This window comes from Bariatricus massiliensis (genome assembly GCF_900086725.1).
GTDB classification, from domain to species: Bacteria; Bacillota; Clostridia; order Lachnospirales; family Lachnospiraceae; genus Allocoprococcus; species Allocoprococcus massiliensis.
In genome coordinates this window covers 778,102-892,779 of the sequence record NZ_LT574837.1, presented here as the reverse complement: position 1 = coordinate 892,779, position 114,678 = coordinate 778,102, and the positions used below count along the sequence as shown (strand labels likewise).

Sequence of the window (114,678 nt, the reverse complement as noted above, 5' to 3'; positions counted from 1 at the left end):
ATCGGCGCCGCTAAGGATAAAAGACTTTCAGAAAATATGATGCGAGTATGCAAAATTGAAACGCTGAATGATTCAGCAGATGTGATGATTTACGTCGTAGATAAAAATAACATCGAAAAAGAGTATAAGGTTACTGAGAAAATGATGAAACAGGAAAAATACTCGGTCAATGACCGAGTCGCAGAGGAAACGGATGGCCTGTTGGTATCATTAGAAATTAAATAATTATAAGGAGGCAAGTTAAATGCAATATGAAGGAGTATGTATCGCGGTGAAAGATGTGAATCTTTCTAAAAAATTTTATCAGGAATTATTCAATCTTGAGGTTTTTCAAGATTATGGTATTAATGTTTCATTCGGTGGATTATCTTTGCAGCAGGAATTTGACTGGTTAGTAGGTATTCCTAAAGAAAGCATATTAGAAAAAGCCCATAATATGGAGTTATATTTTGAGGAAGATGATTTTGATGGCTTTATTGCTAAGCTAGGGCTGCGCGGTGACATTGAATATATAGGGGAGGGCGTTAAAGAAGCCAGCTGGGGACAACGTTCCATACGTTTCTATGATTTAGATGGGCATATTATAGAAGTTGGCGAGAATATGAAAGTGGTGGTGAAGCGTTTTCTTGATTCTGGTATGTCCATGGAGGAGACTTCCAAACGTATGGATGTATCTATACCAGACCTAGAAACACTTTTGCGCAGTTAATTTAAGGCAGTTGCGACCCTGATATGAAACGGGGATGAAAGGAGAAAATGTGGAGCTCAAGAAGATTGACTACAACTTTTCTGTTTGTAAGGTGAAAGACTATTCTCAAACAGATTTTGACAGCGAATACTGCTTTACTGGTAAAACGGATGATGAGAAGTCATTAGTGTGTCTGACAGGCAGTGTTCCTAATAATGCAACCGCGTGTGAGCATGGTTGGAAAGCTTTTAAGATACAGGGTGTTTTAGATTTTTCTCTCATTGGTATTCTTTCAAAAATATCGACACTATTGGCAGATAATAAAATTGGTATTTTTGCAATATCAACATATAATACTGACTATATACTGGTAAAACAGGAAAATTATGACAAGGCATCAAAGCTTTTAGTGGAAGCAGGTTATAAGTTTGTTTAAAAAGCAGGCTGCAGTTCATGACAATGGGAAGTTAGAATTTACAGAGGTGGCAGAAAATGATTAGTAAAATAAAAAAATGGGAATTATCGGACGCAAAAGATTTTGCGGCAGCGCTTTCCAATACAAAAATACAAGATAATCTTCGAGATGGATTACCATATCCTTATACAGAACAGGACGGATTAGAATACATTTCCGGCATGTTCTCAGCAGATAAAAGTGAGACATTTGCTTTTGCTGTCACCACAGAAAGCAAAGTTATCGGAAGCATTGGCATATTTCGTCAAAAAAATATTCACAGGCAGACAGCTGAGTTAGGATATTTCATCGCAGAGGGCTATTGGGGCAAAGGAATTATGACCGAAGCAGTGAAGCAGAGTTGTAAATATGTTTTTGATAATAGTGATATTATCCGTATCTATGCAGAACCGTTTGCCTATAATGCAGCATCCTGCAGAGTACTTGAAAAAGCTGGATTTCAATATGAGGGGACGTTGAGAAACAATGCTGTCAAGAATGGCAAGGTTATAGATATGAAAATGTACTCTTTGCTGAAAACAGAAATATAGTTTTTAGTTCATCTTCATCAGGGTGGAATCAAAATATGCCGAGGTAAATAGACTATGAATAGACCAATAACCACATTATTTATGCTGATGTCAGTAGATGGGAAAATTAGTACCGGTGCATCAGAACAATTGGATGTAGATAAAGACTTTCCATGTATAAATGGCCTTAAAGAGGGACTGCATCAATACTATGAGCTTGAACAGATGACAGATTTATGGTCTTTTAATACAGGAAGAGTGCAAAAGAAATTGGGGGTCAACGAAAAGGACTTTCCGTCAAAGTCGCCAGTGTCTTTTGTGATTTTGGATAATAATCATTTGACAGAACATGGAGTTCGTTATCTATGTGCATGGTCAAAAACATTTGTGCTGATAACACAAAATCCTATACATCCAGCCTTCTCGGTAATGGAAGATAATTTACATATTATTAAACAAGATTCTTTGGATTTGGCGGACGCGCTAACAGTTTTAAAGACGGATTTTGGATGTGAACGGTTAACGATTCAATCAGGCGGTACTTTGAACGAAGTTTTTTTAAGAAATAAATTGATTGATTATGTAGATATAGTCGTAGCTCCGGTATTGGTAGGCGGAAAAGATACTTCGACGTTAATCGATGGGAATTCTATCATATCTGCTGATGAGCTGAAACTTATGGGAGTGCTCCAGCTTGAAAGCTGTGAGGCTTTGGAGCACTCCTATATTCGCTTAAGATATAAAGCTGCTACTTGATTTCCCCTGCCCACTTAAATGCATACTTTGCGACAATTACTGCTATAATTTCATTGATAATCGCTGCTGCGACAATTGTCCCTGACACGATATTTGCAAGTGCAGACTCACAGGCGGATAGAGAGGTGGTAGCAATTCCTGTAAATATCAGGGAAACTCCTGAATGTGGAAGTAAGGTAAGACCGAGGTATTTGGTGACCATGGGTTCGGCATTAGTCAGTCTGCCGCCAATGTATGCACTGCCGATTTTCCCAATAGCTCTGGATAGGATATAAACAATTGTAAAAATCCCTGCGCCGGCAATCAGCCTATAATCCAATGGCATGCCCAGATTAACAATCACAATAATTAGCGATAAGTTCAGTAATGGATCATATAGCTTCAGAGTTTCTTCGAACTCCTTTTCAGGCACAAGATTAGCGACAGTTGAGCTGAAGGCCATGCCAATTAGTAAATAGTTTAATGTGAATGAATGAAAAATATAACAGTCAATCATCAAACCGGTGAGTGTAGAGAGAATAAGAAACAGCATCAGCAGACAAAAGCGAATGCTGTTTTTTTTCATGTTTTTCATTAAAAAAGCGGTCAATACTCCTAGAACAGCACCAATTACAAGTGGAAGTAGTATCATGGCGATAATGGTAAGTGGTGAGACAGCGCTGCTTCCGTGAGTTCCGTTGACAATCGAAATGACTGTAAAGAATACAACCACACCGATAACGTCATCAATTGCTGCAAGAGGCAGCAAGGTTCTAGTTACGGGTCCACTTGTGTGATATTCATTAACAATGGATAAGGCGGGAGCAGGAGCGGTTGCCAGTGCAATTCCACCGAATACAAATGCCAGATAGACAGGCACACTCGTGATGGCGAATACTATCAAGAAAATGAAACTCACGAATACGAATGTGCCAATAGACTGCACAAAAGTGATTCCAATAATTTGTTTACCTGACTTTGCAATCTTCTTAAATATAATTTCGCGTCCAATCATTACCCCTGCAAAGCACTCAAACATTTTTATTATTATCTTATACCATAGGGAGTTTGTGATATCAAAGGTCACTAGTTCGGCAAGATACGGGCCGAACACAATTCCTACAATGAGCCAGCCCAGAATGGCCGGCAGTTTTAATTTGGAAATTAACTTTCCACAAGTGTAAGCTACACAAAGAATTGCAAAAATGCGAAGCAAGCCAATTACCATAATATATTCACCAACCTATCAATTACTTCATCAGGAGTAATTTTTTCATTACAAAGTTTTTCAAAAGTTCCATCTAAGATTATATGAAGGGCGATTTTATCTTTCTCTGATATACTTTCATCAAAAGATGAGGATATTATGTTCCAAAGGTCATTATTTTGCTCTGTAGTGTATGAGTATAAAGATTTATTAAGCTTATATTTATTAAAAATATTGTCGCTCGTCATTAATTTGGCGTCAAAGTAAAGAAATAACAATTTTGAACGGGCGGAACCAGAGCTGTCTGCTGTCAGCCGATTGGCCTGTGCTTTTACATCGGCATAGTAAGTCTGATATAGCGCAAAGGCAAGCGCCTCCTTGTTAGGAAAGTATTTATAAATAGTTTTTTTTGAAATGTTGAGTTTTTCAGCTACGGTGTCCACTGAAAAGCGCAAACCTTCTTGACGGAGGCCTTCAATAGATTCATAAATAATACGATTTTTCATAATGGAAACAAAATCTCCTTTTTTTGTTTCCATTATATCGGTCTAAATGCTCAATGTCAATATATTAGATTAAGATTTGAACATTCAAATTCAGTAAAAACTTATCTCCTATTTTCAAAAGTCAAAAGTAAGCAGTTTCTGAAATATATGACAGGATTGCAACTTGTAGTTGACAATGTGCATTTCAAGTGTGATAGACTAAAACGTGACTATTTGATAGTATTTTGTTATCAAATAAATAGGAGGTAACAGAAATGAATTTTGGTGAGAAACTATTTAAACTACGAAAAGAAAAAGGACTTTCTCAAGAAGCATTAGCCGAGAAATTGAACACCACTAGACAGGCGATTAGCAAATGGGAAAATAATCAAGGTTATCCTGAAACAGAAAAGTTGCTTATGCTTAGTAACATCTTTGGAGTGTCTGTTGATAGTTTACTTAAAGAAAATCCAGAGCAGATAAATTCAAATGAAAATGGGTATTATGTAAGTAAAGAATGTGCTGAGGGATTTTTGAGTTTTCATAAGAAAACAACTAAGCGTACAGCTACTGGTGTTGCACTTATGGTTCTTGGCGGTGTTCCATATTATCTTTTCCAAGATAACCGTATAGTATCGATTACCCTTGCTTGTGGATTTATTGTAGCAGGACTTGCTTTTATTTTAAGTATGGCTTTTATGGGAAATCCCTATAAAAAGCTAAAGAGTGAGCGTTTACTTTTTGACCCATCCTATTTTTCGTGTTTAGCAGAAGTACATGAAGTACAAAAGAAAAAGTATATTGCGCTTATTCTTCTGGGAGTAAGTCTAATTTTGCTGGCTGGTATATTAAGCTTTACAAATATACCTGAGTTTCCTATAACTGAAATACAATGTCTTTTGACAGCGTGTTCCGTATACTTATTTATATACGTGATAGGAGTTATAGACATTTATGACATTTTGCTTAGAAGTGAAGAACGCATGGAATCGACTTATTGGAGAGTGATAAAAAGGATTAGAAAATAAATTCATGTGTCAGATGTATCATGTAAAAATGCTGTTTCTGTAGATACTTACTCTACAGAAACAGCAAGTGTAATGTCTTAACTTAGAAGGGCTTCCTTTTTCTCAAGAATTGCTTCCACTGCGGCGCAGGCAGGGCAGTCACAATATTTTGCTCCACAAGCCTTGATTTCTTTTGCGTGGGACGCCACATTCTTTGCGTTATCTGCTCCAAAGACTTGTGCGCCCGCATCGGACTCTGCAAAAGCAATTAAGTTGTCTATCGGCATAATATCTTCTTCCAGCTCAGCCACATAACGCTTCGTCTCTTCCGCTTCCTTGTCCGTTCCCACAGCGTCAAGCCATGTCTGGGCAGCTTCTTTCGTTTCACTGCTGCATGTAGGTGCATCAATTAATTCACGTGTTTTTTCTACCACATAGTTCAATACTTCTTTATCCATGATCGCCCCTTCTTTCTTTTAAAATATAAGTAAATTTTATCACAATCACCTGACCTTTTAAAGATTTTTATTGACACTTTCCAAAACAGTGCTATGATAACAATGTGGCATTTTTAGTTTAGGGGGATAAAGCGATGGATTACAACAAGATAGTGCAAGGCATTTTGGACATTGGAGAAGCGATGCTGATCTGCGGAGCGGAGAATTTTAGACTAGATGACAGCCTTTACAGAATGTGCAGGAGCTATGGCTTTAAACGGTATGATGTGTTTGCCATACCCAGTAATATACAGATAACAGTAGAAACTCCGGAAGGGGAGATTATTACTCAGATACGGCATATTGAATCCACAGATATTGATTTTGACAGGCTCGACTATTTGAACAATCTGTCCAGATATGTCTGCCAGCATAAGCCAGATGGGAAACAGCTTCGCGAGAAGTATGAGGAAGTCATGAGCAGACCCCCACAGAAACCATATACCAAATACTTTGCCGCAGTGATGGGCGGGACCGGGTTCGCAGTCTTTTTTGGGTGTGATTTTGCGGATGCGATTGTCGCTGTGCTGGTGTCGCTTATGATAGTTGTTGTCGGGGGCTGGCTTAGTAAGAGAGAAGAAAATTTGCTGGTGTACAATTTGATTTTGTCGTTTCTGTCCGAAGTGATTATCATTGTGGCGGTCCGTCTGGGGCTTGGCAGTCATCCGGAGAGAATCATGATAGGGATTGTAATGCTGTTGATCAGCGGACTTAGTACTACGAACGGAATCAGGGAAGTGCTGCAGAGAGACTTCATATCCGGATTCCTGAACATCATGAATTCCATACTCGGGGCGGCCGGCATTGCATGTGGGACTGCACTGGCCATGCTGCTTTTAAAAGGAGTATCTGCCGAAGGATACATATTGAATCACAATATTCCAATCCAGTTAATCTCCTGTACGATAGCCTGTATTGGATTTGCGTTCTGGTTCAAGATTCGTGGGAGACAGGTTGTCTATTCCGGAGTGGGCGCATTTTTCACATGGGGAATCTATGTGGTAGTGTACCATTTTTGGCCCAGTAATTTTTTAGCGACTCTGGTTGCATCTGTCTTTGTAGCCTTTTATGCATTTATCATGTCCAGAATCAATAAGGCGCCGTCTACCATTTTTTTGACGGCATCCGTCTTTCCTTTGATTCCGGGACCTAATCTGTACTATATGATGTATGGCTGTGTGAGCCGTGATAATGCGATGGCTTTCAACGAAACGATTATACTGCTGGTAACATGTCTTGCTATTGCTTTTGGATTCAACATTGTGGATATATTGTCCAGATCGGTAATGAAGATGTTGAAAAGAGAATATCATATCGGAAAAAATTCATAATATGTATGTTTTTCATGAGACATGACACATAGCTGTCGTGTTCCTCCTGATATAATAGCGGTTAAAAAAGGAGGAGACAGCTATGATTGAATCAAGATGTGGCATCTTATGTGAGGAGTGCGGATATAAAGAGGAGGCAGGCTGTAAGGGTTGTGTACATATTTCCAAACCGTTTTGGGGAGAAGAATGTCCTGTAAAAAGCTGCTGCGAGTCTCAAAAGCATGAGCACTGCGGGCAATGCACCGAGTTCCCGTGTGACTTGCTGAATAAGTTCGCCTACGATGAAGAGCAGGGAGATGGGGGCAGACGGATCGAACAGTGCAAGTGCTGGGCAGAGGCGTAGGGGTGAAATTCTTAAAGCAGCATTATTTTCTCGCCTTTTGTGTCATATTCACCAGTAAAATGGAATCCAATTTGTTTATATAGGGCAATGGCGGCTTTATTTGCCTCGTAAACACTTAGATATATATCAATGTTGTTATATTCTCTGTGAAGTCTTTCTACGAGTGCAGCTACAGCCGCTTTTCCATACCCTAATCCCTGATAATTTTTGTCAATCAGAAGGCGGTCCAGCCACAGCCTGCCGTCGTGGAGTGAAGTGCCAAAATAGCCATACATAGCAAATCCTACCAGCACATCGCCGTCATAAATTCCTAGAGGCCGCCATTGGCAGAATTCGTCTGCTTCGGTCATACATTCGGCCACAGTCTCGATAAATCCAATCTGTTCCGCAAAAATCTGGAGTGATTCAATTTCCTTTCTGTTTTCCGGGCAAACCGGTTCAAAGTGCAATTTCATATGATTCCTCCTAAATAATAAAAGCCGGATAATACAGGGAACCAGCCAGCTGCTTTTTTCATGAATCCATACGGGATTAGCAATTGGTCGGTTCGTGCTGCTTTATCCGGCTTTTGCAGGTACGCCTGCATTCCGTTTCATCTATTTTAACAAATGAATAGAAGAAAGTCAATTTTTAATGAGCCATATTCAGTTGTAATTAAAATAACTATTTGTTATAATACTTTATATTAATATAATATGAGCAAGGTATAAATTTGGACGAACTATTGTAATCAGTTATAAGAGGATGGAGAGTAAATGGACGGTGAAAAAAAGGGGCAGGAGGATTTAATAAGCAAAAAGATATCCTGGATGGGGACGATTACTTTGCTTATTTTGTTAGTGCTTTTTCTGGGAGTGACGCTCTTTAGCAATAATAAATTAACATCTCAGATTCGGCTTCTTACGGAGCATCCGTTCACGGTCAACGGGGATATAGGTGACGTCAAGACGGATCTGGCGTTGATGCGTATACGCACTGAGAGGCTGCAGTCCTATAATCAGTCTGCAGACATAGACACCGTAAGAATCGCTCTGAATGATATTTATTCTGAAATAGAGGACTTGATAGAAGAGATAGATGAACTGTATCTAGGACCGGATGAACATGTTGTGAAACTTAGAAACACTTACAATGATATTAAGGAGGAACAATCCCTTCTCCTTCAATTTGCCGAGCGCCCTAGTTCTTCGGGGCGGGTGATTGCTGACTATGAGGAAGAGAATCTTTATCCTTTATATGAAGAGTTTGAGACGGATGCACAGCAGATACTGAATTATGTCCGGAAAACCCAGCAGAATATTTTCATTTCTGCCAATCATATGAGTTGGTTTACTGTGGTGGGAGCTTTTATCATTATGATTGCTACGTCTTTGAGCCTGATTTTTTTCCAATCTGCGATTAGGAAGATTAATCGGCGGTTATATCAGAGGAACCGCCAATTTGAAATATTGTCAGACACAGTAGATGAGGCATTCCTGATGTTTAGGAAGGAGCAGGTGCAGTGTGATTTTGTCTCCAATAATGCAGAAAAGGTATTGGGATTGACTGTCGACTCCCTTAGACAAGATCGTACCTTGATATATCAATATATGAGTGAGGAAACAGCCGAGAAAATACGCCGGAAGATATATTTAGAGGAAAAACATACTTGGGATATGGTCATTGAGTACCAGCATCCTAATTCTAAGGACATATGCTGGCTGCAAGTGCGCTTTTATCGGATAGGCAGCCCCGCGGACATACAATACGTCATAACACTGACCGATCGTACACAGGAGCATCATGCCAATCTAGTGCTGCAGGACGCGCTAGTCAATGCACAGAATGCAAATAGTGCCAAGCGGGATTTCTTGTCCCGTATGAGCCATGAGATTCGCACGCCCATGAATGCGATTATAGGAATGACGACGATAGCGGCTGCGTCCATCCAAGACCAGAGCCGGGTGGAAGACTGCTTGGAGAAAATAAGTTATTCTTCTAAACATCTGTTGATGCTTATTAATGATGTTCTGGATATGTCCAGAATTGAAAGTAATCGGATGAAGATTAACAGGGAACCCTTTGAGCTTTACCAGTTTCTTAATGCTTTTGTCTCGGTGGTGTATCCACAAGCAACAAGCAAGGGGGTAAAGTTCACGGAAAAGACATCGAATTTTACGGAACATACTACTTATCTGGGCGATTCTCTGAGATTAAACCAGATTCTTCTGAATCTTGTCTCTAATGCCATTAAATTTACACCGCCGGGAGGAGAAGTTGGAATAGAAGTCATACATCTGCCCTCACGAGGCCAAAAGTGCTGGCTACGTTTTATTGTGTCTGACACTGGAATCGGCATGGACGAAGAAGCGCTGACTCACCTTTATACACCATTTGAGCAGGGGGATGCCTCTATCGCACGTAAATACGGAGGTACAGGGCTGGGAATGTCTATCACTCAAAATTTGGTAACCTTGATGGGGGGACATATTGATGTGAAAAGTACACCGAGGGCAGGGACGAAGTTTACGGTTGAATTGCCCTTGGAACAAAGCGACATTGATATAGAGCCGTTTCGGGAGGATGCATTTCAGACGTTAGACGTCCTTGTGGCGGACGACGAGCGGGATATTTGTGAGCATATGACGCTGCTGCTTAAAAAGATGAATATCAATGCACAGTGGGTTCTCAGCGGCAGAGAAGCGGTTGAACGTGTAGTCTCTGCTTATGAGACAGGGACAGGTTTTGACATCTGCTTTATTGATTGGAAGATGCCGGATATGGACGGCATAGAAACGACAAGATGTATCCGGGAGAAAGTTGGGCAGGATACACCTATTATTATTATTTCGTCGTATGATTGGACTGATATTGAAGAAGAGGCCCGGGAAGCAGGAGCCAATGCATTTATATCGAAACCATTCTTTCAATCTTCTGTGTATAATGCTATAGTGGGAGTCGTGAACGGTGCATTTGACATGAAGGGGCCGAGAGTGAAAATTGCCGGGAATTCATTGGCGGGAATGCGTATTTTGCTGGCGGAAGACAATGCTTTAAATATGGAAATTGCCGTAACCTTGCTTGAGATGAACGGTGCGACTGTGGAGTGGGCAGAAAACGGGAAGGTGGCTGTGAATATGTTTATGAGTGCGGAGCCTGACTATTTTGACGCAGTTTTAATGGACGTCCAGATGCCGGTCATGGACGGATGCGAGGCGGCCAGATCTATCAGAATGTGCGGGCATGGCAATGCAGAGACAATTCCAATTATCGCCACCACAGCCAATGCTTTTGCCGAGGATGTTTCTATTGTATTGGCGGCAGGAATGAATGCGCATCTCGGTAAGCCTTTGGACATTGAGCAGCTTTGCGGCCTCCTGCTGCGTCTATGTGGGAAAATGAACAATATGTAGGTGACGGGTTAACAAAACCTGAAAAAACCTGTATAATAACTCTTAGAGTTTTATACGGGTTTTTTTGTATCTTAAAATCGGGGAGAATGGAATTATGGAGCGGATTCGCGGGTTTCTTAACAGAAATATTTTTATTTTTTCGGTAAGGCAAGGGCTTTTATTGACCATACCTTTTTTAATCATGGGCTCTTTTTCTTTAGTCATTATCAATTTTCCGGTTAGCTCGTGGCAGCAGTATCTTTCCTCGGCAGCGGGAGGAACGCTTCATATGTTTCTGATGGGAATCTATCAGGCTACATTCGGCTCCCTGTCTTTTATTTTTACGCTGATGATTTCCTATGCCTTTGGAGAAGAGCAGAGAGACTATGAAAATACACGTGTGTTTTTTCCGGCGGTATCCTTGAGTGCTTTTATCGCGTTTTGCTATCCCAGCGGACAGACGGCTATCTGGGGACCGGAGTGGAGCTTCACGGCTATCTGTATCACGCTTCTCAGCTGCTGGCTTTTGACCGTCTTCTACCGCTTGGTTTCCCGTCATCACCAGCTGTATACCATTGGTGTTGCGTATAATTTTAATGCGTCTATGCAAAGTCTGATACCTGCAATTGCTACGGTGTCCATCTGCGGCATCATTGGAATTTTGCTCTATCTAGTCTTTCAAGATACAAATATCATGAACTTTGGCTCTTACTTGTCTCTCCGGCTGTTTGGCAGCATGGGAAACGGATTAGCATCGACACTGCTCTATATATTTATATCGCATATACTTTGGTTTTTTGGAATTCATGGCACCAATACTTTGGAGGCGGTATCCCGGAAATTGTTTGAATCTGAAATTATCATAAATCAGGGGATGATAGCGCAGGGCTTGTCCCCGACTCATATATTCAGCAAGACGTTTCTTGACATATTTGTGTTTATTGGAGGAAGTGGGAGTACGCTTTGTATGATTCTGGCTTTGTTCATCATAGCCCGTAAAAAGAATAACCGGCGTCTGGCGAAACTTTCCCTTCCTGCGGTGCTGTTTAATGTCAATGAACTCGTGCTGTTTGGTTTCCCTATTATATTCAGCGCGGATATGATAATCCCCTTTATTCTGACTCCTGTTGTGCTGTCCCTTGTCAGCAGTCTGGTCATGTATATGGGACTGGTTCCCGTGGCTGCCCAAAGTGTAGATTGGACGGTTCCGGTTCTGTTCAGCGGATATATGGCGACGGGTTCATGGAAGGGGAGTCTGCTGCAGTTCTTTAATTTATTTTTGGGCACGCTTATTTACATACCGTTCGTCAAGAAAAGTGAGAGTATACAGGAGAGAGAGTTTCTGACTAAAATTAAAAAGCTGGAAACCGCCATGGAAGAGGAACGCCGGTCAGTATGGGTACTGAATTTCCGTTGGAAGTCGTATGAGAACCGGCAGACAGCAAAGCTCCTCACCGCGGATCTGCAGTATGCATTAGAAAAAGGAGAGCTGGAACTGCATTACCAGCCTCAGATGTATCATGACGGTACGCTCTACGGATGTGAGGCTCTGCTTAGATGGAATTATATGGGGCACGCTTATGTAAATCCGCCGTTAATCATCGCGCTGGCTGCACAGTCTGGATTTTTAGATGCACTGGGCTTATCTATCGTCCGGAGGGCGTGTGAGGATATGAAGCAGGCAGAAAGAGAACTGGGATATCCGGTTACGTTTTCGGTCAATATTTTGCCGCTTCAGCTAGAGTCGCAAGGATTCGCACAGAATGTGAAAGAAATACTAAGAGAAACAAAAGTGGAAGCAAAATATATGACCGTTGAGCTTACGGAACAGGTAGCCTTAAATCCGGGGACCGTGCTCGAAGAGGAGTTGAATCAGCTGAAGGAAGCCGGTATAAGAATCAGTATGGATGATTTTGGAGTAGGGCATGGTTCATTGAATTATCTGGATTCTTCCCACTTTGATGAAGTAAAAATAGACGGCGCTTTGATCAAGCGCCTTCCTGAGCATGCCCAGACATGTAGGCTGGTCGGGAATATTATGAGTATGACACATATTTTGAGGGCAGAGACAGTGGCGGAATGCGTGGAGACGGAGGCGCAAGTCGATATGCTGGAAGGTCTGGGATGTAAAATCTATCAAGGATATTACTACAGCCGCCCGCTGCCGCTGGCCCAGTTTATACATTATGTGAAAAATATTGATGCGAAAGGAGTTTAGTTATGAAGTTAGGAGCAATTGGATGCGGAAATATGGCGAAAGCGATTCTGGGAGGGATTATCAAGAATGGGTTGATAAAACCTGAAGATATCATGGGGGCGGATATATATCAGCCGGGACTTAAAGAAGCGGCTGATATACTCGGAATCCGCACCACCTCTGATAATAAGGAGGCCGCACAGGCGGAAGTGTTGCTGCTTGCCGTGAAGCCAGAGAATTACAGAGGAATCATTGAGGAGATCAAAGATGACGTGAAGGAAAGTACGATTATCTGGACTATTGCGCCGGGAGTTACCTTGGCGGATATAGATGCCTATTTTGGCAGAAGCGTAAAGGCGGTAAGGACGATGCCGAATACACCGGCAATGGTCGGGGCTGGTGTGACTGCTGTGACGCCTAATAGTCAGGTGACGGAAGAGGAGGCCGAGTATATCTGCAGTTTGATTGGCAGCTTCGGGGTCGCGGAGCGTATTCCGGAGAGTATGATGGATGCTACGATACCGACTTCCGGCAGTTCACCGGCGATGATTTTCATGCTCATAGAGGCTATGGCCGATGGAGCAGTCCGTGAAGGGTTTTCAAGAGAGCAGGCATACCGGCTGTGTGCACAGACAGTTCTTGGAAGTGCGCAGATGGTCTTGGAGAGTGGGAAGCATCCGGGAGAATTAAAAGATATGGTATGTACGCCCGGCGGCATTACCATAGAAATGGTGAAAAAGCTGGAGCAGTATGGGTTCAGGAACGCGATTATGGAAGGAATGGAAGTCTGCACGAAGTGTATTTAAAAAGATGCCATCAGTTTTTCTTTTTCGTTAGAAAAACTGATGGTTTTTTTTGCACTCTATTTTAGATGTTTTTCGTTGAAATTAGACATATTTCGTCAAAATAAGAGGTGTTTTTCGAGGTTTTGGCGCTTTTTAAGATATGCTGTCGATGAGTTTTAGTGGATTTTTTATGTAAAACAATGTAACATTATGTCATACAGAAAGTGATTTCTTGAAGTACAGAAAGGAGAAAACATGGAACTTACACAAGAGTTTTTTATAGCGCTGGGAAATAATTATAGTGATGCTAATATTGAGAGGGCATTAGAACATGTCGATTATCTGATTTCTGAGGAGGAGGCTTATTTTGAGCTGGGGACAGCGGCAGTAAAAGAAGAATTAGCTGCATTGTCTGATTTAGTCAGAGAATTTGCGTCATATATACAGAAGGGAAGATATCGCTTCCTGAAGAAGCTTATTCATCTCTAAGTAAAGCGCAGATGGAAAATACATACGTATGAAAAAACCGCACAGGGAATCATGCCTGTGCGGTGATTGTCAAGGTGTTACCATACTTTGGGTTTATAACACATATCGGCCACTGTGTATACGGTAATGAATGCCTCTGTGTCCTGATGGTTGATATAATTCATCAGTTTCTGATATTCACTTTTATTTACGATTGTAATAATTTCATTGCGCTTTTCCATATTGTACGCTCCGGTTGCCTCGTAGATGGTAGCGCCGCTGTGCAGGTTGTGAATGATAAAATCACGAAGCTCATTTTCTTTTTTCGTGATAATACACACACGGCGTTTTATGTTCTGTCCAAAGATAAAGTGGTCCAGAATCATCCCGTTAAAATATGTTCCCAATATACTCAGGATAACGGTCTTCTTGTCATATACAAGCGCGGATGAGAGCGCGACACACATGCCGGAGAGAGACATGGCTTTACCTAAATCCATATGCAGATATTTGTTCATGATCTTGGCGACAATATCTAGTCCGCCTGAGGAAGCATTTCTGTTGAAGAGGATACTCAGTCCAAAACTTACGACAAGAATATAGCACAGCACATCCAGCTCCGCACTGCCGGTCATCGAATGATAGTCGGGCAGTATCTTTTCAAATAGACCAAGAAACAAAGGCAGCAGGATGCTCGTATATACGGTCTTTGCGCCAAAGGCTTTCCCACAGGTTAGGAAACCGATAATCAACAGTACAACATTCAAAATCATTGTGATTGCCGATATGGAAAGTGGGGCAAAGTTAGAAAGTATCATAGCCAGACCTGAAATACTGCTGACTGAGGCATGGCTGGGAATTAAAAAGAAATACACGGCAGCCGCTATGATTGCCACGGCCAGAGTCAGTATTATTCCTTCTCTAATCCATTCTGTCTGTTTTGAATAGGTAGTTTGCTTCTTTTTCATCTTGTTTATCCTTCCTGTCTCCGATGTAGACAATTGTTTCTAACAACAATTATATTAGCGGGAAGTCACTTCGGCAAGTGCCTTTTTAAATTGGACGGTAAACAAAATGGCCGTGAAGGTCACTGCGAAGAAATCTGCAATCGGTTCGGCCAGATATACAGCCTGCGTCTGGTTGCTGCGGAAAATCTGCGGCAGTATGTAAATGAGTGGAATCAGAAGGACGAATTTTCTCATGACTGCCACGACTATGGAAGCTTTTGCCCTTCCAAGTGAGGTAAAAGTCATTTGGCAGGCCAGCTGGATGCCGAAGAGCAGCAGGCAGGCCAGATAAATGCGCAGTGCATTCCCGGTAAAGTTCAGAAGAGTTTTATCCGAGGTGAACATCCCGGCAAAAATCTTAGGGAACAGCATAACGCAGGTCCACAGCAGAGTAGAGTAACACAAGCTTACCTTTAAAAGGAGCTTGAAAGCTGATTTCACACGTTCTACATTTTTTGCACCATAATTGTAGCTGATAATCGGCTGGGCGCCCTGCCCCAGCCCTTGCAGTGGAAGCATCGCGAACTGCATGACGCTGGTGAGAATCGTCATAGCGCCCACGGCGATGTCACCGCCGTATTTCAACAGGGAGGAATTGAAACAGACGGAGATTATACTTTCGCTGGCCTGCATGATAAAAACAGACAATCCAAGAGCCAGACAGGGAAGAATGATTTTCGGCTGAAGGCGCAAGTTATGTTTTTTGATTTTTAAAAAGCTTTTCTTTCCAAAAAGAAACAACAAGACCCAGACACAGGAAGCGGCCTGAGATATAATGGTGGCCAGTGCGGCGCCCTGAACGCCCATTCCTAATCCGAAGATGAAGATTGGATCGAGAATAATATTGAATACAGCTCCGATTAAGACTGAGAGCATCCCGGTCTTGGCAAATCCCTGAGCAGTGATAAAGGTATTCATTCCTAATGTGAGCTGGACGAAGATGGTGCCGACTGCGTAGATGTTCATGTAGCTCACTCCATATTCAATGGTATTTTTGCTGGCGCCGAAGGCGAGTAGGAAGGTACGGTTGCCCAGAAGCAGTATGATGGTAAGAATAACGGATATCATAATCTGCAGTGTAAAACAATTGCCCAATGTTTTTTCGGCAGACTCGTTATCGTTCTGCCCCATGAAGATGGAAGCTCTTGGAGCGCCTCCGCTCCCGACTAAAGCAGCGAAAGCGGCTACAATCATGATTAGGGGCATGCACACGCCTACTCCTGTCAACGCTAACGCGCCGGTCTTTGGGATGTGGCCAATGTACATCCGGTCTACTATATTGTAAAGCATGTTGATAAGCTGTGCGGCGACGGTGGGAAGAGCCAGTTTTAACAGCAGCCTGCCGACCGGTTCTGTGCCTAGAAAGTCTTTTTCATTCTTCATTTTATCTATCTCCTTTTGCTGCATTTTTCATATTTTCCATAAGCCTTTGGTTCAATATATGAAAGGTGGTCAATTCTTCTTCAGAAAATCCTGTGAAAAGTTTTTCGTAAAATTGCTTTTGTATTGTGTCTACAGCATCGGTAATCGGCTTTGCCGCAGGCAGTAAGGAAAGATGAACTTTTCTCCGGTCGGCAGCATCCGGGGTTCGCTGCAGTAAAGATTTCTGTATGAGCAGCTCTACTGCGTTGGAGACATTGCCTTTGGACAGCATTCGCAGTTCAACGATGTCACCGGCTGTGTCTTTCTCGGGGTTGTTATGGAGGAAACTGATGATAGTCGCCTCAATCATGGTTAAATGGTACTGAGAACAGATTTCTTTAAGCAGGCTTTCATGAAGCTTGATAATGCGGCGGATATTCATTAGAAAATCAGTTGCGTACATAGTATCACTCCTTAATGATGTTTTGAATAAAACAGTTTTAAAAAGAACAAGTATATAAAAATTATACGCCCCGGAGGGAATTTGTCAAGCGTAAAATCTTACGGAAGCGGTAAAATTATATGAACCAAGCGGAAACTTACGGCGAATATAGAGTGAAAGTAAATGAGAAAAATGATTATTATAGGAGCGAGGAGGTGAGATGTTGAATGCCAGAGAGTTGGAGCTATGTGTTGACCGATTTGGTACAGATATATACCGGTTCTGCCTAAAGATGTGTACAGACAGGCAGGATGCGGAGGACTTGTATCAGCAGACTTTTTTAAAGGCTATGGAGAAAGAGTGGACGCTGGATTGGGGACAGAATCCGAGGGCATTATTCTTCTCACTTGCACATTATATTTGGAAAAGTTCTAAAAGAAAGAGTGCGAGGCGTGCATCTATTGCCCCGTGCAGTAACTTAGAGGAAGAGCAGACGAACCTATTGCGGGCGGAAGGGAGCCCGGAAGAGGATTATCTGCGGGAGGAGCTTTTCTTTGAGGTAAACAGGTTGATAGAGGCGCTGCCGGAAAAAATCCGCGTTCCGATCACCTTATATTACCTTTTCGAACTGCCAATAGAGGAAATAGCACAGATACTGGAGAAACCCGCTGGAACGATAAAGAGCCGGCTGTTCAAAGGACGCAAAATTATTAAGAAAGGATTGGAGGAATCAGGCTATGGGATATAAAGAACATGACAGTGAGCTGGACGCACTTATCCGGTCATCGATGAAAGTACAAGATAAACCTTCTACAGAGCTGAACAACAGGTTGAAAGCCAGACTTTATGAGCAGGAAAACGCGGTTAAGAGGGAAGAGAAGACGCGCACGATTTCTCTTTGGTATTTGCCTATGATTTGTAATCTACTCACATTTTCATTATTTGCAATACTTGCACTTGTGATGATTCCCAACCCATATTTTGCAAGATTAGCGGCTGCTGCATGCGGATATATAGGAATTGCCGGTATTATTATAACAGTGGTCGGTGTCAGAAGAACAAATATGAAAGAGAACATTGTAATCTGTGTGAAGAAACGAGGGTTGGAATATGAAGTATAAAGTAGGAAAGAATACAGGCAAAAAGATATTTTATATAGGAATTCCCGCTGTGGTAGTATTGGGTATTGTGTGGGTGGCAGGACTTTATCTAAGGTCGGACGGGTTTGAAGGAATCTCGGCGGCTATCGTTCTGGAAATTGCAGGAAGTATAGTATTTGCGCTTCTCACATCCATAAGCTTTGCGGCGTGGGTCTTTGAAGACTGTAAAAAAAGAGGGGAAGACGCAGTGCTGTGGGTTATTCTCATATTTATAACAGGTACATTTGTAGGACTTCTGCTCTACCTCCTGAGGCGCTCCGAGGTGAAACGAGACTGTCCGTCCTGCGGACACCGCATCTCCCTACGGGCAAAGTATTGTGAGGAATGTGGAAATTTGGTCGAGAATAGAGAGGAAGTAATGCTTATGGAGAAAAGAACACATCATCTCAAATATCTTATTTGTGGAACCGTCTGTGCCGTACTCATGCTGACATGTCTGGTGGGCTTCTGTGTTAGCTTGGCGTCCGGAGAGGGAGTCAACAACTCTGTCTCTGCCGATAAGAACCTTTGGAATTCTGGCGTTATCACGATGAGCGTTGAGACAAAGCTGGGCAATACTTGGAAGGTCAGATTTAACAGCGCAAGCAACGGCTTCGTGAAAGAGGCTAAGATGAAAATCGACGACATCTCCGAAGAAAAGCTATATGCAGATATCTCATGTGGGGAAGTACCAGAAGGCGCTGAACTTATACTGTGGCTCGTACAGGGAGAAAAGGCCGAGTCAATTAACGTAACCAATCTCTCAGAACCACTGGAATATCCCCTGAACGAATTCCAACAAGGAAAAATACGAATCCGCCTCCAGATCAACGGAGTCAAAGAAGTAAAATCCCAGATTCAGATTAAATAAAAAACTGACAGTGTTATATGGAATGGTTACATTGGGGGTACAGATATATAAACTTTTTCGGAGGGAATAAAATATAAAACGGAGAAATATGCTGGCTTTGCCGGCATATTTTTCATTTTAATAAAAGTCAATTTATCATGCTGGAATTTTATGCTAAAATAAATATAATGATTACAGTGTTTCGAGAAGATACTATGTGATTTTGTTAATAAGTGAAGAAGATGATAATATGAAAGCTAATGAACGTATATATAAGAATGTGACTGAACAGCGAAAAAAGATAATGAGCCACATACGAAGAAAAGATACTTCGATTGAGCTTACACTGAGGAAAGAGTTGTGGCACAGGGGTTACCGATATAGAAAAAATTATAAAGATTTGCCAGGCTCTCCAGATATTTGTTTAACGAAATACAAATTGGCTATTTTCTGTGACAGTGAATTTTTTCATGGGAAAGATTGGGAGGTATTAAAGCCTAGGATTGCAGAAGGGAATAATGGGCAGTATTGGGTGAAAAAAATACAAGAAAATATTAATAGAGATGAAGATGTAGACAAGCGTTTGAATTATCTTGGGTGGACGGTTATTCATTTCTGGGGTAAGGATATTCTGAAAAATACTGATGAATGTATAAAAGTTATAGAGGAGACAATATTTGATTTAAAGATGGAAGAAGTAGACTTTGAGTGAGGTGAAAACGTGAATTTTAAATTAGGATATGATGAGACAAGTCCTGCTTCTATTGAGAAGTTTGCCAAAGGATTGATAGGTAAAACATTTGCGGATGTTTGTGCTGAAGATACTTTACATGGAGCAGAGGTAGTGAGAGAGATTTCAAATTATGAAACTAGCCATGGTAATAAAAAGCGTAAAGGGGGTTTAGGAGAACTAATTGAGGAACGGTATTTTCATTATCGATCCAATAATGACTCCAGACCAGATTTTGATAAGGCGGGGGTTGAATTAAAAGTCACACCATATAAGAAAAATAGGAATGGCCGTATTGTGGCCAAAGAGAGATTAATAATTACTATGATAGATTATTTTTCTGTAACTAATGAAAAATTTGAGGACAGCCATTTATGGAGTAAGGCGAAACTAATACTTCTTGTGTACTATTTATACAGTAAGGAGATTACGGATAGATTAAATTATAAGATTGGATACGTACAGCTATTTTCACCACCTGAACAGGATATAAAGATTATAAAGCATGATTATCAGGTTATTTTAGATAAAATTAAGGTAGGAAAGGCCCATGAACTGTCAGAGAGTGATACTTTATATTTGGGTGCGGCACCGAAGGCTTCAACATCACAAGATAGGCGTAAACAGCCCTTTAGCGATGAGTTGGCAAAGCCCAGAGCTTTTGCATTTAAGAGCTCTTACATGACATATGTTTTGAATAATTATATCATACCAGAAAAGAGTACTTATGAGTCAATAATCAGGAACACACCGGTTGATTCTTTTGAAGATTATGTTACAGCAAAAATCGGTGAATATTGTGGATGGACTGTTCAGAAACTATGCAGCAGATTTCATATATATTTTGAAAAGAAGCCTAAAAATCTTGAATCAATGATTGCATATCGTATACTTGGAATTAAGGGTAATCATGCGGCAGAATTTGAGAAAGCTAATATTGTTGTCAAAACTATTAGGATAGGTAAGAATAATACAATTAAAGAAAGCATGTCATTTCCAACATTTAAGTTTAAAGAACTAGTAAAAGAGGAGTGGGAGACGTCTACTTTTAGAACATATCTTGAGGAAACAAGATTTCTCTTTGTGGTATATAAATTCAATGATGATAATGAGCTTGTGTTAAAGGGATGCCAGTTTTGGAATATTCCTTATGCAGATTTAGAACATCAGGTATATAGTGTATGGGAAAAAACAAAACAGGTAATAAATAATGGGCTTCAAGTAAAAAGAATAAATGGGAAAAATTATAATAACTTTCCTAAAGCTTCGGAAAATCCAATCTGCCATGTAAGACCTCATGCGCAAAATGCACAAGATACTTATGAACTTCCCGATGGGCGTAAGTATCCAAAACAATGCTTTTGGCTGAATAGTAGTTACATTATAAAGCAAATCGATAATAAATTAATTTATTAAAAGGAGGGATAATATGGCGCAAATCTTAACGAATAACCAGTTGAAAGAGGAACTGCAAGTTGATTATAGTTCTAGAACTGTCAATAAAGAGTCAATAGACTATAGAAAGTATAACATTGATGCGTTTAATAAAATTGAAAGAACAGACTTGAAATATGGGCAGAAAGAAAAACTGATTTTGCTCTATAATACTTTGCAATCAGAAAAAATTTATATTCAATTACCAGGTAAGGAGTCTGCTGAGACACCAAATATGCCCTTCGATTTTCGGCCTAAGCTTCAGCTATGTACGGGAGAATTTATTTCAGATATTTCTTTTGGCACTATCTGGGACATATTAGATAAGATAGGAAGAGAACATAAGGCATACTTAAGCTATGTTGCTACAATTTTTTTAAGAATGGGTTATTTGTATGGGTATGTGAAAGAGAATTGTGCCCATCAATGTTTAGAAATTGACTTTAATTGCAGCATAGGCACAAAGTACAGGGAAGTAGATAGTATTAATTTATCGTGGTATAAGCTAGAACTATCAGATAATATTTGGTACACACTTAATGACAAAATTGGCTGGATTGCTCTGGATGATGGTAAGAAAGTTTCGTTTGAAGGATTTGTAAAATTAGTGGATCTGCTATTTCAAAATGAGGATTGTAAATATTATTATAGAAATGTAATTATTAAGAATAATGCCAATTACAAATATAATAATGGAAGAACTAATTCTAGTGCAGCAAATTTGTTGATTTTAAATTATTTAGAAGGAAATGAGAAAATTTCAAAATTATTAGATGCGTTTCAAAAGAGTAGAGGTGTTCCGGCATTTCCAAAACGAAAGTATTCAATGGTAACCGATGGTATTGTTGTAAATATTGATTTTGAAAAAAGAAAAATGTGAATGTAGTAAGAGAAAAGGACCGAGAGACTAGATAGCCTCTCGGTCTTCTGCAATATTGAGTAATACTTCGTGTTCAAATATTTTGTTCAGATAAGTTCCCATACGAGTAATAAGGCCTACAACCAATGCATTTCCCATGCAGAAATAGCGAAATCTTTCGGGCATACCTGTCTTAGTCCAATTATCATCAAAGCCTTGAATGCGTTCAGCTTCAACTGGTGTCAGGAGACGCAGGTGCCCCGTCTCAGGATCTCGGATAACATGTGTGCTTCGGTTCAAGCTCGATTCGCTAGTAAGCATAGTCCGAGCGGGTTTATCGATAGAATCAGGAAAAGAAATGGGACCTTCGGAAAAGATATACTTATGACCGCTTTTACTTGTGCGTTCTATCTTTTTTGCTCCTTTTAGAAACTCCCATTTTTCTAGATTCTGAGCCAGATAATATTTGGAGTCCACATTTTTTTCTATTATACTTTTTAAAAGAGTAGGATCCTCATAAATAGGGGTTGTATTACAGGTGTGGATTGTACCATTGTACATAAATCCAGAATTACCGAAACTATATGCAAAATGTTCTGTAACATCAGCTAAGTCAGATTCTACTAATTCTGTAGTACAAATATTATCTGAAGAAATAGCTTCAATTTTAAATGTATGGGCAAAAAATCCGCCATTATTGAAAATGCATTCTGGACTTTTTGCAAGTTTTGCTATATATGCGGAATATGCTGTTGTGTTTTTATATGCGAATATGAAAACACGGCGCCTTCTTTGAGCAAAACCGTATTCGGCCGCATTAATAATACGCCATTCCACGTTATACCCTAATTGGTGGAAACAAGTTAATATGATTCCGAAGTCTCTTCCGCGCTGTTTGGCAGGAGACTTTAGCAGCCGGTCAACATTTTCTAGAATGACAAAACTGGGGCTCTTAGCTTCCAGTATATCTCTTATATCCCACCACAGAACGCCCTTTTTCCCGTTGATACCTGTCGCGCCAGTTCTGGCAACAGAATAATCTTGGCAGGGAAAACCACCAACAAGAAGATTATGGTCAGGGATGGATGTTTTATCTACTTCAGAAATATCTTTATTTACATGATTAACACTTTTACCGAAATGACAACAGTAACAATCAAAAGCATGTTGAGCTTTTTTGCCAGGCTCCCACTGATTAGCCCATACGGTATTCCAGTCTGGATTAGCTCTTTCAAGCCCTAGGCGAAATCCTCCAACGCCTGCAAATAATTCACATACGGTTTTTTCCATCGGCGAGCCACCTCCTAAATGATAAACGAACGATCGTTCGATATAATTATAATACGATAATTCCGTGTATTTGTAAAGCGAAATTTTCAATATCATTTTAATATTAACATACATACTTATGTAAGACAAGATCCAATGTGACCAAATTAGTAAAATCTTATATTTGGAATAGAGTAATTACTCTTGTGATTGAAGAAGTTTAGTGCTATTATTGACATCAACAACTAAAATTTACATATCTAGGAAAGGAAACAAATAACGTGACTTACAAAGAAGCAAGGGTATATTTGGATGAGATATCCAAATACGGAAGTGTACTTGGCTTGGATACGATTCGCGGACTGTTGCGGGAGCTTGGGAATCCTCAGGAGGATTTAAAGTTCATACATATCGCAGGGACGAACGGAAAAGGCTCTGTGCTTGCGTACACTTCGACAATTTTAGGAGAGGCGGGATACAGGACGGGAAGATATGTGTCGCCGACAGTGGTTTCCTATTTGGAGCGGATTCAAGTGGACGGGAGATGGATACCGGAGGAGGAGTTCGCAGAATTGGTGGAAATGGTTCGAGAGGCTATTGCACGTATGGAAGCCCGTGGGGAGGCAAGTCCCACTGTTTTTGAGGCGGAGACGGCAATAGCTTTTTTATATTTCCGTAAAAAGAAGTGTGATTTGGTAGTTCTGGAGACGGGACTGGGAGGTGCGACTGACGCGACCAATGTTGTCGGCAACACAGTGGCGGCTGTATTCACTTCTATAAGCAGGGATCATATGGGATTTCTCGGCGATACGCTGGAAGAGATTGCAGAGGTAAAGGTCGGAATTATCAAGTCAGGCTGCCATGTGGTGTCGGTCAGGCAGAAGCCAGAGGTGCAAAATGTCTTAGTGCAAAAGGCCCAGAGGGAAGGATGCAGGATAGATATCGCCGACCCGGAAATGGCAGAGATAATCGAGGAGAGCTGGGATGGGCAGACGATATCCTATGGGAAATGGAAACACCTAAAAATCTCGCTTGCCGGCAGGCATCAGATCGGGAACGCTGTGACTGTCCTGACGCTTATGGAGTCGCTGGTGGACGCGGGGATTCCGGTGTCAGAGGAGGCTGTACGGAGTGGCTTTGCCAAGACATATTGGCCGGGAAGATTCACTTGCATTGGCCGTAATCCTTTCTTTTTTATTGACGGCGCGCACAATGAAGAGGCAGCCCTTCGTCTGAGAGAGTCTTTGGAGCAGTATTTTGCGGGACGTCGGATATTTTTCATTATGGGGGTATTCCGAGATAAAGAGTATGATAAGATTGCGGCGATTATGGGGCCTCTGGCAGAGCGGATTTACACGATAAGCCTGCCGGATGAGCAGCGGACGCTCTCGGCGGAGATGCTCAAGGAAGCGGTAGAGCCGTATTGTGCACATGTTGAAGCTTGCGGGGAGATAAAGAAGGCAGTAGAAGCAGCCTTAGATACAGCGGCGCGTGAGGACGTTATACTGGCTTTTGGCTCTCTGTCCTATCTGGGACAGGTAATGGAATTAACGAAAGATATGAGGGTGCTATAATGATAGATCAAGAGAAGGTTAAGCAGGCAGTACGACTGCTTCTTGAGGGCATCGGTGAGGATGTGGAGAGAGAAGGACTCGCCGAGACACCGGACCGTATTGCCAGAATGTATGAAGAGCTGTATGGGGGAATGGACGAGGACGCAGGAGAGCATTTGAAAAAGACATTTACGGTGGCGGACAATGAAATGGTAGTGGAAAAGGACATCACTTTTTATTCCACCTGCGAACACCATTTGCTGCCATTCTATGGAAAGGCACATGTGGCCTATATCCCTGACGGTAAGGTGGTGGGGTTGAGTAAGCTGGCCCGGACGGTAGAAGTGTACGCAAGGCGGCTCCAACTGCAGGAGCAGCTGACAGGGCAGATAGCGGATGCGCTGATGGAGCATCTGAATCCCAAAGGCGTGTTAGTGATGATCGAGGCAGAGCATATGTGCATGACGATGCGTGGCATCAAGAAGCCGGGAAGTAAGACGGTTTCCATTGCAAAGCGAGGTGTGTTTAAGGAAGATACGGAGCTTTCGAATCTGTTTTTTCAGATGATTAAGTAAGGAGCATGGTATGGAGCAGATAGAAAAAATCAGAAGGCATCCTCTTTATCAAGAATGTATGGGAAAAATAGAGGCAGCGGAGAAAGAGCGGATATTCTGCGGACATCATACCGAGCATTTACTGGATGTGGCCCGTATTGCCTATATTCGGAATCTTGAGCAGGGACTTGGATTTTCTAAAGAGACCATCTACAGTGCGGCGTTGCTTCACGATATTGGCAAGTTCCGGCAGTATGAGGACGGTACACCTCACGAGAAGGCGGGGTATGAGATATCTCGACAGATACTTGCGGACTGTGGAGTGGACGGAAAAGAGCGCCAGAACATATTGGACGCCATTTTGGAGCATCGCAGAATAACGAGCCCGATGACCGAGCTGGGCAGACTGCTCTATGACAGTGATAAGATGTCGAGAGCTTGCTATAGCTGCACGGCGGAAGCGATGTGCGACTGGAGCAAGGATAAGAAGAATATGAAGATTGTATACTAGCTGCACGGAAGCTATGTGGGGACTTAGAGAGAGGAGACGACTTATGCAGATAGGCAGACACAATTTTGATACGGAGCGGCATACATATATTATGGGAATCCTCAATGTGACGCCGGACTCCTTCTCCGATGGAGGACGGTATCATAAGATGGATGCGGCTGTGCGTCATGCAGAAGAAATGATTGCAGACGGAGCAGATATATTGGATGTGGGAGGAGAGTCCACACGTCCCGGTCATGAACAGATTAGTGAAGAGGAGGAAATCTATCGTGTAGTGCCTGTGATTGAGCGGCTTACGGCTGAGTTCGATGTTCCGGTATCTATTGACACTTATAAGCCAGTGGTGGCACGGGCTGCGCTGGATGCAGGAGCCGCTCTGGTAAATGATATCTGGGGGCTGAAGTATGATGAGAAGATGGCAGGAGTAATTGCGGAATATCAGGCGGCCTGCTGTCTGATGCACAATCGTGAAAAGGCGGAATATGTAGACTTTGTGCAGGATGTCGTGAAAGATTTGGAAGAGAGTGTGGACTTGGCTCTTCGTGCAGGTATTGCGGCGGATAAAATCATGCTAGATCCGGGAGTTGGGTTTGGCAAGACATATGAGATGAATCTGGAGATTATCAGGGAACTTGGAAGCCTGAGGAGACTAGGATATCCGGTTCTTCTGGGGACTTCAAGAAAATCGGTGATAGGCCTGACGCTGGACCTTCCAGCCAGCCAGCGTGAGGAGGGGACTCTGGTGACGACGGTAATGGGCGTTTTAAATGGGTGTGCATTTGTGCGTGTCCATGATGTCAGGGGAAACAAACGTGCCATCCAGATGGCAGAGGCGATATTGAGAGAACATGAGGTGTAATATGGATGAGATTAGGATAGACAATCTGGAAGTATTCGCAAAGCATGGTGTATTTCCAGAGGAGAACGTGCTTGGGCAGAAGTTTTTAGTCTCTGCGGTTCTGCACACGGATACAAGGCCTGCAGGGCGGTCCGATGAGCTGACAGCTTCCATTCACTATGGTGAAGTAAGCGCGTTTATCACAGAATTTATGCAGAAGAACACGTATCAACTGATCGAGCGTGTTGCGGAGAGTCTGGCGGAGGAACTGCTATTGCACACGGAGCATCTGGAAATGCTGGAGCTGGAAGTGAAGAAACCGTGGGCTCCGGTGGGACTACCGCTGGAGTGCGTATCCGTGAAGATAACCCGTGGGTGGCATACGGTGTATCTGGCGCTGGGTTCGAATATGGGGGATAAAAAGCAATTTTTGGAAAATGCGGTGAAAGCTCTGGATACATGGAAAGGCTGCCGGGTGGAAGAAGTTTCCTCTTGGATAGCCACTGCCCCCTATGGAGTGACGGAGCAGGACGAGTTCCTAAACGGATGCCTAAAGCTTCGCACGCTCTTGACACCCGAGGAACTTCTCCAAGTGCTGCATAAGATTGAGCTGGACGCCGGACGTGAGCGCAAGATTCACTGGGGGCCGAGGACTTTGGATTTGGATATTATTTTTTATGATGATTTGATTGTGGAGACGGAAACATTGTGTATCCCTCATGTAGAGATGCATAAGCGGGAGTTTGTACTGAGGCCGCTCCACGAAATCGCACCCTATAAGCATCATCCTTGTAACGGGAAGACCGTAAGAGAGATGCTGGAAGAACTGTAATATGAAAATCACCGCTTGAGAGGAGGGGCTTATGATTATCGAAAATAATCCGGTAGAAAAAGAGGCCATGGAGGCGTATAGGCGTGGGGACAGAGGGGAAGCGCAGAGGCTGCAGGAGAAGTTTGCCGCACAGTTTCGTGAGGAATATAAAGAAAAGGATCATTGTCCCTGCAAAAAGGCGTGCAGGTATCATGGGAACTGTAAGGAGTGTGTAGCAATCCACAGGGCGCATCAGGAACACGTTCCTAATTGTATGAGAAGGATGCTGAATGACAGAATAAAAAAATTGTCTGAGCTTACAGAGCATACCATCGCTAATGAAATTGAACCGCCACAAGAGATATTGAGGAAAGAATAAGAGAGGAAGTGGGACTACATGAGTGTAAAATTAAGGAATGTTCTATATTTACTGGGCAGTGCCTGCATCTTGCTGCCGTTATATATTCTTTGCCATGAAAGCGGCCATATGCTGGTGGCATTATTCTGCGGTGCAAAAATCACTAATTTTAGCATAATAGGGGCGTCTGTGAGCTCAGTAGGCGGCAATTACAACACAGTGACGCAGGGATTGATGTACAGTGCAGGAACGCTGCTGCCGGCAATAATTTCTATTGTTTATATGTGCTTATACAAAAGGGAAAAGAAAAGTATTTTTTATCGGATGTTTTCCCTTCTGCTTGTTATGGCATTTTCGGTACCTTCGGCAACGTGGATTTGGGTCTCTGTCCTATATATGATGGGAAAAGCCCCGGTGGGTGACGATGTCACGAAATTTCTTGATGCGACAGCAATGAACCCTGTCATTCTCATTTTCATCACGGCCCTGCTTTTGGTGTTAAGCCTCATTTTCGCATGGCGCAGAGGTATTTTTTCTAATTATTGGGAGGAACTTAATCGTGATAAGAAGAAATAATCCTATATTTTATGATACAGAATCGTTAAAGAATACGGAAATATTCCTCAGACTTGACAGGACGGCAGAAGCGGATGTAGTAAAAGGGTGGGTTCCAGCCTATTATTTTACTATTTGTCTGCTGGATGGCACGGAGGTGGGGACATGTGATTTCCGGGTAGGATATAATGAGAATACATATTACGGAGGAAATATTGGGTATGCTGTAAAGGAAGCATACAGAGGCAGCCACTATGCGGGAAAGGCCTGCCTGCTTCTATTTGCCTTAGCCCGAAAACACGATATGAAGGAACTGATTATCACCTGTAGTCCTGACAATATGGCATCCAGAAAGACTTGTGAGTATGCAGGCGGCAAGCTAAAAGAGATTGCCCGTTTGCCAGAAGGTTGTGAGATGTACTTGAATGGCGATAGGGAGAAATGTATTTATGTATTTCATGTTTAGTGGTATAATAGAGGAAAGTTATGAGTTTAAAGGTGGGATACCATGGGGGATGAAAGACAGAAAATTAAGGCCAGAATACAAAAGTTAACAGTTCTGACAGTAGGGGCGCTGCTCTTTCTCATTCTTTTGCTGGATGTGAAGGGCAATTACCGGCTGGAGGCGGTGGATGCTGCTCTTTCTGGTGCGGTTCAGTCGATGCAGTGCCCGTTTCTGACTGGGTTCTTCCGTGTAGTTAATAATCTGGTGCATCCTCTGGTCATGCTTATTATCAGTATGATGATGATTCATATACTGCGGCAGAGGAAATATTTAATAGTTCTATTTGTAAATCTTGTGCTGGCAGTACTTTTGAATCTGTCCGCCAAGGGGTGGATTATGCGGGAGAGGCCGCCAGAGGAACATAGGCTGATTCTTGAGACCGGTTATAGTTTCCCTAGTGGACATGCCATGGTGGCGGCAGCGTTTTATGGTTTTATTATTTTTCTGTTTTGGCAGACTAAGAAGAAGCGCACAGTAAAAGTGGTAGGAACGATAGTGTGCATGGCTGTAATTTTCCTTGTAGGGACAAGCCGTATATATTTCGGCGTTCATTATGGGACGGATGTGGCAGGCGGTTTTCTGGCGGCATTGGTGTATTTGATTATTTATACCTCCATTGCCAAGAAATATTTCGAAAAGGGCGTGCCTGCTTTGGAGCAGATGGAAGATATCAGGATACCGCCCCTTATTCGAAGTTTCCGCTATGCGTTCGAGGGGATTATCGCGGGACTTAAGACAGAGCGGAATCTGATGATTCACTATTCTGCGCTTGGGCTTGTGGTAGTGTTTGGCATCACACTGAATATCTCAATTACAGAGTGGTGTATCTGCCTGATATTATGCGCACTGGTCATTTCGCTTGAGATGGTCAACACTGCGGTGGAGGCTGTGGTAGATTTGGTGACGAGGGATCAGAAGCGCAGGGCGAAGCTTGCTAAGGATACGGCGGCCGGGGCAGTGTTGATTGCCGCTGTGACTGCGGCGGTCATCGGAGGAATTATATTCCTTCCTAAGATAGCGGCACTGTTTACTGCTTAACGAAAGGCGTAAGTGAAAGGAGAGAAAGAGTATGGATAATTTAGGAGAAAATTTGAAGAAAGTAATGCTGGCAGGTGTTGGCGCACTTGCGACAACGGCGGAGAAATCAAAAGAGATTCTTGAGGAACTGGTAAAAAAGGGTGAGATTACGGTAGAACAGGGCAAGGTGCTCAATGAAGAATTGAAGCACACGGTGAAAAAGGCCGTAAAGGAGAATGTGACGGTGAATGTAAAGCCTTCCTCCCCGGAAGAATTGAGCGAATTACTGGACAAGATGACGCCGGAGCAGCTTGCGCAGTTGAAAGAGCAGATTGCAGGTATGGAGGCGGAGGCTGAGAACTCCTGCGGCTGTGAGGAGAAAGCAGAAGAGGAATCTGCCTGCAGCTGTGATGCTGAGACGGAAGAAGAGCCTGCCTGCAGCTGTGATGCTGGGACAGAAGAAGAACCTGCCTGCAGCTGTGAGGAGAAAGTGGAAGAATAGAATAACAAGATTGGCAGCGAAGGCGGGAGCCTTCGCTGTAATTGAAAGAGGGAGCAAATGAGTAACAAAGCGACGACAGAGTATGGTACCAGACTTAGAGAAATAACAGCAGTCTTAAGAAAACATAGTATCGCTAGAGGGGTCACGCCAGAAAAGCTGCGTTTGATTTTGGAAGATTTAGGGCCTACGTATATTAAACTGGGCCAGATTATGTCTATGCATTCAGACATACTTCCCAAACGGTATTGTGACGAGCTGATGCGCCTTCGCTCGGAAGTGGCGCCCATGCCTTTTGCACAAGTGAAGGAGGTCATCGAGAGTTCTTGTGCCTGCCCAGCAGAAGAAATATTTCAAGAGCTTGAGAAGGAGCCGCTTGGTTCTGCGTCCATAGCACAGGTACACCGGGCTGTGCTGAAGACGGGGGAGCAGGTCGTGGTGAAGGTACAGCGTCAAGGTATTTATGAAACTATGTCCAGAGATATCGGGCTCTTGCACCGTGCGGTGAAGTTCTTGCCGCCGGTAAATATGAAAGGGCTGGTAGATTTAGATTTGGTGCTCGACGAACTATGGAACGTGGCGCAGGAAGAGATGAATTTCCTTACAGAAGCTTCCAATATGGAAGAGTTTGCAAGGCTTAATAAGGATGTGCAGTTCGTCGCCGTACCTACTTTGTACCGGGAGCATTCTACCAGTCAAATCTTGGTGATGGAATACATTGACGGCTGCGGAGTCGATGAAAAGGAACGCCTTCAAGAAGACGGATATGATTTGAAGGAAGTGGGGGCCAAGCTGGCGGACAATTATGTCAAGCAGATTATGGAGGACGGCTTCTTCCATGCAGACCCTCATCCCGGCAATGTGAAGGTGAGAGATGGTAAAATCATCTGGATTGACATGGGGATGATGGGACGTTTGTCTGTACGTGATAAAGAACTGATATCCAGTGCAGTCCGGGGAGTCGCAGAGAATGATGTTGGCAGGATTCTGGAGGCGGTGATGGCGCTTGGAGAATTCAATGAGAAGCCGGATCAAAGCAGGCTTTATAGCGATATCGGCAGCCTGCTGACAAAATATGGGACTGTGGATATCGGAAAAATCAAAGTGGCCAAGATTATGGAAGACTTGATGGAGGTCATGAAGGAGAATAAAATCACTATGCCTCACGGACTTACCATGTTAGCCAGAGGCATGAGCCACATGGAAGGTGTCATAGCCGACATCAGTCCTGAAATAAATATGGTGGAGGTGGCGACAGCCCGCACGGCCTTCAATCTGTTTTCCGAGGGTAATTGGAAACAGGAGCTTAGAAACAGTGGGAAAAGTGTGTACCGTTCTTTCCATAAAGCCTTGGATATACCGGCCCTGACGGCGGATATCCTGCGGGGGTTCATCAAGGGGCAAAATCGAATTAATCTGGATCTACATGCCACCGAGGACTTGAATGAAGTGCTTACAAGGATTGTCAAAAGACTGGTACTGGGCTTCCTTGTGACCGCCCTCCTCATTAGCTCCAGCATTATATGTACGACCGATATGCAGCCGAAACTATGGGGAATCCCGGCTTTGGGAGCGATAGGATACTTGCTGGCTCTAGGCATCGCGCTGTGGATATGCCTCACCAATATACATTTCCGAAAATGAGCGGAAATTATTTCCGCCTGCGGTATTCCCGGGGAGACATTCCGATTATGGATTTGAATTTATTACTGAAATAGCTGCTGCTGTTAAAACCTGCATCGATACAGATGTCGGAGATAGGCCGGTCAGTATCAAGAAGCAGTTCGGCTGCACGATGGATGCGGTATTCTATCACATAGTCGAAGGGAGTCTGCTTCAGACACCGTTGAAAGCAGCGGCAGCATTCGCTGACACTGACGGAGGCCGAGGCGGCAATGTCTTCGGAGGTCAAATCGCTGGCATAATTCTCGTGAATATAGGAAAGCATAGCGTGAATCCTCAGATAGTCCAAATCTGCTCCGGCAGGAGCATTTTCAATATCATTTCTGGCAAGAGCGAGAAGATTCAGCCATATTTCGGAGAGCGAATTGCGGGTTGTGATTTCATAACCAAATTCTTGCTTTTTATGTAGGAAAACGATTTGGCTCACTTTCTCGTAGATAGTACTGTGATAAGGACAGCTATAATCAATAATGATGCAAGGGATGTTCTTGCTTTTCAGCAGCGGGTATAAATATTTTTCATCAAATAAGAGAGAAATGCTGCTTGAAATAATAAGTGGATCAAAAACAAGGGATTGAAATATAACGTCCCCACATTCGTAGGGGTGCATAGAATGAAGGCAGTTTGAATTGATAAAACAGCCTTCATTTTCTTTTAGTATAAATTCGCCGGAGGTAGTATTCAGCCGGATGGCTCCTTCTAAGACAAAATAAAGCTCCACCTCCTTATGCCAGTGCCACGGCGTATATCCTGCTTCGTAGGAACTGAGATGAAAATGGTAGACCCCGATGGGAAGGTCACTGTTGCCATGCCGCTGCGTTTCCTGATTGGTCGTATAATCTATCAAAAATGGAATTTTTTTCATGGGCCCGCTCCTTGACAAAATATTGATAAAAAGTGGTGAAATAGTGAATGCATTCTACTTTTCAAGCTAATATAATACAATTATAAAACGAGAACAAAGAAAAGACAATAGAAGATTAGATTAAGGAGGTGCATTTATGGAATTTATTCTGGGTATGGCCGTTTTGGCGGCAGCGATGCTAATTATGGCCGGGGGTATGATGTACGTGATGTCCGAGTAAAAAAGACACAAAGAATGATGTTTTGATGAAATGGAAGTCAGCCGAGAGCTGATGCAAAAGTTGACAGGTCAACTTACTTTTGCATCGGCTCTTTTTCCGTGTTACTTATGTAATCCCAATAATGTGACATGATTAAGTCGACCATACGGTCATAGCTCTGTACTCCGTCGGTCTGCCCGTTGGCCTTTAAGTAACTGTCATTTATCTGATTGGACACTTCTGCTATTTGTCCCTCATATTGTTCCCAGAATTGGTTGTTCGCATTTAAGTCGGCGCGGACGTCCGGCGACAGACTGTCATATGTATTTCGGTAGGCATCATAATCAATCTTATAGAGTTGATTTGACGCATAGAGCCATCCCATGAGGTAGCCGCTGTACTGAAATGTGTCCTCCTCTGAATTGATGCAGGCCAGCCAAGCGATAAAGTTGGCTTCTTCCTCCTGCATAAAGCCTCTCAGATGCGAGAGTTCGTGGCAGGCAGTGAAGGGAAGATTGTATTCTGTCATGGCACTGTTATAGTTGGCTTCTATTGTAAAAGGTGAATAGATGCCGGACAGGTTCTGGATCGAGAGAAATGCCGGGAAAGTTAGGCCTTTGGGGCGGGGATAATATCCGGACAGTTCTGGATAGAGGGTCCCCAGATGTTCCATGGCTGATTGGGCCTGCTCATTTATGGAGGAGCCCATAAGCGCAGTGCGATCTTCTGCCCTAGTCATCTTTTCCGAAAGTTCATTCGTCTTTTCAGCCAGTATTTTACAGACGGCAGACAGTTCCTCTGCTGTATAGGACACATTTTCCAGACTCGCCGTCTCGGAAAAAGAGGTACGTCCGTAGTTGATACCACAGCACAGTGTATAGAGCAGAAACAAAGAGGCGGCGGCAGCCAAGAGATTGAGACCGAAATTCTTCCAGTTATTCCATCCAGCTTTTTTACGGATTGTTTTTGCAAGAAGATACAACAGCGATGCTAAAAAAACTCCGGCGGAAAGATAGAGTAAAAGTTCCGCCAAGGAAAATGGTAGAAGACCCGTTGCACGTCCATAAGTACTTACCAGCATTTTATAGATATGCTCACTATACCAGTTCGAAAAAGCGGAAGATGACTGGGCAGCAAAAAGAAGCAGCAGGCTTACACATGCCGATAGGATACTGAATATAAAGCGCCGGGAAAGAGAAAGAGATTTTTCAGTAAACTTCATGGTAGAACTCCTTTAAATATGGGGGAATATGCTGAATCTGCGTACATACCGTCCGCGACGAATGCCCACTTCGCAAGCAAGCTTGCTCAGTGTCCGTTGCACTCACATAGATTAGAATAAGAGTCCTTATGTCTGCCAGCAGCCAACGGCCTCTTTTTCTAATCTGCGTTCATATCGTCCGCGACGAACGCCCACTTCGCAAGCAAGCTTGCTCAGTGTCCGTTGCACTCACATAGATTAGAATAAGAGTCCTTATGTCTGCCAGCAGCCAACGGCCTCTTTTTCTAATCTGCGTACATACCGTCCGCGACGAACGCCCACTTCGCAAGCAAGCTTGCTCAGTGTCCGTTGCACTCACATAGATTAGAATAAGAGTCCTTATGTCTGCCAGCAGCCAACGGCCTCTTTTTCTAATCTGCGTACATATCGTCCGCGACGAACGCCCACTTCGCAAGCAAGCTTGCTCAGTGTCCGTTGCACTCACATAGATTAGAATAAGAGTCCTTATGTCTGCCAGCAGCCAACGGCCTCTTTTTCTAATCTGCGTACATATCGTCCGCGACGAACGCTCACTTCGCAAGCAAGCTTGCTCAGTGTCCGTTGCACTCACATAGATTAGAAAAGGAGTCCTTATGTCTGCCAGCAGCCAACGGCCTCTTTTTCTAATCTGCGTTCGTCGCTATGCGCTCATTGTATCATGGTTTGGTGGGGGATGCTATAGGGGTGAGGGATATGAGGGGTGTTATTTTTTGGGAATTTTTGAAAAGCTATTGACAAGTGTTATATACTGTTATACACTGTTTATAGAACAGGAGGAAATGAGATGAAGATAATTATCAATAATTCTTCCCAGCAGCCGATATATGAGCAGATTATCGACCAGATAAAGTCGCTTGTGGTCAGTGGGGAGTTGAAGGAACATGATATGCTGCCTTCTGTACGTTCTCTTTCGAAAGAATTGAAAATCAGTGCGTTGACGGTTAAGAAAGCATATGACGCGCTGGAGGAAGAGGCGTTTATCATCACTGTACATGGAAAAGGAAGTTATGTGGCAGGGATGAATCAGGAGCTTATCATGGAGGAACAGCGCAAGGAGATTGAAGCCGATTTAGAACTGGCCATTCTGAAGGGCAGAAGATGTGGTATGAAAGATGAGGAATTAACCGAGTTGTTTAATTTAATTTTGGAGGGATAGATTATGATGATTCAAGCGGTCGACATACAAAAGAAATATGAGGGGTTTCAGCTTAACTGTTCTATGGAGCTGGAGGAAGGCTGTATTACAGGCGTAGTTGGACAGAACGGCGCCGGAAAGACGACACTGTTTAAAGCAATTCTTGGATTGATTGCTTTGGATGGTGGTGAAGTAAAAGTTTTTGGAAAAAATCCGAGACAGTTAGAGAAAGAAGAGAAGGAATGTATCGGGGCAGCGCTTTCCAGCGGAAGTTTTAGTGAGTATTTGACGTTGGGTGAGGTGAGCGGCATATGTAAAAATATGTATACGAAATTCAATGAAAATAGCTTCAAAGAACAATGCAGGCAATTCGGTCTTCCTATGGACAGGAAAATTAAGACTTTTTCTAGTGGGATGCGGGCAAAGGCCAAGGTGATAATTGCAATGGGGCATCAGGCGAAATTATTGATATTGGATGAGCCAACAGCCGGTCTTGATGTGGTGGCGAGGGATGAGATATTAGAACTCATGCGCGACTATATGGAGGATGGGGAACGCTCTATCTTAATAAGCTCTCACATTTCCAGTGATTTAGAGGGGTTATGTGATGACATATATATGATTCATAAAGGAGAAATTGTGCTGCATGAGGAGACAGACAATCTGCTGGCCAAGTATGGACTGATAAAAGTCGATGAAAACCAGTATGAGAAGCTGGATAAACAGTATCTGCTGCGCAGGAAAAAGGAATCCTTTGGTTATAGCTGTCTGACGAATGAGCGGCAGTTTTATCTGGAAAATTACCCAAAGATTGTGGTGGAAAAAGGGAATATTGACGAAGTGATCACGATGACGATTAAGGGGGAGAGAGTATGAAAGGCATGTTATTGAAAGATATATTTTTGCTGAAAGAATTAAAAAAGATGGTATTTCTGTTTGCGGCGGTATCAATTATGATGTTGATCGGCGGAGGAAATGAAGCAATTGTGCTTGGGTATTTTAATGTGCTGATGCTATCCGTTGCTATGAATTCTACGTCCTATGATGATTATAATAACGGATATTCTTTTTTGTTTACACTGCCGATAACACGGAAAGAATATGTCAAAGAAAAGTATATTTTTGGTTTTCTGGTGGGCTTCAGTGGGTGGCTGTTTACGGTAGTTATCACGTCCGTAAGTCTTCTTGCAAGAGGGAAAATGAATGTGGGAGAGTGGGGGCCGATTTGTCTTATATTCCTCGGACTTTCCATACTTGGCCTTTCCGTATCGCTTCCGGCGGCGATTAAATATGGCTCTGATAAAGGGCGGATCATGATGATTTTATTTATGGCGGCAATCTTCGTGATAATTGTGCTCGGTGAGAAATTGGTGACTAGAATGGGGATTGATTTGGACGAGCTGATATACCGTTTGTTTGACTCCCAATTGATTCCACTCATTTCGGTAGTAATAGTGATATTGGCGGCGTTTATTTCCTATTCTTCCAGCGTGAAAATTATTGAGAAAAAAGAGTTTTAAAGAAGAGGGGGCAGATATTTCCTGCCCCCCCTTTTCTATCTGTTACAGTATCTCGACAACCTCGAAGCGTTCAAAGGTGATTGGTGTTTGACTGGTGAAAATATAACCGCGTCTGGCGGCGTCCCTTGTCCAATAACGTATGTTTCCCGACTTCCATTGCTCAAAGTTTTCATCCTCACCCTCAAGCTTTACCATATCCCAAGTCAGGTCGCAGAACTTGACTGTTTCAAGATGCACCGTTTTTATAACACAGGCTGGGGTGCCATGCCCATCAAGCACCAGCGATAAATCACCAACGGCCGGTGCCTGTTCGCCTTCCAGTAAGATTGAGACTGTAGCCGTTTTCTTGCCGGCAAGTACCAGAGCCAAAAGTTCGTCTGCCATTTCAGGGCTATCCCCAAAGGCAAAGCATTCATAATAGTCTTTATTCGTTTTTTCTGTAGAATCCATCCCTTATTTAAGCCTCCTATACAAGGTTTTACTGTAAATCTGTTTCCTGTGTTATTAGTATAACCTGCAATACGGTATCAAAGTCAAGCAGAAAATATCTACAGCATTCAACCATTACACTTTTACAATTTTTAAGAAATTTAAGATTTCTTTAGATAACATTCATTGTTTTTTTAAACAGACAGACGTATGATAACCATACGGACGATATCCCCGGCTTTTAGGTAGAGGAAAACCGGGGTATCTGCTTTGAGCGATAATAATAGATTTGGAAGTGGAATGATGAAGTTACTGAAGAGAAGATGGAAACTAATTTTGGTACTGGGGATAATAGCGGCACTGCTTGCGGGAGTCATGGGGCCTTTTATTCCTTATAAAACAGTATCAGAGAAAGCGGCGGCGAAAATACATACTGAAGATTTCCGTGGGGAAAAAGAGGGGCCTGACAGGGCAATGCTTCTGGAGACCAATGTTTCAGCGTGGGAGGAGCGCATACGCCTGATTAATCAGGCGAAAGAACGAATTATAATTTCTACCTTTGATATGCGTGAAGGCGAGAGTACAAGGGATATTTTGGCAATGCTGCTTGCTAAGGCGCAGGAGGGAGTGCGGATTGAGATAATGGTGGACGGAATGAGCGCATTCACACATATGAAGTCTGAACCATTATTTCAAGCTATATCGGCACAGCCGGAAATAGAAATACGACTCTACAATGAAGTAAATGTACTTCAGTTCTGGAAACTGAACGGGAGGATGCATGATAAGTATATCATTGTAGACAATATGGCCTATATTCTGGGAGGCCGCAATATGTTTGATTATTTTATCGGCGATTATAAGACCAAAAACAGGAGCTACGACAGGGAAGTATTGATATATAATACCGGAGATAAAGAGGAGGGGATAAGCTCTTTGTATCAGGTGGAGGATTATTTTAAGAAATTGTGGGATTCTGAGCTTTGTACCTCCTACTATAATGACACAGAGCTTTTAGAAAAACAGGAGGTCGCCGGAGAAGTGGACTCGCTGAAAGAGCGGTATGAAGCGTTGAAGGAGAAAAATCCACAGTTATTTGCGGACTGTGATTACGACGAAATGACGGTTCCTTCTAATAAAGTGACTCTGATTTCTAATCCTACAGGGGTGTATGGCAAAGAGCCCATTGTATTCTATACCTTATCCCGCTTGATGGAGGAGGCAGAACAGCGAGTGATCATACATACCCCCTATATCGTCTGCAACTCCTACATGTATGAAGAGCTCGGTAAAATCAGCCAGAAGGTCCCGGATGTAGAGATGATGATCAATTCCGTGGATAACGGAGATAATTTTGTGGCATCCAGTGATTACCGGTTCCATAAAGATGAAGTGCTGGATACCGGAGTGAATCTTTATGAATATGACGGAGGGCTGTCTTATCACGGGAAATCCTTGGTTATAGATGATGATTTATCCATTGTAGGCTCCTACAATATGGATCTTCGCAGTACTTATGTGGATACGGAACTTATGTTGGTCGTCAACAGCAAAGAGTTCACCACTCAGTTGACGAAGGCTATGGGAGAATTACAGAAAGATTGTAGGGAAGTGGTGGACACCGACACGTATAAAGTGCCAAAACACTTGAAAATTAAAGAGGCGCCCCCTTGGAAAAAGGCGGCGTGGACGGTATGCGGGATACTCCTGCAGCCCTTCCGCAGGTTAATTTAGCTATGCCCCAGTTGTTTGTGCTTGCACATAAATAACTGGGGTTTGGCTTTTTTCATACTGCTCGTTGGCAGCGCGGAAAAGTACTTTGAGTGTTGGTGGGAAATGTGTTATTATTTTAACTGAGAGAAAGAGGAATGAAAATAAAGAGTGAGGTGAGAAAATGGATATACAGTTGGAGCCGAGTCAGAGTCAGGTGCTTTCGCAGAAGATGATTCAATCTGTAGAGATTTTACAGATGAGTTCTCAGGAGCTTGTGGAGTATATTAAAGAGATGTCTATGGAAAATCCTGTGGTGGACTTGGAGGAGGTTCACGGGGAAGATAAGGCTCAGGAGCGGCTCAAAAAGCTGGAGTGGCTTGCGAGTGTGGACGAGCAGAACCGGATATACTACAAGCAGGAGTCTGAGGATTCGGATATGAATGATATCATGAATATATGTGGACGGGAAGAAGAGACGCTGAAGGATAATTTGATGTCTCAGCTGATTGGAAAAGAATATTCGCAGGAGGAGCTGGCTGTTTTTGAATACATAGCGGAATGTTTGGATTCCAGAGGATTTTACACTGGTTCTTTGAAGGAGATTGAAGATGAGTTCGGCATTTCCAGCGATAAGGCGGAGCGCTGTATGGAAGTGATGAAAAGCTTGGAACCCATGGGAGTCTGTTCAGCGTCTGTGGAGGAGTGCCTGCTGAAGCAGCTGGAACATGAGAGGGAGAAGACCGATGTCGAGAGGCGGATTGTTTCAGAATATCTGGAACTGCTGGGTAAAAACCAGCTTCATGTGATTGCGAAGCAGATGAGACTTCCACTGGAACGTGTGCAAGAAGCGAAGACGAAGATTCAGTCGCTGAATCCGAAGCCGGGGAGCGGATTCTCCAGCAGAGAAGTGTTGCGGTATTTGACGCCGGACGTGACGGTCGTGAAGCTGAAGGATTATTTCGAGGTTCTGGTGAATGATAGTTCTTATCCGGTTTTGAGAGTGAATCAGGAATATATGCGGATGTTAAAAAGTGACTGCCCGAAGGATGTGCAGAAATATATTTCCGATAAGGTAAGGCAGATTGAACAGGTACAGACTTGCATCACGAAGAGGAACAGTACACTGCTGGAGCTGGCGAAATGTATCGTGGATGTACAGCAGGACTTTTTCGTCAATGGAAAGGGATACTTGAAGCCGTTCCGTATGAAAGAAGCGGCGGAGAGACTGGGGGTTCATGAGTCTACGGTCAGCCGCGCTGTCAAGGAAAAATATCTTCAATGCTGCTGGGGGATTTATCCGTTAGGCTATTTCTTTTCCAAAGGCTTTTACAAAAAAGAAGATGATGAGAAGATAGCCACAGTTCATATAAAACAGAAACTTGCGGAGCTGATAGAAGCAGAGAATAAGAAAAAGCCTCTCAGCGACCAGAAATTGTCAGAACAGCTGCGGGAAGACGGAATCGATATCTCACGGAGGACCGTAGCAAAATACCGGGAGAGCATGGGAATTTCAGACTGCAGAGGCCGCAAAGAATTTTGATATTGAGGTGTGGATATGATAGAATAGGAATAACAGCAAAGTGGGGACGTGAAAGAAAAATAGAAAGTTGGAGGATAAGTATGGTGAACACAGTGGACATCAAAAAATTATGTGAAGAGAAAAACATCCGGATGATTGATTTTAAGATGACAGATCTGGATGGGAGATGGCGCCACATCACAATTCCTGTGGAGAGATTCAACGATGATATCTTCGTGTACGGCATTGGGTTTGACGGCTCCAATTATGGTTATGCGGCGGTTGAGAAAAGTGATATGGTATTTATTCCGGATCCGTCAACGGCTGTTGTCGACCCGTTTACAGAGGTTCCTACCCTTACTATGTGTGGCGACGTGTGCGTGATAGGTAAGGAGAATACTCCTTTTGACCAGTATCCTAGGAATGTGGCGCTGCGGGCCATGGATTACATGAAGGCGGAGGACATCGCGGACGATATGCTGATAGGGCCTGAGTTCGAGTTTCATCTGTTCGACAATGTAAGTTATATGGTAGAGCAGAATAAGACTGCGTTTACAGTGGACACAAGGCAGGCTGCGTGGAACAGCGGAAAAGAATCGGCGGATAACGCAGGTTATCAAGTTCCCGGTAAGGGGGGCTACCATATCGCCGCACCACACGACGTTGCGTACAGTCTGAGAAGTAAGATGTGTATGTATATGGAAGATTGGGGCGTGGATGTCAAGTATCATCACCATGAAGTGGGCGGCTCCGGTCAGATGGAGATTGAAGTAGAGCTGGGCAATATGGTGGATATGGCTGACAAGACGATGATTATTAAATACATTATAAAGAACGCAGCTGTGCAGGACGGACGCACTGCCACGTTTATGCCGAAGCCGATTTACAAGGAAGCGGGAAATGGGATGCATGTGCATATGCTGCTCATGAAAGACGGAGAGCCGATTTTTTATGATGAGAATGGGTATTCTGGACTTAGCAAGACGGCACATTACTTCATCGGAGGGCTCTTGAAGCATGTCGCGTCACTGTGTGCATTCACGAATCCGTCTACCAACTCATTCAAGCGGCTGGTTCCCGGATATGAGGCTCCTGTGACTATCGGTTATGCTACATCCAACCGAAGCGCGGTCATCCGTATTCCGGCATATGCCAAATCACCGTCGTCCAAACGGTTCGAGCTGCGCAATCCGGATGCCACGGCCAATCCGTACTATGCATACGCGGCAATTTTGATGGCGGGACTTGACGGAATCAAGAATCAGATTGACCCCGAGGCTCATGGCTGGGGGCCGTACGACTGTAATCTGTATGATCTGCCGGAAGAAGAGAAGGCAAAAATCCAATCGCTCCCGAAGACGCTGGATGAAGCATTGGATGCTTTGGAAGCCGATCACGACTATCTTACTGCGGGGGGCGTGTTCCCTGAGAAGCTGATAGAAATCTGGCTGAAGAGAAAAAGAGAAGAGTGTCTGGAGATATCACAGATACCGCACCCAGTAGAGTTCCAGAAATATTATGATTTGTAATCATGGGGTCTATATGACGGCTTAAGATGAATATGAGAAAAGCTCTCGTCCTTTGGAAATATGAGGCCGGGAGCTTTTTCATAACACAGGAAAAGATATAGAGAATTGAAGTGGACTTGTCCACTTTATTCTATAGGATTGTATTAAAGTTCCGCGATGTAATTACTCTCCTTCGGCGAACATGATTACAAAAGTGATGAGTAGGATTACACTGGAACACCAGATAGCTTTTTCGTGAAAACGCAGGGTTATCACGCCGCCTAGGGCAGCGCCTATAATAAAGATTAGAATAAATCCGTAGTAAATCAAACTCTTTTTTAACAGCTTTTTATCTCTGTGCACGGCGTAGTTGCTCAACAGATCGGTAGCAATGCGGAGGTTGCCGATGCACATGGTGGTTGCATAAGTATAACCGTTAAGTTTTCGAAATGCCTGTACCTGCATCGCGCATACAAAGGAGGCAAGAACGACGGCCGGCATGTTATAGCTCTGGGGAAGGAATCCCACGAAAAAGAGCAGTAAAGCCTCAAGCAGTACCACGATCTGGCGCCAGTGCAGCCTTTCATAGTTTTGATACTTTTTTCGCAGCAGCTCCGAGCAGAAAATACCGGCGGCGAATGCCAGAACCGGAATTAGATAGCGGAAACCGGCGGAAAAGTTGAGGGTGGCGAAGTTCTGACCCATCAGCACCATATTTCCGGTCTGGGCGTTGGAAAATACTTTGTCTCTACAGTTATAAGTATAGGCGTCCATGAAACCGCCGCTGATGCAAAGAAGCGCAATCAAGGGAGCGGATTCGGACATTTGACCTTTCAAATTTGTCTTCATGATATCATAATAGTACTTACAGTGCGATTTGTAAATTGTATTTTTGCCGAAAAGTATGCTGTGTTTTTTGATTTTTTGTATTATAATTTGAAATAACATATTTGGAGTGAATAGGTAGTTTGGAACGATGTGTTAAATGAGGAAGAAAGAGGACTTTGACCTATGAAATTAACAATCCCGGAATATAAAACATTGGAAATTAATACGATTTTTTTGGACTATAACGGAACCATCGCTGTGGACGGTATAATACCTGCCAGCATGAGGCAACGGTTGGAGCTGCTCGGCGAGAGCTTTCAACTTTATGTGCTTACGGCCGACACCCACGGAAATGCCGAAAAGCAGTGCGAAGGGCTGCCACTGATTGTACAGACGTTCCCCACAGGCAATGCGAAGGAATATAAGCGAGAGCTTTTGAAGTCCATGGGAGGTAAGCGCTGCGCGGCTATCGGGAATGGCAGAAATGATGAAGGTATGCTGAAAGAGGCGGGACTTTCTATCGTTGTCATGGATAAAGAAGGGGCTTACGGGAAACTGTTGAAAGAAGCAGATTTGTGTGTGCGCTCTATGCTGGACGCACTGGATTTATTCTTGTATCCGAACCGGATTGTCGCCGGGCTCAGAGGATAGGCACGCCTATGATTGAAGTTTGATTTTACTATGCGTCAGCGTGGAATTGTGTTAAAATGACTGTGTGAAACTATTAACAACATAGAGAGACATGATGAAAGGAGTACACAGTATGGCAAAGATTTTAATCAGCCCTGCAAAATATGTGCAGGGACCGGGAGAACTGGCAAAGCTGGGAGAGTACGCGGCTAAGTTTGGGAAGAAGGCCCTTATTTTGATTACATCTTCCGGATACAAGAGGATTGGGAAGGTTGTGGAGTCAGGATTTGCAGGGGTACCCTGTGAGATTATATTTGACTATTTTAACGGTGAGTGCTGCCGGAAGGAGATCGGACGCCTTCAAGAGATTGTGAGGGCACAGGAATGTGATATGGTTATCGGCATCGGCGGCGGGAAGATTCTGGATACGGCAAAGGCAGTCGCGTTCTATGAAAAGACGCCGGTTTTAATCTGCCCTACAATTGTGTCCACCGATGCGCCGTGCAGTGCACTCTCTGTTATCTATACAGAGGACGGTGTGTTTGAAGAATATCTTTTCTATCCGTCTAACCCGGATTTGGTTTTGATGGATTCCGAGATAATAGCGAAGTCGCCGGTGCGGCTTACGGTCGCGGGAATGGGAGATGCGCTGGCCACTTATTTTGAAGCCCGGGCGGTGAAGGCTAAGGGAGCGGTGACCTGTGCGGGCGGACAAGTGACAGGGGCAGCGCTGGCTCTTGCGAAGTTTTGCTTTGACACACTGATGGAAGAAGGGGTCAAAGCGAAGCTTGCACTGGAGGCAGGGGCGCTCACTGAGTCGGTGGAGAAGGTCATAGAGGCCAATACTCTGCTGAGCGGTCTGGGATTTGAGAGCGGCGGTCTGGCAGGAGCCCATGCCATTCACAATGGCTTCACCGTTCTGGAGGAATGCCATCACATGTATCATGGCGAAAAGGTTGCCTTCGGAACGATTACCCAGCTTGTTCTGGAGAACATCCCGGCAGAGGAGCTGGAAACGATTATAGATTTCTGCATTGAACTGGGACTTCCGGTTACACTAAAAGAGCTGGGTGTCACTGAAGTGACAGAGGAAAAGATTATGGCAGTGGCAAAAGCTGCATGTGCAGAGAACGATACTTTACACAACATGCCTTTTGAAGTGACGCCGGAGAGTGTGTACGCGGCAATTATGGCTGCGGACCGCTACGGACATTATTTTTTAGGAGAGTAGAAGAATGAGTATATTGTTTTTAGAGTATCCCAAGTGAGGAACTTGTAAAAAAGCCAGAGCATGGCTTGAGGAACAGGGAACAGAATTTGAGGCAAGGCATATTATAGAGCAGAATCCAACTATCGACGAGCTGAAAGAGTGGCATAAGCGGAGCGGTCTTCCGCTGAAGCGCTTTTTCAATACCAGTGGTATGAAGTACAAGGAACTGGGGCTGAAGGACAAGCTGCCGGAGATGACAGAGGAGCAGCAGTATGAGCTTCTGGCCACAGACGGAATGCTGGTAAAGAGGCCGCTCCTTGTGGGGGACGGGTTTGCGATTCCCGGATTCAAGGCTGAAACGTGGAGTGATGTGCTATAGGGAATCATGATTAAAGGAAGGCAGCGGTTGTGGAAGTAAAATCATATGACAGCATAGAGGAACTTATGGAGGAATTGCCGGAGTACGGCTGCATTCATATTGAGTGTAACCGGGAGAAGTCGGAGGAAATCCTTGCATATGTGAGCGGGTGGAAACGAGGGGCAGGCTCTTCGTTTCTGACCGCCACTGACAAAGGATATGAACGGTCTACCGTAAAGGAGTATTTACGCTTTTTTCGTGAGTTATCGGGCAGCAGGCGGGAGCTGGAAGCTGTATTGAGTGAGTTCGGTTTGATGGAGATACGCAAACAGAAGATGGGACGGATAAAGCCGGGCGATTATACGAAGACAGGCATTGCAAGGCTCAGTATGCGGGATACGGATTTCTATTTTATCGAGGAACCACTGCTCAATCTGGAGGCGGAAGATATGAAGCGCGTCCTGAGCTGGATGGAGAAGCGGATTGAGTCAGGAGCAAGTTTTGTGACTACCAATTCGTCCATGCGCCACGCGATAATGATGCCGGGGACAGCGTTCTATCTGGAGGAGGGAAGATTCTCACAGGTGGAGCAGGAAGCGGAGAATGATGCTGGAGAGGATGATGAAGTAGAGATTCTTAAGATTCCGGTGAAATCGGGCGAGAGCACGCTGCTCTTTGAGCCTCGTGACATCGATTACATAGAAAGCCTGAATAAGTGTGTCTACGTCTCCGTGAGAGGTACCTTGTTCCAGACACAAAAGACGATGTATGAGCTGGAGGAAGTGCTGAAGAAGGCCGGTTTCTTCCGGTGCCACCGCTCTTATCTTGTAAATATCCAAAAAGTTGGACGACTGGAAAAGTGGACAAAGAATAGTTATGTGCTCATCTTGGAAAATGGGGAGAAGAGTCAGATTCCTTTGTCGAAAGGCCGAATTGACGAGTTGAAGGCAGAGTTCCACTGGTAAAAGAGTATCCATTCATCTTGTTTATAGCTCCATTCGTCAGATCATAGAATCCGTTTATCGCGGGAAAACGCCGCATAAGCGGATTCTATTGCGTTTTTCGGAAGATGTGAAATAATAAGCGCATGGCAAATGGATATTTTAGACAGGAGGACAGTGATATGAAAGAAATGATTTATCTGAATGAGGTATGTCTGGATTTTGGTACCAGCTTTTCACTGGATCATTTAACATTTCAGGTAATGCCGGGAGAGATATTTGGGTTTCTGGGGCCCAGCGGCGCGGGAAAGACCACCACAATGAAATTGTTGACGAAGCAGCTTCACAAAAAATCAGGAAGCATCCGTATATTGGGAAAGGACATCGAAAAAGCAGAGAGAAGCGATTATGACAAAATTGGCATACTTACAGATACCAACGGGCTCTACGAGCGCATGAGTATAGAAAGTAATCTCAAGTTTTTTGCTGAATTGAAGGGAATCAAAGAGGAGGATGTAACAGATGTCTTAAGAAAAGTCCGGCTCTATGACGACCGGAAAACGATACTTAAGAAATGTTCAAAAGGAATGCGGCAGCGCGCGCTTCTGGCGGCGGCGGTACTACACAGGCCGGAGCTGTTGTTTTTAGATGAGCCCACCAGTGGGCTTGATCCCGCCACCATTCAGGAAATACATAAGATGCTTTTGGACATGAATCAGAATGGAACCACTATATTTTTGACCACGCATAACATGGAGGAGGCCGATAAGCTCTGCGGAAGAATCTGTATATTGAATCAGGGAAAAATCATAGCGTCGGGCTCTCCGGAGCAGTTGAAGCTTCAGTTCGCGCAGGACAAAATTGAGGTCATGACCACTGAGAAGGAAAAAATAGTATTGACGAAAGGGCCAGAAAGCGCAGAGTTTATAGGGAGGCTGCTGTCGGCAGATAAGTGTCTGACGATACATTCGATAGAACCGAATTTGGAGGAAATATTTTTACAGTTGACAGGGAGGGAATTTTAATGAGTATTTCGATGAGAAAACTAAAAACCCTTTATAAGAGGGATATCGTTGACTATCTGAGGACGCCGTCTATTGCGGTGTGCAGCCTGATGCCGCTTCTTTTTATTATTTTTTATAAAAATATCGGAGTTCCCAATGCTGCCGGAAATGAAACAGAGTTTCTATTAAATTTTGGCATGATGTTGAACTCTACAATGTGTGCGATTATGATACCTTCCACCACCATCTCAGAAGAAAAGGAAAAATTCACACTGAGGACATTGATGCTCTCCAATGTAAACGCGATGGAGTTCTTTCTCTCAAAAATATTGATGACGACGACCATAACTTTTTTAGGAAATTTAGTCGCCTTTATTCTGGCAGGCGCGGATACGGTACAGTTACCTGCATACATAATAAGTACGCTTTTTGGGAACAGCTGTGTGATTGTGCTGAGTGCGGTCATAGGAATTTTGAGCCGGGATCAAATGAGCTGTAGCGTGATACAGATACCGGTCATGTTGTTGTTTCTTATGCCCCCTATGTTTGCCGAAGCCTCCAAAGTACTGGAAATGTTGGCAAAGGTAGTTCCTTACGGGGCTATGCTTCAACTTTTTTACCAATTGAGAGGCCCTATGAAGGCGGCCAAAATAGCGAGTGCATGCGGAGTGCTGACGGTATGGCTGGTTGTCTCGGTTGTATTGTTTGCCTATTTTTATAAGAAGAAGGGAACGGATAACTAATGTGAGAAATCATCCGCCGGCCGAATTGGCCGGCGGATGATTTTTGTGAAATAGAAAACTGCGTTCCCTATGTTACAAAAACCCCTCCGGGGGATGCACACAATGTGCCGAGGAAAGCTGCTTCGCAGCCGCACATTGGCGCGCAAAGTGTACAAGTCCCTCATGATTGAGGGAGATAGGGAGTTAAAGTGGACTTGTCCACTTTGTTGTCAGAAAAAGACGAAATAATGCGGGATATTTCTAACATATTATTGACAAAAGAGATTATATTATATAGAATAAAAAGAGGATGAACGTGTTCAGTGAACACGATATGAGAAAAGGAGTGAGGGTTATGGGTGAACAAGAAAAAACTAAGAAACTAAGCATGTGGACGGTGGTTCTTCTGACGGTCGTACCGACATTTGGATTTGGTAATATTACCAATAATGTCGTGGCGCTGGGGCCTGCTTCCGTGCCGTCATGGCTTATTGTAGCGCTTTTGTTTTTCCTTCCGCTATCTTTGTTTATCGCCGAACTGGCGTCGGTAAAGGATGCGGGAAGTGCGGGAATCTATACGTGGATTAAGATGGGACTGGGCGAGAAATGGGCATTTATCGGGACATGGTCCTATTTCGTGTCTACACTGTTCTACCTGCAGATGGTATTTGCAAAGGTACCGGTCATGATATCATGGACTATTTTTGGCGAGAACCGGTTTACGGACGACAGTGCTCATCTGCTGCCATACATGAGTGTCTTTCTGGCTGTCTTCCTTACATATGTAGCTACAAAAGGAGTCAAGAAGTTCTCCAAAATCAGTGATTTAGGAGGAAAATTAACACTTGCGATTACGGTAATCTTCATTGTGTTTGCCTTTGTAGGACTGGCGACAGGGAAGCCGTCCCAGACACAGTTTACGGCAGAATCATTGATGCCGACTTTTGATACTTCCTACTTTGCTACCTTCTCATGGCTGCTACTGGCAGTTGCAGGGGCAGAAGTGGGCGGAACTTATGTAAAGAATATGGATAATCCAAAGAAGAATTTCCCCAAGGCCGTATTTATTGCCACATTCTTGATTGGATTTGCCTATGTAATCGGCTCCGTGGCTGTTCTCGTTGTATCTTCTCCGGAGACAATTGCCAATGCGGGAGTGAAGGACGCTGCCTACGTTGTATATGAGACACTGGCGACGAATTTTGGATTGAACGGCAAGATTATCATTCGTATCTATGCACTGATTCTTACTATTACATCAGTAGCGGCATACATTGTATGGATGGAATCTCCCCTCCGGGCGCTTTTCTCAGAAGTACCGGAAGGTGCTTTCCCGAAAGTCCTGACGAAACAGGAAGAAGATGGAACACTGAAAAACGCATTATGGATTCAGTGTGCGGTTGTGGTAGTATTGATTGTAGTACCGCTGTTCGGTATGGGCGGACTGGATGCATTCTTCAATACCTTGACTGACTTATCCGCACTTTCCTCTGTGCCTGCTTACGCAATGCTGGCCATCGCGTTTTTTGCCTTCCGCCTAAAGAACAAGAAGTCTGAATTTACAGCCTTCAAGTCCAAGGCATTTGCTCTTGTTGTGGCGGGACTTGCGATATTGCTTGCGGTTCTGGGATATATCGGTGCAGGCCTTGATTATGTTGTATGGGCAGAGTCAGCAAAAGAAGCGACTATCCTTACAATCAAGACATACGGAGGGCCTATTCTTCTCATTGCGGTAGGTTATCTGCTGCGGGTATGGTGCCTTAAGAATTATGCGAAGAAACAAGAGGGTAAATAGAATGAGGATAATTGATTTTCATTGTGATACGCTTATGAAGATGTATGACCTTCATAAGGTGGGGGACGACAGTCAGAGCGTATGGAAAAATGAATGCCAGATTGATGTTCAGAGGCTTGTGGAGGCGGGATATGGAGCGCAGTTTTTTGCCTGCTATCTCTGGTGGGAGGATAAGCCGTTTCTGGCCTCACACTATGAAGATGCCTTGAATATGGCGGATATTTTTTACAAAGGACTGCAGGGGCATGAGAAACAGGCCGCATTTGCAGGCTCCTACACAGAGTATCTTAAAAATAAGGAAGAGGGAAAGGTATCCTGCTTTCTGACGGTGGAGGAAGGCGGTATTCTTGAGAACAAGATAGAGCGTCTTGACACACTGCATAAAAAGGGAATTAGGATGATTACACTGACCTGGAACTATGAGAACTGTCTGGGGTATCCGGGCTGTATACCGGAGGCCCGTGACAAGGGTTTGAAACCGTTCGGCTTTGAGGCGTTGGAGCGGATGGAAGAGCTGGGAATTATCGCAGATGTCTCCCATCTGTCAGACGGAGGTTTTGAAGACATTTACCGGCACTGTAAGAGACCATTTATTGCTTCTCATTCCGATGCCAGAGCGGTCTGCGCCCACAACAGGAACTTGACGGACGATATGTTGAAAAAACTGGCTGATAAAGGGGGCGTGACAGGGTTGAACTTCTGTGGAGATTTCCTGTCACCGGATGGAAAATGTACGATTGACGCCATGCTCCGCCATATTCGCCACATGATAAATGTGGGCGGCCGTGAGGTGGTGGCAATAGGCACCGACTTTGACGGCGTGGAAGGTGAGCTTGAGATAGCGGGATGCCAATACATGGATAAATTACCTGAGGCCATGGAGAAGGCCGGATTTACAATCGGTGAGATTGAGGATGTATGCTTCCGCAATGCAGAGAAATTTATGGAGCGTTACTGGGGTTAAACGGGATGTTATAAAAAATAGTTATGGACAGTAACATGAAGTTGTGACACGATATAAGTTGTTTGACAATTCCGCAAGCAAATATTAGAATAGAATAAGCTAAGTTAGGTTTTGTCGCCTTTGAAGAAGAAGGCGTACTTTATCAAATGGATGCACAAACTATTTGCTTAGGGAGGCGTAATGAAATCATGCTTATACAAAACATGGTAGGCGACATATCTACACTAACGGATAAACCTGTTATCATCACAGGAGGCGGCGGTGGAATTGCACAGGAAGCTGGGATTGCGCTGGCATATCTGGGCGCAAAGGTAATCATTGGCGAAGTGGATGAGAAAAAGGGCAGAACAGCAGAAGGTATGATTGCGGCTCTATTCCCTGACCGTGCCCGGTATATCCCTCTCGATCTTGAGAAGCCCGATGTAATTCAACACTTTTGTGAAACCGTATCGGCAGAATATGGAACCCCCTATGCCATCATCAACAACGCCGCCATAACACCTTTTGATTCGATTGAGCGGCTTCCACTTTCGGATTGGGACAGGAGCTATCAAGTCCATTTGCGGGGGCCGCTGCAAGTGATACAGTTTTTCCTGCCCAAAATGGTGGAGAAAAATCAGGGCGTGCTTGTGTTCACCCCATCTTCCGGCGCTGTGGCCTACATGGGAGGCTATGAAGTGTTTAAGACCGCGCAGGTGGAACTGGCCAATACATTGGCGGCGGAACTGGAGGATACCGGGCTGTCGGTTTTCAGCATTGGACCCGGCCTCGTGAAGACCCAAACGGCGATGCAGGGGATTGAAAAAGTGGCGCCTCTTATGGGGATTTCCACCGACGAGTTTTATCACATGAACAGGGAAAATATTGTTTCCGCAGAGGAGGCAGGAACAGCTTTCGCCGTGTCATTGCTCCTAGCAAAGAAATATCATGGACAGGAGATCGGCGGAATACAGGCGCTGATAGATGCGGGAATCCATGAAAAATCAGGTGAACAAATTTCGGCAACATTTTGTGAAGAAGGACGGATTCTGCTGACGGCTATCGTCCAGACCTTTGACGAGCAGAATAATGGTTGGAAAAAGCGAAATGTATTTGAACGGCAATGGATGCTGCGTGATTTCAAGAAGCATGCGGGACGCTCCGCCGACGAGATGGCGAACGCCCTACACCAATATCAGATTGCCTACACTGAAAAAGACTCTGAGCAGCTAAGCGGGTTATCGGCACTTCTTGCGAGCCTCTCAGGATATTACCAGCACCAGTTGGAAATGATGCAGGGGTATATTAAAGATTCGGAGAAAAGGCAGGAATACGACTCATGCATCAGAGGGTGGCTCAAGGACATTGAAACGATGAAACGCATGGTGTAGGATGGAGGGGCATGGGAACGATAAAAGCCCGTCTTCTCGGTGCCCCAATGGTGATTTCTGTGAAAGAAAAATCGCTGAGGTCGATTAACCTCAGCGATTTTTTATTAGGGGCATTTATTCTTGCCAATGGATGTACTATTTATCGAAAGGTGGAAATACATTGAGAACAGAAAATGTTGAACTTACTGTTTTATGTTTAATTCATAAAGATGACGAATATTTACTGCAAGATAGAGTTGCAAAAGATTGGAAAGGCTTCACACTACCCGGAGGACACGTTGAAATAGGAGAGTCAATTGTTGACGCTGTAGTACGGGAGATGAAAGAAGAAACTGGATTGAATATTATAAGTCCTCGTTTATGTGGTATTAAACATTTTCCAATTGATAATGGGAGATATATAGTGTTTCTTTTTGAAACAAATCAGTACGAGGGTGAACTAAGGAGTTCTGAAGAAGGGAAAATGCATTGGATAAAAAAATCTGAATTATCAACAGTAAATCTCGTTAATGATTTTTATGAATTATTAAATGTAATGCTTGACGACAATTTATCAGAGTTTCAATATGTAATCAATGATGGGAAATGGCAAATTTTAAAGAGATAGGCGGTTATAATTTATAAGTGTCTGTGATTATCTCAATAAACAAAAGAGGTTGGTAGTATAGAGGACTAAGAAAAGGAGAGTACAGATGGCAGAATATTTATCACCGGGGGTATATATAGAAGAATTTGATAATTCACCACGGCCAATGGAAGGGGTGGGAACAAGTACGGCAGGGTTTGTAGGAATGGCGCGGCGAGGCTCTACTTCAGGAGCGCCGGTGCTGGTCACGAATTTTGGAGACTTTGTTCGAAAATATGGGAACTATCTGAGTGAGACTACACATGGAGAGTACCGGTATCTGGCGAACAGTGTGGAACAGTTTTTTATGAACGGGGGCACACGGTGCTATATTTCAAGAGTGGTTCCCGAGAATGCGGCGGCCGCACAGGCACAGGCAGGAATCTTACATATTAGTGCGGCGGATGAAGGAAGCTACGGTAACCAGATAGTGCTTCGTGTGAATCCGACAGCAAAGAAAAAGTTCCAGTTGTTAGAGAAAATCAGTGACCTAGAGTATAAGGCTAAATCAACGGCAGGACTCGAGGCAGGAAGTATCGTGGTAATTGACGGTGAATATAATCGCATTGAATCCATCTCTGACCGCCAGATAACATTTGCACGCCCCTTCAGCCGGGATGTGGTGGACACGGGGCTGGTTCCGGAGAAAGTACTCTGCATGGCAGAGATGCAGATTTCTGCCCAGTATAATGAGGAAGTGGAAGTCTACGAGGATGTGAACCTTAACCCGCCTTCCCCCAATTATATTGCTGCCAGACTGGAGAAGAGTGCTCTGATTAAAATAAAGGCTGGGTTATTTACTGAAATACGGGAGCCGTCGGAGGCGATTGCGGGAGCGGAAGAAGTTGTTCTTGCAGGCGGCAGCGACGGGACCCTGAATAGGGTGACCGCCGCGACTTTTACAGGAAAGGATAACGGACCGGGCAGGCGCACGGGAATTCAAGCATTTTTGGAGAACACCACGGTTAGTATTCTGGCCGTACCGGGGATTACTATGCCGGAGGTGATTGATTCACTGATTGCCCATTGTGAAAATACAAAAAGATGCTTTGCAGTCATTGATATGCCAGCCGAATTGTCAGGAGTGAAGGAGCTCACGGAATTCCGGGAAAGGATAGACAGCACTTATGCAGCCATGTACCATCCGTGGATTCAACAATTTGACCGTTTGAGCAAGAAAAACGCTTACTTTCCACCGTCGGGCGCTGTGATGGGAGTTTACGCCAGAACGGATGTCGGGCGGGGCGTACACAAGGCGCCGGCCAATGAGACTGTAGCGTGTACTGGACTTTCCGTACAGTTTTCAAAGGTGGAGCAGGATAGTCTGAACCCTATCGGGGTCAATTTGATTCGCAACATACCGGGTTCTGGAATCCGGATTTGGGGAGCCAGAACGGCAAGCAACAATTCGGCCTTTAAATATGTCAATATCCGGCGTCTTCTAATCTATGTGGAAGAAAGTATTAAGGCGAATACGAATTGGGTTGTATTTGAGCCAAATGACCAGATGCTGTGGGAAAGAGTCAGTAAGTCTATTTCTTTATTTTTGACCCAAATGTGGAGAAATGGGATGCTGGCGGGGGGCAGTGAGGCGGAGAGCTATTTTGTTGATCTAGGTCCGTCCACGATGTCACCGGATGATATTCGAAACGGAAGGCTGATATGTAATGTGGGAGTTGCGCCGGTCCGCCCCGCAGAATTTATTATCTTTCGTGTCACCCAGCATACGGTAGAGGCAGGGGAATGATTCTTCAAAGTTCAAATATAAATTTATCGCTCCGGTAAACGGTGCGGGCGATTTCCAGTACGGTTCCGGCCGGCTGTGACAGGCAGCGGGAGGTCAGTACGAGACTGGGAGCGTATCCTTTGATATCAAGAAGGGTACGCTCTTTTTTTGTCAAAGAGGAGACGGTGAGCTGGGCATTTTCCGAATGGAGGTGGATATAGCCACAGTTGTGCATATAGTCGTACAGAGAAGTAATCTCTGTCCCGTCCTCGGCGATACAGGGGAAAAGGTCTTCGGACAGATAACTAACATGGATGGCGATAGGCTCCTTGTCCAGAACCCGAAGCCTTGTGATTTTATAGACATCCTGCGTGAGATCAACGCCCAGCATACTGTGTATCAGCGAATCATTCTGAACCTTACGGCAGCCTAAATTGTGGGTTTCCAGAGGAAGGTTTAAGGTAGCCATCTTTCGGGAAAAGCTTTCATTATTCATGAACAGACGTATTTTTTCACGTTTGCCAGAGAAAAAGCTTCCGTATCCCTGCATAGAATAAACATATCCAAGTTCTTTCAAACGCTCATAGGCTTTGCGTATTTCACTGCGCGTCACACCGAAACGGATTGCCATTTTATTTTCACTGGGCATTTTTTCTCCTTTTTTATAGAGCTCCTGCCCGAATTCCTTAATTAGAATATCTGTTATCATCTCCCAAGTATAGTTCTGCTTCATCCGTTACCTCCTATATATCGACTTTCTGCTTGTACCTAATCTTACAGCAGCTTTTTCCAAGGCTCAATACAAAAGCGTATGTTTTACAAACAATTAACACAGCCAAGTTGGCAACTTTACAAAAGTTCATTAAGATGCACAAGAAAAGAAAAATTCCTATGTGAAGGAGGAAGCTATATGACAAAGCGGGAGTTGTCTGCAATTTTGGCAAAGGCTTCGACAGAAGAGACGGCGGAGCTTGCCGGAAAGATTAAGCGGGAATGCGAAATTAAGATGCTCAAGGAGCCGCAGAAAACATTGGTTATGGTGAAAGTGCGGGAGTCGGTAAAAAACTCATTGTTTTATCTGGGTGAAATTCTGGCGACCGAATGTATGGTGACTGTGAATGGAGTCCGCGGGATGACTGTGATTGCAGGTGACGACTTTGAGAAGGCTGTTGACGCTGCGGTAATTGACGGATATCTCAACTGTGTGGGTGAACCCAAAGCGTCCATTGTCATAGATAAAATACGTGAACTGGGCAGGGAGCAGGCTGAGGGGCGGGCAGCGTTGAACCGGCAGCTTAGAAAGTCAAAAGTAAATTTCAATGTGATGGGGGAATAAGAAATGGCAGAAAAAATGCAGACGGCATATCGGTTTGATTTTGTTCATGATGCGCAGAAGGTGTTTCGGGAGCTGTTGAGCGCATTGGCAAATCCGGGGGAGAAAAAAAGTATCGAAGAGCAGGCCGGAAGGTTTGAAAAAGGACATCCATCTCTTCTTGCCCTTGGATGCACCCTGCTGGACAATGAGGAAGGGCTGTATGTGGAAAAGAATCCGGCGCTTTCGGCCGAATTACACAGCCTGACGCTGGCAAGAGAGGCGGGGCTTTGTGAGGCAGATTATGTCTTTCTGTCTTCAGAGCTGAACTATGGCTCCATGGAGCAGATTTTAAAAAATGTAAAGTATGGCACTTACGCAGATCCGCAGCAGTCGGCGACCATATTCTTATTGTGCAAGAGTGTGGACGGGGCGGAGAACATGACAATCAGCGGGCCGGGAATTAAGGGGGAGAAAGTGATACAGGTCTGTCCCTATATTAAAAAGGTGATAAGGATGCGGGAAAAGCTGGATATAGAGTATCCGCTTGGCGTAGATTTGATATTTACCGATGGCGCGGGAAATCTGCTGGCAATCCCTCGTCTTGTGAAAATAGCAGAGGAGGATGAAACATGGCATATGTAGCAGTAAGCGGAGGGAAGGAAGCCATCGAACAATCGCTGAAGCTGCTGGAGATTTTCCGGGAGAGCAGGGAGGACATTACGGTTTCTGGCATCAAAGAAAATATGGGGCTTTTGGTGGACAAGATTATGAGTGAGGCGGGATTTTATTCCCCTGAATATGCGGCGCTTGCGTTAAAGCAGTGTGAAGGAAGTGTGGAGGAGGCGGTGTTTTTGCTGAGAGCTTATCGCTCCACGCTGCCGAGAAATTATTATTCCTGCCCGGCAGACACACGGGATATGCGTCTGATTCGGAGAATATCCGCCGCCTTTAAGGATATACCGGGCGGGCAGATATTGGGGCCCACTTATGACTATTCCCACCGGCTCCTTGATTTTTCCTTGATGGAGGAAGAGACGGGAGAAAAAGCAGAAGAGGGAGAAGGTGTCGGGAGTGAATCGGGAGAAGATATTCGCTGTGGGCGTGTGACGGACATACTTCGAGAGGAGCATGTGCTTGAAGAAGTAGAGGAGGACAATACAGAGCCTTTTGACGTGACAAGCAATCTGCTGACCTTTCCGGCTCCGAGAAGCGCCAGACTACAGACCTTTGCCAGAAGTGACGCCGGGTTTTTGGGAGGAGTGGCCTATAGCTCCATGCGGGGATATGGCGCGGTACATCCCACCGTATCAGAGCTGAGGTGCGGGTATATAGAGATTGATGTCCCCTACATATTGGACGAAGAGGAGTCGCTCTGTATCGGGGAAATATTGGTGACCGAGGTGGAGGCCCTTGTGCCGTCTCACACAGAGACGGATGAGGAATTTGACAAGATGTCGTTATCCGGAGGGTATGGTTTGATTTTTGGAAGGAATGAAAATAAAGCCATTGCCATGTCAATCGCGGATGCCAGCCTTGAGACTAAGGGAGATACACCGTCGCAGGATGAAGAGTTTGTCCTCACCCACGGGGATTGTCTGGAGATGAGCGGCTTCATCTCCCATCTCAAGCTGCCCCATTATGTGACGTTTCAGTCAAAGCTGGACCGTGTGAGAGCAAAGGAGGAAGGGAAATGATAGATGCCAGACATTATAATTTTGCTTTTTTAGACGAAGGGTCTAAGAGGGAAATACGGAGAAGTATTTTGAAAGCAGTGGCGATTCCCGGATATCAGGTGCCCTTTGGCTCCAGAGAGCTGCCTATCGGAAGAGGCTGGGGAACCGGCGGAATCCAGATTACGCTCTCCATCATAGGAAGAGAAGACGTGTTGAAAGTTATCGATCAGGGAAGCGATGAGAGTGTCAACGCGGTGAATATTAAAAAGCTGGTGGAGGAGTGTACGGACGTAGCTATCACATCGGACTCAGAAGAGGCAAGTATCATACAGAGCCGTCACAGGATACCGGAGATTCCCATGAGAAATGACCAGATTCTGGTACTTCAGGTGCCTACACCGGAACCACTGCGTATTGTGGAGACAAAGGAGTCTGTGACGAAGCAGATGCACGCAGAGGCCGAGTATAGTCCCATGTGGCTGTCACTTTTTGAGGACTTGACGCAATATGGTGAAATCAGCGTGAGCTCAGAATATCCGGTTATGGTGGAGGGGCGTTATGTCATGAATCCAAGTCCCATTCCCAGATACGATAACAAAAAGCTCAGTGACAGTGAAACACTCTATCTCTTTGGCGCAGGACGGGAAAAGAAAATCTATGCCATCCCTCCCCATACCGACGTGGTGTCCATGTGCTTTGACGATATACCCTTTCAGGCAGAGGACTTTGAAGGGAAGCATTGCCGGTTGTGCCAAGCGACGGGCGTGTACTTGGATGAACTGATTGACGAGAAGACCGGAGAGAAAGTATACGAATGTAGTGACACCGGGTTCTGCAGAGGAAGAAGGGAGCAAAAAACATGGAAACACCAGTGCTAAGAATCGATCATTTGACCGTGCGGTACGGGAAGACTTGTGACTATTGCAGAAACGGAGGAGAACTGCATAAAAACACATGTCCTCGCTGCAAGACTGTATGGGCGTGCAATGACATGAATGTAAAGCTGTATGAGGGGGAAATTCTGGGAATCGTGGGAGAGTCCGGCTCCGGAAAGTCTACGCTGATGAAAAGCCTGTTCTTTGATTTTGATGTTACAGAAGGGAGTGGGTTTCTTCGGGATTTTGGCGGCGGGGAGGCAGACATTTTCGCACAGAGCCTTCAGCAGAAAAAATATATAAAAAATCATTTGATGGGGATGGTGTACCAAAACCCGATGCTTGGGCTGCGCATGGACTATTCCAGTGCGGGGAATATCGCGGAGAAGCTGATTGCGGCAGGTCAGAGGAGTTTTTCAGGAATGAATGAGCGGGTGGAAGAGCTGTTGGATGCGGTAGAGATTCTACAGTCCAGAAAGAAAGAGCCGCCTAAAAACTTCAGCGGCGGTATGCAGCAGCGTGTGCAGATATCAAAGGCCCTTGCCAACAATCCAGCGATTCTGCTTCTGGATGAAGTGACGACCGGGCTGGATCTTTCCGTTCAAGCTAAGGTACTGGAGCTGATTCGCGAGATTCGCCAGCGGTTCCATATCTCCATTATGCTCGTATCCCATGACTTGGCAGTGATTCGCATGCTGGCGGACAGGACCATCGTGATGCTGGACGGGAAAATTATCGAGCAGGGACTGACGGATCAGATTCTGGACGACCCACAACAGCCTTACACGCAGCAGCTCGTACATTCTTTGCTGTAGGATAAAGAGGCTTAGACAAAGGAGAGGTATATGAAGACAAGAATTACGAACGGCAGATTGGTTCTGAAGGATTGCCTGTTGGAGGGCCATGACATCGTGTTTGCGGATGGGAAGATTACAGGGATATGTCCGGCGGGCGCGGAAGAAGGGGACGAGATATATGATGTGGACGGAAGCTATGTGATGCCGGGAATCATCGACATTCATTCCGATATGATTGAATCTTATATCCAGCCAAGAAGTACCGCGGTCATGGACTTTGAGATGGGGTTCGGCGAGGCGGAGAAGGTACTGGCAGGCTGCGGGATTACCACCATGTTTCATTCTATATCCATGTTCCGTGAGGGGGCGTGGGATGTGAAGCAAATCCGGCAGGCGCCGCAGGTGAAGAAGCTGGCGGCACTGGCGGCCAGATACCGCCATCAGGAGCGGCTAATCCGGCACAGATACCATCTGCGCTATGAGATTGACAATCTGGCCTGTTATGACGATGTGATGGAAATGATGAAAAAGGGGTATGTGGATCTGCTGTCGTTCATGGATCATACACCCGGACAGGGACAGTATAAGAATCTGGATATCTACCGCAGACATCAGCCCGATGAAGGGAGGAATCTCTCGGAGCAGGATTTCAAGAAGCTGGTGGAGTCGGAGCTTCAGAAAGCCACCGTCACGGAGGAGCAGTTAAAAGTCATGGCGCAACTTGCCCATGAGCTGGGAATATCGGTGGCCAGCCATGACGACGACACCGTGGAAAAGCTAGCCGTCAACAAAGCCTTAGGAGTTTCCATCAGTGAGTTTCCCATTACTATGGAGGTGGCGAGGGAAGCCAGAAGGCGGGGATTCCTTACGGTTGTAGGCGCTCCCAATATCCTGCTCGGGGGTTCCCATTCCGGCAATCTGTCAGCGCTTCAGGCAATCCGGGAGGAAGCGGCGGATATTCTCGTCTCGGACTATTATCCGCAGGCGCTTCTGCAGGCCGTGTTCTGCCTCTTTGAGAAGGAGGATATCCCTGTCTGGGAGGCGGTGCGCTATGTGACGCTTAACCCTGCCAAAGCAGTCGGTCTGGATGGGATGCTAGGCTCCTTAGAGACGGGCAAGGCAGCTGATATGCTGGTGGTGAGAAGCAGGGCTGGACGGCCTGCGCTGGAGCAGGTATTTGTAGCGGGAGAATGTGTGCTTCGCTGTCACTACCGCGAGGTAGATTAGGAGGATATATGGAAAAAATATTAGAGATTCAAGGCTTGTCAAAGGACTTTTTCCTGCATGAACAAAAGCGGGAAATAAAAAGCTGCAGGGATATTTCATTTGCTCTGGATAAAGGAGGCTTCATCGGGATTGTAGGCACCTCCGGGGCGGGCAAGTCCACTGTGCTGCGCTGTATTTACCGCACCTATCTGGCGACAACGGGGAGCGTGATTTACGACTCCCTCTCTTATGGAAAGCTAGATCTGGTTACCGCCTCGGAGCGTCAGATTATTCATCTGCGGAAGGCGGAAATGGGGTATGTCTCCCAGTTTCTGTCGATTCTGCCCAGAACCACGGCAAGACAGCATGTGATAAACGGCGCGCTGGACGCAGGCTTTTCCTACGAGGAAGCCTCACAGAAGGCTGAGGAAATGCTGCGCTATTTCAAGCTCCATGAGAATTTGTGGGATATTTATCCGAATACATTTTCAGGAGGAGAAAAGCTGAGGTTGAATCTGGCCCACGCCATGGTAAAAGCGCCGCGTCTGCTGTTGCTGGACGAGCCCACCGCCTCTCTGGATAATCATACAAAGCGGCTGGTAAAGGAGCTGCTTGCCAAGCTGAAAAGTGAGGGGACTTCCATGATAGGGATTTTCCATGACTTAGAATTTATGGAGGGCTTGTGCGACAAAGTCTATAATATTTCTCAGGGAACATTTTGCTAGGAGGAAGAGCCATGTATTTTGCAGACTTGCACGTACACACGGATGTCTCAGACGGCAGTGAGACGGCTGAGACCATTTTGCGGGAAGCGAAGGAAAAGGGCATCACCCATATTGCATTCACGGACCACGATACAACAAAGAGTGCCTCAAAGCACAAGGAGTTGTCCGCTTCCTTCGGCATACAAGCCGTCACGGGGGTGGAGCTGTCGGCGTATGACTTCGAAGGTAAGAAAAAAGTGCATATTTTAGGCTACGGGTATACCCGGGGAAAACATATCGAAGCGCTGGGGCGGGAGACACTGGCCCACAGACAGGAGAACTGTCTGCGGCAGATTGGCATACTGGAACGTCTGGGATACCAAATGGACGTGGAGAAAATACAGGCCCTTGCCGGAGGAAGTATCTACAAGCAGCATATTTTTGATTACTTAGTGCAGACGGGACAGAGCGAGGAAATGTTCGGGGCGGTTTATCAGGAGATATTCAAAAACGGCGGGGCATGTGATTTTGATATCATATATCCTGCCGCCGAGGAGGCGGTGAGGGCGGTCAAAGCTGACGGTGGAGCAGCGGTTCTGGCACATCCGGGGCAGCAGGGGAATTTTGATATTATCGGCAGGCTGGCGGAGGCCGGACTTGACGGCATAGAATGGAATCATCCCTCCCACACGGAGGAGCACAGGCGGCAGGCAGAAGAGGCGGCCAAATGTTACCGGCTGTTCCTCACCGGAGGAAGCGATTTCCACGGAAGGTATGAAAGAAGCAGCGCTCCACTGGGGGCGTATCCAGCGCATATAAGCAGCGCCGGGCAGTTATATGGAGACTTGGCTCCAGCTATACACGGTCAATAAAATTTATCGTTTATGCCATTATTTATAATAATACCCGGGTAAAGGTATATTATAAATAATGGTTTTTTTATAAAATAGAGAACTTTGTTTGTAAAAGGAGAAGAGGGTGTGAGTAAGGAGAGCTATCGTAAGGACAAGAATGGCTGGAGTTATATTTGCGTCAGGGGGACTGCGGCACAGCGGGGATATGAGCATGGGCGGCTGCTTGCGGAGGAGATTGTCACGGGGATTCGGGAGGCGAAGGAGCTTGCCATACTCCAGACAGGCCTGAGCTGGGATTGTTTTTTATATGACGCGGGCAGTATTCTGCATAAATGGCGGGAGGTGCTTCGGAGAGAGCCTTATCTGGAATTTTACGAGGAGATGGAGGCCATCGCGGAGGGTGTCTGTTCTGTGCGGCCGGAAGCGGGAATTACGGTGGACGATATTATCTTGTGGAATGGATTTGAGGAGCTGACCAACTATTGGCTTCCGACGACCGTCGATGCTATCTATGAGAGGCTGCCCGGACAAGGGGGCGGCAGGACAAGGAAACATTTTATATCGGGGGCGCATGACCACTGCAGTGCGTTCATTGCCACCGGTTCTTACACCGCAGACGGGAGGATTGTGCTTGCCCACAATAGCTTTACGCCTTATGAGAACAGTAATCATTCGAACGTGATTCAGTATGTGGAGCCGGACAAGGGATATCCTTTTATCATGCAGTCGCAGCCCGGATACATTCATTCCATGTCTGACTTCTATCTCACGAAGACGGGGAAGGGGCAGGGACTGATGATATCGGAGACTACGATTGGAGGGTTCTGCGCCTATGAGCCGGAGGGCGTCCCGGAATTTGCCCGTATCCGTCTGGCGGTTCAGTATGCGGACACCTTGAATCTTTTTGTAGAAAAATTCTGGAAACACAATAATGGAGGATACGCAAATACTTGGCTGGTGGGAGATGTGGGGACGAACGAGATTATGCGATTTGAGGCGGGGCTCAAATTTTTCAAAGTGGACAAGACCACGGATGGATATTATGCAGGATTTAACGCCCCGGAGGACCCCCGTATCCGCAATCTGGAATGTGACAACTGTGGCTATGGGGATATCCGCAGACATCAAGGCGCAAGGCAGGTGCGTATTCCCCAGCTTATGGAGCGTTACAAAGGGGCGATAGACAGCGGGACCGCCAAGCAGATTTTGTCAGACCATTACGATGTGTATCTTGGGAAGGAAAATCCTTGCTCCAGAACCGTGTGCTCCCACTATGAGCTGGATGAAAGGGCATATATGAGCCAGCCCGGCCGTCCCGTGCCCTTTCAGCCAAGGGGCGCCGTGGACGGCTTGGTGGCGGCGGCAGAAGACGCAGAGAGCCTCGCGCTCCATGCCCGTTGGGGGAGCTCCTGTGGGATGCCTTTTTACGTGGAGCCGTTTTTAGAGAAACACCCTCAATTTAACTACCTGCGCCCTTATCTAAAGGACAGGCCTACCCGGCCTTGGACGAGGTGGGAGGCGGAGGAATCGGGAGGAACAGCTCAACGTTAAGAAAATTTTACATTTGAATCTTTAAATTTTTCATAATTCTAACAGGAACTCCACGAGAATTCAAAAATGACCGGATATAATAGGCAACGAATCAGAAAAAGAAAATCAGGAGAACAACGGAGGTTTTGAGAAGATTATGAAAAAATTAGTTGTACTTGCAATGGCTGCATTAATGGCAGTGACAAGCCTGACAGGGTGTGTGACAAAGGCAAATGCGGACGGGAGCACACAGTCGTCAGAAAAAGATGAAAATGTATTGAATGTATACACTGCACTGGAAGATGAGCAGGTGAACGATTATCTGGAAGAGTTTAAAGAGCAGAATCCGGATGTCACGGTAAATGTAACAAGAGAATCTACAGGTGTCATCACTTCTAAGCTGCTGGCAGAGAAGGACAATCCGGTGGCGGACGTGGTGTGGGGGCTTTCCGCGACAAGCCTTCTTGTGTTAAAGCAGGAGGGAATGCTTGAGGAATATGCGCCGGAAGGTGTAGAGAACATCCTTGACCAGTTCAAAGACAGCGCAGACGTTCCGTCATGGGTGGGCATCGACGCGTGGGAGACAGCGTGGATAGTGAACAAAGAAGTATTAGAATCAAAAGGAATCGACACGGTGCCAAAGTCCTATGAAGAGCTGCTCGACCCGAAATACGAAGGACTAATCGCTATGTCCAACCCGGCTTCCTCAGGAACAGGACTTCTCACTGTAAATGGTATCTTAAGCCTGATGGGAGAAGAAGAGGGATGGAATTACTTAGACGAGCTGGATAAGAACGTTGCCGTTTACATGCACTCAGGAAGCCAGCCGGCCAAAGAAACAGCAGCAGGAGAATACGGCATCGGCGTTTCTTTTGGCTACAGATGCCTGATATCTGCTGAAGAGGTAGGCAGTGATATCTGCGAGGCGGTTTTCCCGAAAGAAGGTTCCGGCTGGGATATGGAAGCCAATGCCCTGATTAAAAAGGACGGAGAGAAGGATATTGCCAAGAAATTCCTTGACTGGGCAATTTCTGAGAACGTGATGAAGAAATATGCCACAAATTATCCGATTGTCGCGACAGGCGTAGGCGATGAAGTGCCGGAAGGATACTCATCGAACCCGATTGACCAGCTGATTCCGGATATTGATTTTGATAAGGCGGCTGAGAACCGAGAAGAAACATTAAATGAGTGGACCGAGCGTTATGACGCGAAGAGTGCACCGGAAGAATAGAGGTGGATTCATGAGTGTAAGTTTGAAAATATCAAATGTATCGAAGGTATTTGATAAGAACGTAGCACTGAACAATGTGAATCTGGACATCCAAGCAGGCGAATTTATTTGCCTGCTTGGTCCGTCCGGGTGTGGGAAGTCTACGCTTCTGCGTATTATAGCCGGCTTAGAGCAGCCCAGCGAGGGAAAAGTATACATAGGAGACCGGGACGTGACAAATCTTCCGCCCTCCAGACGGAACTTCGGCATTATGTTCCAGTCTTATGCGTTGTTCCCCAACTTGAGTGCTTTCGAAAATGTGGCATATGGGCTGCGCAATAAGAAAATGAAGACAAGAGATATCGAGGAGAGGGTGAACCGTCTGTTTGATATGATTAAGCTTTCCAATGCCAAGAACCGCCTGCCATCGGAGATGTCCGGAGGGGAGCAGCAGAGGGTGGCGCTTGCGAGGGCGCTTGCTACGGAGCCGGATTTTCTACTGCTCGATGAACCGCTGTCCGCATTGGATGCGAAGGTGAGGATTTCCCTCAGAAAAGAGATATGTAATATCCAGAAGGAATTAAAGCTGACGACGATTATGGTCACCCATGATCAAGATGAAGCGCTCACCATGGCCGACCGCATTATCGTCATGAATAAAGCGGTGGTCATGCAGTCCGGGACACCGGAAGAGATTTATGAGAAACCTGAGAATCAGTTCGTGGCAGACTTTATCGGCTCCATTAATTTTATAGATGATAGGAAGAGCAAGGCATACGGGTTCAGCCAAAAGGGCGAGACGGCAATCCGTCCGGAAAAGATTGCCATTAGCAGAGAAAAACAGGAGTCGGACATGAGAGGCAAAATTACAGACATTGAATTCAGAGGATTCTATGACAGAGTGTCTGTAAATGTGAACCATATCATTTACGGAGACTTGAATCTGGCTGTGGACGTCCCGTTCCAGACCGCAAAAGCTATGGAATTTCACGTCAACGACAATGTGTTCATAAAGCTTCCCAGAGAGGAAATGCTGACGTTCGAGACACGGGTATAGGAAGGAAATGAGGAGAAAATGAACAGAATAAAAGAAAAAATCCAGCACTGCACGAAAGAAGATATCGTGCGTTTTCTGGCAATCTATGCGGTGGCGGTGTTTTTGATACTGTTTCTTGTATGCCCGCTTTGCACACTATTCATCAAGGCATTCCAGGATAAGAATGGGGCCTTTGTAGGCCTCATGCAGTTCGCCAAGTATTTCAGCAGCAGATCCATGGTGTACGCGATTTCAAATACATTTTTTGTAGCCATCGCATCCACGCTGATATCGGTGACGCTCGCTTTCTTTTTTTCCTATGCGCTGTCCAGAAAAAATGTTCCGTTCAAAGGGTTCTTCCGCTATGTGGGGATGATTCCTATCTTCGCGCCTACTATGCTTCTCGGTATTGCCTTGATTTATCTGTTTGGGAATAAAGGGATTCTCACGGCGCTGGGGCTTGCGATTCCCTTGTACGGCAAGGTGGGCATAATCATCGCAGAGAGCATTTACTGTTTCCCGGTGGCCACCACCATCCTTATGGTAGCATTTTCGGCTGCGGACAACCGGCTTTATGAGGCTGCGGAAACGATGGGCACCTCGGCGCTTCGGAAGATGCTGACAATCACTATCCCCAATGTGAAGTATGGACTTGTCAGCGCATTGTTTGTGGCCTTTACATACAGTTTTACAGATTTTGGCGCGCCTTCTGTAGTTGGCGGCAATTATAATGTACTAGCCACGGATGTTTACAAACAGGTTGTCGGCCAGCAGAATTTTAATATGGGCGCGGTAGTCGGAATCATACTTTTGTTTCCGGCGGTATTGTCATTTGTTGTAGACCGCATTACGAGCAAGAAGCAGAGCGCGGCAATCAGTGCAAAAGCAGTGCCATATCAGATCAAACCCCACAGATCAAGCGATTTTGCCGCCACGGTCTTCTGCTTTATCATCTCTCTGGCAATGCTGCTTTTTTTTGCGGTGGCTCTTTTTGCCTCCGTGATTAAGCTTTGGCCGTACAATCTGACCTTCACACTGTCCAATTATGATTTGAGCAATGCGGCGGCGGGGAACGGGGCGGCCGCTTTCCGCAATTCTATTTTGATTTCTGTCATATCGGCGTTTTTGGGAACGATACTCACATTTGTGGGGGCTTATATGATAGAAAAGAGCAAAAAATTTGTTATTAGCAGAAAAATCACGTATTTCCTATCTATCACACCACTGGCGATTCCGGGGACTGTGGTCGGGTTAAGCTTTATCATGTTTTTTAACGCCCCTATATTTCAGATTCCCTTCACGGAGTACGCACTGGTAAATCCGTTCCACGGCATCTATGGAACCATATGGATCATTGTTCTGGCAAACATGGTTCATTTTTATTCTGTCCCATTCTCCACGGCGACTACGGCCTTGAAACGGATTGACAAGGAATTCGAGACGGTATCAGAATCACTGGCGGTGCCGTTTTATAAGACACTGCGCAGGGTGACCTTGCCGATGTGCTTTCCGGCCATCTGTGAGATGTGGGTTTATTTCTTTGTGAATTCGCTGGTAACGGTATCCGCTGTGGTATTCCTTTATTCACCGGCCTCTCCCATCGCGCCGGTCATGATCGTCAGTATGCAGGGGGCAGGGCAGACCGCTCCGGCCGCGGCCATGTGTATGCTTCTGCTGTTCATCAATCTGGCTATGCGGCTGGTATATGAAGGGCTGCGTAAGCACCAGCAAAAGAAAGCAAAGATTAAAAATCAGGGCGGGCAGGGCTGATACCTTGCCCGTCCTTATTTCCTCGCTTGATATTATTCATTTAGACGGATATAATATATAAAACGCATATAACGAAGGCCTGAAACGTACAGATAGCCGTGTCTGATCTATCGTAAAGCAAGGAGATATATAGTGAAAAATTATAAAATAATGGTTGTGGACGATGAAAGAGATATACTAAATTTACTTGAAAAAGCGTTGAATATTGAGGGATTTAGAAATATTTTAAAAGTAGAAAATGGTATGTCTGCCGTGAAGGTTTGCGAGGAGCAGCAGCCTGATATGATTATTTTAGATGTAATGCTGCCCGACATTGACGGATACGAGGTCTGCAGACAAATACGGCAGTTTTCCCGCAGCCCTATCCTGTTCCTCTCTTCTAAAAATGATGAACTTGATAAAATATTGGGGTTAGCCGTTGGCGGGGATGATTATGTCACAAAACCATTCAGTCCGAAAGAAGTGGCGTATAGAGTAAAAGCACAATTGCGCAGAGCGGGTTATATGGAAAAAACGTCAGAGAATCAACTGCTTAAAGTTGGAGATTTGGTCATTGACGTTGAAGGATGCAGGGTGACGAAAAAGAATCAGATGATTGAATTGACTGCAAGAGAGTTTGAAATTTTATATTATCTGGCAGAAAATATAGGGCGTGTTATCAGCCGTGAGCGATTGTACAAGGCGGTCTGGAGTGAGGACAGCTTTGGGTGTGATAATACCATTATGGTCCATATCCGGCATTTGCGTGAAAAAGTGGAAGATAATCCAAACGCTCCTCAATATATCATCACGATGAAAGGCTTAGGATATAAGATGGTGGTGCCAGATGAAAACGAGAAATAAAAACGTATTATTGCTGCGGATAGTGGCCTTCATATCAAGTATCGTCTTATTGCTGGCCGCCATCGTAATGGGCATGGTCTATTATATTTTCTATATCCCAGAGCCGGAAGGGCTTAGTTTAGCCTCATGGCCAAGCACTTTTACGAAGAGCTTTTCTACTTGGCTCTACAGTGAAAACGGAGACATTTGTGTAGAAGAAATGGGATTGGAAAGGCTGGATGATTATGGGTTATGGGTACAAATCGTCGATGAGAGTGGACGTGAAGTGTTTTCGCACAATAAGCCAAAAGACTATCCTGACAGCTATTTGGCTTCTGAGCTGATTTCGTTTGGCACGGATAACTACGATGAAAATTATACGGTATTTGTAAATAGTTTTGAAGATGAGGGAAACACTTGGAATTACATAGTTGGTTTCCCGTATGCAATCGGAAAATATATGCTATATTACAATGGAGAAAATGTTGGACGGCTTTCCCCAATGGTGAGAGCTGCTATTTTTATTGCGTTTACTGCACTCTTACTCTTCGTGATTGCATACTGTTTTTGGCTTTCCCATAAGCTTTCCAAAATTTCGGGCGGAATTAAGAATATTTCCCGGCGCACATATGAGCCGATAAAAGAAAATGGCACTTTCAGTGAGGTTTACAGAGCATTAAACAAAATGGACGATGAAATTAAACACGCTGATAAAATAGAGGATGAAACGGAACAGACACGTAGAGAGTGGATTGCAAACATAACGCACGATATGAAAACTCCCCTGTCGCCAATCAAGGGATACGCCGAATTATTGGCGGATGGTAAGCTGGCTGATATCGATGAAATACAAGAATTCGGTACAATCATTTTGAAGAATGTAAATCATACGGAAAAGCTGATCAATGATTTGAAGCTGACCTATCAACTGGAGTCCGGAGCTTTCCCGTATCACCCGCAGGAAGTTTCCATTGTCCATAGTTTAAGAGAATGGGTAATCGATGAGATAAATGACCCACAATTTGCCGGGAACGATATAGAACTTGACTGCAGCAATTCAGAAATATCCGCACAAATTGACGAGGACTTATTCCGCAGGGCTGTTCAAAATATAATTATCAACGCTTTTGTCCACAACCCACCGAAAACAAAGGTAACGGTTTATGTTTCGGATGAGAGTGACAAGAGGATTACCATTTCTATCCGCGACAATGGAAATGGTATGGACGAAGAGGAGTTATCAAAGCTTTTTAGCCGGTATTACAGAGGGACAAGTACAGAACAAAAAGCGGAAGGAAGCGGCTTGGGACTTGCGATTGCCAAGCAGATTATCATTCTGCACGGCGGGGATATTGCGGTTACGAGTAAGCCGGGAACGGGCACAGAATTCGTCATCTCTATCCCACGTCTTATAAATTAAGATAGAATTAAGGTACGGAAAAGTACAGCCTAAGATAGGTGATTTATGCTATGAGCATAGGTCACCTACTTTTTTATTATAGATGGGAGGTTTTAAAGATGGAACTTCGATTACAAAACTTAAAAAAACAGTATGGAGCGAAATGCGCCGTGGACGATATAAATGTTGTACTAACGCCCGGCGTATATGGCCTGCTGGGAGCGAACGGCGCAGGCAAAACAACACTTATGCGTATGATCTGCGGTGTCTTGAAGCCGTCATCTGGCAGTATCCGGTTGAATGGCAGGACTTTAGAGGAATTGGGCGAGAAATACTACGCTCACTTAGGTTACATGCCGCAGGATTTTGGCTTTTATCCGGACTTTACTGCCCGTGAATTCATGCTCTATATCGCGGCGGTAAAAGGGATAGGGCAAAGAGCAGCGAAACACAGAACAAATAATCTTCTTCAAATGGTCAATCTGCAAGATGTGGCAGACAAAAAGATTAAATCGTTCTCTGGTGGGATGAAGCAGCGGCTGGGCATCGCGCAGGCAGAGCTGAACAATCCCTCTATCCTGATTTTGGATGAACCTACGGCAGGGCTTGACCCTAAAGAACGTGTGCGCTTTCGTAACCTGATTTCTGACTTTGCCAAAGAAAAAATTGTTATCTTGTCCACTCATATCGTTTCTGATGTCTCTTACATTGCAGATACAATCCTGATGATGAAAAGAGGGAAACTGCTCTTGCAGGAGCCAATGGGGACGGTTACCGATTGTATTGAGGGGAAGGTGTGGGAACTTTTAGTGGATGAGCGTGAGGCTATGAAATATAATGGCCGCTTTTCGGTCGTTAATCTTCATCATGAAAATAATGCGGTGCGTTTACGGATTGTGAGCGATATACCGCCGTCCAAGAAAGCGATTACCGTAAAGCCTAGTTTGGAGGACTTATTTTTATATTATTTTGCGGAAGAAGTAGAAAGTGAAAGGGGCGGGAAGCAATGAGAACATTGATTAAATATGAACTTTTAAAAATACTGCGCAAGAAGTCCACACTGCTCATTATGACAATCAGCCTGATTTTGACGGCATTTCTTTTTGGCCTCCCTATTATGCAGTATCAGACATACAATCAAGATGGCGTACTGCAAGGTACGGAGGGCATCAAGTACGAAAAAGAGCAGGCGTCCCAATATTCCGTTAGCTTGACCGATGAGTTCGTCGAAGAAACCGTACAGGAAGTAAATGAGCTTTTCCAAAATCCGGATAATGTTGGATTTGACGGAAATGAGAAATTTTTAATCGGGGACGCGTATTGGGAGAACATAGCGCCGAAGGAAAAACTTTTGCGTTTAATTGCCACAAACTACGCAGAACAAGGCGCATATGCAGGGTATAACAGTTTGCCCGAATTGGACTTGGGCGGTGGAGCGAATTTTTATGAGGCGAGAAACGAGAAGATTGAAACAATTCTCAACGCTTCCTCGCGGGATATGTCTGAGAAACAGAAAGAATATTGGCGGGAGATGAACAACGACGTAGAGACACCACTTCGTTATGGATATCACGAAGGCTGGGAAGTAATTATAACGAGTTTTGAACTCTTAATGTTTGCCATACTTTCGGTCTGCATTGTAATAGCCCCTGTATTCGCAAGTGAATATCAGGCGGGGACGGATGCGGTCATCTTATCCGCAAAATATGGGAGAACAAAACTTATTACCGCAAAAATTGTTTCTTCGTTTTTATTTGCTATTCTAGCGTTTACTGTCCATCTCATTGTTGCCTGCGGATTTCCGCTTGCCTTTTTTGGCGTGGACGGGTGGAATCTGCCTTTGCAGATATTGGGCACGACAATTCCGTATCCGCTTAGTTTACTGCAGATGACCCTTATTAATCTGGGGGTAATCTATCTGGTAGTGATTGCGATGGCTGGACTGACATTACTGTTATCCGCAAAAATGAAAACACCTTATTTGGTATTAGCTGTACTCGTACCTGTTCTATTCATACCAATGTTCTTGACGCCGACAGGCATAGCAGGGATATACAATCAACTATTGTTCCTGCTTCCATACCGTTCCACTATGCCCGAGTTTGGCAAATATGTTTCTTATCAGTTTGGCGGCTTGGTTTTAGACGCCCTTTCTGTAAGAGCGATTGTCTATACAGTATTAACGGTCATCTCGATTCCTTTTATAAGACTTTTCTTCAGAAAACATCAAGTTTCGGCATAGTAGGTACAATGAAAAAGAAAAAGCAAATACTTATTTTTATATAGGACATATAAGCGGGAGATTATAATGACGGATATCTGTTTTTAATATTCATATTCGCCTTTGAAAGGTGTGGGAAAAAGTATATTTAGGGGGTGAAATGAAAGAACCCGGGAAGAAAAATGCAAAAAGCCACATCAATTTTAACTAAAGCTAAATTCACAAAAATAAAGATAAAAAATTATATATAATACACAAAAATACACCATAAATACAAAACTATATTGTGCATAATGGCAGACTATGTTATATTGGCTAAGGCAAGAAATGAAAGATTTCCTGCTGGGGAAAACAAAACAGAGAGAAAGAAAAAGAGAGGTTAAAAAGATGAAGTCAAATGACAAGAAGATTTTGTGGTATAGTCTTGCGTTTATGGCATTTTCCGCAGTTTGGGGATTTGGAAACGTCATCAACGGATTTTCAGAGTACAATGGACTCAAAGCGATTGTATCATGGGTGTTAATCTTTGCGATTTATTTTGTGCCGTACTCCCTTATGGTTGGAGAGATGGGAAGTGCGTTCAAACATGCAGGAGGTGGAGTGAGTTCCTGGATACAGGAGACGATTGGACCGAGAATGGCATATATGGCAGGGTGGACTTACTGGGTCGTGCATATGCCTTATATATCACAGAAGCCAAGTGGCGCGCTTATAGCGGGGAGCTGGGCGGTTTTCAGAGATAATCGTGTCAGCAGCATGAACACTATGTTGATGCAGTTCCTCTGTCTGGTTATTTTTATTGTCGCTATCTATGCGTCCTCAAAGGGAATCGGCGTATTGAAAAAGATGGGTACACTTGCCGGAACAGCTATGTTTGTCATGTCCCTGTTATTTATCTTGATGATGCTGGCCGCGCCTGCCATAACCGGAGCAAGCCTTACAAAGATTGACTGGTCTGTGAAGACATTTATGCCTACATTTGACGCGAAATTTTTCCTGAACCTGTCTATTTTAGTTTTTGCAGTCGGTGGATGTGAAAAGATTTCACCCTATGTTAATAAGATGAAAAACCCGGCAAAAGATTTTGCAAAGGGTATGATTGCGCTGGCTGTCATGGTAACTGTTTGTGCCATCCTTGGGACAGTCGCGCTGGGAATGATGTTTGATTCCAATAATATTCCGGCCGACCTGATGACCAATGGGGCCTATTATGCATTCCAGAAGCTGGGCGAGTACTATAAGGTGGGAGATTTGTTCGTCGTGCTGTACGCCCTGACCAATCTGATATCCCAGCTCAGTGTACTCATACTCTCTATCGACGCACCGCTCCGCATGCTCCTTGACAGCGCCGATGAGACCTACATACCGAAGGCAATGCTGAAGCAGAACAAGAACGGTACTTATGTCAATGGTATGAAGCTTGTATTTGTGATTGTCGCAATTCTCATTGTTGTTCCGGCATTTGGCATAAGCAGTGTTGACGTACTGGTAAGATGGCTGGTAAAATTAAATTCAGTATGTATGCCGCTGCGTTATCTCTGGGTATTTGTGGCCTATGTGGCTTTGAAAAAGGCCGGGGACAAATTCTCTTCGGAGTATTATTTTGTCAAGAACAGGACGCTGGGAATGGCGCTGGGCGGCTGGTGCTTTATCTTCACTGCCTTCGCGTGTATTTTAGGAATCTATTCAGAGGATACATTCCAGCTTGTGCTTAATATTATCACACCGTTCATTCTTATCGGGCTAGGGCTTATTATGCCGGCAATTGCAAGGCGGACTAACAAAAAATAAAAGGAGTTTGCAATTATGGGTACAACAGAACACACAAAACGGCTTTTAGACTTAATTGAAAAATCAACTTCTGCTTACCACACTGCGGAGGCAGCCAGAGAGCTGCTTGTGGAGGCGGGATTTACAGAGCTTTTTATGAAAGACAGCTGGACACTTGAGAGGGGCGGAAAGTATGTGGTAAAGCAGTATGGCTCAGGGCTGTTCGCGTTTACCGTGGGCAGGCAGGCCGAGGCTTCCGACGGCTTTCGCATCGGTGCGGCACACGGGGATTTCCCCGGACTTCACATTAAGCCGAATCCGGAAATTTTTGCGGACGGCTATGTAAAATTAGATGTGGAGGGCTATGGCTCAGTGAACTTGATGAGCTGGCTGGACAGACCGCTTTCCGTGGCGGGAAAGGTTGCCCTTCGCTCTGAGAATCCGTTTGAGCCTGACGTGCGTCTGGTGGACTTGAAAAAACCGGTTCTTATTATTCCCAATGTTGCGGTACATCTTGACAGGGAAATGAACAAAGGCATGGAGCTGACGAAACAACTTCATATGCAGCCAATCATGGGGCTTGCAGAAAAGAAAGAGGATATAAAGGATGCACTTAAGGGCATGATAGCCGAGGAACTTGGCGTCAGTGCCGGAGATATTCTGGACTATGAACTGAACATATATAATCCGGAAGCGGGAATGGTCATCGGCTCAGGGGAGGAATTCCTATCTGCGCCAAGACTGGATAATTTGACTTCTGTGGAAGCGCTTGTGAGCGGGATTGAGGACAGTGTCCGTGACCGTGGCATCAATGTGATCGCTGTATTTGACCATGAAGAGATAGGAAGCCGCACGAAGCAGGGGGCCGCCTCTACTCTGCTCGGCATTCTGCTCGAGAAAATATACGGCTCTCTTGGCTTTAGCGATATGGAATATAAAAGCGCCCTTATGAATACCCTTCTGATGTCGGTGGATGTGAGCCATGCACTGCATCCGGCTCATGAGAGCAAATATGACCCGATGAATAAAAATATCCTTAATAAAGGATTCAGCATCAAACAGGCCTGTTCACAGAGCTATGCCACAGACAGTGAGGCCATAGCCGTCGTACAGCAGATTTGTGATAAGGAAGGAATTGCTTACCAAAAGTTCGTCAACCACTCCGACCAAGTGGGCGGAAGTACGTTGGGAAATATAGCGTCCGCAATGATTCCTGTGCGCACGGTTGATATGGGCGTGCCACTTCTGGCGATGCATTCCAGCAGAGAACTTATTGGAGTGAAGGACCAGAAGAGTCTGGCAGATTTTCTGAAAGCTTACTACACGATTTAAAAACAAATTTTTCATATGCCCGAATAACCTTGATTTGCAGGTTATTCGGGTATTTTTTATAACATAGGAAACTTCGTCCCCTATGTTATAAAAACCTTCCGGGGGATGCACACAATGTGCAGAGGAAAGCTGCTTTGCAGCCGCACATTGGCGCACAAAGTGTACAAGTTCCTTGTGAGTGAGGGATATAGGGAGTTGAAGTGGACTTGTCCACTTTGTTACTATATCCCCTTTTATTGCTATCCGCCCAGTACGGAAAATGAGCTGAAAATAATGGCCGTACATGTTAGAATGTAGTTTTAGAAAGGCGGGTATAATATATCATTATGGAATGGAATGAAAAATTACAGAAAATTATTGATTATATCGAGAATCATCTACAGAGAAAAGAAGAAGCGGTTGACAATGAGGAAATAGCCAAAATGGCAGGCTGCTCATTTGATTTTTTCCAAAAAGTATTTTCTTATATGATTGGCATTAGTTTTGCTGAATACGTCCGCAGCAGAAAATTAACTCTGGCAGGATATGATTTGAAAAGTACGGATTTACGAATTGTAGATATTAGCTATAAATATGGATATAATTCGCCTACTTCGTTTACGAAAGCCTTTCAGCAGTTTCATGGTGTTACGCCGAAGGAAGCACGAGAAAAAAATGTGGAATTGGCTGTCATGCCCAAAATGCAGGTGGCGGAAAAACAAAAATTTTTATGGAGGCTTGAGAGAAAACCGAGTTTGAGGCTGATTGGAAAAAGTATCAAAGTTTCGTGCGTAAATAATGAGCATTATCAAAAAGTTCCAGAGTTTTGGTGTGACTGTCAAAAAAATGGAAGCTATGCAAAACTGGTATCTTTGGACAGGGGAAATCCGAAAGGCATGTTCGGGGTGTTTGACTACTATGATGAAAATTGTAAGGAGTTAGAATATTCTATTATGGTCATATCTGATGAGGAGCCGCCGGACGGTTTTACAGAAATCGTACTGCCTGAGACGACTTGGGCGGTATTTGACTGCGTAGGTGTGGCGCCACAGTCTATACACCAAGGCTGGAAATATCTGAATGAAGAATGGCTGGTAAGTTATCCCTTTAAGCATGCTCCCTGCCCGGAATTAGAATGGTATAGCGACGGAAACTCTTACGATACTAATTATTTAAGTCAAATATGGATACCCATTATAGAGGAGGTTTAATAAAATGGTACATTTAATATATTGTGATAATGTGGGAAAGAAAGGCGAAAGGGTACTTGATAAAATTTTAGAGGGTACAAAGACTATGGTCGTCCGCGGGGCAGCAGGCAGGAAGATTCCACACAGCAGGGTTTTTGTGGGAGAACGCCTTTATTTTATGGAAAAAGGAAGTGCCTTAATAACAGCGACAGCAATCGTGAAAAATGTTCAAAATTATATCAAGTTAACGGATGAAGAAATAACAAAAATTCTTGAAGAAAACCAAGGTATGTTAAACTTATCTGAAAAACAGAAGGTACGCTGGCATAAGAAGTGCTTATGCTTGGTAGAATTTGAAGATGTAGAAAAAATCGAACCGTTAGACTTTGACCATCAAGGGAATATGGACGACTGGCTTATTATAGAAAAGATTGAAGATGTGGTAGTAGGGACAAGTATTCCATATGATTATAAAAAATCAGCTTTGAAGGTTACAAGGAATTAACAAAGAATTTTCTATGTTAAAAAGGCTCCCGGAGGTGGTTATTCCGAGAGCTTTTTCAAACATTGATTTACAAATTCTTTGGCATGGCATAAATCGCCTTTGTCGGGATGAACCATAGCTGCGTCAAAGTTCTGAATCTGCCGTTTGACCTTTTCATCCTCCTCGCTGTCTCCTTGATGCAGCATAGACTCATATTTCATGCGCACCTGCTGGGGCATCTTGCCTTGACAGATGAAACCGCCAAGGTATAGGTTGTCGTCTTCCAGCCAGATGCGGGCGCTGTTCTCAATATTACGGAAATATTCCTCAGAGTTCCCTGCGCCGCAAGTGCCGAACAAAGCCACTGCTTTTGCGGAAAGACTCCCAAGAAAATTTCCTACTTCCAGACTGCATGTGCCGCGGTGGACACAGAAACCTACAAAATAAACTTTTGCTTCGGGAATATCGGTCCGTTCATGGAGCTGAATCAAATCTTTGGACATTCCGGGGAGTGCGGCAAAGATTTCGGTGGCAATCTTTTTCGTGTTGCCTGTTTCGCTTTCATATATTACAAGATAATCTAACATGTTAAAACCTCCTGTTCTTAATAATACGGTCTTCCGCCACAGCAGAAACCACTTCCGCCGCAGCAAAGATTGCATACCAGATTGGCAATGCAAAGCTTCACACAGAAGTCGTTTCCCGACAGAGGGGAACCGCCGTAAGGTGTTCTCATGTTTTCGTACCAACTTCCGCCGTTTTCCAGACGGTTGACGAGGGTCTGGTATTGATAATTATCTGGCTCCCGCTTGAGCGCTTCCTTCGCGTGCTCGAGGGCGATGACGTTGTTGCCCGCCCCTGAATTTGCTGCTGCGCTGTAGTAGTACCATTTTGCACTTCGGTCCTTCATGTTGTTCAATACATTCAGGGCTTCCTGATAGTGGCCGCTGTTTATATAGTTGGCGGCTGCCCTCAGGTAGACGGTCTCTTCGCTCTCATTATTGGCCTGCCGGCTTTGCTGCTGGTACTGGCCGTAAAATCCGCCAAAAGGACCGAAGCCGCCAAAACCACCGAAACCGCCGAAACCTCCTGCCTCCCCGTATCCGCCGTAGGAGCTTCCGCTTTGGGAGGAGTAGGAAGGGCCATATTCTTTTTCGTGCATAATTTGCTCGTAAGCCTGCTGTACTTCTTTAAATTTGGCTTCTGCGGTATCTTTGTCCGGATTGTTGATATTGGCGTCCGGGTGGTATTTACGGCTCTTTGCCCGGTAGGCCTTCTTGATATCTTCGTCGGAAGCATCTCTTGAAACTCCCAACACACTATATGGATCCTGCATTATTTTTCTCCTGAATCTCTTCTTTTTGCTGTTTGCGTTTCTCCGTTGCCAGATCAAAACGATACCACACACCGGAGTAGAGAATATTTCTTAGAATCTCAGTATACTGTATTATGGGGAGAATTTCAAACCGCCTGCAGCACTCAGACATCATCATAGTCAAAATTCGTCTACATTCCTGCTCGAAATCGGGCTGTCCGAACTTGTGCGCCAATGGGTTGTAATTTCCTTCCTTCTGATCCTTTTCCACATCCTCATAAGCATCGGCGAGATAGATATATTTACCGAGAAAGAAACCCATGGCGCGCAGCGTCTCGCACCATTCGTCCTGACGGTAAGCAAAAATCTCTTCCATCACACGACCGAAATATCCGGCCATCTTGTCGATATCCATATCTCCCGTTTTCTCACAGGCTTCAATGTCCAGCAATGCTTTCGTGATTGCGGCGAATTTGTCGGGATATTTTTCTTTTATTTTATCTACCGCTTTTTGTAATGCCTTAGAATAAACCAGTTTCCCATATTTTCGCTCATCATGCCAGTCATCAAGGCACTTGTAATAGGATAAGAGCAGGTTCATATCTGCTACATATTCGGAGCATTCATTGGTGAAATACGGGTGCTTCTCCAGAGGATGTGCGGCACATTTGGCAACACCTGCCGTTGTCTCCGGTTCGTACAGGCCGCTCAGCAATACAAGAAGGAAGGTCATATCGAAGGAGAGGGTCATTTGTCCTTTTAAGCCATACTGGCTTTTTAAAGTACGGCACAGTCCGCAGTAAAATCCATGGTAGACATCATAGTCTTTGAATTTCATCTCTCCTTTGTTGATAATGATATATCCGAACATGTTAACTCCTCTTTACAAATGTATTCTGACATTTGGGACAGCGAATCTCAATCTTTCCTTTGCCCTTTGGCACGCGGATTTTCTGGTGGCAGCTTGGGCACTTGTATATATGGTGTGTTTTCCGTTGCTTCATAAGGTTCTTCTGGTTCCACCAGAAACTGCGAATCTTAGCGGTACGCTTCAGATAGGACTGGTTCTCGGCGGAGCGCTTGTAAATATTTCTTGAGAAGATTCGGAAATACGCATAGATAATCACCACCCAGGCCAGAAGCGGAATCAGGCGGAATCTGGTGAATCCCGAAAAGATAATAAGCGCCAGACCTAAGATTACAAGAAATTTACCAAAAGCATCCACTCCATAGCGGCCATACATAAATCTTATAAATTTTTCCTTCATAAATACATCATCCAATCATTTTATATTCTAAGGAGATATCCGCAGAGAGATTCTGTTTGCGGTCAACCTTACATAAGTGCTATTTTACGCTTTTTTTACGCAGAATCAATAAACTCACTATTAAAAAAATATAAAAAGTGTGATACACTAAAAAAAGCAGACACAGATTGCACCGCGGGGGCCAGACGGTACAGAGGAGGATATAGATGAGCGAACGTAAGAAATATCACAGAGGAAGACGGAAAAAGAAGAAGGGCGGCATTGTCAGTACGGTTATTCTGATTGTTGCTGTTATTGTTTTTGTGGTTTCGGCTTTTCAGCTGGGAAAGATATATTATGGATACAGCAAGGGGAAAACAGAGTATCATGACTTGGAGGAGACGGCAATTTCTACCAAAGATGACAGGTTCCGGGTGGATTTTGACGCCCTTAGGGAAATCAATCCCGATGTAGTTGCGTGGATTCGATTTGATGAACCTTCTATTATTAACTACCCGGTAGTTCAAGGCAAGGATAATGAAGAATATCTGGATAAGACCTTTAAGGGGTATGAGAATACGGTAGGGACTATTTTTGTCAATGTAGACAACCATCCCGATTTTAATGACAAAAATACGATAGTGTACGGGCATCGTATGAACAATAAGACGATGTTCAACAGGTTGGAGGAATATAAGGATCAGGAGTTCTATAAAAAATATCCTTTCTTTTATATTTATACGCCGGACGGAGCGGAGATCAAGTACCAGATTTATTCTGTGGGCGTGGTGAAGGACACATCGGAAAGTTATACGTATCAATTTGCGGATGACGCGACCTTTGAGTCGTTTATTGCCGCGACGAAGGGGGCCAGTCTCTATGACACAGAAGTGTCTCCGGGGACGGACGCGCAGATCGTCACCTTGTCGACGTGTACGAAGGATAACAACGATGAGCGGCTGGTCGTGCTTGGAATGAAAGTGACAGTGAATTAGTGAGGAGTGGATATCGATGGACGTAGTGTATGAAGTCGGTGACGTTGTAAGGCTTAAGAAAAAGCATCCCTGCGGAAGCTCTGAATGGGAGATTCTTCGTGTGGGGGCGGATTTCCGTTTAAAATGTATGGGATGTGGACATCAGATTATGGTGGCCAGAAAACTGGTGGAAAAAAATACAAAAGAAATAAGAAAAAAAGCTTGAACCAAATCTTTCTTTATGGTATGATATCAAATTGTGATATACTATTTAATTCCTTGTTCCCGGCTAATCCGGGAGCCAGAGACCATAAGGAGGTGCAAGACATGAACAAATATGAATTAGCTGTTGTTGTCAATGCTAAACTCGAAGACGACGCCAGAGCAGAAGTTATCGAAAAGGTGAAAGCGCTTATCGTGCGTTTCGGCGGTAACGTAACTGACGTTGATGAATGGGGTAAGAGAAGATTAGCTTACGAAATTCAGAAAATGAAAGAAGGAGTTTACTACTTCGTTCACTTTGAGGCTGATTCAACCGTTCCTGCCGAAGTTGAACAGAGAATTCGGATCATGGACAATGTAATCAGATATTTATGCGTGAAACAGGAAGCTTAAGAAAGAGGCGAACGTATGAATAAAGTAGTTTTAATGGGACGCTTGACACGAGACCCTGAAGTTAGATATTCACAAGGTGAGAATGCTCTCGCTATTGCAAGATATACATTAGCTGTAGACCGCAGATTCAAACGCGACGGAGAACAGAGCGCAGACTTTATCAACTGTGTTGTGTTCGGTAAGAGCGCTGAATTCACCGAACGTTATTTCCGTCAGGGAATGCGCGTTACTATATGCGGGCGTATCCAGACCGGAAGTTATACGAACAAGGATGGTGTGAAGGTCTATACGACAGAAGTTGTTGTTGAAGAACAGGAATTTGCTGAAAGTAAGAATGCAAGCGAAGCAAACCACTATCAGGCAGCCCCGACTCCGGCACCAAGCGCAGATGCTGGTGACGGCTTCATGAATATTCCGGATGGAATAGATGAAGAATTACCGTTCAATTGATGAAAGGAGTGCAAGCAAAATGGCTTACGAAAAAGGTGGCAGACCGGATTCTCCGATGAAGAGAAGAGGCGGACGCAGAAGAAAAAAAGTTTGTGTATTCTGTGGCAAAGAGAATAATGAAATCGATTATAAAGATGTAGCTAAATTAAAGAAATATGTTTCTGAAAGAGGAAAAATTCTTCCGAGAAGAATCACAGGAAACTGTGCAAAACATCAGAGAGCTCTTACCGTAGCAATCAAGAGAGCAAGACATATCGCTTTAATGCCGTATGTACAGGACTAATCCTGAACTTAGATAAGACATCAGAGACCGCCGATACCTGTGTACCGGCGGTTGTTTCGTTACGTGGGAAAGTTTGTTCTGTGTAACAAAAACACTCCGTGAGGGCCGCAGTGCACGGAGAAGAAATGGGGTGACGGGAAAATGCCGGCCATATTATTTGATATGGATGATACATTGTATAATTTAATGATGCCCTTTGAGACGGCGTGCCGCAAAATGCTGGGGAATCGGTTTGATTCGTTGATGGAGCCTCTGTTTTTAGCGCACCGCATGCACAGTGACGAGGTGTTTGAAGCGTCCAGAAACGGTGAGATTACGATGGATGAGATGTATATCTACCGGATTCAGAAGGCGATGGAGGATTTTGGATTTTCTATCAGTGCGGAAGAGGCCTTGAATTTCCAGCGGATTTATGCTGAAGAACAGAACAGGATATGGATGTCGGATACGGTCAGGGAGATGCTGGAGTTTATAAAGGCCAGAGGAATCCCTATGGGCATGATTACCAACGGGCCGGAGGAACATCAATGGCGAAAGATTGTAACCTTGGGGGCAGACTGCTATGTGCCCAGAGAATATGCCATAATATCAGGCGGGGCAGGAGCAGCAAAGCCTGATATCAGAATTTTTGAATACGCAGAAGAAGCCATGGAACTTCGAAAAGAAGATACATGGTTTGTGGGCGATTCTTATGAAAACGATATTGTGGGGGCGGTACGCGCGGGCTGGCATGCTGTTTGGTTCAATCGCAGAGGGCGCCATATCCCGGAGGAGAGGCCGAAGCCGGACTATACCGTGGAAAGCGAGCAGGAGCTTTTCATGATAATCAAACAAATCTGCGCTACTCAAAGCTACCTTCGGCCATTGCTTTGATGGAGGAAGCGTACTCGGAAGGCGTCATCCCCGTGAGCTTTTTGAACTGTCTGGAAAAATAGTGGATTGAGGTATAACCTAGGCGTTCGGAGATCTGTGTGAAGTTCAGATGTCCGGTGCGGATCATTTCCTTGGCGGCGTCAATTTTCATTTTGGAGAAGTATTCTATCACGCCTTTATTACTTTTCTCGCGGAAAATTTTCTGAAGCTGAGAGCGGCCAATCAGGTTGTCCCGGCATATCTGCTCGATGGTGACATGGGAGGCGATATTCGCTTCCAGATAGTCTACCACACGATTAAAGACTTCGGAATCACTGCGGCTTTTGGTTGCCTTGGGCGGCAGCGTGTGCAGCTTCTTCTTGAAGACAATGGGGTTGGAGTGCCGGCGCACAAGATGAATCAGAAGGTGCTCCAAGTGGAGGCGGATCATCTGTTCCGCCCCAAAGGTATCCGGTATTTTTTGACTCATGTGCGTCGAATAAGGGTCGTCCAGACGGCAGGCAAAGCAGCTTCTTGCTTCTATAATAATATCGGCGAGAAGGTTGCGCTCCAGTTCGTCTACATGGAGTATCTTGTTCTCAAAGAAGGTCAGAGCTGTGCTCGGGGAGGAGAAAGAGACAACTACAAGGTTGGGGGCGCTGTCTCCGGTGGCCTTCACGTTATGGAACTCATTAGGCTTGTGGAAAATGATATCGCCTTTTTTTAGCACGATACTACTCTTATCCGCAGTTACGCCGACCTCTCCCTTATCTACATAAAGAAATTCCCAAAAATTGTGGGATTCTCCTTCAAATGAAAAATCGCTCATATATTCAAAGTAATGAATTGTAAATATTTCTTCTATATGAATGGAATCCTGTAGATGAACACTAACATAACCCATATCCGACACCTCGCTGGTAATTTGTGAAAGTAAACAGTTTTATCTTTGGAAATTTGTCTATTCTTAACATATTTTAACTCATTGTGAAAGAAAAAGCAATCTAAAAAGTGCGGATAGTACAAATTATGAAATTGATAGGACAAAGACTTTTGTGCAAATTTGTACTAAGATAGATTTAACAACTCATAAAAACTTTTTATAAAAGAGGAGGAAAAGATTTATGAAAAAGAGAATTTTGAGTGTATTGCTGTGCGCTGCTATGGTAGCTACTATGGCGGTTGGCTGCGGCGGTAACAAAAAATCCGGGGACGACAGTAAAAAAGACGGCGGCGAATCAAGCGGCAAACTGGTTTACTGGTCCATGTGGGAAGAAGCTGAACCTCAGGGGCAGGCTATCAAGGCTGCTATCGACGCTTACACAGAAGAGACGGGCGTTGAAGTTGATGTACAGTTCAAGGGACGTACCGGTATCCGTGAAGGACTTCAGCCGGCGCTTGACGCAGGAACAAATATTGACTTATTTGATGAAGATATCGACCGTGTAAATGGAACATGGGGCAAATACCTCATGGATCTGGAAGATTTTGCAAAAGAGAATGACTATGAAGCTACAGCTAATGCTGGTCTGATCAGTGCAGCTAGAGAAGTTGGCGGTGGTACATTAAAGTCTATTCCTTATCAGCCAAACGTATTTGCATTCTTCTACAATCAGAAATTATTTGATGAAGCAGGAATCAAAGAAGCTCCGAAGACATGGGAAGAGTTCCTTACTGTATGCCAGACATTGAAAGATGCAGGCATTACACCGATGACAATGGACGATGCATATGCAACATGCGTAATCGGATATCACCTTGGAAGATTAGTTGGTGAAGAAGCTGTTGTTAAAATTGTAAAAGAAGGACTTTGGGATGACCCGGCAGTTCTCCAGATGGCAAAAGACATCGAAGAGTTAGCATCTAAAGGATATTTCTCTGAAAACGTTGGAACAAACGTATGGCCGGCAGGACAGAACACAGAACTTGCCAGCGGAGAAGTAGCTATGTACTTAAATGGTTCTTGGCTTCCGAACGAAGTTAAAGATGCAGCAGGTCCTGATTTTGAATGGGGATGTTTCGCATATCCGGCACTGGACGCTGTTGAGTCTAACATCGAAGAAGCAGCTGCAACCGGAACAGAGACAAACAACTTTGGCGGACAGGTATTCGCTATCAATAAAGATTCCAAAATGGGCAAAGAAGCATTTGGCTTAATCGAAAAGATTACAAAGGGCGAATTTGACCAGAAGTTAGCTGACGAGTCTATCGGTATCCCGGCTGACACAACTAACACAGAGTGGCCGGCACTTGTAAGCTGCGCAAAACCTGTTATGGAAGGTTCTACAGCACGTTTCACATGGGCAGTTGGCGTTGAGAGCAATGAGAACATGACACCGGTTATCAAAGAGAACTTCATCAAATTGATGGCTGGAACTCAGACTGCAGATGAGTTTGTAAAAGCTATGCAGGACGCAAGCAAATAAATAAAGCATTTGAATATGGTGGCATCGTTTAACGCGCTGCCACCATATTTTTATAACATAGGAAGTTGAAGTGGACTTGTCCACTTTGTTCCGATATGGATTTCTTTAGTTTATGTAGTTAGATCTTTAGGAAAGGAGATGCACACATGAAAAAAAATAAAGGGATGATAGTAGCATTCTTAGCCCCGGCGGTGCTTTTCTTTGTTGTAATCTTTGTGTACCCGATTATCAGAACTCTGTTGATGAGTTTTTTTAATATCGAAGGTGTTACAGACGGTATCGGATTATGGACATTCACCGGAATTGACAATTATAAGACCTTGTTATCTACGTCGCTGTTCAGGACGGCGATGACTAATCTTGCCAAGATTTGGCTGTACGGCGGAATTATCGTAATGAGTTTTTCTCTGCTGTTCGGTGTTATCCTTACGAGTGGAATTAGATTCAAAAAGTTTTTCAGAGCGATTATATACCTGCCGAATATCGTAAGTGCGGTAGCTCTTGCGACGATGTGGCTGCAATATGTATACAGCCCGAAGTTTGGCCTTTTCAAATCATTGTTTACATTTCTCCATTTGGATAAGTTGGCCAACATTCCTTGGACGGACGGCGACCACAAATTTATGGCGCTTTTGATTGCGTACTGTTTCGGTATGATTGGATATCATATGTTGATTTGGACTAGTGGTATTGAACGTATCAGCCCGGATCTCTATGAGGCGGCTACCATCGACGGCGCGAATAAGCCTCAGCAGTTCCGTTATATGACACTGCCCCTTCTGAAGGGTGTATTTAAGACGAATATTACGATGTGGAGCGTAAGCTGTGTAGGCTTCTTTGTTTGGTCGCAGCTGTTCTCGACTGTAACAGCAGAAACGTCCACGATCGTTCCTATGGTTTATATGTATCTGCAGATGTTTGGCGCGGGTAATACGATAACAGCCCGTAATGCAGGTCTGGCAGCGGCTATCGGTGTTATCTTAAGCCTCTTCGTAGTGCTTATCTTTACGATCTGCAACAAGTTGTTAAAAGATGATGATTTGGAATTCTAAAGAAGGGAGAGAAAGTTATGGCAAAGGAAAAGAAAGCAAGAACTCCGTTTAATTTGAAAAAAGAAGCAAAACTGCTCCCCGGATATATCATTATCATCCTCTGGGTAGTATTTACTGTTGTATTGTTAGGATGGGTTATTTGTGCCAGCTTTGCGACAACGCCGGATATTTTCGCGGGCAATGCGCTGAAGTTCCCGACAGGGCTTCACTTTGAAAACTATATCAAGGCATGGACCACATCCAATGTATCCGAGTTCTTTATGAACTCCCTTGTTTATTCCATTATTTCCTGTGTCGCGCTGATTGTAATCTGCGCGCCGGCTGCATATGTGCTGTCCCGGTTTACATTCCTTGGAAATAAGGTGATTCAGACAAGTTTCGTATCTGCAATGGGAACACCGGTTATCATGGTTATCCTTCCATTGTTCGGTATTATCTCGGCACTTGGCATTTTGAATAATGTATTTGCCAATAAGATAGTTTTGATACTGCTTTACATAGGTATCAATGTACCGTATACCACTGTATTTTTGCTGACTTTCTTCAGTAATCTTTCCAAGACGTATGAAGAGGCGGCGGCCATTGACGGGTGTCCTCCGATGAAGACATTCTGGAAGATTATGTTCCCTATGGCGCAGTCAGGACTGGTTACGGTTACAATCTTTAACTTTATTAATATCTGGAATGAATACTTTATCTCTCTTATTATCGCCAATTCGAACCAGACAAAACCGGTTGCGGTTGGTCTGTATGGTATGATAAACTCTATGAAGTATACTGGAGACTGGGCGGGTATGTTCGCGGCCGTTGTTATAGTATTCTTACCCACATTTATCCTTTACATCTTCCTGTCAGAGAAGATTATCGGTGGTGTAACGGGCGGTATCAAAGGTTAATTTAAGCTAGAAGGTATTTAGGAGGTAGCAAAATGAAGAAACCAGTATTGGTGATTATGGCAGCAGGAATGGGGAGCCGTTACGGCGGATTGAAGCAGATTGACCCAGTGGACGAACAGGGACATATTATTATGGACTTTTCGATTTTTGATGCAAAAAGAGCCGGATTTGAAAAGGTGATTTTTATTATTAAGGAAGAAAATGAGGCCGATTTCAAAGCTGCGGTTGGAGACCGCATGGAAGCAATCATGGATGTGTCCTATGTATATCAGGATATGAACAATATCCCGAAGGGATTCAAGGTGCCGGAAGGCAGGGTAAAACCATGGGGAACAGCCCATGCAGTATTGAGCTGTATCGATGAAATCGACGGATCTTTCGCTGTGATCAATGCGGATGACTTCTACGGAAGGGATGCATTCCAAGTGATTTATGACTATCTTGCTACTCACGAAGATGACGACAAATACCGTTACACAATGGTAGGATATAAACTGGAAAATACAGTGACGGATAACGGACATGTTGCCAGAGGCTTATGTTCAACAAACGCAGACGGGGAATTGACGGGTATTTTTGAGAGAACGAGAATTGAGAAGAGGGACGGAGGAATCGCGTACTCTGAGGATGACGGGCAGACTTGGGTTCCTGTATCGGGCGATACGCTGGTGTCCATGAATATGTGGGGATTCACAAGGAGTATTTTAGATGAGATAAAAGCAGGATTCCCGGCATTTCTTGAGGAAGGGATTGCTAAGAACCCGATGAAGTGTGAATACTTCCTGCCTTCCGTTGTCAGCGGCCTTCTGGAGGAAGGACGTGCGACGGTGGCGGTTCTTGAGTCTGCGGACAAATGGTACGGAGTTACTTATAAGGAAGATAAGCCGGTAGTGATGGAAGCCATCAAGAAGATGAAAGAAGAAGGACTTTATCCTGAAACGTTGTGGGGTGACAGATAATGGCAAAGGGTATAATAAATGAAGCAATTGCTAATTTCCGCTTTGATGGGGTGCTGGTAGATGAGAGGCCATATGGCAGCGGCCATATAAACGACACTTATCTTCTTGTGTTTGAAATTGCGGAGATGGGGCAGATTAAGGTGATTCTTCAGCGGATGAATAAGGATATTTTTAAAGAGCCAGTGGAGCTGATGGAGAATATCCTCAATGTGACCTCTTATCTTCGCGAAAGAATCATTGAAAACGGCGGGGATCCGGAGAGAGAGACGCTTAATGTCATCCCTACAGTGAACGGGAAGCCTTATTTTGTGGACTCTTCAGGAGAGTATTGGCGGGCTTATAAGTTCATCACGGACGCCACAAGCTACGATCAAGTGGAAAGCGCGGATGATTTCTACCAGAGTGCAGTGTCCTTCGGTAATTTCCAGCGTCTGCTGGCAGCGTATCCGGCGGAAACCCTCCACGAGACGATCAAGGGATTCCACGATACGAGAGCACGTTTTCAAGTGTTCAAAAAAGCTGTGGAGGACGACGTGTGCGGCCGTGCGGCTTATGTGCAGGAGGAAATTCGTTTCGTGCTGCAACGGGAAGATTTGGCTAATTTCTTCGCCGAGCTGTTAGATAAGAAGGAGATTCCACTTCGAGTCACACACAATGACACAAAGCTCAACAATATTATGATTGACAACAAGACAGGAAAAGGAATCTGCGTCATTGATTTGGATACGGTCATGCCCGGACTGGCCATGCATGATTTCGGTGATTCGATTCGGTTCGGGGCTAGTACGGCTGCCGAGGATGAACAGGATTTGAGTAAGGTTTCCTGCGACATGGATCTTTATGATATTTATGCGAAAGGCTATATCGAGGGCTGTGGCGGAAAGCTGACAGAGCGGGAGATAGACTTAATGCCTATGGGCGCTAAGGCTATGACCTTTGAATGCGGCATGCGTTTCCTGACCGATTATCTGCAGGGAGACACTTACTTTAAAATCCATCGTGAGAATCATAATCTGGACCGGTGCAGAACACAATTCAAGCTGGTAGAAGATATGGAAACAAAATGGGAGACCATGCAGAGCATTATTCAGAAATATAAATAAAGTGATTACGAAAGCCTGTGTGAAAACGCAGGCTTTTAGTAAAAAGTAGAGAGATATTTACTAAAAGAGATTAAAAATTTAGTAAATAAAGTATTCCATATTTTTGTTTCTTGTGATATAGTATTTATAGAGACAATAATCAACCAATGTGACTGAAATGTATAGGAGGAAGATATCATGGCAATTTTGGTAACAGGCGGAGCTGGATTTATCGGAAGCCACACATGTGTGGAGCTTTTGAACACAGGATATGAAGTTGTGGTTGTAGATAATTTGTGCAATGCATCCGAAGAATCCTTGAAAAGAGTAGAACAAATTACCGGAAAAAAGGTGACTTTTTATAAAGCGGACATCAGGGACGCAGAAGCGTTGAATGAAATTTTTGAAAAAGAGAGCATCGATTCAGTTATTCATTTCGCGGGACTGAAGGCGGTAGGCGAGTCTGTGGCGAAACCGCTGGAGTATTATCAGAATAATATTGCGGGGACTTTAGTGCTCTGTGATGTGATGAGGAATAACGGGGTGAAGAATATCATTTTCAGTTCTTCCGCCACTATTTATGGCGACCCTGCATTTATCCCGATTACAGAGGAGTGCCCGAAGGGAACCTGCACCAATCCGTACGGTTGGACGAAATGGATGCTGGAACAGATTCTGACCGATCTGCATACGGCAGACCCGGAATGGAACGTTGTGCTTCTTCGCTACTTCAATCCAATCGGCGCACACAAGAGCGGCCTCATGGGAGAGGACCCGAAGGGAATACCGAACAACTTGATTCCTTATATCACACAGGTAGCCATCGGCAAGCTGGAGTGTCTGGGAGTATTTGGAGATGACTATGATACTCATGACGGCACCGGCGTGCGCGACTATATCCATGTAGTGGACTTGGCGGTTGGACATGTGAAGGCTCTGAAGAAAATCGAAGAAAAGGCAGGAGTCAAAGTATACAATCTCGGCACCGGTGTGGGCTATTCTGTGCTTGATATGGTTCACGCATTTGAAAAGGCATGTGGAAAAGAGATTCCGTATCAGATTAAACCGAGGAGAGCTGGTGATATCGCAACGTGTTACTCGAATGCGGAGAAGGCAAAGGAAGAACTGGGATGGGTTGCAGAGCGCGGTCTGGAAGAGATGTGCGAGGACTCTTGGAGATGGCAGAGTCAGAATCCGGATGGTTATGTAAAGTAAAGTCATATTAATACAGAGGGCAGTCCCGGGCAAACGTATGGTTGCGTGCGGGGCTGCTTTTTCACTTCCATAATGGGGGAAAAAGTGGTATAATGATTGCACATAAGTGCAATTAAAGGCAATTACATTGCCTTTATGCCGCTTATAGCGGCACATTATACCGGCAAGCCACTACTTGAAAAGTAAATGGCGCAAAGCGCCGCTTCCTTTTCTGCGTAAGTGGTATAATGATTGCACATAAGTGCAATTAAAGGCAATTGCATTGTGTTTGTATTGTGAGCGCAGAGGAGTTTGGCGAGTCTGCAGGATGATGAGGGTGTAAAGATGAAACAGAACATCAAGTTAAAGGGACAACTTAGGCTATATATGCAGTGGCCGGCGATTATGACGGTTTTGCTGATTGCCATGAATATCTGGATATATAAGGCTGACAAGCGTGCAGGGGCTGCTATGAGTGTGTTTGTCATCATATATGCGGTGATCGTGGGGCTTTTGTATTTTTACAATAAGTCTTTGATTCTGGCTGACATGGTGGAATTCGCGGCACAGTATGGAATTGTCCAGAATACGTTGTTAAGGGAGTTATCGATTCCGTATGTTATTCTTTTGGACGACGGCAAGGTGCTGTGGATGAATACGCAGTTCAGGGAAGTTCTGGGAACAGATGTGAGGAAAGAGACGCATTTGAGCAAATATATACCAGAGCTGAACCGTGGAGTTTTCCCGAAGCAGGAGAATGAAAGTGTCAGTTTGGAATTCAGTTATAAGGACAAGGACTATCAGGCAGAGATACAGTGTGTTTCTGTAGAAGGGTTCAGCGAGACGGAGCAGCTTCTTGAGCTTCCTGCGGAGAAGGAATATTTTATTGCCATCCACCTTCAGGACGTGACAGAGCTGAACCAGTATATCCGCCAGAATGAGGAAGAGAAGCTGGTGGCAGGGCTTGTATACATTGATAATTATGATGAGGTCATGGAGAGTGTGGAGGAGGTGCGTCAGTCCCTTCTGGTAGCGCTCATTGACCGGAAAATCAATCAGTATATCTCTGCGCTGGATGGTATCGTCAAGAAGCTGGAGAAGGATAAGTATTTTATTGTTATTAAAAAGCGCAGTTTTGAGATGATGGCGGATGACCGGTTCTCACTGCTGGAAGATGTGAAGAATGTCAACATAGGTAATCAGGTTCCGGTTACCTTGAGCATAGGGCTGGGAATGAGCACGGATACTTATGCTGTAGGGTATAACTTTGCGCGTGTCGCTATCGATTTAGCGTTGGCACGAGGCGGCGATCAGGCCGTTGTGAAGAACAGTAAGGGAATTTCATATTACGGCGGCAAGCGGGAGCAGATGTCCAAAAACACACGTGTCAAGGCACGTGTCAAGGCGGAGGCGCTGCGTGAGTTTATGATAGCGAAAGACCGCGTTATCGTCATGGGGCATAAGATGACGGATGTGGATTCCTTCGGGGCGGCAATCGGTATTTACCGAGCCGCGGCGGCGATGGAGAAAAAGGTCAATATCGTATTGAACGATATTTCCATGACGTTGAGGCCGCTCTACGAAGCATTTAAGAACAATACCGCTTATCCGGAGAATCTGTTCGTCAATTCTTACGAGGCGGAGGAACTGGCGGACGAGAATACGATGGTTGTAGTCGTAGATACGAACAAGCCTAAGATGACAGAATGTGAACGTCTCCTGAAATTAACGAAGACGATAGCCGTACTCGACCACCACCGCCAGAGTGATGAAGTGATTGAAAATGCGGTTCTTTCCTATATTGAGCCATATGCTTCATCTGCTTGTGAGATGGTTGCAGAGGTACTGCAATATATTGGAGATGACTTGAAGCTTACCTCTATGGAGGCCAACAGCCTCTATGCGGGTATATTAGTAGATACAAACAACTTTGTGGCCAGAACGGGCGTGCGTACTTTTGAGGCTGCAGCCTATCTGAGACGATGCGGAGCGGACATCACTTATGTGAGAAAGCTTCTCCGGGATGATATGCTGTCCTACCGTGCCAAGGCCGCAATTATCAGCAGCGCAGAGGTTTACCGGGATGTATTTGCTATCGCCAGAGGTGAACGGCTGAACATCGAAAGCCCGACAATTATCGGGGCACAGGCAGCCAACGAGCTTCTGGATATCGAGGAGATAAAGGCCTCCTTTGTACTGACGGAATATAACGGTAAGATTTATGTGAGCGCCCGCTCTATTGATGAAGTAAACGTCCAGATTATTATGGAGAGAATGGGAGGCGGGGGCCATATCAATACAGCCGGAGCCCAGTTCGAGCATACGGACATGGAAAGGGCTATAGATGCCTTGAAGAATACAATTAATATTATGATAGAAGAGGGAGATATTTAGATGAAGGTTATATTGTTAGAAGATGTAAAGTCACTTGGAAAAAAGGGCGAGATTGTGAATGTAAGCGACGGATATGCTAGAAATATGATTCTGCCAAAAAAGCTGGGGCTTGAGGCTACAAGTAAGAATCTCAATGATTTAAAGCTGAAAAAGCAGAATGAAGAGAAAATCGCACAGGAGAATCTGGAAGCGGCCAAGGCGCTGGCAGCTGAGATAGAGGCGGGCAAGGTAGAGCTTTCTATTAAGACGGGAGAGGGCGGCAGGACATTTGGCTCTGTCTCTTCCAAGGAAATCGCTGAGGCTGTGAAGGCACAGATGAATCTGGATGTGGATAAGAAGAAAATCCAGATGAAGGAGCCCATAAAGTCTCTGGGCGTACATCTGGTGGCGGTAAAGCTGCACCCACAGGTGACAGCAGAGTTGAAAGTACATGTAGGCGAAGCTTAGGGGGAGTCTCAAGATGGATGAAGCACTCATTAAACGAGTACCGCCGCACAGTATTGAAGCAGAGCAGTCCGTTGTAGGGGCCATGCTGATGGATAAGGATGCCATCACCAGTGCGGCAGAGATTATCTGCGGGGATGATTTTTATCAAACAGCATATGGAGTGATTTTCGATTCCGTGGTGGAACTTTTTAATGAGGGAAAGCCTGTTGACTTGATTACACTTCAGGACAGGCTGAAGGAGAAGGATGTGCCGGAGGAAATCAGTAGTCTGGAATTTGTCAGGGAGCTGGTAGCGGCGGTTCCAACTTCGGCTAATGTGAAATATTATGCAGAGATTGTCGCGGAAAAGGCGATGCTCCGCAAAATGATTAAGATGAATGAAGAGATAGCCAATGCCTGCTATATCGCTAAGGAGCCGGTGGAGGCTATTATGGAGCGGACCGAGAAGAAAGTATTCGAACTGGTCCAGAACCGCGGGAGCGGTGATTATGTACCGATTAAACAGGTTGTTCTCAACGCTCTGGAGAAGATAGAGAAGGCGTCTAAGAGTAAGGGGACTGTGACCGGTATTCCCACGGGATTTATCGATTTGGATTATAAGATGTCCGGTCTGCAGCCTTCGGACTTGATTTTGGTAGCCGCCCGTCCTTCTATGGGAAAGACGGCCTTCGTGCTGAACATTGCCCAGCATGTGGCGTTCAAGCAGAATAAGACAGTTGCCATATTCAGTCTGGAAATGTCAAAGGAGCAGCTGGTGAACCGTCTCTTTTCTTTGGAGTCCTACGTGGACGCTCAAGCGCTCAGAAGCGGAAACTTAAAGGATTCTGACTGGGAGAAGCTGATAGAAGGGGCAGGCACAATCGGACGTTCTAATCTGATCATAGATGACACTCCGGGTATTTCCATCTCGGAGATGCGCTCTAAATGCAGGAAATATAAGCTGGAGCATAATCTGGAGCTGATTATCATCGACTACCTTCAGTTGATGAGCGGAAGTGTAGGCGGGCGCAGTGAGTCCAGACAGCAGGAGATATCTGATATTTCCCGTTCGCTGAAATCTTTGGCCAGAGAGCTGCACGTTCCGGTCATTTCCCTGTCTCAGTTGAGCCGGGCGGTAGAGCAAAGGCCGGATCACCGTCCTATGCTGTCCGACCTCCGTGAATCAGGAGCTATCGAGCAGGACGCCGACGTGGTAATGTTTATTTACCGTGATGACTATTATAATAAGGACACGGAGCATATCAATGAGGCGGAGATTATCATTGCCAAGCAGAGGAACGGTCCCATCGGTACTGTTGTGCTGACCTGGCTGCCTCAATATACCAAGTTTGCGAATTCGCAGAGGAAAGTGGAAGAGGATTGATGTTTTATAGTATCACATGAAGAAAGAGCTGTATGTTTTGGAGTGGGTGTTCTGCCGGGTAGCAGGGTGAGTATTCCAAAACATCAGCTCTTTTTGAAATTAGGACTCTCCGAAAATTTTACGGAGATAACGGGACGGTGCCGGTCTCGAGGCTTCTTTGCGGATAGTCTGCTGCTGGCGGATAAGATGGTCCAGTTTCCGAAAACGGTCTTCTTCCTGACGATCCTTTGCCTGCAGAAGGAAATCCATATCCTTTGCCACTTTTTCCGTGACACCTTTGCAGATGTTCTCTTCCAGAATTTTATTGTTTTGCAGCATTACGTTCTGCATGACAGAAGTAAGCATTGCCTCTGCCTGCCGGTAATCGGGAGTGAGCTCCAGAACTTCCGGCTGCACATTAGTCTGTAATTGTTTATCGTTATGTACTGAATTACTGTCTGAATTGACAGGTGTGCTTATCGGATGGCGTTTCGCCTTGAGTTGTTCTTTGGCACGAAGCATGTCCGGGATGACTCCCTTTAATTCCTTGAGCTGCATGCCTTGTTCTTTGAGTTCTTTGATACAGCAAAAAAGCTGTATATCTTCTTCCGTATAGTGCCGATGCCCCATTTCGGTACGGCCGATGGGAAGGTTAAGTTCTTCTTCCCAGTAACGCAGAACATGGGATTCTACTCCCACACGTTTCGCGGTCTCCGAAATCATATAATGAACGTCGCCCATACGATACCCCCTTACTACTGCTTGTCCCCAGAATGGTTTATGAAACATTAAGATATTAAAAAGTTTCTGAGGTGTTTTCTTTAACAACTTTATTTTAACACAATATGCGGGAAATGACAGAAGAATCGTTCGACAAATAAGGAGAGCCTTTGTCATGATAATATAAAAAAGACAAGCATTACCGCGCAAAGTCGGGAATCTTGTCTTTTTATAGTAATTAACCGGACTTGCAGCCGCTAAAGGACGGTAAGCCGGGCGCGGACGTGTATCGTCCACGCTATTTTATTTGACTGCTGTCTGAAAATTAACCCTGAGAAATAGCTCCTGTCGGGCACTGTGCTGCACAAGCACCACAATCTACACAAGCGTCAGCGTCGATTTCGTAATGGTCTGCTCCCTGAGAGATTGCTCCTACTGGACATTCTGCTTCGCAAGCGCCACAGCTTACGCATTCATCTGAAATTACATGTGCCATGATATGTATCCTCCTTTTCTATTGAACAGTTGTTACTGTTTTGCATGACTCTATTCTAATACATCTTATTCAAATATACAAGGGTATTTTATGCTCAAAATTAGGAACATTATATACAGTAGGTTATACGATACACAAAATTTTCATGAATTCTTAAGAAATATTTTTACCTTTTTTCACCGTTATGGTGTATAGTGATTACTGTATGAATTTGTATGAATTAGCATGATTTGCGAAATGAGGCGATAGGTTATGAATAAACGATGGGGGATTTTGGCTGCGGCGTTGTGTGCGTCATTGGTCTTTGGCGGATGTCAGAAAGAATCCTTGAATGACGGAGATACAGGCGAGACGAATACAAATAAAACCGACAGCAAAGTGAATGAGAAGCAGAGTAATCTGGATGTACTTCAGCCATTGGCTTACGGCAATGTAAACGGACTAAACCTTGAGCCGGGGACTACGCTCTCCATTATTGGAAGGGGCAGTTCTTCTGCATATTGGAAGGAAGTGGAGGCAGGCGCTAAACAGGCTGTTGCCGATATGAACAAGGCTCTTGGATATAAAGGGGAAGATAAAGTAAAGCTTACCTATTCTGCACCGGGCACGGAGAACGATGTGGACGATCAGGTGAATATATTGGATGAAGAGCTGGCGAGATATCCTGCGGCGGTAGGTATTGCCGCGGTAGACTCCGGGGCATGTGCCGTGCAGTTTGATCTGGCGGCGGAGAATAATATTCCGATCGTGGCTTTTGATTCAGGGGTAGATTATCAGGATATCGCAGCTATGGTAGATACGAACAATCTGGAGGCGGCGGCCACAGCGGCCAGAAAGCTCTGCGACAGCATTGATGACGAGGGAGAGATTGCCCTTTTTGTCCATGACTCTAAGTCTACCTCGGCAAAGGAACGGGAAAAAGGCTTCCTAGATGAGATTACACAGAATCATCCAAATGTGAAGGTAGTTAAAGTATATCACTTAGATGAACTGGAGGAGATGCAGAAAGAGATCGCAGGCGTCCCGGAAAGCGGGGAACAGCCAGATACAGAAGAGCCTGCGGAGGGAGCAGACGCGCCGGAGAGTGAGGCTGACAGCGGAAGCGATATCACACAGGAAGAAGTAGTGAAGTACATTCTGGAGAAGAATCCGTCTATCAAAGGCTGCTATACGACGAATGAAGAAGCCGCTAAGCTGGCGGTAGAGGCTTGTGAGTCTCTTGAGAGAGAAGACATGAAGGTTATAAGCTTCGACGGCGGCAAGGATCAGCTCGAGCTCTTGAAAGAGGAGAAGCTGGAAGGACTGATTGTACAGAATCCGTACGGGATTGGATATGCTACTGTAGTGGCATGCGCGCGGGCCGTTCTCGGTCAGGGAAATGAGGCGGTTGTAGACGCGGGATATACATGGGTAACCAAGGATAATATGGAGGACGCGCCCATTGCCCGCATGATGTATTAAGTTAAAAGATATCGATTTATTATATAATTAAGGCAGTCTTATATTTACGGAATACACCGAAAATATAAGGCTGCCTTTTCTTTGTGTCCAATTAATTACTGCTTATCTCTTGGGAGTGAGAATATGAACTCGGTTCCTACCCCTTCTGTACTGATTACATTAATGTTTTCATTGTGAGCCTGAATGATTTCCTTTACTATAGAAAGCCCTAGACCGGTTCCCTTCTTGTCCTTGCCTCTGGAGAGGTCAGTCTTATAAAAACGTTCCCAGATTTTGTTGATGCTGTTTTTCGGGATTCCAATGCCGTAATCTTTGACAGAGATGTAGACTTTTTCACCCCGTTCTGTTGTCTCGACGGTGATAGAGGAGTCGGCGTTGCTGAATTTGATCGCGTTGTCAATCAGGTTATACAATACCTGCTGGATTTTCCTCTGGTCAGCATAGACCGTCAAGTAGCGGGAGGCAAAGAGGAGTTCGATTGAGATTTTTTTACTTGTGCAGGTTCCTTCAAATGCCGCCGCCGTGTTTTTTATCATCTCATGTATATCAAAGACCGACTTGTCTAAGAGCAGGTCTTTGGTGTCGAACTCATTCAAAGTCAGCAGATCGCTTGTCAGGTCTGTCAGCCGTTCTGTCTCAAATAAAATGATTTTTAAGTATTTATCCTGTAATTCGGGCGGGATTGTTCCGTCGGCCATAGCTTCTATGTAGCCTTTAATGGAGGTGAGTGGAGAGCGGAAATCATGGGACACATTTGCCACAAATTTCTTTTGGTAATCCTCCATATCTTTCAACTGAGAAGACATATAGTTCAAAGAGGCGGACAGGTAACCCATCTCATCCTGTGTGTTGACTGGTATCACGACGTCCAGATCACCGGATGCGTACTGGGTGGCGGCATCCGTTATTTTTTTAAGTGGACGGTAGATCAGAAGATGAATCCCTAAAAATATAATAAAAGAGAGTAGATAAATTACGAGTACAACAACATAAGTATTGCGCATAATCGTAAATCTGGCCTCCTCCACGGCCGAGTAAGGCTTGTGAATCAACAGATAACCTTTTGTGGAGAAGCCTTGTGTTACCGGGGCGATTACCGTGATCATATCTTGCTCAAAATAACCATGGTAATCACCAACCTGATAAGGGGAGCTTCCTCCTTCGGCTGGGTCAAAATTATGGATGGTGGAGGGGGTAAAGGCGACGTCCTCCGTCCGGGCGGAAGCAATCATTTCCCCTTCCCTGTCAACGAACCAGATATTAGAATCCAGATAGGCTTTCATGCCGGACAGCTGGTTATAGACGTCAGCAGACGTAATCGCGTCAGAAAAGTATCCGGGAAGATAGTCGGAGGCCACTAGGCTGGCCTCCTGATATAGGTTTCCTGATATATCGCTCTCCAGATAACTGGTAGTCAGGGCGGAAGAGAGCGCGCTGACTGTAAAGAGGCTCAGAAATCCGAAAATGATATAAATCAATATGAATTTCAGATACAACGTACTCCGCATTTATTTCACCTCAAATTTGTAACCGATACCCCAGACCGTACCAAGACTCCAGGTCGGATGGTCCTTGACTTTTTCCCGGAGACGCTTGATGTGGACATCGACGGTGCGGGTGTCTCCGATATATTCGTAACCCCATATTTGATCCAGAAGCTGCTCTCTTGTAAACACCTGATTTGGCGATGAGGCAAGAAAGTAAAGAAGTTCCAGTTCCTTGGGGGGCATATCCACATTTAATCCGTCTACCATGACCGAATAGTTGGTCAGGTTTATCACAATCCCCGGGTATTCCACGCATTTGCCCTTGTCATGTACCGGTTCTTCCGCTTTACAAGGCTGATAGCGGCGCAGTACTGCCTTCACACGGGCCACAAGTTCCTTGGAGTCAAATGGCTTCAACATGTAATCATCAGCGCCCAGCTCGAGTCCCAGAACTTTATCGAAAATCTCTCCCTTTGCGGAGAGCATGATAATCGGCACGCTGGATTTGCTGCGAATCTCACGGCATACCTGATATCCGTCGATGCCCGGGAGCATCAAATCCAGAAGAATCAGGTTGGGCTGATACCGCTCAAAGGCGGACAGGGCGTCCTCTCCGTCGTGTACCATCATGGTATCAAAGCACTCTTTGGTCAGATAGAGAGAAATCAACTCTGCTATATTTTCGTCGTCATCTACAATTAATATTTTCTGCTTAGCAATCACCCTAAATCGCCCTCCCTTATTTGAATTCTACAATAGTAACACCGGCGTCGCCTTCGCCAAATGCGCCGAGCCGGTAGGATTTCACATGTTTCTGCCGTTTCAGATACTGATGGATTCCGTTTCTGAGAGCGCCGGTACCCTTGCCGTGGACAATACGCACCGGGCTTAGGTGTGCTAAATAAGCGTCATCCAAATATTTGTCCAGCGCGGCAATCGCTTCGTCTACTGTCTTTCCCAGCAGGTTAATCTCAGAGCTGATGTGCATAGACTTGCCCATTTTCATCTTGCCGCCGGAGGTGCGCCGCATCTGCTTGGCGGTGAGAGTGAGAGGCTCTTCGATAATCTCTAAATCTGACATGTGGACTTGTGAGCGTAGGATTCCCATCTGCACGAACAGATTCCCTTTGGCGTCGGGAAGGGAACTGACGGTTCCGGTCAGATTCATGCTTAGTACACGGACCGAATCTCCCAGATGAAAATCGCTGGCTTTATGCTCTTTTTGTGGCTTCTTCTTCTCAAGTTCGCTCTTATTCTGCGTCTTTGCAAGCTGCTTGCGGATTCTTTCGCGCTCCCGCTCCATGTCAGCCGCGGAAATGCTTTCCTTTCCGAACTTCCGGAAGTTTTTCATGGTCTCATCGGCAAAGTCTTTGGCTTCACGCACGATAGCGCTCGCCTTTTCATTGGCCTCCTTGAGTATCCGCTCCCGCTGGGCATCCAGTTTTGCCTGCTTATCTTTGAGCTCCGACTTCAGCCGTTCAATTTCCCGGCGGTAGGCGGCGGCTTCATCCTTCTCCCGCTCAATCATCCTGCGGCTTGCCTCCAAATCGGTGAGAAGGTCTTCAAAGGATTCGTCCTGTTCGCTCAGATGCTGCTTTGCTTCCTGAATAATATAATCCGGCAGTCCCAGTTTCTCCGAAATGGCGAACGCATTACTCTTCCCGGGTATCCCTATCAGCAGATGGTAGGTGGGGCTTAGCGTCTCAATATTGAATTCGCAGCAGGCATTTTCAACGCCCGGTGTAGAGAGGGCGAACACCTTGAGTTCGCTGTAGTGGGTCGTGGCCATGGTACGTATGCCCCGGCTGTGAAGGTGTGACAATATGGAAATGGCAAGAGCCGCACCCTCTGTGGGGTCCGTCCCTGCGCCCAGCTCATCGAACAGAACAAGCGATTTTTCATCTACGGTCTGAAGGAAGGAGACAATATTCGTCATATGGGAGGAGAAGGTACTGAGGCTCTGCTCAATGCTCTGCTCATCGCCGATGTCTGCGTAGACCTGTTCAAACACCGCTAATTCAGAACGGTCAAGGGCGGGGATATGAAGCCCTGCCTGCCCCATGAGGGTAAACAGCCCCACTGTTTTCAAGGATACGGTCTTTCCTCCAGTATTAGGCCCTGTTACGATCAGAAGATCAAAAGTATCCCCTAGTGTGACCGTGATAGGAACCACCTTTTTCTTGTCAAGCAGGGGGTGCCTGCCTTCCCGGATGTGAATGCGCCCTTCGGTATTGAAAATAGGACGGCTGGCATTCATATCCAGAGCCAAAGCGCCTCTTGCAAAAATGGTGTCCAGCTCGGTCAGCATCTGGTAGTTGGTGCGGATCTCCCCAATATACTCAGCGGCGTCGACACTTAAGCGGGCCAGAATCACTTGAATTTCCTCCTGCTCCTGCCCATAAAGTTCTTTTAAATCATTGTTCAGCTTTACAACGGCCATAGGTTCCATAAAAAGAGTGGAGCCGGTGGCGGACTGGTCGTGAATCATACCGTTCACCTGATTGCGGTACTCTGCCTTCACGGGCAGACAGTAGCGGTCCCCACGCATTGTAATAATCGCGTCCTGCAGGTATGTGCGCCAAGAACCGTTGACCAGCCCATTCAGTGTAGAGTGAATCTTATCATTCATACCCGCGATGCTGCGGCGGATCTGCTTTAACCGTGAACTGGCATCGTCGCTGATCTCCTCCTCACTGATGATGCAGCGGTCGATCTCGGCGCTTAAAGCTGCCAGAGGGGAGAGCTGCTCAAAGTACACATCCAGACAGTCCGCCAGTTCGTCCACCGTATCATGGCGGCCGTAAGCCTTGGCCCGGCCCGCGGTCTTCAGAAGCTTGCCGATGCGGAGAAGCTCGGCTGCATTCAGCGCACTGCCGATCTCCAAACGCATAAGGGAATCATGCACCACATAGCATCCGCTGAAAGAGAGATGTCCCTTTTTGACAATGCGGGTGAAGGCGGCCTGAGTCTGTTCTTGAGCGGTATTGACGGCTCCTATATCTGTCATAGGCTTCAAACCGCGGCAGGCCTGTTTACCGCCCGGAGAGGACGCGTGCTCTGAGAGCAAATCTATAATTTTTTGGAATTCTAATTTATTTAAGGTCTTTTGATTCATCATTTATTACTCCCTTGTATTTGTAACCACGTGTATGGCTTTATTTTAACTTATTTATACTTGAAATGAAAGTAAAAAGGAGAAATTTTGATTATGATTGAACATTTGTCTGGAATCATGTATACTTAAACATATGGGTGCTGCTTAAAACTCTTTGTAAATGAAGGAGAAATGCAATGTCTGATGAGCTGAAACACAATCAGGAACAGGGTAGTAGTGAGACTGAGAACAAGGAAGAATCTGCAGCGGCAGAAGAGGCAGGACAGGAAGAACAGTATTCTTTCCTTCAAGAGACGTTTAAAGACGAACAGAAAAATAGAAAAAATATGCACGGTAGTATTTGGAAGACAGCAGGCAGAGGGCTTCTCTTTGGGGCGGCGGCTTGTCTGGCTTTTTGTGCTTTAAAACCATTCATAGAATCCAGAATAGGGAACAATCCTGATGTGGTCACGATTCCAGCCGATGATACGGCCGAGGAAGATAAGGCCAAGGAGGAGGGGGAAGACGGCGCAGAGGAGGAAGCGCCGGTGCTGCCGTCTCTGACAGTGGACAGTTATCGTGAGATGAACCGGGAGCTGTACCAGATAGCCGTTGCCTCCAGCAAGGCGGTCGTAGAGGTCACCGGTATTCAAGAGGGGAACTGGGAGGACACGAACTTTGATGAAAAGAACAGTGTCTCCGGCGTTATTTTCTACGATAACGGCATAGAGCTTCTCATGCTCGCGCCCTCCAGAATTATCAAGGACGCGCAGGGATTTACGGTCACATTTACCGACAATACATCCTATTCAGCAACCATAAAGAAACAGGACCGCAATCTTGGTCTGGCGGTATTTTCTGTAGTGAGAAATAAAGTCTCCGAGTCAACTTGGGCGCAGATTCAAGTTGCCACATTGGGGAATTCCAATATTGTCAACCGGGGCGACCCGATGATTGCGCTGGGCAAGCAGTTCGGCTATGTGGGAGGCCTCGGCTACGGTACGGTCAGCTCCGTGCGGAATAAGGTGGCAGTGGCGGACGGAGAATATAAGCTATTGACTACGGATATTGCGGCGGCTGAAAATGGCAGCGGGATACTGTTCAACACCAACGGCGAAGTCATAGGTATCGCGGATCAAAAGATATCTGACGGGCCAAGCAACGCGCTGGTGACGGCATACGCTATCTCAGATATCAAAGACTGCCTAGAGCTTTTATCCAACGGCAAAGCCGTACCATATCTGGGAATCAAGGGCGTGGAAGTGACGGAGAACATCGCGCAGGAGCAGGGACTTCCGGAAGGCATTTATGTGAAGGAAGTGGAGGCTGACTCTCCTGCCATGCAGGCCGGCATCCAGAGCGGAGATGTGATTACGAAGATTGGAAAGACTACCGTGACCACGCTCAGCGGATATCGAAAGAGCCTTCTCGATTGTACTTCCGGGCAGCCGCTCAAAGTCAACGGACAGAGGCAGGGCGCTTCTGGTTATGTGGAAATCAGCTTCGATGTGACGGTGGGAAGTAAAGAATAAATATAGCGTGCCCATGGCAGTAACAGAATAGAATATTAGAAAGAGGAACTTACATGAGATATATCAATACATTACACGAAGGCGAGACTATCAGAAATATTTATCTTTGTAAAGGGAAACGAAGTGCGGAGACCCGCAACGGGAAGCCGTATGACAATCTGATTCTTCAGGATAAGACGGGTACTCTGGACGGTAAGATATGGGATCCTAACTCCAGCGGTATCGCCGACTATGACGAAAAAGATTTTATAGAAGTCTTTGGAGACGTTATCAGCTACAACGGGAATCTCCAACTGAATATCAGACAGCTCCGCGTGGCCCGTGAGGAGGAGTATACTCCGGCAGACTTTATGCCCACCAGTGAAAAGAGTGTGGAGGGGATGTATGCGGAACTGATGAAGTATGGCGCTCAGGTGGAAAATCCTTACCTCCAAAAGATTATTCAATACTATTTTGTGGAGAATGAAGCCTTTATCCGCCGTTTTCAAGGCCATTCGGCGGCAAAGAGCGTACACCATGGATTCGCGGGCGGTCTGCTGGAACATACGCTGAGTGTAGTGAAACTGTGCGAGTATTTTGTAGGGGCTTATCCGATATTGAACAGAGATTTACTGTACACTGCGGCCATGTGCCACGATATCGGAAAGACGGAAGAATTATCATCCTTCCCGGACAATGATTATACAGACGACGGGCAGCTGCTGGGACATATTGTTATCGGTGTAGAGATGATGGACGACGCAATCCGCACCATCGACGGATTCCCAAGAAGGCTGGCAAGCGAATTGAAGCATTGCATTATTGCCCATCACGGCGAGCTGGAGTATGGTTCTCCGAAGAAGCCTGCACTTGCCGAGGCGCTGGCCCTTAATTTTGCGGACTGTACCGATGCAAAGATGCAGACGCTGACAGAGATTTTCAAGGATAAAGAGGGAACGGACTGGCTCGGATATAACCGGCTGTTTGAGTCCAATCTGAGGAAGACCAGCATTTAGGTGGAGCAGTTTGTAAATAGTAGTTTTGAACATACAAAAGGGCGGAGGAGACTCGCCCTTTTATTTTAACATAGGAGAGTTTATGAAGAAAAATGAACGTGTCGTGGTGACAATCACAGATATGGGAGTGAACGGAGAAGGAATCGGCAAGGTCGATGGTTATACGTTGTTTGTAAAAGATGCGGTAATCGGTGACGTGGCGGAGGTTCTGGTGACTAAGGCGAAGAAGCAGTACGGATATGGGAGGCTGATGAAACTTGTGGCACCTTCGCCGGACAGGGTAGAGCCTGTATGCGGTGTAGCCCGCCAGTGTGGGGGATGCCAGATCCAAATGCTTTCGTATGAGAAGCAATTGGAATTCAAACAGAATAAAGTGCGGGGCAACCTTATACGCCTCGGTGGTTTTGACGCAGAGCTGATTGACAGCATTATGGAGCCTATCGGCGGAATGAAGGAACCCTTTCATTATCGGAATAAGGCACAGTATCCAATCGGATCTGACAAGGAGGGGAATCTCATAGCGGGCTTTTATGCCGGAAGGACTCATCAGATTATCCCTAATCTGGACTGTGTGATTGGTTCTGAGGTGAACATGCCTATCCTGAAAAAGGTGCTGGAATTTATGAAACGGAATGGGTTACAGGCTTATGAGGAACAATCGGGCCGGGGACTTGTACGTCATGTGCTGATTCGGCGGGGATTCCGTACCGGAGAGATTATGGTCTGCCTTGTGCTCAATGGAACGAAACTTCCGTCTGCCGAGGACTTGGTGCGCTCTCTCCGCGAGATTGAGGGGATGACCAGCATTACGGTCAGCGTAAATAGAGAGAAGACGAATGTAATTATGGGAAGTGAGATTCATCTACTCTGGGGGCAGGATTATATTACCGATTATATCGGTAATGTAAAATATCAGATTTCTCCGCTTTCTTTTTATCAGGTGAATCCGGTACAGACGGAAGTGCTGTATGGACAGGCACTTGCATATGCCGGCCTTACAGGAAATGAAGTGGTATGGGATGTGTATTGCGGGATTGGAACCATTTCCCTCTTCTTGGCTCAGAAGGCCGGGAAAGTCTATGGCGTGGAAGTAGTGCCGCAGGCTATTGAGGACGCGCGGAAAAATGCAGAGATAAATGGAATAGAAAATGCAGAGTTCTTTGTGGGCAAGGCTGAGGAAGTACTGCCTGAGTATTATGCACGGTATGAGAGAGAGCATGACGGTGAGACGGCTAGGGCAGATGTGATTGTGGTGGATCCGCCGAGGAAAGGGTGCGAGGAAAGCGTGCTGCGGACTATGGTGGAGATGCGGCCGGAGCGGATTGTGTATGTGAGTTGCGATTCTGCGACACTGGCTAGGGATTTGAAAATGCTTTGCCAGTGGGGGTATGAGATGAAGAAGTGGAGGGCGATTGATATGTTTCCGCATTCGGGGCATGTGGAGACTATAGTGTTGATACAAAGAAAAACTATGTAGAAATCCTTAATTTTAGGCACTTTTTCAAGCATATGGTGTTTACTGGCGACGGTGAAAAATACAGAAATAAGGTCATAAAAGATTACATCAATGTTTCTGTGGTAGTTGATATAGAGTGTGGAGATACAACAGAATAAGATTTACAAAGAGGGTACTGGATAACAACAGTATCCCTTTCTTACGTTTGGGCGTTCAGAAATGAGCGTCTATTTTTTTACCCAAAATCACGAAAGGAGGATTTACAACGATATGAAAAAGATTATGAACCATCTGCTTGCTGGCGTACTAAGTCTGGCTGCGGTATTCACAACCTTACCAGCTTCACAGGTACAGGCTGCGGAGAAGCAATACTGGACAGACGCACAGGAAAAGGCAGGCTATGTAGAAAAAGTCATGAATGATGGCAGTATCGGTTCTACATTCCATGAGGGCATTATGCAGGTGGAGGGCGAAACCGCTTACTGTATTGACATCAACACAGATTTTCAGTCCGGCTACAAGACACGTTCGGACGCAAGTTCCCGTATGAGTGCCGACCAGATTGCTGACGTTGCCCTCTCACTGGAATACGTCAAACAGTATGCAGCCAGCCACAAGGAGCTGAATTACAAACAGGTCTATCTATTGGAGCAATGCGTTGTCTGGCAGCGTTTGAGCGTGCATTTAGGATGGAGCTGCGACAATGTACGAGCTGCCTATGACGAGGTATCCAAAGCAGTACAGGACGAGGTATACGCTGGCGCAAAGGCATTTGTAAAAGCCAACAAAGGACGCTATGACTGCGGCGGCTATATCTATTCCGGCGACGGGCAGGAATTAGGACAGTTCTGGGCGAAGCTGGATGTGGGAAATGCGGCACTTCAAAAGGTGTCCTCCAATCCCACCATTACCAACGGAAACAACAGCTATTCCCTTGCTGGTGCGACATATGGTATCTTTGCTGATAAAGGCTGCAAGGAACAGCTTGCCACCCTTACGACAGATAAGGACGGGAACACCGAAGCGGTGGAGGTAAAGGCTGGCAAAGTCTATATCAAAGAGCTGTCCGTTCCGGCTGCAGGTTTCCAATTAGACAAGACGGTATATCCCTTGACCGTCAAAGCTGGTGAAACATCCGCCTTGAAAGTCAGAGATACACCCAAAGTCACAACCACATTGATTGAGCTTTTTAAGATAGACATGGAAACATCAAAGGGAGCGGCACAGGGGGCAGCTTCTTTGGAGGGGGCAGAGTTTGTCTGGAATTATTATGACGGCGACTACAACAAAGATAATCTGCCAGCAAAGCCGACCCGTACATGGACTACAAAGACCGTGGCTGAAAAAGGCAGCGACGGAACTACCCATTACATCACAAAGCTGGCAGACCGCTACAAGGTATCCGGCGACAGCTTCTACTTACAGAATGGCGTGCCATGTCTGCCGCTTGGAACACTGACCGTATCTGAAAGTAAGAGTCCGACAGGCTACTTGTTGGAGGGTGCGTATATGCAGGCGAACGGCAGCGAGGAACAAATCAAAGGCATGTATCTGGCACAGATTACCGAAGATGGAGAACTGGCTGTACTTACAGGCAGCAACCAGTATTCCGTTTCTGACAAGGTTATCCGTGGCGGCGTGAAAGTCCAGAAGCGTGACCTTGAAACAAAGGACACGAAGCCACAGGGCGGTGCGACCTTGAAAGATACAGAGTTTACCATCACCAGCCTAAATGAGAACGCTGTGCTGGTGGATGGCAAGCTCTACAACAAAGGCGAGGTTGTAAAAACCATCCTTACAGGCATTGACGGTATCGCTTCTACGGCTGCGGATACACTGCCTTATGGAACATACCGCCTAGATGAAAGCAAGAGTCCGGCAGGATATTTGACGACGGGTGCGGTTTCCCGTGAGTTTAGCATCAAGGAAAATGGCAAAATCGTGGATTTGACTGGTGCGGAACAATCCATCTACAACCAGATCAAGCGTGGAGACATTGAGGGCGTGAAAATTGGCGACAGTACACACAAGCGTCTTGCTGACGTTCCATTCCGCATTACCAGCAAGAACACAGGTGAGAGCCATGTTGTCGTGACTGATAAAAACGGTCAGTTCTCCACTGCTGCTGACTGGGTATCCCACAAGCAGAATACCAACAGGGGCAAGACCAGCGAGGACGGTATCTGGTTCGGCATATCTGAACCTGACGACTCCAAAGGTGCGCTGCTTTACGATACCTACGAGATTGAGGAATTGCGCTGTGACAGCAACAAAGGCTTCAAACTCATTCCGGCTTTTGAGATTGTGGTATCCAGAGATAAGGTAGTCATTGACTTGGGAACGCTCACGGATGATTACGAGAAAAAAATCTCTATCCATACCACGGCTGCGGATAAAGCTACGGGCGAGAAAGCAATCGTTGCCGGTAAAGAGGTCACGATTGTGGATACAGTTACGCTGGACGGTCTGAAAAAAGGCACAAAGTACCAGCTCAAAGGCTGGCAGATGGTAAAGGACGAAAACACCGAGCTTCTTGTTGATGGTGAGCGTGTAGAAAGTGAATACACATTTACAGCCGACGGGCAGACGGTATCCATCAAAGAGCGTGTAATTAAAATCCATACCACTGCTGCGGACAAAGCCACGGGCGAGAAAGTAATCGTTGCTGGCAAGGAGGTCACAATCATGGATACGGTCACGCTGGACGGTCTGGAAGTGGGTACAAAATACCAGCTCAAAGGCTGGCAGATGGTAAAGGATGAAAACACCGAGCTTCTCATGGATGGCAAGCGTGTGGAGAGTGATTATACATTTACTGCCGATAAGGAGGAAATGAAAGTGGAGGTCGCCTTTACATTCAATGCTTCTGCCCTTGGCGGCAAGAACTTGGTAACGTTTGAAGAACTCTACGACATCACCAATCCCGACGAGCCTGTAAAAGTCACGGAACATAAAGACATAGAGGACGAGGGGCAGACGGTGCTTATCACAGAGCGCATCATCAAAATCCATACTAATGCCGCCAGCAAAGACGGTGAAAAAGTCATAGAAGCTGGCAAAGAGGTTACAATCGTGGATACGGTCACGCTGGATGGTCTGGAAGTGGGTACAAAGTACCAGCTCAAAGGCTGGCAGATGGTAAAAGATGAAAAAGCCGAGCTTCTCATGGATGGCAAGCGTGTAGAGAATGACTATATATTCACCGCTGCCGATACAAAAATGGAGGTGGAGATTGTCTTTACATTCGACGCTTCAAAGTTGGGCGGCAAGCAGCTTGTGACCTTTGAGGAACTCTACGACATCACCAATACCGACGAACCTGTAAAAGTCACAGAACATAAGGACATCACAGACAAAGGGCAGACGGTCACAATCAAGGAAGTGCCGGAAACGCCTGCGCCCGAAGAACCAAAGAAACCGGAAACACCAGACACACCGAGCCATAAGGTGACGGACTCCCCCAAAACGGGTGACAACACCAATGCGGCTGCCTTTGCTGTCCTGCTTGGACTCTCTGCGGCTAGTCTTGTCTTTGCAGCCTATAAGAAACGCCGTTCCATGAAGCATGACAGTGATAAATAAGATGTGAGGTGACTGTCTATGAAGCTGCATACACCCTCACCGCCTACTGGATGGTTCAAACTGCCGGATAAAACCTTTACACTGTTTCTTTTCTGTCAATCGTTTTTTTGATTGATAGAAAAAAACAGTCCACTAGGGGGTATGGGGGATTGTAGCTCCCCCATGCTCTTCCTTTAAAGCTACGCACATAAAAAGAAAAGAGGTAAACACATATGGAATTAAAACACGTAATCCCTAACATGGAAAAGACATTCGGAAACTTGGAATATGCTGGAGAGGGCAAGACCGAGCAGCGCCGGGTAAACGGGCGCATGACGGTCATTTCCCGAAGTTTCAATCTGTACTCTGACGTACAGAGAGCGGACGACATTATTGTTGTCCTGCCTGCTTCTGCCGGGGAGAAAAATTTCGAGGTAGAGGAAAAGGTAAAACTTATCAACCCGAAAATCACGGCTGACGGTTACAAAATCGGCACCCGTGGATTTACCAACTATATCCTGTCCGCTGACGACATGGTGAAAGCATAAGGAGGTCATGAGATTATGAGATTAGCAAACGGAATTATCATTGACAAGGAAAAGACATTCGGGGTGTTGAAATTCTCTGCCCTTAGACGTGAGGTACACATCCAAAATGAAGATGGTACGGTATCCGAGGAAATCAAGGAGCGCACCTATGATTTAAAGTCCAGAGGACAGGGGCGCATGATACAGGTGAGTATCCCTGCTTCTGTGCCATTAAAGGAATTTGACTACAATGCCGAGGTGGAGATCATCAACCCTGTGGCAGATACGGTGGCGACCGCCACGTTTCAAGGGGCAGACGTTGACTGGTACATCAAAGCCGACGATATTATATTGAAGAATAAAGGCGGTCAGCCAGCAGCCAACCCACAGAACCATAACCAGCAGCCGAGAAAGGACAATCCCAACGGAAAATAAGCCTCTTTATTGGATTTTGACAAAGGGCAGAAAGGAGAATTAAATTTATTGAGCATTTAGCAATACGGGAAATCCCCAAAGATACGGCGGTTGCTTTCATACGGGAGTACCACTATTCCAAAGTGATACCACGGCTCTGTGTCTACTTCTTGGGGATTTATCATGAAAACCGATTAACGGGGGTTGTGGAACTTGGATGGGGCACGCAACCCTTACAGACCATCCGCAAGATTTTCCCACAGCATGAGCTGGTGACATCCGATTATCTGGAAATCGGGAAAATGTGCTTTCTACCAGAAATGAACCATAATCAGTATTTTGGCAGCCTTGCCCTCTCCGCTTTGATAAAGTGGCTACGGGTGAACACAGGCTGCCTTTTTCTATACACCCTTGCGGATGGCATTGAGGGAAAATGCGGTTATGTGTATCAAGCTTCTAACTTCTACTACCTTGGCAGCTTCAAGACGAGCGTATACCGTGACCGGGAAACGGGCGAAAAGATACATCCCCGAAGTGCCAGAATACTACTGGAAGAAAATGCCCGTATGGATGGCGTAAAGAAGCGGCACTGGCTGACCCATGCGTTTTGTGAGTACAAAGGGATAGAGAAGATCAACGGACTTATGTTCCGTTATATCTACCCACTGGCAAAAGAAGCAAGGCAGATTTTAAACGCCTATCCCTGTTACGCCAGACACCACTATCCCAAAGATGGCAGCCTGCTGTTTCAAAGACGGGTTTCTAACAGAGTCTATGAAACCATCCGGCAGCCGCATTTTGATAAGAACACCTGCCGCTATAACACACAGGACTATAACCACTGTTGAAAAGGAGGACTTATGCAACTTTACAAACACTATAAAGGCAACCGTATCCGAGCCAGTGACAGGTCGCTGGTGGTGCGGTCATTGTGCGGTCGGCTGGCGAGCCTGCTCCTTGCGGTCGTACTGCTTTTAAATATCAATACGCTGCTGCATACGGACTGGAACACGGTTTCGCTATTTCACAATGGCAGCATAAAGCTCACGGTCACACCGTACATGATAGTATCTCTCATAGCAGCGGTGATGGTGTGCGCCTTAGCTGCGATCCTGTACGCCCGCTACCAGCCGGACAGGATAAAGCAGCTCTGTCACCGTCAAAAGCTGTCACGGATGATACTGGAAAATGGCTGGTATGAGTCCGAGCAGTCACAGGATGGCGGCTTTTTCAAAGACCTGCCAGCCAGCAGGTCAAAGGAGAAGATCACCCACTTTCCCAAAGTGTATTACCGCCTAGATAACGGACTTATTCACATACTGGCAGAAATCACCTTGGGAAAATATCAAGACCAGCTCCTGCACTTGGAAAAGAAGCTGGAAACAGGCTTGTACTGTGAGCTGGTTTCCAAAGAACTGAAAGACAGCTTTGTGGAATATGTGCTGCTCTATGACACCATTGCCAACCGTATCACCATAGACGAGGTACAGGCGGCAGGTGGCAGCCTGCGGCTCATGAAAAATGTGTATTGGGAATATGACAAGCTCCCTCATATGCTGATTGCTGGCGGCACTGGCGGCGGTAAGACCTACTTTATCCTTACCATCATAGAAGCACTCCTGCGTACCAACGCCAAACTGTATATGCTTGACCCTAAGAACGCCGACCTTGCCGACCTGTCCGCTGTCATGCCCGGAGTCTACTACCGAAAGGAGGAAATCACAGACTGTATCGACCGCTTTTATGATAGCATGATGGAACGGAGCGAAACCATGAAGCTCATGGACGGTTACAAGACAGGGGAAAACTATGCCTATTTAGGTCTGCCGCCCCACTTCCTCATTTTTGATGAATACGTGGCTTTTATGGAAATGCTGACGACAAAGGAAAACGCTTTGGTCTTGAATAAGCTGAAACAGATCGTCATGCTTGGTCGGCAGGCAGGATATTTTCTTATTCTCGCCTGCCAGCGACCCGACGCAAAATATTTGGGTGACGGTATCCGTGACCAGTTTAATTTCAGAGTGGCACTTGGAAGAATGTCAGAGCTTGGATACTCCATGATGTTCGGAGAAGTGGACAAGGACTTTTTTCTGAAACAGATCAAAGGGCGTGGCTACGTGGATGTGGGTATAAGTGTCATATCAGAGTTTTACACTCCCCTTGTACCCAAAGGGCATGACTTCCTAAGAGAGATTGGACAGCTCATGCAGAACAGGCAGGACGGACAGGCGGCGTGCGGAGCGAAAGCCGCTGGTACGGACTAGCTGTGTTGGGGCGGCTTGCCGCCACAACCATACGCCCCTCGGTATCTAACAGAGGGGCACAAATACAACAGGAAACAGTCACAAAAGTTGGGAAAGTCCTTGAAATATAAGGACTTTTTCCACTTTCAAAGGGTGTCAACTGGAACGCTTTTAGTTGACACTTTTTCAGATTGGAGGGATTTTTACTGAATGATACAGACTGGATAAAGGAATTTAAGGAAAAGCGGCTGGCATATGGTGTTTCACAAAACAAGCTGGCGGTGGCGGCTGGCATTACCCGTCAGTACCTTAACAGGTTAGAGTCTGGCGGTGTTGCCCCCAGCAGCGAAATCAAGGAAAACCTGCTGAAAGCTCTGGAACGGTACAATCCAGAAACGCCGCTTACCATGCTGTTTGACTATGTGAGGATACGGTTTCCCACCACGGACGTGAAATTCGTGGTCGAAGCCATCCTCAAATTGAAGCTGGATTTTATGATACATGAGGACTTTGGCTTTTACTCCTACCCAGAGCATTACTACATGGGTGATATTTTTGTGTTAGTATCCCCCGAACAGGAAAAAGGGGTGCTGCTGGAACTGAAAGGAAAAGGCTGCCGCCAGTTTGAAAACTTTCTGCTGGCACAGCATAGGAGCTGGTACGACTTCTTTATGGACGCTCTCTGCGAGGGCGGCGTATGCAAGCGGATAGACCTTGCCATCAACGATATGGCAGGAATACTGGACATTCCAGAGCTGACCGCAAAATGCAGGAATGAGGAATGTATTTCCGTGTTCCGAAGTTTCAAGTCCTACCGCTCTGGGGAGCTGGTGCAGAGCCACGAAGAAAACAAGTCCAGCATGGGGCACACGCTCTATATCGGCTCGCTGAAATCAGAAGTCTATTTCTGCGTATACGAGAAAGATTACGAGCAGTATGTGAAATACGATATTCCCATTGAGGAAACGCCCATTAAGAACCGCTTTGAAATCCGCTTAAAAAATGAGCGTGCCTATTATGCGGTGCGTGACCTGCTGACTTACCATGACGCTGAACGCACTGCTTTTTCAATCATCAACCGCTATGTGCGGTTTGCCGACAAGGACGAAAAAAAACGGCGAAGTGAATGGCAGACGAATGACCGCTGGGCGTGGTTTATCGGTGAGGATCGTGGGCGGCTGAAACTGACGATCAAACCAGAACCGTATGACTTCCAGCGTACATTGAACTGGCTGGCAAGGCAGGTCGCCCCCACCTTGCAGGTAGCTGAAAAGCTGGATAAACAGAATAACACGACGGTCATTAAAGATATGGTGAAAAATGCGAAGCTCACCGACCGACTGGAAAAGGTCTTGCAGCAGCTATCCGTCACCGTGGATGAAATGACCGTCAAAGACAAGGAGGAATAGGAAAATGTGGCATTTATTATTTGACCTGCTGCTGGTGTCAGCAGGCATGGGAATGGGTGTGGTGCTTATGTGTATCCTGCAAGTGGGAAAAGAAGCAGATACCCACTTAGAAGAAATGGAAAGGAGCAATGACAAATGAATTTTGGACAGAATTTATACAACTGGTTTTTGAGTAACGCACAGAGCCTTGTGCTTATGGCAATCGTGGTAATCGGTATTTACTTAGGCTTTAAGCGTGAGTTTAGTAAGCTGATTGGCTTTCTGGTGATTGCCTTAATCGCTGTCGGTCTGGTGTTCAACGCTGGCGGCGTAAAAGACGTACTCTTAAACCTGTTTAATAAAATTATTGGGGCATAAACCAATATTGATTGTTCTTCTTGTTACCAAATGTTATACTACAAGCGGAATGATAAGTGAAAGGTGGAATAAATGTGTTGGAAAAAATAAATGCCATTCGTGTAGCATTGGAAAAAGAATGTTACTTACCTGCATTAGCACTTGCTTTGACACTTCCAGATATTTGTGGACAAATTGAGTATCCCGAACTTATTAGAAAAAATGGTAGCAGGCTTGTAGGACAGCAGTATAAAAAATGGTTTAAGGAATGGGTTGGACACTATTATGCAGACCATACTGGATTTAAGCAGAATGGTAAATATCCAAAAAATCCTTATTTTACAGACGAAATGTGCTATCAATTACGCTGTGCATATCTTCATTCTGGAAATTCAGATATTGATGAATTTGGGGAAAAAGAAGATAAACAGTTTAAATACATATATCATTTCAGTTTATCTGTGAATGGTGGCGAAAGCTACGGCACATGGTGGGAAGAACCTCAACTAAATGTTGATAAAATGTTCAAGCATAGAACTGTGTGTATAGATGTTGTAAAGCTATGCGAATTTCTCTGTTGTGCTGCCGAAAAGTATTATAATACTAAAGAAGATAAAAAGGTATTTTATGAACATCAAATATCAATAACGGATATTCAAAGAAAAGCCTTTGAAATTCAAAAATTAAATTCAAGAAATAAGTAAGGTATCAAGCAGTAAATCATAAAGGTTTGCTGCTTTTTTCTTACCCATTTATCAGTATCCTGTTTATTGGGAATACTAAAGTAAAATGAAAGGACGTGATATAACAGATGTATGAAATGAGATTATATATCCTCAACACCACAAAG

At 45.1% G+C, this 114,678-nt stretch carries 119 protein-coding genes and 1 pseudogene (2 of these 120 cut by a window edge); 97 read left to right on the top strand and 23 right to left on the bottom strand.

What is annotated here, in order from left to right:
• The 5 genes in view from BN6465_RS10450 to BN6465_RS10430 are tightly spaced (at most 56 nt apart) and all read left to right on the top strand, a layout consistent with a single transcriptional unit that may run on beyond the window.
• On the top strand, positions 1–225 hold the 3' portion of the coding sequence (locus tag BN6465_RS10450) for a hypothetical protein (RefSeq protein WP_066734413.1). The gene continues 165 nt to the left of window position 1, outside the view; 225 of the gene's 390 nt are visible here — the last part of the coding sequence; the start codon falls outside the window, past its left edge; its stop codon occupies positions 223–225.
• Between the two features lie 19 nt (positions 226–244).
• Positions 245–709: a VOC family protein gene (locus BN6465_RS10445; RefSeq protein ID WP_066734411.1), complete on the top strand. Its 465-nt coding sequence runs from the start codon at positions 245–247 to the stop codon at positions 707–709.
• Positions 710–758: 49 nt separating this feature from the next.
• The gene (locus BN6465_RS10440; RefSeq protein ID WP_066735269.1) at positions 759–1,124 is read left to right on the top strand and encodes an ACT domain-containing protein; all 366 of its coding nucleotides are present in this window, start codon (positions 759–761) and stop codon (positions 1,122–1,124) included.
• Between the two features lie 56 nt (positions 1,125–1,180).
• On the top strand, positions 1,181–1,693 hold the full coding sequence (locus BN6465_RS10435; RefSeq protein WP_066734408.1) for a GNAT family N-acetyltransferase: 513 nt from the start codon (positions 1,181–1,183) through the stop codon (positions 1,691–1,693).
• A gap of 54 nt (positions 1,694–1,747) precedes the next feature.
• The gene (locus BN6465_RS10430) at positions 1,748–2,428 is read left to right on the top strand and encodes a dihydrofolate reductase family protein (protein WP_066734406.1); all 681 of its coding nucleotides are present in this window, start codon (positions 1,748–1,750) and stop codon (positions 2,426–2,428) included.
• Here the strand turns inward: BN6465_RS10430 and BN6465_RS10425 are convergent.
• Positions 2,421–3,635 carry a cation:proton antiporter gene (locus BN6465_RS10425; RefSeq protein WP_066734403.1) on the bottom strand — a complete coding sequence of 405 codons (1,215 nt, stop codon included), beginning with the start codon at positions 3,633–3,635 and terminating at the stop codon, positions 2,421–2,423. The genes BN6465_RS10430 and BN6465_RS10425 overlap by 8 nt on opposite strands.
• On the bottom strand, positions 3,629–4,120 hold the full coding sequence (locus BN6465_RS10420) for a TetR/AcrR family transcriptional regulator (RefSeq protein ID WP_066734401.1): 492 nt from the start codon (positions 4,118–4,120) through the stop codon (positions 3,629–3,631). The genes BN6465_RS10425 and BN6465_RS10420 overlap by 7 nt, the downstream gene beginning before the upstream one ends.
• 254 nt (positions 4,121–4,374) lie before the next feature.
• On the opposite strand from BN6465_RS10420, the gene BN6465_RS10415 reads away from it, so the two are divergent.
• Positions 4,375–5,127 carry a helix-turn-helix domain-containing protein gene (locus tag BN6465_RS10415; RefSeq protein ID WP_066734393.1) on the top strand — a complete coding sequence of 251 codons (753 nt, stop codon included), beginning with the start codon at positions 4,375–4,377 and terminating at the stop codon, positions 5,125–5,127.
• Between the two features lie 77 nt (positions 5,128–5,204).
• Here the strand turns inward: BN6465_RS10415 and BN6465_RS10410 are convergent, their stop codons facing one another.
• Positions 5,205–5,564, bottom strand: a complete 360-nt coding sequence (locus BN6465_RS10410) for a molecular chaperone Hsp90 (protein WP_066734391.1) — start codon at positions 5,562–5,564, stop codon at positions 5,205–5,207.
• A 134-nt stretch (positions 5,565–5,698) separates the two neighbouring features.
• Between BN6465_RS10410 and BN6465_RS10405 the strand changes: the two genes are divergently transcribed.
• Together BN6465_RS10405 and BN6465_RS10400 are read left to right on the top strand one after the other, a co-directional pair.
• A complete protein-coding gene (locus tag BN6465_RS10405; RefSeq protein ID WP_066734389.1) occupies positions 5,699–6,934 on the top strand; it encodes a threonine/serine exporter family protein in 1,236 nt (411 codons plus the stop codon).
• 82 nt (positions 6,935–7,016) lie between these two features.
• Positions 7,017–7,277: a DUF3795 domain-containing protein gene (locus BN6465_RS10400; RefSeq protein WP_066734387.1), complete on the top strand. Its 261-nt coding sequence runs from the start codon at positions 7,017–7,019 to the stop codon at positions 7,275–7,277.
• Between the two features lie 11 nt (positions 7,278–7,288).
• On the opposite strand, the gene BN6465_RS10395 is transcribed toward BN6465_RS10400, so the two are convergent.
• Positions 7,289–7,732: a GNAT family N-acetyltransferase gene (locus BN6465_RS10395; protein ID WP_066734385.1), complete on the bottom strand. Its 444-nt coding sequence runs from the start codon at positions 7,730–7,732 to the stop codon at positions 7,289–7,291.
• A 300-nt stretch (positions 7,733–8,032) separates the two neighbouring features.
• On the opposite strand from BN6465_RS10395, the gene BN6465_RS10390 reads away from it, so the two are divergent.
• The 4 genes from BN6465_RS10390 to BN6465_RS10375 all read left to right on the top strand — a co-directional run bounded on the left by BN6465_RS10390 (position 8,033) and on the right by BN6465_RS10375 (position 14,119).
• Positions 8,033–10,669, top strand: coding sequence for a response regulator (locus BN6465_RS10390; RefSeq protein WP_066734382.1), 2,637 nt, complete (start codon positions 8,033–8,035; stop codon positions 10,667–10,669).
• Between the two features lie 94 nt (positions 10,670–10,763).
• A complete protein-coding gene (locus BN6465_RS10385) occupies positions 10,764–12,866 on the top strand; it encodes an EAL domain-containing protein (RefSeq protein ID WP_066734379.1) in 2,103 nt (700 codons plus the stop codon).
• Positions 12,867–12,868: 2 nt separating this feature from the next.
• Positions 12,869–13,651 (top strand): pyrroline-5-carboxylate reductase, encoded by a 783-nt coding sequence (proC, locus tag BN6465_RS10380; RefSeq protein WP_066734376.1) that lies wholly within the window; start codon positions 12,869–12,871, stop codon positions 13,649–13,651.
• 234 nt (positions 13,652–13,885) lie between these two features.
• Complete coding sequence (locus BN6465_RS10375; RefSeq protein ID WP_066734374.1) at positions 13,886–14,119, top strand: hypothetical protein; 234 nt, start codon at positions 13,886–13,888, stop codon at positions 14,117–14,119.
• A gap of 77 nt (positions 14,120–14,196) precedes the next feature.
• Here BN6465_RS10375 and BN6465_RS10370 read toward each other — a convergent pair whose 3' ends face one another.
• From BN6465_RS10370 to BN6465_RS10360, 3 genes are read right to left on the bottom strand one after another with little or no spacing between them, the layout of a single operon-like run.
• Positions 14,197–15,066, bottom strand: a complete 870-nt coding sequence (locus BN6465_RS10370) for a YitT family protein (RefSeq protein ID WP_066734372.1) — start codon at positions 15,064–15,066, stop codon at positions 14,197–14,199.
• A 54-nt stretch (positions 15,067–15,120) separates the two neighbouring features.
• On the bottom strand, positions 15,121–16,488 hold the full coding sequence (locus tag BN6465_RS10365) for an MATE family efflux transporter (protein WP_066734370.1): 1,368 nt from the start codon (positions 16,486–16,488) through the stop codon (positions 15,121–15,123).
• A 1-nt stretch (position 16,489) separates the two neighbouring features.
• Complete coding sequence (locus BN6465_RS10360; RefSeq protein WP_066734367.1) at positions 16,490–16,930, bottom strand: MarR family winged helix-turn-helix transcriptional regulator; 441 nt, start codon at positions 16,928–16,930, stop codon at positions 16,490–16,492.
• Positions 16,931–17,129: 199 nt separating this feature from the next.
• On the opposite strand from BN6465_RS10360, the gene BN6465_RS10355 reads away from it, so the two are divergent.
• From BN6465_RS10355 to BN6465_RS10330, 6 genes are all read left to right on the top strand, one after another.
• Positions 17,130–17,657, top strand: coding sequence for an RNA polymerase sigma factor (locus tag BN6465_RS10355; protein ID WP_227183848.1), 528 nt, complete (start codon positions 17,130–17,132; stop codon positions 17,655–17,657).
• Entirely contained in the window at positions 17,647–18,030 is a 384-nt protein-coding gene (locus BN6465_RS10350; RefSeq protein WP_066734364.1) for a hypothetical protein, read from the top strand. The genes BN6465_RS10355 and BN6465_RS10350 overlap by 11 nt, the downstream gene beginning before the upstream one ends.
• Positions 18,020–18,919 (top strand): zinc ribbon domain-containing protein, encoded by a 900-nt coding sequence (locus tag BN6465_RS10345; protein ID WP_066734361.1) that lies wholly within the window; start codon positions 18,020–18,022, stop codon positions 18,917–18,919. Before BN6465_RS10350 ends, BN6465_RS10345 begins: the two co-directional genes overlap by 11 nt.
• A gap of 229 nt (positions 18,920–19,148) precedes the next feature.
• Positions 19,149–19,610 carry a very short patch repair endonuclease gene (locus tag BN6465_RS10340; RefSeq protein WP_066735265.1) on the top strand — a complete coding sequence of 154 codons (462 nt, stop codon included), beginning with the start codon at positions 19,149–19,151 and terminating at the stop codon, positions 19,608–19,610.
• A 9-nt stretch (positions 19,611–19,619) separates the two neighbouring features.
• Positions 19,620–21,044 carry a Sau3AI family type II restriction endonuclease gene (locus tag BN6465_RS10335; RefSeq protein ID WP_066734358.1) on the top strand — a complete coding sequence of 475 codons (1,425 nt, stop codon included), beginning with the start codon at positions 19,620–19,622 and terminating at the stop codon, positions 21,042–21,044.
• 13 nt (positions 21,045–21,057) lie between these two features.
• Positions 21,058–21,942, top strand: coding sequence for a hypothetical protein (locus BN6465_RS10330; RefSeq protein ID WP_066734355.1), 885 nt, complete (start codon positions 21,058–21,060; stop codon positions 21,940–21,942).
• 27 nt (positions 21,943–21,969) lie between these two features.
• Here the strand turns inward: BN6465_RS10330 and dcm are convergent, their stop codons facing one another.
• Positions 21,970–23,211 carry a DNA (cytosine-5-)-methyltransferase gene (gene dcm, locus BN6465_RS10325; RefSeq protein ID WP_066734352.1) on the bottom strand — a complete coding sequence of 414 codons (1,242 nt, stop codon included), beginning with the start codon at positions 23,209–23,211 and terminating at the stop codon, positions 21,970–21,972.
• 260 nt (positions 23,212–23,471) lie between these two features.
• On the opposite strand from dcm, the gene BN6465_RS10320 reads away from it, so the two are divergent.
• The 12 genes and pseudogenes from BN6465_RS10320 to BN6465_RS10270 all read left to right on the top strand — a co-directional run bounded on the left by BN6465_RS10320 (position 23,472) and on the right by BN6465_RS10270 (position 32,035).
• The gene (locus BN6465_RS10320; RefSeq protein WP_066734349.1) at positions 23,472–24,764 is read left to right on the top strand and encodes a bifunctional folylpolyglutamate synthase/dihydrofolate synthase; all 1,293 of its coding nucleotides are present in this window, start codon (positions 23,472–23,474) and stop codon (positions 24,762–24,764) included.
• Positions 24,764–25,318, top strand: coding sequence for a GTP cyclohydrolase I FolE (folE, locus tag BN6465_RS10315; RefSeq protein WP_066734346.1), 555 nt, complete (start codon positions 24,764–24,766; stop codon positions 25,316–25,318). Before BN6465_RS10320 ends, folE begins: the two co-directional genes overlap by 1 nt.
• Positions 25,319–25,328: 10 nt before the next feature.
• On the top strand, positions 25,329–25,808 hold the full coding sequence (locus BN6465_RS10310) for an HD domain-containing protein (protein WP_066734343.1): 480 nt from the start codon (positions 25,329–25,331) through the stop codon (positions 25,806–25,808).
• 43 nt (positions 25,809–25,851) lie between these two features.
• Positions 25,852–26,667, top strand: a complete 816-nt coding sequence (gene folP / locus BN6465_RS10305) for a dihydropteroate synthase (RefSeq protein WP_066734340.1) — start codon at positions 25,852–25,854, stop codon at positions 26,665–26,667.
• Between the two features lies 1 nt (position 26,668).
• Positions 26,669–27,478 (top strand): 2-amino-4-hydroxy-6-hydroxymethyldihydropteridine diphosphokinase, encoded by an 810-nt coding sequence (gene folK / locus BN6465_RS10300; RefSeq protein WP_066734337.1) that lies wholly within the window; start codon positions 26,669–26,671, stop codon positions 27,476–27,478.
• A gap of 31 nt (positions 27,479–27,509) precedes the next feature.
• A complete protein-coding gene (locus BN6465_RS10295; RefSeq protein WP_066734336.1) occupies positions 27,510–27,836 on the top strand; it encodes an LPS biosynthesis protein in 327 nt (108 codons plus the stop codon).
• An 18-nt stretch (positions 27,837–27,854) separates the two neighbouring features.
• A complete protein-coding gene (locus BN6465_RS10290) occupies positions 27,855–28,391 on the top strand; it encodes a M50 family metallopeptidase (RefSeq protein ID WP_066734335.1) in 537 nt (178 codons plus the stop codon).
• Positions 28,375–28,836, top strand: coding sequence for a GNAT family N-acetyltransferase (locus tag BN6465_RS10285; RefSeq protein ID WP_227183841.1), 462 nt, complete (start codon positions 28,375–28,377; stop codon positions 28,834–28,836). The genes BN6465_RS10290 and BN6465_RS10285 overlap by 17 nt, the downstream gene beginning before the upstream one ends.
• Positions 28,837–28,878: 42 nt before the next feature.
• A pseudogene (locus tag BN6465_RS21595) lies at positions 28,879–29,487 on the top strand (phosphatase PAP2 family protein); the annotation flags it as partial.
• A 48-nt stretch (positions 29,488–29,535) separates the two neighbouring features.
• Complete coding sequence (locus tag BN6465_RS21590) at positions 29,536–29,913, top strand: diacylglycerol kinase family protein (protein ID WP_066735258.1); 378 nt, start codon at positions 29,536–29,538, stop codon at positions 29,911–29,913.
• 31 nt (positions 29,914–29,944) lie between these two features.
• The gene (locus BN6465_RS10275) at positions 29,945–30,394 is read left to right on the top strand and encodes a phasin family protein (RefSeq protein WP_066734334.1); all 450 of its coding nucleotides are present in this window, start codon (positions 29,945–29,947) and stop codon (positions 30,392–30,394) included.
• 57 nt (positions 30,395–30,451) lie between these two features.
• Complete coding sequence (locus BN6465_RS10270; RefSeq protein ID WP_066734327.1) at positions 30,452–32,035, top strand: ABC1 kinase family protein; 1,584 nt, start codon at positions 30,452–30,454, stop codon at positions 32,033–32,035.
• 7 nt (positions 32,036–32,042) lie between these two features.
• On the opposite strand, the gene BN6465_RS10265 is transcribed toward BN6465_RS10270, so the two are convergent.
• Together BN6465_RS10265 and BN6465_RS10260 are read right to left on the bottom strand one after the other, a co-directional pair.
• Positions 32,043–32,939 carry an AraC family transcriptional regulator gene (locus tag BN6465_RS10265; RefSeq protein WP_066734326.1) on the bottom strand — a complete coding sequence of 299 codons (897 nt, stop codon included), beginning with the start codon at positions 32,937–32,939 and terminating at the stop codon, positions 32,043–32,045.
• 293 nt (positions 32,940–33,232) lie between these two features.
• A complete protein-coding gene (locus tag BN6465_RS10260) occupies positions 33,233–34,360 on the bottom strand; it encodes a DUF3810 domain-containing protein (RefSeq protein WP_066734324.1) in 1,128 nt (375 codons plus the stop codon).
• Between the two features lie 823 nt (positions 34,361–35,183).
• Between BN6465_RS10260 and BN6465_RS10250 the strand changes: the two genes are divergently transcribed.
• From BN6465_RS10250 to BN6465_RS10240, 3 genes are read left to right on the top strand one after another with little or no spacing between them, the layout of a single operon-like run.
• Positions 35,184–35,555, top strand: coding sequence for a GntR family transcriptional regulator (locus BN6465_RS10250; protein WP_066734318.1), 372 nt, complete (start codon positions 35,184–35,186; stop codon positions 35,553–35,555).
• A 6-nt stretch (positions 35,556–35,561) separates the two neighbouring features.
• Positions 35,562–36,410: an ATP-binding cassette domain-containing protein gene (locus tag BN6465_RS10245; protein ID WP_066735256.1), complete on the top strand. Its 849-nt coding sequence runs from the start codon at positions 35,562–35,564 to the stop codon at positions 36,408–36,410.
• Positions 36,407–37,054, top strand: a complete 648-nt coding sequence (locus tag BN6465_RS10240; RefSeq protein ID WP_066734314.1) for an ABC-2 transporter permease — start codon at positions 36,407–36,409, stop codon at positions 37,052–37,054. Before BN6465_RS10245 ends, BN6465_RS10240 begins: the two co-directional genes overlap by 4 nt.
• A gap of 42 nt (positions 37,055–37,096) precedes the next feature.
• Here BN6465_RS10240 and BN6465_RS10235 read toward each other — a convergent pair whose 3' ends face one another.
• Positions 37,097–37,504: an ASCH domain-containing protein gene (locus BN6465_RS10235; protein ID WP_066734311.1), complete on the bottom strand. Its 408-nt coding sequence runs from the start codon at positions 37,502–37,504 to the stop codon at positions 37,097–37,099.
• A 249-nt stretch (positions 37,505–37,753) separates the two neighbouring features.
• Between BN6465_RS10235 and BN6465_RS10230 the strand changes: the two genes are divergently transcribed.
• The 3 genes from BN6465_RS10230 (at position 37,754) to glnA (ending at position 42,244) form a co-directional block, all read left to right on the top strand.
• Positions 37,754–39,217, top strand: a complete 1,464-nt coding sequence (locus tag BN6465_RS10230) for a phospholipase D-like domain-containing protein (protein WP_227201213.1) — start codon at positions 37,754–37,756, stop codon at positions 39,215–39,217.
• A 160-nt stretch (positions 39,218–39,377) separates the two neighbouring features.
• Positions 39,378–40,736 carry an RNA polymerase factor sigma-54 gene (gene rpoN, locus BN6465_RS10225; RefSeq protein ID WP_066734307.1) on the top strand — a complete coding sequence of 453 codons (1,359 nt, stop codon included), beginning with the start codon at positions 39,378–39,380 and terminating at the stop codon, positions 40,734–40,736.
• Between the two features lie 80 nt (positions 40,737–40,816).
• Positions 40,817–42,244 (top strand): type I glutamate--ammonia ligase, encoded by a 1,428-nt coding sequence (gene glnA, locus BN6465_RS10220; RefSeq protein WP_066734305.1) that lies wholly within the window; start codon positions 40,817–40,819, stop codon positions 42,242–42,244.
• A gap of 162 nt (positions 42,245–42,406) precedes the next feature.
• Here the strand turns inward: glnA and BN6465_RS10215 are convergent, their stop codons facing one another.
• Positions 42,407–43,060: a YoaK family protein gene (locus BN6465_RS10215; RefSeq protein WP_308013052.1), complete on the bottom strand. Its 654-nt coding sequence runs from the start codon at positions 43,058–43,060 to the stop codon at positions 42,407–42,409.
• 174 nt (positions 43,061–43,234) lie between these two features.
• On the opposite strand from BN6465_RS10215, the gene BN6465_RS10210 reads away from it, so the two are divergent.
• The 12 genes from BN6465_RS10210 (at position 43,235) to BN6465_RS10160 (ending at position 54,417) form a co-directional block, all read left to right on the top strand.
• Positions 43,235–43,702, top strand: coding sequence for an HAD family hydrolase (locus BN6465_RS10210; RefSeq protein ID WP_066734298.1), 468 nt, complete (start codon positions 43,235–43,237; stop codon positions 43,700–43,702).
• A 112-nt stretch (positions 43,703–43,814) separates the two neighbouring features.
• Complete coding sequence (locus BN6465_RS10205) at positions 43,815–44,912, top strand: glycerol dehydrogenase (RefSeq protein WP_066734292.1); 1,098 nt, start codon at positions 43,815–43,817, stop codon at positions 44,910–44,912.
• 4 nt (positions 44,913–44,916) lie between these two features.
• Complete coding sequence (locus BN6465_RS10200) at positions 44,917–45,270, top strand: arsenate reductase family protein (RefSeq protein WP_082891648.1); 354 nt, start codon at positions 44,917–44,919, stop codon at positions 45,268–45,270.
• Positions 45,271–45,299: 29 nt separating this feature from the next.
• Complete coding sequence (locus tag BN6465_RS10195; RefSeq protein WP_082891647.1) at positions 45,300–46,214, top strand: response regulator transcription factor; 915 nt, start codon at positions 45,300–45,302, stop codon at positions 46,212–46,214.
• Between the two features lie 158 nt (positions 46,215–46,372).
• Positions 46,373–47,215 (top strand): ABC transporter ATP-binding protein, encoded by an 843-nt coding sequence (locus BN6465_RS10190; protein ID WP_066734290.1) that lies wholly within the window; start codon positions 46,373–46,375, stop codon positions 47,213–47,215.
• Positions 47,215–47,937 carry an ABC transporter permease gene (locus BN6465_RS10185; protein WP_066734287.1) on the top strand — a complete coding sequence of 241 codons (723 nt, stop codon included), beginning with the start codon at positions 47,215–47,217 and terminating at the stop codon, positions 47,935–47,937. The genes BN6465_RS10190 and BN6465_RS10185 overlap by 1 nt, the downstream gene beginning before the upstream one ends.
• A gap of 334 nt (positions 47,938–48,271) precedes the next feature.
• Complete coding sequence (locus tag BN6465_RS10180) at positions 48,272–49,711, top strand: amino acid permease (protein ID WP_066734285.1); 1,440 nt, start codon at positions 48,272–48,274, stop codon at positions 49,709–49,711.
• A gap of 1 nt (position 49,712) precedes the next feature.
• Positions 49,713–50,675 (top strand): dipeptidase, encoded by a 963-nt coding sequence (locus BN6465_RS10175; RefSeq protein ID WP_066734279.1) that lies wholly within the window; start codon positions 49,713–49,715, stop codon positions 50,673–50,675.
• Between the two features lie 188 nt (positions 50,676–50,863).
• Positions 50,864–52,045, top strand: coding sequence for an SDR family NAD(P)-dependent oxidoreductase (locus BN6465_RS10170; protein ID WP_066734277.1), 1,182 nt, complete (start codon positions 50,864–50,866; stop codon positions 52,043–52,045).
• Positions 52,046–52,056: 11 nt separating this feature from the next.
• The gene (locus BN6465_RS20985; protein ID WP_199882836.1) at positions 52,057–52,209 is read left to right on the top strand and encodes a hypothetical protein; all 153 of its coding nucleotides are present in this window, start codon (positions 52,057–52,059) and stop codon (positions 52,207–52,209) included.
• The gene (locus BN6465_RS10165; protein ID WP_227183473.1) at positions 52,206–52,652 is read left to right on the top strand and encodes an 8-oxo-dGTP diphosphatase; all 447 of its coding nucleotides are present in this window, start codon (positions 52,206–52,208) and stop codon (positions 52,650–52,652) included. The genes BN6465_RS20985 and BN6465_RS10165 overlap by 4 nt, the downstream gene beginning before the upstream one ends.
• A gap of 85 nt (positions 52,653–52,737) precedes the next feature.
• Positions 52,738–54,417, top strand: coding sequence for a phage tail sheath family protein (locus tag BN6465_RS10160; RefSeq protein WP_066734269.1), 1,680 nt, complete (start codon positions 52,738–52,740; stop codon positions 54,415–54,417).
• 4 nt (positions 54,418–54,421) lie between these two features.
• On the opposite strand, the gene BN6465_RS10155 is transcribed toward BN6465_RS10160, so the two are convergent.
• A complete protein-coding gene (locus BN6465_RS10155) occupies positions 54,422–55,129 on the bottom strand; it encodes a GntR family transcriptional regulator (protein WP_066734267.1) in 708 nt (235 codons plus the stop codon).
• A 177-nt stretch (positions 55,130–55,306) separates the two neighbouring features.
• On the opposite strand from BN6465_RS10155, the gene phnG reads away from it, so the two are divergent.
• The 20 genes from phnG to BN6465_RS10055 all read left to right on the top strand — a co-directional run bounded on the left by phnG (position 55,307) and on the right by BN6465_RS10055 (position 76,587).
• Positions 55,307–55,732 (top strand): phosphonate C-P lyase system protein PhnG, encoded by a 426-nt coding sequence (gene phnG, locus BN6465_RS10150; protein ID WP_066734265.1) that lies wholly within the window; start codon positions 55,307–55,309, stop codon positions 55,730–55,732.
• Positions 55,733–55,735: 3 nt separating this feature from the next.
• Positions 55,736–56,353, top strand: a complete 618-nt coding sequence (gene phnH / locus BN6465_RS10145; RefSeq protein WP_066734263.1) for a phosphonate C-P lyase system protein PhnH — start codon at positions 55,736–55,738, stop codon at positions 56,351–56,353.
• Positions 56,341–57,405, top strand: a complete 1,065-nt coding sequence (locus BN6465_RS10140; protein WP_066734251.1) for a carbon-phosphorus lyase complex subunit PhnI — start codon at positions 56,341–56,343, stop codon at positions 57,403–57,405. The genes phnH and BN6465_RS10140 overlap by 13 nt, the downstream gene beginning before the upstream one ends.
• A complete protein-coding gene (locus BN6465_RS10135; protein WP_066734249.1) occupies positions 57,402–58,262 on the top strand; it encodes an alpha-D-ribose 1-methylphosphonate 5-phosphate C-P-lyase PhnJ in 861 nt (286 codons plus the stop codon). Before BN6465_RS10140 ends, BN6465_RS10135 begins: the two co-directional genes overlap by 4 nt.
• Positions 58,244–59,074 carry an ATP-binding cassette domain-containing protein gene (locus tag BN6465_RS10130; RefSeq protein ID WP_066734242.1) on the top strand — a complete coding sequence of 277 codons (831 nt, stop codon included), beginning with the start codon at positions 58,244–58,246 and terminating at the stop codon, positions 59,072–59,074. The genes BN6465_RS10135 and BN6465_RS10130 overlap by 19 nt, the downstream gene beginning before the upstream one ends.
• A gap of 30 nt (positions 59,075–59,104) precedes the next feature.
• Positions 59,105–60,283, top strand: a complete 1,179-nt coding sequence (locus tag BN6465_RS10125; protein ID WP_066734239.1) for an alpha-D-ribose 1-methylphosphonate 5-triphosphate diphosphatase — start codon at positions 59,105–59,107, stop codon at positions 60,281–60,283.
• 8 nt (positions 60,284–60,291) lie between these two features.
• Entirely contained in the window at positions 60,292–60,987 is a 696-nt protein-coding gene (locus BN6465_RS10120; protein WP_066734230.1) for a phosphonate C-P lyase system protein PhnL, read from the top strand.
• 11 nt (positions 60,988–60,998) lie between these two features.
• Positions 60,999–61,838, top strand: a complete 840-nt coding sequence (locus BN6465_RS10115) for a PHP domain-containing protein (RefSeq protein ID WP_066734227.1) — start codon at positions 60,999–61,001, stop codon at positions 61,836–61,838.
• A 108-nt stretch (positions 61,839–61,946) separates the two neighbouring features.
• Positions 61,947–63,371 carry a C45 family autoproteolytic acyltransferase/hydolase gene (locus BN6465_RS10110; protein WP_066734222.1) on the top strand — a complete coding sequence of 475 codons (1,425 nt, stop codon included), beginning with the start codon at positions 61,947–61,949 and terminating at the stop codon, positions 63,369–63,371.
• A 136-nt stretch (positions 63,372–63,507) separates the two neighbouring features.
• Entirely contained in the window at positions 63,508–64,584 is a 1,077-nt protein-coding gene (locus BN6465_RS10105) for an extracellular solute-binding protein (RefSeq protein WP_066734219.1), read from the top strand.
• Positions 64,585–64,594: 10 nt separating this feature from the next.
• Entirely contained in the window at positions 64,595–65,620 is a 1,026-nt protein-coding gene (locus BN6465_RS10100) for an ABC transporter ATP-binding protein (RefSeq protein ID WP_066734216.1), read from the top strand.
• Positions 65,621–65,638: 18 nt separating this feature from the next.
• Positions 65,639–67,369 carry a putative 2-aminoethylphosphonate ABC transporter permease subunit gene (locus tag BN6465_RS10095; protein ID WP_066734213.1) on the top strand — a complete coding sequence of 577 codons (1,731 nt, stop codon included), beginning with the start codon at positions 65,639–65,641 and terminating at the stop codon, positions 67,367–67,369.
• A gap of 150 nt (positions 67,370–67,519) precedes the next feature.
• Entirely contained in the window at positions 67,520–68,212 is a 693-nt protein-coding gene (locus BN6465_RS10090) for a response regulator transcription factor (RefSeq protein ID WP_066735248.1), read from the top strand.
• Positions 68,196–69,611, top strand: a complete 1,416-nt coding sequence (locus BN6465_RS10085) for a sensor histidine kinase (RefSeq protein ID WP_066734211.1) — start codon at positions 68,196–68,198, stop codon at positions 69,609–69,611. The genes BN6465_RS10090 and BN6465_RS10085 overlap by 17 nt, the downstream gene beginning before the upstream one ends.
• A 98-nt stretch (positions 69,612–69,709) precedes the next feature.
• Positions 69,710–70,600, top strand: coding sequence for an ABC transporter ATP-binding protein (locus tag BN6465_RS10080; RefSeq protein ID WP_066734209.1), 891 nt, complete (start codon positions 69,710–69,712; stop codon positions 70,598–70,600).
• Positions 70,597–71,832, top strand: coding sequence for an ABC transporter permease subunit (locus tag BN6465_RS10075; RefSeq protein ID WP_066734207.1), 1,236 nt, complete (start codon positions 70,597–70,599; stop codon positions 71,830–71,832). The genes BN6465_RS10080 and BN6465_RS10075 overlap by 4 nt, the downstream gene beginning before the upstream one ends.
• Positions 71,833–72,198: 366 nt before the next feature.
• Positions 72,199–73,602 (top strand): APC family permease, encoded by a 1,404-nt coding sequence (locus tag BN6465_RS10070; protein WP_066735245.1) that lies wholly within the window; start codon positions 72,199–72,201, stop codon positions 73,600–73,602.
• A gap of 15 nt (positions 73,603–73,617) precedes the next feature.
• The gene (locus tag BN6465_RS10065; protein ID WP_066734204.1) at positions 73,618–74,913 is read left to right on the top strand and encodes a M18 family aminopeptidase; all 1,296 of its coding nucleotides are present in this window, start codon (positions 73,618–73,620) and stop codon (positions 74,911–74,913) included.
• 326 nt (positions 74,914–75,239) lie between these two features.
• Positions 75,240–76,103: an AraC family transcriptional regulator gene (locus tag BN6465_RS10060; RefSeq protein WP_066734201.1), complete on the top strand. Its 864-nt coding sequence runs from the start codon at positions 75,240–75,242 to the stop codon at positions 76,101–76,103.
• A 4-nt stretch (positions 76,104–76,107) separates the two neighbouring features.
• Entirely contained in the window at positions 76,108–76,587 is a 480-nt protein-coding gene (locus tag BN6465_RS10055; RefSeq protein WP_066734198.1) for a hypothetical protein, read from the top strand.
• 38 nt (positions 76,588–76,625) lie between these two features.
• On the opposite strand, the gene bilS is transcribed toward BN6465_RS10055, so the two are convergent.
• From bilS to BN6465_RS10035, 4 genes are read right to left on the bottom strand one after another with little or no spacing between them, the layout of a single operon-like run.
• Positions 76,626–77,153 carry a flavodoxin family protein BilS gene (gene bilS / locus BN6465_RS10050; RefSeq protein WP_066734196.1) on the bottom strand — a complete coding sequence of 176 codons (528 nt, stop codon included), beginning with the start codon at positions 77,151–77,153 and terminating at the stop codon, positions 76,626–76,628.
• A gap of 17 nt (positions 77,154–77,170) precedes the next feature.
• Positions 77,171–77,902, bottom strand: coding sequence for a DnaJ domain-containing protein (locus tag BN6465_RS10045; RefSeq protein WP_066734193.1), 732 nt, complete (start codon positions 77,900–77,902; stop codon positions 77,171–77,173).
• Positions 77,886–78,752, bottom strand: coding sequence for a DUF5685 family protein (locus BN6465_RS10040; RefSeq protein WP_066734190.1), 867 nt, complete (start codon positions 78,750–78,752; stop codon positions 77,886–77,888). The genes BN6465_RS10045 and BN6465_RS10040 overlap by 17 nt, the downstream gene beginning before the upstream one ends.
• A 1-nt stretch (position 78,753) precedes the next feature.
• Positions 78,754–79,149 (bottom strand): zinc ribbon domain-containing protein, encoded by a 396-nt coding sequence (locus tag BN6465_RS10035; protein WP_066734188.1) that lies wholly within the window; start codon positions 79,147–79,149, stop codon positions 78,754–78,756.
• A 206-nt stretch (positions 79,150–79,355) separates the two neighbouring features.
• On the opposite strand from BN6465_RS10035, the gene srtB reads away from it, so the two are divergent.
• From srtB to BN6465_RS10005, 6 genes are all read left to right on the top strand, one after another.
• A complete protein-coding gene (srtB, locus tag BN6465_RS10030; RefSeq protein ID WP_066734180.1) occupies positions 79,356–80,123 on the top strand; it encodes a class B sortase in 768 nt (255 codons plus the stop codon).
• Between the two features lie 16 nt (positions 80,124–80,139).
• Positions 80,140–80,328 (top strand): DUF951 domain-containing protein, encoded by a 189-nt coding sequence (locus BN6465_RS10025; protein WP_066734179.1) that lies wholly within the window; start codon positions 80,140–80,142, stop codon positions 80,326–80,328.
• A gap of 101 nt (positions 80,329–80,429) precedes the next feature.
• Positions 80,430–80,717, top strand: a complete 288-nt coding sequence (gene rpsF / locus BN6465_RS10020) for a 30S ribosomal protein S6 (protein ID WP_066734176.1) — start codon at positions 80,430–80,432, stop codon at positions 80,715–80,717.
• Positions 80,718–80,732: 15 nt separating this feature from the next.
• Complete coding sequence (locus BN6465_RS10015) at positions 80,733–81,167, top strand: single-stranded DNA-binding protein (RefSeq protein WP_066734173.1); 435 nt, start codon at positions 80,733–80,735, stop codon at positions 81,165–81,167.
• A gap of 19 nt (positions 81,168–81,186) precedes the next feature.
• Complete coding sequence (rpsR, locus tag BN6465_RS10010; RefSeq protein ID WP_066734166.1) at positions 81,187–81,450, top strand: 30S ribosomal protein S18; 264 nt, start codon at positions 81,187–81,189, stop codon at positions 81,448–81,450.
• Positions 81,451–81,591: 141 nt separating this feature from the next.
• Positions 81,592–82,323: an HAD family hydrolase gene (locus BN6465_RS10005; protein ID WP_066734164.1), complete on the top strand. Its 732-nt coding sequence runs from the start codon at positions 81,592–81,594 to the stop codon at positions 82,321–82,323.
• Here the strand turns inward: BN6465_RS10005 and BN6465_RS10000 are convergent.
• Complete coding sequence (locus BN6465_RS10000) at positions 82,292–83,206, bottom strand: AraC family transcriptional regulator (protein WP_066734162.1); 915 nt, start codon at positions 83,204–83,206, stop codon at positions 82,292–82,294. The two genes, BN6465_RS10005 and BN6465_RS10000, sit on opposite strands and share 32 nt — an antisense overlap.
• Before the next feature lie 220 nt (positions 83,207–83,426).
• Between BN6465_RS10000 and BN6465_RS09995 the strand changes: the two genes are divergently transcribed.
• The 9 genes from BN6465_RS09995 to dnaB all read left to right on the top strand — a co-directional run bounded on the left by BN6465_RS09995 (position 83,427) and on the right by dnaB (position 94,115).
• On the top strand, positions 83,427–84,728 hold the full coding sequence (locus BN6465_RS09995; RefSeq protein ID WP_066734160.1) for an ABC transporter substrate-binding protein: 1,302 nt from the start codon (positions 83,427–83,429) through the stop codon (positions 84,726–84,728).
• Positions 84,729–84,874: 146 nt separating this feature from the next.
• Positions 84,875–85,780: a carbohydrate ABC transporter permease gene (locus tag BN6465_RS09990; protein ID WP_066734157.1), complete on the top strand. Its 906-nt coding sequence runs from the start codon at positions 84,875–84,877 to the stop codon at positions 85,778–85,780.
• A 17-nt stretch (positions 85,781–85,797) separates the two neighbouring features.
• Entirely contained in the window at positions 85,798–86,676 is an 879-nt protein-coding gene (locus BN6465_RS09985; RefSeq protein WP_066734154.1) for a carbohydrate ABC transporter permease, read from the top strand.
• A 32-nt stretch (positions 86,677–86,708) separates the two neighbouring features.
• Complete coding sequence (locus BN6465_RS09980; RefSeq protein ID WP_066734151.1) at positions 86,709–87,635, top strand: nucleotidyltransferase family protein; 927 nt, start codon at positions 86,709–86,711, stop codon at positions 87,633–87,635.
• Positions 87,635–88,738, top strand: a complete 1,104-nt coding sequence (locus BN6465_RS09975) for a phosphotransferase enzyme family protein (RefSeq protein WP_066734148.1) — start codon at positions 87,635–87,637, stop codon at positions 88,736–88,738. The genes BN6465_RS09980 and BN6465_RS09975 overlap by 1 nt, the downstream gene beginning before the upstream one ends.
• 177 nt (positions 88,739–88,915) lie before the next feature.
• Entirely contained in the window at positions 88,916–89,932 is a 1,017-nt protein-coding gene (galE, locus tag BN6465_RS09970; protein ID WP_066734145.1) for a UDP-glucose 4-epimerase GalE, read from the top strand.
• Between the two features lie 324 nt (positions 89,933–90,256).
• Positions 90,257–92,305 carry a DHH family phosphoesterase gene (locus BN6465_RS09965; RefSeq protein WP_066734142.1) on the top strand — a complete coding sequence of 683 codons (2,049 nt, stop codon included), beginning with the start codon at positions 90,257–90,259 and terminating at the stop codon, positions 92,303–92,305.
• Entirely contained in the window at positions 92,306–92,752 is a 447-nt protein-coding gene (gene rplI / locus BN6465_RS09960; RefSeq protein WP_066734140.1) for a 50S ribosomal protein L9, read from the top strand.
• 13 nt (positions 92,753–92,765) lie between these two features.
• Entirely contained in the window at positions 92,766–94,115 is a 1,350-nt protein-coding gene (dnaB, locus tag BN6465_RS09955; protein ID WP_066734138.1) for a replicative DNA helicase, read from the top strand.
• Between the two features lie 99 nt (positions 94,116–94,214).
• Here the strand turns inward: dnaB and BN6465_RS09950 are convergent, their stop codons facing one another.
• Together BN6465_RS09950 and BN6465_RS09945 are read right to left on the bottom strand one after the other, a co-directional pair.
• Positions 94,215–94,835 (bottom strand): helix-turn-helix domain-containing protein, encoded by a 621-nt coding sequence (locus BN6465_RS09950; RefSeq protein ID WP_066734136.1) that lies wholly within the window; start codon positions 94,833–94,835, stop codon positions 94,215–94,217.
• A 304-nt stretch (positions 94,836–95,139) separates the two neighbouring features.
• On the bottom strand, positions 95,140–95,310 hold the full coding sequence (locus BN6465_RS09945; RefSeq protein ID WP_022319077.1) for a DUF362 domain-containing protein: 171 nt from the start codon (positions 95,308–95,310) through the stop codon (positions 95,140–95,142).
• Positions 95,311–95,562: 252 nt separating this feature from the next.
• Between BN6465_RS09945 and BN6465_RS09940 the strand changes: the two genes are divergently transcribed.
• Complete coding sequence (locus tag BN6465_RS09940) at positions 95,563–96,771, top strand: substrate-binding domain-containing protein (RefSeq protein WP_066734134.1); 1,209 nt, start codon at positions 95,563–95,565, stop codon at positions 96,769–96,771.
• A 95-nt stretch (positions 96,772–96,866) separates the two neighbouring features.
• Here the strand turns inward: BN6465_RS09940 and BN6465_RS09935 are convergent, their stop codons facing one another.
• The 3 genes from BN6465_RS09935 to BN6465_RS09925 are packed head-to-tail and all read right to left on the bottom strand — an operon-like array spanning position 96,867 to position 101,373.
• Entirely contained in the window at positions 96,867–98,279 is a 1,413-nt protein-coding gene (locus BN6465_RS09935) for a HAMP domain-containing sensor histidine kinase (protein WP_066734132.1), read from the bottom strand.
• Positions 98,280–98,981, bottom strand: coding sequence for a response regulator transcription factor (locus BN6465_RS09930; RefSeq protein ID WP_066734129.1), 702 nt, complete (start codon positions 98,979–98,981; stop codon positions 98,280–98,282).
• Between the two features lie 16 nt (positions 98,982–98,997).
• Positions 98,998–101,373, bottom strand: coding sequence for an endonuclease MutS2 (locus BN6465_RS09925; protein ID WP_066735242.1), 2,376 nt, complete (start codon positions 101,371–101,373; stop codon positions 98,998–99,000).
• Positions 101,374–101,549: 176 nt separating this feature from the next.
• On the opposite strand from BN6465_RS09925, the gene BN6465_RS09920 reads away from it, so the two are divergent.
• The 13 genes from BN6465_RS09920 to BN6465_RS09860 all read left to right on the top strand — a co-directional run.
• Complete coding sequence (locus BN6465_RS09920) at positions 101,550–102,884, top strand: S1C family serine protease (protein WP_066734126.1); 1,335 nt, start codon at positions 101,550–101,552, stop codon at positions 102,882–102,884.
• Between the two features lie 53 nt (positions 102,885–102,937).
• Positions 102,938–103,879 (top strand): 3'-5' exoribonuclease YhaM family protein, encoded by a 942-nt coding sequence (locus BN6465_RS09915; protein ID WP_066734124.1) that lies wholly within the window; start codon positions 102,938–102,940, stop codon positions 103,877–103,879.
• Positions 103,880–103,961: 82 nt separating this feature from the next.
• Positions 103,962–105,356, top strand: a complete 1,395-nt coding sequence (rlmD, locus tag BN6465_RS09910; RefSeq protein ID WP_066734122.1) for a 23S rRNA (uracil(1939)-C(5))-methyltransferase RlmD — start codon at positions 103,962–103,964, stop codon at positions 105,354–105,356.
• Between the two features lie 249 nt (positions 105,357–105,605).
• On the top strand, positions 105,606–108,917 hold the full coding sequence (locus BN6465_RS09905; protein WP_066734120.1) for a VaFE repeat-containing surface-anchored protein: 3,312 nt from the start codon (positions 105,606–105,608) through the stop codon (positions 108,915–108,917).
• A gap of 212 nt (positions 108,918–109,129) precedes the next feature.
• The gene (locus BN6465_RS09900; protein WP_018597326.1) at positions 109,130–109,444 is read left to right on the top strand and encodes a YdcP family protein; all 315 of its coding nucleotides are present in this window, start codon (positions 109,130–109,132) and stop codon (positions 109,442–109,444) included.
• A 15-nt stretch (positions 109,445–109,459) separates the two neighbouring features.
• The gene (locus BN6465_RS09895) at positions 109,460–109,858 is read left to right on the top strand and encodes a YdcP family protein (RefSeq protein ID WP_066734117.1); all 399 of its coding nucleotides are present in this window, start codon (positions 109,460–109,462) and stop codon (positions 109,856–109,858) included.
• Between the two features lie 38 nt (positions 109,859–109,896).
• The gene (locus tag BN6465_RS09890) at positions 109,897–110,685 is read left to right on the top strand and encodes a Mom family adenine methylcarbamoylation protein (protein WP_456297801.1); all 789 of its coding nucleotides are present in this window, start codon (positions 109,897–109,899) and stop codon (positions 110,683–110,685) included.
• 12 nt (positions 110,686–110,697) lie between these two features.
• Positions 110,698–112,104 carry an FtsK/SpoIIIE domain-containing protein gene (locus BN6465_RS09885; RefSeq protein WP_066734111.1) on the top strand — a complete coding sequence of 469 codons (1,407 nt, stop codon included), beginning with the start codon at positions 110,698–110,700 and terminating at the stop codon, positions 112,102–112,104.
• A gap of 170 nt (positions 112,105–112,274) precedes the next feature.
• Positions 112,275–113,492 (top strand): MobT family relaxase, encoded by a 1,218-nt coding sequence (gene mobT, locus BN6465_RS09880; protein WP_066734109.1) that lies wholly within the window; start codon positions 112,275–112,277, stop codon positions 113,490–113,492.
• A 4-nt stretch (positions 113,493–113,496) separates the two neighbouring features.
• Positions 113,497–113,631 (top strand): DUF3789 domain-containing protein, encoded by a 135-nt coding sequence (locus tag BN6465_RS09875; protein WP_066734106.1) that lies wholly within the window; start codon positions 113,497–113,499, stop codon positions 113,629–113,631.
• Positions 113,628–113,849, top strand: a complete 222-nt coding sequence (locus tag BN6465_RS09870) for a hypothetical protein (protein WP_002592295.1) — start codon at positions 113,628–113,630, stop codon at positions 113,847–113,849. Before BN6465_RS09875 ends, BN6465_RS09870 begins: the two co-directional genes overlap by 4 nt.
• Positions 113,850–113,923: 74 nt before the next feature.
• Positions 113,924–114,532, top strand: coding sequence for a hypothetical protein (locus BN6465_RS09865; protein WP_066734105.1), 609 nt, complete (start codon positions 113,924–113,926; stop codon positions 114,530–114,532).
• A gap of 107 nt (positions 114,533–114,639) precedes the next feature.
• Positions 114,640–114,678: the beginning of an antirestriction protein ArdA gene (locus BN6465_RS09860; RefSeq protein WP_082891644.1), read on the top strand. Its footprint extends 465 nt past the window's final position; the window shows 39 of its 504 coding nt (coding positions 1–39); its start codon is at positions 114,640–114,642; its stop codon lies off the right edge, out of view.

What these genes read in the sequence shown, in the direction of transcription:
- BN6465_RS10445 (WP_066734411.1), top strand. Translation starts at nt 245, where the DNA reads ATGCAATATGAAGGAGTATGTATCGCGGTGAAAGATGTGAATCTTTCT.
- BN6465_RS10435 (WP_066734408.1), top strand. Translation starts at nt 1,181, where the DNA reads ATGATTAGTAAAATAAAAAAATGGGAATTATCGGACGCAAAAGATTTT.
- BN6465_RS10430 (WP_066734406.1), top strand. Translation starts at nt 1,748, where the DNA reads ATGAATAGACCAATAACCACATTATTTATGCTGATGTCAGTAGATGGG.
- BN6465_RS10425 (WP_066734403.1), bottom strand. Translation starts at nt 3,635, where the DNA reads ATGGTAATTGGCTTGCTTCGCATTTTTGCAATTCTTTGTGTAGCTTAC.
- BN6465_RS10420 (WP_066734401.1), bottom strand. Translation starts at nt 4,120, where the DNA reads ATGAAAAATCGTATTATTTATGAATCTATTGAAGGCCTCCGTCAAGAA.
- BN6465_RS10415 (WP_066734393.1), top strand. Translation starts at nt 4,375, where the DNA reads ATGAATTTTGGTGAGAAACTATTTAAACTACGAAAAGAAAAAGGACTT.
- BN6465_RS10410 (WP_066734391.1), bottom strand. Translation starts at nt 5,564, where the DNA reads ATGGATAAAGAAGTATTGAACTATGTGGTAGAAAAAACACGTGAATTA.
- BN6465_RS10405 (WP_066734389.1), top strand. Translation starts at nt 5,699, where the DNA reads ATGGATTACAACAAGATAGTGCAAGGCATTTTGGACATTGGAGAAGCG.
- BN6465_RS10400 (WP_066734387.1), top strand. Translation starts at nt 7,017, where the DNA reads ATGATTGAATCAAGATGTGGCATCTTATGTGAGGAGTGCGGATATAAA.
- BN6465_RS10395 (WP_066734385.1), bottom strand. Translation starts at nt 7,732, where the DNA reads ATGAAATTGCACTTTGAACCGGTTTGCCCGGAAAACAGAAAGGAAATT.
- BN6465_RS10390 (WP_066734382.1), top strand. Translation starts at nt 8,033, where the DNA reads ATGGACGGTGAAAAAAAGGGGCAGGAGGATTTAATAAGCAAAAAGATA.
- BN6465_RS10385 (WP_066734379.1), top strand. Translation starts at nt 10,764, where the DNA reads ATGGAGCGGATTCGCGGGTTTCTTAACAGAAATATTTTTATTTTTTCG.
- proC (WP_066734376.1), top strand. Translation starts at nt 12,869, where the DNA reads ATGAAGTTAGGAGCAATTGGATGCGGAAATATGGCGAAAGCGATTCTG.
- BN6465_RS10375 (WP_066734374.1), top strand. Translation starts at nt 13,886, where the DNA reads ATGGAACTTACACAAGAGTTTTTTATAGCGCTGGGAAATAATTATAGT.
- BN6465_RS10370 (WP_066734372.1), bottom strand. Translation starts at nt 15,066, where the DNA reads ATGAAAAAGAAGCAAACTACCTATTCAAAACAGACAGAATGGATTAGA.
- BN6465_RS10365 (WP_066734370.1), bottom strand. Translation starts at nt 16,488, where the DNA reads ATGAAGAATGAAAAAGACTTTCTAGGCACAGAACCGGTCGGCAGGCTG.
- BN6465_RS10360 (WP_066734367.1), bottom strand. Translation starts at nt 16,930, where the DNA reads ATGTACGCAACTGATTTTCTAATGAATATCCGCCGCATTATCAAGCTT.
- BN6465_RS10355 (WP_227183848.1), top strand. Translation starts at nt 17,130, where the DNA reads ATGTTGAATGCCAGAGAGTTGGAGCTATGTGTTGACCGATTTGGTACA.
- BN6465_RS10350 (WP_066734364.1), top strand. Translation starts at nt 17,647, where the DNA reads ATGGGATATAAAGAACATGACAGTGAGCTGGACGCACTTATCCGGTCA.
- BN6465_RS10345 (WP_066734361.1), top strand. Translation starts at nt 18,020, where the DNA reads ATGAAGTATAAAGTAGGAAAGAATACAGGCAAAAAGATATTTTATATA.
- BN6465_RS10340 (WP_066735265.1), top strand. Translation starts at nt 19,149, where the DNA reads ATGAAAGCTAATGAACGTATATATAAGAATGTGACTGAACAGCGAAAA.
- BN6465_RS10330 (WP_066734355.1), top strand. Translation starts at nt 21,058, where the DNA reads ATGGCGCAAATCTTAACGAATAACCAGTTGAAAGAGGAACTGCAAGTT.
- dcm (WP_066734352.1), bottom strand. Translation starts at nt 23,211, where the DNA reads ATGGAAAAAACCGTATGTGAATTATTTGCAGGCGTTGGAGGATTTCGC.
- folE (WP_066734346.1), top strand. Translation starts at nt 24,764, where the DNA reads ATGATAGATCAAGAGAAGGTTAAGCAGGCAGTACGACTGCTTCTTGAG.
- BN6465_RS10310 (WP_066734343.1), top strand. Translation starts at nt 25,329, where the DNA reads ATGGAGCAGATAGAAAAAATCAGAAGGCATCCTCTTTATCAAGAATGT.
- folP (WP_066734340.1), top strand. Translation starts at nt 25,852, where the DNA reads ATGCAGATAGGCAGACACAATTTTGATACGGAGCGGCATACATATATT.
- folK (WP_066734337.1), top strand. Translation starts at nt 26,669, where the DNA reads ATGGATGAGATTAGGATAGACAATCTGGAAGTATTCGCAAAGCATGGT.
- BN6465_RS10295 (WP_066734336.1), top strand. Translation starts at nt 27,510, where the DNA reads ATGATTATCGAAAATAATCCGGTAGAAAAAGAGGCCATGGAGGCGTAT.
- BN6465_RS10290 (WP_066734335.1), top strand. Translation starts at nt 27,855, where the DNA reads ATGAGTGTAAAATTAAGGAATGTTCTATATTTACTGGGCAGTGCCTGC.
- BN6465_RS21590 (WP_066735258.1), top strand. Translation starts at nt 29,536, where the DNA reads ATGGAAGATATCAGGATACCGCCCCTTATTCGAAGTTTCCGCTATGCG.
- BN6465_RS10275 (WP_066734334.1), top strand. Translation starts at nt 29,945, where the DNA reads ATGGATAATTTAGGAGAAAATTTGAAGAAAGTAATGCTGGCAGGTGTT.
- BN6465_RS10270 (WP_066734327.1), top strand. Translation starts at nt 30,452, where the DNA reads ATGAGTAACAAAGCGACGACAGAGTATGGTACCAGACTTAGAGAAATA.
- BN6465_RS10265 (WP_066734326.1), bottom strand. Translation starts at nt 32,939, where the DNA reads ATGAAAAAAATTCCATTTTTGATAGATTATACGACCAATCAGGAAACG.
- BN6465_RS10260 (WP_066734324.1), bottom strand. Translation starts at nt 34,360, where the DNA reads ATGAAGTTTACTGAAAAATCTCTTTCTCTTTCCCGGCGCTTTATATTC.
- BN6465_RS10250 (WP_066734318.1), top strand. Translation starts at nt 35,184, where the DNA reads ATGAAGATAATTATCAATAATTCTTCCCAGCAGCCGATATATGAGCAG.
- BN6465_RS10245 (WP_066735256.1), top strand. Translation starts at nt 35,562, where the DNA reads ATGATTCAAGCGGTCGACATACAAAAGAAATATGAGGGGTTTCAGCTT.
- BN6465_RS10240 (WP_066734314.1), top strand. Translation starts at nt 36,407, where the DNA reads ATGAAAGGCATGTTATTGAAAGATATATTTTTGCTGAAAGAATTAAAA.
- BN6465_RS10235 (WP_066734311.1), bottom strand. Translation starts at nt 37,504, where the DNA reads ATGGATTCTACAGAAAAAACGAATAAAGACTATTATGAATGCTTTGCC.
- rpoN (WP_066734307.1), top strand. Translation starts at nt 39,378, where the DNA reads ATGGATATACAGTTGGAGCCGAGTCAGAGTCAGGTGCTTTCGCAGAAG.
- glnA (WP_066734305.1), top strand. Translation starts at nt 40,817, where the DNA reads ATGGTGAACACAGTGGACATCAAAAAATTATGTGAAGAGAAAAACATC.
- BN6465_RS10210 (WP_066734298.1), top strand. Translation starts at nt 43,235, where the DNA reads ATGAAATTAACAATCCCGGAATATAAAACATTGGAAATTAATACGATT.
- BN6465_RS10205 (WP_066734292.1), top strand. Translation starts at nt 43,815, where the DNA reads ATGGCAAAGATTTTAATCAGCCCTGCAAAATATGTGCAGGGACCGGGA.
- BN6465_RS10190 (WP_066734290.1), top strand. Translation starts at nt 46,373, where the DNA reads ATGAAAGAAATGATTTATCTGAATGAGGTATGTCTGGATTTTGGTACC.
- BN6465_RS10185 (WP_066734287.1), top strand. Translation starts at nt 47,215, where the DNA reads ATGAGTATTTCGATGAGAAAACTAAAAACCCTTTATAAGAGGGATATC.
- BN6465_RS10180 (WP_066734285.1), top strand. Translation starts at nt 48,272, where the DNA reads ATGGGTGAACAAGAAAAAACTAAGAAACTAAGCATGTGGACGGTGGTT.
- BN6465_RS10175 (WP_066734279.1), top strand. Translation starts at nt 49,713, where the DNA reads ATGAGGATAATTGATTTTCATTGTGATACGCTTATGAAGATGTATGAC.
- BN6465_RS10170 (WP_066734277.1), top strand. Translation starts at nt 50,864, where the DNA reads ATGCTTATACAAAACATGGTAGGCGACATATCTACACTAACGGATAAA.
- BN6465_RS20985 (WP_199882836.1), top strand. Translation starts at nt 52,057, where the DNA reads ATGGGAACGATAAAAGCCCGTCTTCTCGGTGCCCCAATGGTGATTTCT.
- BN6465_RS10160 (WP_066734269.1), top strand. Translation starts at nt 52,738, where the DNA reads ATGGCAGAATATTTATCACCGGGGGTATATATAGAAGAATTTGATAAT.
- BN6465_RS10155 (WP_066734267.1), bottom strand. Translation starts at nt 55,129, where the DNA reads ATGAAGCAGAACTATACTTGGGAGATGATAACAGATATTCTAATTAAG.
- phnG (WP_066734265.1), top strand. Translation starts at nt 55,307, where the DNA reads ATGACAAAGCGGGAGTTGTCTGCAATTTTGGCAAAGGCTTCGACAGAA.
- phnH (WP_066734263.1), top strand. Translation starts at nt 55,736, where the DNA reads ATGGCAGAAAAAATGCAGACGGCATATCGGTTTGATTTTGTTCATGAT.
- BN6465_RS10140 (WP_066734251.1), top strand. Translation starts at nt 56,341, where the DNA reads ATGGCATATGTAGCAGTAAGCGGAGGGAAGGAAGCCATCGAACAATCG.
- BN6465_RS10135 (WP_066734249.1), top strand. Translation starts at nt 57,402, where the DNA reads ATGATAGATGCCAGACATTATAATTTTGCTTTTTTAGACGAAGGGTCT.
- BN6465_RS10130 (WP_066734242.1), top strand. Translation starts at nt 58,244, where the DNA reads ATGGAAACACCAGTGCTAAGAATCGATCATTTGACCGTGCGGTACGGG.
- BN6465_RS10125 (WP_066734239.1), top strand. Translation starts at nt 59,105, where the DNA reads ATGAAGACAAGAATTACGAACGGCAGATTGGTTCTGAAGGATTGCCTG.
- BN6465_RS10120 (WP_066734230.1), top strand. Translation starts at nt 60,292, where the DNA reads ATGGAAAAAATATTAGAGATTCAAGGCTTGTCAAAGGACTTTTTCCTG.
- BN6465_RS10115 (WP_066734227.1), top strand. Translation starts at nt 60,999, where the DNA reads ATGTATTTTGCAGACTTGCACGTACACACGGATGTCTCAGACGGCAGT.
- BN6465_RS10105 (WP_066734219.1), top strand. Translation starts at nt 63,508, where the DNA reads ATGAAAAAATTAGTTGTACTTGCAATGGCTGCATTAATGGCAGTGACA.
- BN6465_RS10100 (WP_066734216.1), top strand. Translation starts at nt 64,595, where the DNA reads ATGAGTGTAAGTTTGAAAATATCAAATGTATCGAAGGTATTTGATAAG.
- BN6465_RS10095 (WP_066734213.1), top strand. Translation starts at nt 65,639, where the DNA reads ATGAACAGAATAAAAGAAAAAATCCAGCACTGCACGAAAGAAGATATC.
- BN6465_RS10090 (WP_066735248.1), top strand. Translation starts at nt 67,520, where the DNA reads ATGGTTGTGGACGATGAAAGAGATATACTAAATTTACTTGAAAAAGCG.
- BN6465_RS10085 (WP_066734211.1), top strand. Translation starts at nt 68,196, where the DNA reads ATGAAAACGAGAAATAAAAACGTATTATTGCTGCGGATAGTGGCCTTC.
- BN6465_RS10080 (WP_066734209.1), top strand. Translation starts at nt 69,710, where the DNA reads ATGGAACTTCGATTACAAAACTTAAAAAAACAGTATGGAGCGAAATGC.
- BN6465_RS10075 (WP_066734207.1), top strand. Translation starts at nt 70,597, where the DNA reads ATGAGAACATTGATTAAATATGAACTTTTAAAAATACTGCGCAAGAAG.
- BN6465_RS10070 (WP_066735245.1), top strand. Translation starts at nt 72,199, where the DNA reads ATGAAGTCAAATGACAAGAAGATTTTGTGGTATAGTCTTGCGTTTATG.
- BN6465_RS10065 (WP_066734204.1), top strand. Translation starts at nt 73,618, where the DNA reads ATGGGTACAACAGAACACACAAAACGGCTTTTAGACTTAATTGAAAAA.
- BN6465_RS10060 (WP_066734201.1), top strand. Translation starts at nt 75,240, where the DNA reads ATGGAATGGAATGAAAAATTACAGAAAATTATTGATTATATCGAGAAT.
- BN6465_RS10055 (WP_066734198.1), top strand. Translation starts at nt 76,108, where the DNA reads ATGGTACATTTAATATATTGTGATAATGTGGGAAAGAAAGGCGAAAGG.
- bilS (WP_066734196.1), bottom strand. Translation starts at nt 77,153, where the DNA reads ATGTTAGATTATCTTGTAATATATGAAAGCGAAACAGGCAACACGAAA.
- BN6465_RS10045 (WP_066734193.1), bottom strand. Translation starts at nt 77,902, where the DNA reads ATGCAGGATCCATATAGTGTGTTGGGAGTTTCAAGAGATGCTTCCGAC.
- BN6465_RS10040 (WP_066734190.1), bottom strand. Translation starts at nt 78,752, where the DNA reads ATGTTCGGATATATCATTATCAACAAAGGAGAGATGAAATTCAAAGAC.
- BN6465_RS10035 (WP_066734188.1), bottom strand. Translation starts at nt 79,149, where the DNA reads ATGAAGGAAAAATTTATAAGATTTATGTATGGCCGCTATGGAGTGGAT.
- srtB (WP_066734180.1), top strand. Translation starts at nt 79,356, where the DNA reads ATGAGCGAACGTAAGAAATATCACAGAGGAAGACGGAAAAAGAAGAAG.
- BN6465_RS10025 (WP_066734179.1), top strand. Translation starts at nt 80,140, where the DNA reads ATGGACGTAGTGTATGAAGTCGGTGACGTTGTAAGGCTTAAGAAAAAG.
- rpsF (WP_066734176.1), top strand. Translation starts at nt 80,430, where the DNA reads ATGAACAAATATGAATTAGCTGTTGTTGTCAATGCTAAACTCGAAGAC.
- BN6465_RS10015 (WP_066734173.1), top strand. Translation starts at nt 80,733, where the DNA reads ATGAATAAAGTAGTTTTAATGGGACGCTTGACACGAGACCCTGAAGTT.
- rpsR (WP_066734166.1), top strand. Translation starts at nt 81,187, where the DNA reads ATGGCTTACGAAAAAGGTGGCAGACCGGATTCTCCGATGAAGAGAAGA.
- BN6465_RS10005 (WP_066734164.1), top strand. Translation starts at nt 81,592, where the DNA reads ATGCCGGCCATATTATTTGATATGGATGATACATTGTATAATTTAATG.
- BN6465_RS10000 (WP_066734162.1), bottom strand. Translation starts at nt 83,206, where the DNA reads ATGGGTTATGTTAGTGTTCATCTACAGGATTCCATTCATATAGAAGAA.
- BN6465_RS09995 (WP_066734160.1), top strand. Translation starts at nt 83,427, where the DNA reads ATGAAAAAGAGAATTTTGAGTGTATTGCTGTGCGCTGCTATGGTAGCT.
- BN6465_RS09990 (WP_066734157.1), top strand. Translation starts at nt 84,875, where the DNA reads ATGAAAAAAAATAAAGGGATGATAGTAGCATTCTTAGCCCCGGCGGTG.
- BN6465_RS09985 (WP_066734154.1), top strand. Translation starts at nt 85,798, where the DNA reads ATGGCAAAGGAAAAGAAAGCAAGAACTCCGTTTAATTTGAAAAAAGAA.
- BN6465_RS09980 (WP_066734151.1), top strand. Translation starts at nt 86,709, where the DNA reads ATGAAGAAACCAGTATTGGTGATTATGGCAGCAGGAATGGGGAGCCGT.
- BN6465_RS09975 (WP_066734148.1), top strand. Translation starts at nt 87,635, where the DNA reads ATGGCAAAGGGTATAATAAATGAAGCAATTGCTAATTTCCGCTTTGAT.
- galE (WP_066734145.1), top strand. Translation starts at nt 88,916, where the DNA reads ATGGCAATTTTGGTAACAGGCGGAGCTGGATTTATCGGAAGCCACACA.
- BN6465_RS09965 (WP_066734142.1), top strand. Translation starts at nt 90,257, where the DNA reads ATGAAACAGAACATCAAGTTAAAGGGACAACTTAGGCTATATATGCAG.
- rplI (WP_066734140.1), top strand. Translation starts at nt 92,306, where the DNA reads ATGAAGGTTATATTGTTAGAAGATGTAAAGTCACTTGGAAAAAAGGGC.
- dnaB (WP_066734138.1), top strand. Translation starts at nt 92,766, where the DNA reads ATGGATGAAGCACTCATTAAACGAGTACCGCCGCACAGTATTGAAGCA.
- BN6465_RS09950 (WP_066734136.1), bottom strand. Translation starts at nt 94,835, where the DNA reads ATGGGCGACGTTCATTATATGATTTCGGAGACCGCGAAACGTGTGGGA.
- BN6465_RS09945 (WP_022319077.1), bottom strand. Translation starts at nt 95,310, where the DNA reads ATGGCACATGTAATTTCAGATGAATGCGTAAGCTGTGGCGCTTGCGAA.
- BN6465_RS09940 (WP_066734134.1), top strand. Translation starts at nt 95,563, where the DNA reads ATGAATAAACGATGGGGGATTTTGGCTGCGGCGTTGTGTGCGTCATTG.
- BN6465_RS09935 (WP_066734132.1), bottom strand. Translation starts at nt 98,279, where the DNA reads ATGCGGAGTACGTTGTATCTGAAATTCATATTGATTTATATCATTTTC.
- BN6465_RS09925 (WP_066735242.1), bottom strand. Translation starts at nt 101,373, where the DNA reads ATGAATCAAAAGACCTTAAATAAATTAGAATTCCAAAAAATTATAGAT.
- BN6465_RS09920 (WP_066734126.1), top strand. Translation starts at nt 101,550, where the DNA reads ATGTCTGATGAGCTGAAACACAATCAGGAACAGGGTAGTAGTGAGACT.
- BN6465_RS09915 (WP_066734124.1), top strand. Translation starts at nt 102,938, where the DNA reads ATGAGATATATCAATACATTACACGAAGGCGAGACTATCAGAAATATT.
- rlmD (WP_066734122.1), top strand. Translation starts at nt 103,962, where the DNA reads ATGAAGAAAAATGAACGTGTCGTGGTGACAATCACAGATATGGGAGTG.
- BN6465_RS09905 (WP_066734120.1), top strand. Translation starts at nt 105,606, where the DNA reads ATGAAAAAGATTATGAACCATCTGCTTGCTGGCGTACTAAGTCTGGCT.
- BN6465_RS09900 (WP_018597326.1), top strand. Translation starts at nt 109,130, where the DNA reads ATGGAATTAAAACACGTAATCCCTAACATGGAAAAGACATTCGGAAAC.
- BN6465_RS09895 (WP_066734117.1), top strand. Translation starts at nt 109,460, where the DNA reads ATGAGATTAGCAAACGGAATTATCATTGACAAGGAAAAGACATTCGGG.
- BN6465_RS09885 (WP_066734111.1), top strand. Translation starts at nt 110,698, where the DNA reads ATGCAACTTTACAAACACTATAAAGGCAACCGTATCCGAGCCAGTGAC.
- BN6465_RS09875 (WP_066734106.1), top strand. Translation starts at nt 113,497, where the DNA reads ATGTGGCATTTATTATTTGACCTGCTGCTGGTGTCAGCAGGCATGGGA.
- BN6465_RS09870 (WP_002592295.1), top strand. Translation starts at nt 113,628, where the DNA reads ATGAATTTTGGACAGAATTTATACAACTGGTTTTTGAGTAACGCACAG.